Genomic DNA, 111,051 nt, shown 5'->3' with positions numbered 1-111,051 from the left:
TGCTCACGGTGCTGGTCACGCTCGGCCTGGTCGCCGCCGTTCAGGCCGTCCGCAAGACCGTCGACATCGGCAGCACTTTGATCGCCGTCGCGGTCGGACTGTTGATCACCCTGGGGCCGCTGGCGTTGCACGCCAACTAGCCGTTCACTATTAGTCCGTGCGCCCCGCCATCAAGGTCGGCTTGTCGACGGCTTCGGTCTACCCCCTGCGGGCCGAGGCCGCCTTCGAGTACGCGGCCCGACTCGGCTACGACGGTGTCGAGCTGATGGTGTGGGGGGAGTCGGTCAGCCAGGACGTCGGCGCCGTGCAGCGGTTGTCGCGCAAGTACCGGGTGCCGGTGCTGTCGGTGCACGCACCGTGCCTGCTGATCTCGCAGCGGGTCTGGGGCGCCAACCCGATCCACAAGCTGGAACGCAGTGTCCGGGCCGCCGAACGGCTCGAAGCCCAGACCGTCGTGGTGCATCCGCCGTTTCGCTGGCAACGCCGCTACGCCGAGGGATTCAGCGACCAGGTCGCCGACTTGGAGGCCCGCAGCAACGTGGCGGTGGCGGTGGAGAACATGTTCCCGTTCCGCGCCGACCGATTCTTCGGCGCTGATCAGTCGCGAGAGCGGATGCGCCGGCGCGGTGGGGGTCCGGGAGCGGGGATTTCGGCGTTCGCGCCGTCCCACGACCCGCTCGACGGCAACCACACGCACTACACCCTGGACCTGTCGCACACCGCGACCGCCGGCACCGACGCGCTGGACATGGCCCGCCGCATGGGTTCGGGCCTCACCCATCTGCACCTGTGCGACGGCACCGGACTGCCGGCCGACGAGCATCTGGTGCCCGGGCACGGCGACCAGCCCACCGTCGAGGTGTGTCACCTGCTGGCCGCCGGCGACTTCACCGGTCATGTGGTGCTGGAGGTGACCACCTCCCATGCTCGCTCGCCGCACGAGCGCGAGGCACTGTTGATCGAGTCGCTACAGTTCGCCCGCACGCATCTGCTGCGCTGATCGCTGAGACAAGGAGGCCCGCGTGACCTCATCCACGCTGTTCACCGATGCCATGGCCCTGGTGCGCCTCGATGGCCACGACGATGGCTTCCAGGGCTATGACGGTGGCGACGTGGCGGTGTTCGCCGGCGCGCTCAACGAGCACTGGACGATCGGCCCGAAGGTGCACGGCGGCGCGATGCTGGCGTTGTGCGCCAACGCCGCCCGCACCGCCCACGGCGGCGACGTGCAACCGGTCGCGGTGTCCGCCAGCTACCTGTGGGCGCCCGACCCCGGTCCGATGCGGCTGGTGGCCAGGATTCGTAAGCGCGGCCGGCGGGTCAGCCTGGTCGACGTGGAACTCAACCAGGGCGAGCGCACCGCGGTGCGCACCGTGGTCACCCTCGGCGAGCCCGAGCACCAGGCGCCGCCGCTGCTGTCGTTCAACCCGGTGGTGCCGTTGATGACGCCGGAGCCGCCGCCCGGCCTGGAGCCGATCGGTCCGGGCCATCCGATGGAGCACATCGTGCATCTGGCGCACGGCTGCGACATCCGTCCGGCGCTGACCACGCTCGGCCCGCGCTCGGATGGCGGCCCGCCGGTGATCGAGATGTGGGTGCGGCCCAAGGACGCCGCTCCCGACGTGCTGTTCGCGCTGCTGTGCGGCGACGTCTCGGCGCCGGTGACCTACGCGGTCAACCGGATGGGCTGGGCGCCCACCGTGCAGCTCACCGCCTATCTACGGGCCATGCCGGCCGACGGCTGGCTGCGGGTGATCTGCAGCTGCGTGCAGATCGGCCAGGATTGGTTCGACGAAGACCACACCGTGGTCGACTGCGAAGGCCGCATCGTGGTGCAGACCCGCCAGCTGGCCATGGTTCCCGCCCAGTAGCCCGCCGCGGGCGGCTCCGCCGCACTGGCGATCGCTGGTGCGGTGCGGGCGACCCGCCGCGCGCGGCTCCGTCGCGCTGGCGACCGCCCGGGTCTGCCATGCTGTCGCCATGGCGAGAATCGCGATCATCGGCGGCGGCAACATGGGTGAGGCCTTGCTGGCGGGTTTGCTGGCGGCCGGCCGGCCGGTCAAGGACCTCGTCGTCGCCGAACGCTTCGGTGACCGCGCCCGACGGCTCTCCGAGAAGTATTCGGTGCTGGTGACCTCGGTCGCCGACGCGGTTGAGAATGCGTCCATCGTGATCGTCGCTGTGAAACCGCAGGACGTGGAATCCGTCGTCGCCGAGTTCGCCAAGAACCTCACTGCCGCCTCGGAGAACAGTCCCGAGCAGGTGTTGGTGAGCATCGTGGCCGGTGTCACCACCGGGTACGTGGAGTCCAAGCTGCCCGCGGGCACCGCGGTGATCCGGGTGATGCCGAACACCCCGGTCAAGGTCGGCGCCGGCGCCTGCGCGCTGGCCAAGGGCCGGTTCCCCGGTAACGAGCAGGTCGAGCAGGTCGCCGAGCTGTTCGAGTGCGTCGGCACGGTGGTGATCGTCCCGGAAGATCAGATGGACTCCGTCACCGCCGTCTCGGGTTCGGGGCCCGCGTACTTCTTCTTGATGGTGGAGGCATTGGTGGATGCCGGGGTTGCGGCCGGGCTGAGTCGGCAGGGGGCCACCGATCTGGCGGTGCAGACCATGGCCGGGTCGGCGCAGATGCTGCTGGCGGAACGCGGCGAGACGGCGGGGACCGCGAATTCGGTCATCGACACCGCCCCGGCTCAGCTGAGAGCCATGGTGACCTCCCCGGGCGGGACCACCGCGGCCGCGTTGCGGGAACTGGAGGCCGGAGGCCTGCGGACCTCGGTCGATCGGGCGGTCCAAGCGGCAAAAACCCGCTCTGAGCAGCTAAGAATTACATCAGAGTGATTCACTTATTTTTCACATATTGCCTCTCACCCGTCGCAGGAACCCCATTCGTCCCGCTATTCTCCTCTATGTCTGTGCGTGTGGGCGCAGCGGAGGGGAAGCCGCTGGGACTGCACGTGCCTGATTGAAATGGGTAACGATGACGTCTGCGAACGGGCCTTCGGCACGCGACTCCACTGGCGGCAGGGCGGCACGGGATGCCGGCCCAGCCGACACGGGCCGGGCACAATTTCTCACCGTGGCCGAGGTGGCTGCGCTGATGCGGGTCAGCAAGATGACGGTGTACCGCCTGGTGCACAACGGCGAACTGCCCGCGGTGCGGGTGGGACGGTCTTTCCGGGTGCACGCCAAGGCGGTGCACGACCTCTTGGAGACCTCCTTCTTCGACGCGGGCTGACCGCCGGTCGACGCCTAAGCGCCCCCCGGGCGTCGCCGCACGGCGACGCCCGGGGTCGGCTGTGTTCGGGGCCGGGTCAGGTGCCGGTTTTCTGCTCGGCGCCTGCCTACGGGTAAAGTGGCCGGGTCGATCAAGTTCAGCAGCGCCCCTGTGGCGGCGCGGGCGGAAGCAGATAGCGGAGTTCATGGGTTCAGTCATCAAGAAGCGGCGCAAGCGCATGTCGAAGAAGAAGCACCGCAAGCTGCTTCGCCGTACCCGGGTGCAGCGCAGAAAACTCGGTAAGTAACTCCGCCGAGCCCTCGCCCGGGGCACGGGCCGGGACGGTCGATCGCCCCGGTACTGCTTTCGCAGACTGGCCGTTAGGCTGGCGGGGTGGACGAGGCCGGACCCCCGAGCGACAGCACGCGAAGCGACGTCCGGCACTATCCCAAGGTTGTGTTGGTCACCGGCGCATGCCGGTTCCTGGGCGGCTATCTGACCGCCCGGCTGACGCAGAATCCCTTGATCAACCGGGTGATCGCGGTGGACGCGGTGATGCCGAGCAAGGACATGCTGCGGCGGATGGGACGCGCCGAATTCGTTCGCGCCGACATCCGCAATCCCTTTATCGCCAAGGTGATTCGAAATAGCGAGGTCGACACCGTAGTGCACGCCGCCGCGGCGTCGTACGTGCCGCGCTCCGGCGGCGGGGCGGCCCTGAAAGAGCTCAACGTGATGGGCGCCATGCAGTTGTTCGCCGCCTGCCAGAAGGCGCCCTCGGTGCGCCGGGTGGTGCTCAAGTCGACCTCGGAGGTCTACGGGTCCTGCTCACGTGACCCGGTGCTGTTCACCGAGGACAGCACCAGTCACCGGCCGCCCACCCAGGGTTTTCCCCGCGACAGCATCGACATCGAGGGCTACGCCCGCGGGCTGGGCCGGCGCCGGCCCGACATCGCGGTCACCATCCTGCGGATGGCCAACATGATCGGCCCGGCCATGGACACCGCGCTGTCGCGCTACCTCGGCGGCCCACTGGTGCCGATGGTGCTGGGCCGCGACGCCCGCCTGCAGCTGCTGCACGAGCAGGACGCGTTGGGGGCCCTGGAACGGGCCACCATGGCCGGAAAGGCCGGCACCTTCAACGTCGGCGCCGACGGCATCATCATGATGTCGCAGGCGATCCGCCGCTCGGGCCGGATCCCGGTGCCGGTGTTCGGGCTGGGGCTGTGGGCGCTGGACTCGTTACGGCGGGCCAACAACTACACCGAGATCAACCGGGAGCAGCTGAACTATCTCAGCTTTGGCCGGGTGATGGATACGACTAGAATGCGAACCGACCTCGGGTACAGCACCAAATGGACCACCGCCGAGGCATTCGATGACTACGTGCGGGGTCGAGGGCTCAACCCGATCATCGACCCCAAATGGGTACATTCGGCGGAACGGCGCGCGGTGAGCGCGGTGCAACGGCTGGGCGATATCGGTTTCAACAGGGCGCGGGGAGGGTAACGCCATGGTTGGTGATTCCAGGGCTAAAGTCATTCCGCTGCACAAGAACTCGGGGTCCGCGCGTCGACACCCGTCGACGCTGAGCCGCCCCGGCGAACGCGCCTCGGCTGAGCAGATCAGCGCCATCGTCCGCGATATCGACGGGCGCCGCGGCGCCGCGGGGGCGTCCGGTGACCCCGAGGCCACCCCGAACGAGTTCGTCCGGCGGGTGGCCGGCCTCGCCGCATTCCTGCGGCAGCGGATCACCGGTGACTACCAGGTCGATGAGTTCGGGTTCGACCCGCACTTCAACGAAGCCGTCGCCCTGCCGCTGCTGCGGCTCCTCTTCAACGACTGGTTCCGGGTCGAAGTCAGCGGCATCGAGAACCTGCCGGCCGATGGGCCCGCGCTGGTGGTGGCCAACCACGCCGGGGTGCTGCCGATGGACGCGCTGATGCTGTCGGTGGCGGTGCACGACCATCATCCGGGCCGTCGCGACCTGCGGATGCTCGGCGCGGATCTGGTGTTCGACCTGCCGGTGATCGGCCCGGCCGCCCGCAAGGCCGGCCACACCATGGCCTGCACCGCCGACGCCCATCGATTGCTGGCGGCCGGCGAGCTGACGGCGGTGTTCCCGGAGGGCTACAAGGGCCTGGGCAAGCGGTTCAAGGACCGCTACAAGCTGCAGCGGTTCGGCCGCGGCGGTTTCGTGTCCGCCGCGCTGCAGACCCAGGCGCCGATCGTGCCGTGCTCGATCGTCGGTTCCGAGGAGATCTATCCGATGATCGCCGACGTCAAGCTGTTGGCCCGACTGCTGGGCGTGCCGTACTTCCCGATCACCCCGCTGTTCCCGCTGGCCGGGCCGGCGGGCCTGGTGCCGCTGCCGTCGAAGTGGCACATCACCTTCGGGGAACCGATCCAGACCACCGACTACGAGGCCGGTGCCGCCGACGACCCGATGGTCACCTTCGAACTGACCGACCAGGTGCGCGAGACCATTCAGCAGACGCTGTACCGGCTGCTGGCCGGGCGCCGCAACATGTTCTTCGGCTGACGTCCCCGTCGTGAGCGAGCGGGTTTGCCCGCAGCACAGCGCGTGCGCGCGTTCGACTGCGCACGCTGGCCGGAACGGCGACGTCTACTTCTTGCCCAGCGCGCGGTCGCGCATCGCCTCCAGGGCGGCGATCGTCGCCGCCTCGGTGTCGGCGTCCTGATTCACCGACTCGCCGAGCATGGTGACCACGCTGGTCACCACCGGCTTGCCGTCGGCGTCGGTGACCTCGCTGCGCACCTCGCTGACCACCGTGCCGTGCGACTCGATCACCGAGTCGAGGTAGGTGTCGAAGAACAGCTTGTCACCGGCCACGATGGGCCGGTGGAAGGTGAACTTCTGGTCGCGGTGCAGCACCCGGGCGATATTGATCGGGATGTCGAACTTGTCGAAGATCTCCAGCTGCACCTGGCGGCCGGCGACCGCTAGAAACGTCAGCGACGCCACCAGTCCGGGGTGCCCCGCGTCAGTCGCGGCGGCCTCGTCGAAGTGCGCCGGGTGCTCGTCTTTGACCGAACGGGCGAACTCGCGGATCTTCTCCCGGCCGACTTCGAAGTGGTCCGGGAACCGGTAATGGGTACCGATGACCCCCTGCGATTCGGTGTGTACTGCCATGCCCGTTTACCCCTCCGCTCGCCGTGGTGTTCGGCGGCGGAAGCCTATCAGCGAGCAGCTCAAGCGCGCTCGTTCCGGTGCGCCACGGCTGCCGCCAGGGCCCCGCCGACGGCCCCCAACGCCAGCGCCGACGGCACCCCGATCCGCGCCGCCCGGCGTGCGGTGCGGAAGTCGCGGATCTCCCAGTCGCGCTTGCGCGCCATCTCGCGCAACGCGGCATCGGGATTGATCGCCACCGCGGTGCCCACCAGCGACAGCATCGGCACGTCGTTGAAGCTGTCGGAGTAGGCGGTGCAGCGCCGCAGGTTCAACCCCTCCCGGATCGCCAGTGACCGCACCGCGTGTGCCTTGCCCGGACCGTGCAGGATCTCGCCGACCAGCCGGCCGGTGAACACCCCGTCGACCGACTCCGCGACGGTGCCCAGCGCACCGGTCAGCCCGAGCCGGCGGGCGATGGTCTCGGCCAGCTCGTAGGGGGTGGCGGTGACCAGCCAGACCTGCTGGCCGGCATCGAGGTGCATCTGGGCCAGCTCGCGGGTGCCCGGCCAGATCTTGTCGGCGATGATCTCGTCGTAAATCTCCTCGCCCAGCTCCACCAGCTCCGATACCGGCCGCCCCTCGATGAAGGCCAGCGCCTTGCGGCGGCCGGCCGCGACGTCGTCGCTGTTCTCCCGGCCGGTCAGCTGGAACTTGGCCTGGGCGTAGAGAAAGCCCACGACATCGCGGTAGGTGAAGTAGTGGCGGGCGGCCAGCCCACGGCCGAAATGCACCATCGAGGAGCCCTGCACCAGGGTGTTGTCGACGTCGAAGAACGCCGCGGCGGTCAGATCGACCGGCGCCGGGGTGTCGGCGTCGACCACGTCCGCGAGCGCCCGCTCGGCGCTTGCCGCGAAATCCCCGCCGATCACCGGGCCCGGGTCGGCGCCTGCTGCGGAATCCCCGTCGGCCGGGCCCGGTAAAGCCATCACCCGACTCCTTCCGCTGTGCACTGCCGGCCGCTGCTGCGGCCGCCACCAACCCTAACCGGCCTAACTGCCGAATCCCCCCAGGTGATCGCGTAGATCACCTTTGAGGTCGAGCATCGAGTAGTCACGGAAACTGAACCGCCACACGCCGTCCACCCGCTCGAACTCGTCGTGATAGCGGCCCGCTGCGACCACCTGCAGGGCGACGGCATCGGTCTGCTGCAGCACCGTGTAGTAGGACCGGCAGGTCGCGGTCCCGGCCTCCTCGTCGATGTCGAGGATCGGGTTGGTGATGACGTGCTTGGTGCGCGGTGTGCCGTCGGCGTGGATCTTGACCAGCCCGCGCCACAGCCGCAGCATCCCGGCGCTGTCGAGCACGGCATCGGCGTCGGGGCCAACCTTGAGCCGGGCGTGACCGAACAGCGCTGCGGCCGAATCCAAGTCGCCGGCATCCATCGACTCGGCGTAGCGGTACAGCAGGTTGGTGATCGACACCGCACTTCCGCCGGACATATCGAAAACATAGCCATCGTGGGCCAGACTGGGGCGATGACCCGCCCAGAGGTGCAGTTGCTGACCCGCGACGGCTGCGCGATCTGTGTCAAGGTGCACGAGCAGCTGACGCAACTGGCCGCCGAGCTCGGATTCGACCTGCAGACCACCGACGTCGACGCGGCCGCCCGGGCCGGAGACGCCGCGCTGCGGGCCGAATTCGGCGACCGGTTGCCGGTGGTGCTGCTCGACGGGCGCGAACACAGCTACTGGGAGGTCGACGAGGCCCGGTTGCGCGCCGACCTGGCCGGCCGCTGACCCGCCGACTGTGCGGATGGTGGCGCGCCAACGCGCGAATCGGGCACGAAACCGCACACCCGGCGGTGTCCACCAGGCGAACAATCGAACAAATTTGGTGGCCCAGCGCTTTAGCCTCTACCGTGGAGTGAAGTTTGTTCACGGGTGACAGCAAGGAGCGGACCAGGTGATACTGCCGTGAGCGTCCTGCTCTTCGGGGTCTCGCATCGCAGCGCCCCGGTCTCGGTACTCGAGCAGCTCAGCACCGCCGAACCCGATCAGGCCAAGATCGTCGCGCAGGTGCTCGAATCGCCGCTCGTCACCGAGGCGATGATTCTGTCGACCTGCAACCGGGTCGAGGTCTACGCGGTCGTCGATGCGTTCCACGCAGGGCTGTCGGCGGTCGGGCAGGTGCTCTCCGAGCACTCCGGCATGTCGATGACCGACCTGACCAAGTACGCCTACGTGCGCTACAGCGAGGCCGCCGTCGAGCACCTGTTCTCGGTGGCCAGCGGCTTGGACTCGGCGGTCGTCGGCGAGCAGCAGGTACTGGGCCAGGTGCGCCGCGCCTACGCCGCCGCCGAGGCCAACAACACCGTCGGCCGGGTGCTGCACGAACTGGCGCAGCGGGCACTGTCGGTGGGCAAACGGGTGCACTCCGAAACCGGAATCGACGCCGCCGGTGCGTCGGTGGTGTCGGTCGCCCTGGGTATCGCCGCGAAACAGCTGGGCGAGAACGCCTTACAGGGCCGCACCGCGGTGGTGATCGGGGCGGGCTCGATGGGCGCACTGTCCGCGGCCCACCTGGTGCGCGCCGGGGTGGAGCGCATCCATGTCGTCAACCGCTCGCTGTCGCGCGCGCGGCATCTGGCCCGCAAGATCCGCGAGAGCGGCGCCGCGGCCGACGCCGTCGGCCTCGAACGGATGGCCGCAACGCTGACCGACGCCGACGTCGCGGTCTGCTGCACCGGCGCGGTGAGCCCGGTCGTGTCGCTGGCCGACGTGCACCATGCGCTGGCCGGCGGCAACCGCGACGAGGCGACCCAGCCGCTGGTGATCTGCGATCTGGGCATGCCGCGCGACGTCGACGCGACGGTCGCCGGTCTGCCCGGTGTGCAGGTCATCGACATGGACCGGATCCAGCGCGAGCCGTCGGCGCAGGTCGCCACCACCGACACCGACGCCGCGCACGGCATCGTCGCCCGTGAGGTCGCCACCTACCTGGCCGGGCAGCGGATGGCCGAGGTCACCCCGACGGTGACCGCGCTGCGGCAGCGGGCCGCCGACGTGGTCACCGCCGAGTTGCTGCGGCTGGATCACCGGCTGCCGGGCTTGGACACCGCCCAGCGTGAGGAAGTGGCGCGCACCGTGCACCGCGTCGTCGACAAGCTGCTGCACGCCCCCACCGTGCGGGTCAAGCAGCTGGCCAGCTCGCCCGGCGGCGACAGTTACGCCGAGGCGCTGCGCGAGCTGTTCGAGCTCGATCCGACCGCCGTGGACGCCGTGGCGACGGCGGGCGAATTGCCAGTGGTGTCAGACGGAATCGACGTCGGCGCCGAAACCGGGTCGGCCGGGTAGACGTTTTGGGAGAACTCATCCGTATCGGTACCCGGGCCAGCTTGCTGGCCACCACCCAGGCCGGGACCGTTCGTGACGCTCTGGTGGCCGCCGGGCACCCCGCGGAACTGGTCATGATCAGCACCATCGGGGATCGCTCGTCGGGACCGATCGCCGATCTGGGGGTGGGGGTGTTCACCGCCGCCCTGCGTGAGGCCATTCTCGACGGCCGGGTCGACGCCGCGGTGCACTCGCACAAGGACCTGCCCACCGCCGATGACCCGCGGTTTCTGCTGCCCGCGGTTCCGGCACGCGAGGACGCCCGGGACGCGCTGGTGGCGCGCGACGGATTGGTGTTGGGGGAGTTGCCGGCGGGCGCCGTGGTGGGCACTTCGTCGCCGCGACGGGCCGCACAGCTTAGAGCACTGGGTCTCGGTTTGGAAATTCGCCCCCTACGAGGCAACCTAGATACCAGGTTGAACAGGGTAAGCAGCGGAGAACTCGACGCCATCGTGGTAGCCCGGGCGGGTTTGGCCCGTATCGGACGCCTCGATGCGATCACCGAGACGCTGGAACCGGTGCAGATGTTGCCGGCTCCGGCCCAAGGTGCACTCGCAGTGGAGTGCCGCGCCGGCGATACCGCGCTGGCGGCGGTGCTGGCGGAGTTGGATGACACCGACACCCGCCAGGCGGTTACCGCGGAGCGGACCCTGCTCGCCGAACTGGAGGCGGGTTGTTCCGCACCGGTTGGCGCGATCGCCGAGGTGGTCGAGTCGATCGATGAGGACGGCCGGGTCTTCGAAGAGCTGTCGCTGCGCAGTTGCGTGGCGGCGCTGGACGGATCCGACGTGATCCGCGCGTCCGGCATCGGCAGTCCGGACCGAGCCCGGGAATTGGGTGTGTCGGTCGCAGCGGAGCTGTTCGAGCTGGGTGCGCGCGAGCTCATGGCGGACGCGCGGTGAAGACAGCCGCGTTCGGGCTGAAGTGACTGGGAGTAGGGAATGGCTCGCCAAGTGAGCGTGCGAGGGCAGAAGCCCAAGCCGGGCCGCATTGTGTTCGTCGGTTCGGGTCCTGGCGACCCGGGCCTGCTGACGGCGCGGGCGCGGACGGCGCTGACGAACGCTGCGCTGGTGTTCGTCGACCCCGACGTGCCCGAGGCGGTACTGGGGCTGGTCGGCACGGATCTGCCCCCGATGGCCGGGCCGGTGCCGCCGGACCCCAAGGCGGACAAGACCGGCGGGGCCCCGGAAGGCACCGACGGCGCCGACGACACCGGCGCTGCCGACGGGGGCGCCGCGACCGTCCCGGGCGGGCCCGACATCCGTCCCGCGCTGGGCGAACCGGCCGAGGTTGCCAAGATCCTGACCGCCGAGGCGCGCTCCGGCGCCGACGTGGTGCGTCTGGTGGCCGGCGACCCGCTGTCCGTCGACTCCGTCATCACCGAGGTCAACGCGGTGGCCCGCACCACCGTGCAGTTCGAGATCGTGCCGGGACTGCCCGCCACCAGCGCGGTGCCCACCTACGCCGGGCTGCCGCTCGGCTCGTCGCACACCGTCGCCGACGTCCGCGACCCGCAGGTCGACTGGGCGGCCCTGGCTGCGGCCCCGGGCCCGCTGATCCTGCAGGCCACCACCTCGCATCTGCCGGAGGCGGCCCGCACCCTGATCGAATACGGCCTCGCGGACGGCACCCCGTGCGTGGTCACCACCTCGGGCACCACCTGCGCGCAGCGCTCGGTGGAGGCCAGCCTGCAGGGGCTGACCGACCCGGCGGCGCTGGCCAGCATCGACCCGGTCATCCTGCCCAACGGTCAGGAGACCCCGGCCGGTCCGCTGGTGGTGACCATCGGCAAGACGGTGAACAACCGCGCCAAGCTGAACTGGTGGGAGAGCCGCGCGTTGTACGGATGGACGGTGCTGGTGCCGCGCACCAAGGATCAGGCCGGCGAGATGAGCGACAAGCTGGTCGGGCACGGCGCCTCGCCGGTCGAGGTGCCCACCATCGCCGTGGAGCCGCCGCGTAGCCCCGCCCAGATGGAAAGGGCCGTCAAGGGTTTGGTCGACGGCCGCTACCAGTGGGTGGTGTTCACCTCGACCAACGCGGTGCGCGCGGTGTGGGAGAAGTTCGGTGAGTTCGGCCTGGACGCCCGGGCGTTCTCCGGGGTGAAGATCGCCTGTGTCGGCGAAGCGACCGCCGAGCGGGTCCGGGCGTTCGGGATCAGTCCCGAGCTGGTTCCCGCCGGGGAGCAGTCCTCGCTGGGCCTGCTCGACGAATTCCCGCCCTACGACGACGTTTTCGATCCGGTGAACCGGGTGCTGCTGCCGCGCGCCGACATCGCCACCGAGACGTTGGCCGAGGGGCTGCGCGAGCGGGGCTGGGAGATCGAGGACGTCACCGCCTACCGCACGGTGCGGGCCGCACCGCCACCGGCGACCATCCGCGAGATGATCAAGACCGGCGGATTCGACGCGGTGTGCTTCACGTCGAGTTCCACGGTGCGCAACCTGGTCGGCATCGCCGGCAAGCCGCACACCCGGACGATCGTGGCCTGCATCGGCCCCAAGACCGCCGAGACCGCAGCGGAATTCGGGTTGCGGGTCGACGTGCAGCCCGAGACGGCCGCGGTCGGTCCGCTGGTCGACGCGCTGGCCGAACACGCCGCCCGGTTGCGTGCCGAGGGCGCCCTGCCGCCGCCGCGTAAGAAGAGCCGCAGGCGCTAACGGTGACGGCGAGCGCGGCGGCCCGATGACGGCATTTCCTCGCCAACGTCCCCGTCGGCTGCGGTCCACCCCGGCGCTGCGCCGCCTGGTGGCCGAAACCTCTTTGGAGCCGCGGCATCTGGTGCTGCCGATGTTCGTCGCCGACGGCATAACGGACGCTCGCCCCATCCCTTCTATGCCCGGTGTGTTTCAGCACACCCGCGATTCGCTGCGCGCCGCGGCCGCCGACGCGGTGACCGCCGGGGTGGGCGGCCTGATGCTGTTCGGCGTTCCGGTCGAGGCGGACAAGGACAGCACCGGCGCTGCGGGCATCGACCGCGACGGGATCCTCAACATCGCGTTGCGGGAGCTGGCCGCTGATCTCGGGGACGCCACCGTGCTGATGGCCGACACCTGCCTGGACGAGTTCACCGATCACGGCCACTGCGGGGTGCTCGACGACCGCGGCCGGGTCGACAACGACGCGACCGTGGATCGCTACGTGGAGCTGGCGGTGGCACAAGCGGATTCCGGTGCGCACGTGGTGAGTCCCAGCGGGATGATGGACGGCCAGGTCGCCGCCATTCGCGACGGACTCGACGCCGCCGGGCACAGCGATGTGGTGATCCTGGCCTACGCGGCGAAGTTCGCGTCGGCGTTCTACGGCCCGTTCCGCGACGCAGTCGCCTCCGGTCTGCAAGGCGACCGCCGCAGCTACCAGCAGGAGCCGGGCAATGCCCGGGAGGCACTGCGCGAGGTGGCCCTCGACCTCGCCGAGGGCGCCGACATCGTCATGGTCAAACCCGCCATGAGCTATTTGGACGTGATCGCGGCTGCGGCGGATCTGTCGCCGGTCCCGGTCGCCGCCTATCAGGTGTCCGGAGAGTACGCGATGATCGCCGCCGCCGGCGCCAACGGCTGGATCGACGGGCGGGCCGCCGCGCTCGAGTCGTTGATCGGCATCCGGCGCGCCGGCGCCGACATCGTGCTGAGCTACTGGGCGGCCGACGCGGCCGGCTGGCTGGCATGACGGGCCGGGATGCCGGGTCGCAGCCACCGGCGGCGACCCGGCCCGCCCGGCCGGCCGATGTCGACACCGGCTTCTGGCTGTGGCTGGCCGCCCTGCCGTTGATGACGACCGGATACGTGGTGAGCCTGCTGGTTGCCCCGGAACTCGCCGAGCTGCCGGTGACCTACCCGATCATCGGGCTGAGCGCGCTGGTGATGGTCGTGGTGGTGGCGACCTTCCTGGTGCTGATGCGCTCCGGGTACCGGTGGGCCCGCACCGTGTTGACCGGCGGGGCGGTCGCGTCGGTGGCGTACGCGTTGAGCGGGCTGTCACACCCCGATCCGAGGCCGGCGGTCGCGGTGACCGTCGCGGTCACCGGCATCGTCGGATCGGTGCTGATCGCCGCCGGAACCTTCCTGCTGCACCGCTCCGACGCCCAGGAATACCTGACCCGGTAGCAGACTGGGGTGATGGATCCGGTGGAGGCACTGCGCCAGATCGCGTTCTACAAGGACCGGGCCCGCGAGGACCCGCGTCGGGTGATGGCCTACCGCCGCGCCGCCGACGTCATCGAGGCCCTGGGCGACGACGAGCGGCGCCGTCATGGTGTGGCCGAGAGTTGGCAGTCCCTGCCGGGCATCGGACCGAAGACCGCCGCGGTGATTGCGCAGGCCTGGGCGGGTGGGCAGCCCGACACCCTGGTGCGGTTGCGCGACGAGGCGGGGGATCTGGGTGGTGGGGTGTTGCGTGCGGCGTTGCGCGGGGACCTGCATCTGCATTCGGACTGGTCGGACGGCTCAGCGCCGATCGAGGAGATGATGACCACCGCGGTGGCGCTGGGGCATGACTACTGCGCGCTGACCGATCATTCGCCGCGGCTGACCATCGCCAACGGGCTCTCACCGCAGCGGCTACGCCACCAACTCGAGGTGATCGACGGGCTGCGGGAGCGCTTTGCGCCGCTGCGGATCCTGACCGGCATCGAGGTCGACATCCTCGACGACGGCAGCCTGGATCAGGAGCCCGAGTTACTGGAGCGACTCGACATCGTGGTCGCCAGCGTGCACTCCAAGCTGGCGATGGAGCGGGCTGCGATGACGCGGCGGATGGTGCGCGCGGTCTGTAATCCGCGGGTCAACGTGCTGGGGCACTGCACCGGGCGGCTGGTGACCGGTGGGCGCGGCCGACGGCCGGAGTCGCAGTTCGATGCCGAGGCGGTGTTCACCGCCTGCCGCGAGCACAACACCGCAGTGGAGATCAACTGCCGCCCGGAACGACGCGACCCACCAACCCGACTGCTGCATCTCGCGCACGAGTTGGGGTGTCTGTTCAGCATCGACACCGACGCACATGCCCCCGGCCAGCTCGACTTCCTCGGCTTCGGCGCCCAGCGTGCGCTTGACGCCGAGATTGCGATTGAGCGGATCGTCAACAGCTGGCCGGTCGAGGAGTTGCTGGCCTGGGCGGCGTGAGAGTTCTGGTCGCGTACCGGGCGGCTCAGCGCCGCGTTAGGCTGACCCGACATGTCTGAACCCGAGCCGACGGCACCGTCCGCACCGCTGTTCTTCGAATGCGGTGCCAGCTGGTATTGGGTGCTGTTCGGGCCGGTCGCCGGCGGCTTGTTGCTGCTGATCCAGAACTCCGGCGGCGGCGAGTTCCAGCCGCTGATCCCGGCCGTCATGATGGCGCTGGTCTCGGGCATGCTCGCCATTCAGGTGAAGGCGGCGCGGATCCACACCTCGGTCGAACTCACCCGCGACAGCCTGCGGCAGGGCACCGAAATACTGCGGATCGCCGAGATCGTGATGATCTACCCCGAGGCCAAGCGGCCGACCGGCTGGGGCAAGGCCGAACCGGAGAAGTGGCAGGGGGCGCGGGCGCTGGGCGAGTTGAGCGGGGTGCCCCGCCGCCGGACGGGCATCGGCCTGCGGCTGATCGGGCGGCGCACGGTTCAGGCCTGGGCACGGGATCACCGCAGGCTGCGGGCCGCGCTGACCGAGTTGCTCCCCGAGGCGATTCCGGCGCCCGAACTCGTGGAGCGCGACATCGGGCCCGACGTCGACGACGATGCCGAAGAATCCTCATGGTGAGGACTCCGGTCGTCCGGGCGTGCGTCGAGCTCACCCTGGCCGGTGCCGCCGCGGTGGGCTGCGCGGTGAGCTGGTTGCACGTGCGCTACCTGGTCCTGGTCGCGCCGGTGATCGACGGTGAACCGGCCACGACCTCGGTGTCCTACCACCCGCGGCTGTTGCTGTTGGCGCTGGTGTTGGCGACGGCGGCCGGCGTGCTGGCGGTGATCGGTACGGCGCGGCTGCGCCGGGCGCTCCGGCGATCGGGGCCCATATACCCCGCGGGGGTATCATCGGCGGGGTGATCACCACCACCGATCTGGAACTGCGCGGAATGACCTGTGCGTCGTGCGCGGCGCGGGTGGAGCGCGGCCTGAACGCGCTCGACGGGGTGCACGCCACGGTGAACCTGGCGGTTGAGCGCGCCCATGTCGAGCATGCCGACACCGTCTCCGCCGATGACCTGCTGCGGGCCGTGGAATCGGCCGGCTACCAGGCCGCGGTGCTCGGCGCGGCGCACGAGCACCCGGCCGAACACGCTGACGTGCTGGCCGGGCAACTGCGTCCCCGGCTGATCGGTTCGGCGCTGCTGGCCGCCCCCGTGGGGGCGCTGTCGATGGTGCCGGCCTGGCAGTTCAGCGGCTGGGGCTGGGTGGTGTTCGCACTGACGGCCCCGATCGTGGTGTGGGGCGGCTACCCGTTCCACCGTGCCGCGCTGCGCAACGCCGCCCATGGCGCCGCCACCATGGACACCCTGGTGTCGTTGGGCACCGTGGCGGCCTTCTTGTGGTCGGCGGTCGCGGTCATCACCGGGGCCGGCCACCTGTATTTCGAGGTGGCGGCGGTGGTGACCGTCTTCCTGCTGGCCGGCCGCTACGCGGAGTCGCACGCCAAACGTTCGGCGGGCGCGGCCCTGCGTGAACTGCTGGAACTCGGCGCCAAGGACGCCGCGGTGATGCGGCGCAGTCCCGACGCCGGCCTGACGGAGACCCGGGTGCCGATCGCCGAGCTGCGGGTGGGTGACGTCGTCGTGGTCCGGCCGGGCGAGCGCATCGCCACCGACGGCGTCGTCATCGACGGCGCCACCGCGCTGGACACCTCGGCGATGACCGGTGAGTCACTTCCGGTCGACGTCGCCGAGGGCGACCCGGTACTGGGCGGGTCACTCAACACCACCGGGCTGGTGCTGGTGCGCGCCACCAAGGTGGGCGCCGACACCCAGCTGGCCCGGATGGCCAAGCTGGTCACCGACGCCCAGGCCGGCAAGGCGTCGATTCAGCGGCTGGCCGACCGGGTGTCGGCGGTGTTCGTGCCGGTGGTGCTGGTGATCGCCGCGCTCACCCTCGCCGGGTGGCTGGTGGCCGGGCAAGCGAGCGCGGCGGCGTTCACCGCGGCGGTGGCGGTGCTGATCATCGCCTGCCCGTGCGCGCTCGGGCTGGCCACCCCGACCGCCATCCTGGTCGGCACCGGCCGCGGCGCGCAGTTGGGCATCCTGATCAAAAACCCGCAGGTCCTCGAGGCCGTCAAGGACATCGACACCGTGGTATTCGACAAGACCGGAACGGTCACCACCGGTGTGATGACCGTCGGCGGCCTCGCGGTCGACCGCGGCGAGAACCCCGACGTCGTGCTGGCGCGCGCCGCCGCCGTCGAGTCCGGATCCGAGCATCCGATCGCCGCGGCGATCGTGGCCGGGGCCAAAGCGGCCGGGCTGCCGATCGGCCGGGTGAGCGAGTTCGCCAGCCGGCCCGGGCACGGGGTGAGCGGGGTGGTCGACGGGGTGCGCGTCGAGGTCACCCGATCGGCGGCCGCCCACGAGACCGGGACCGCCGTCGAGGTCTGCTGGGACGACCGGACCCGGGGGACCATCACCTTGACCGACACCGTGCGATCGAGCAGCGCCGCGGCGATGGACGAGCTCAAGGCCATGGGCATCACCCCGATGCTGCTCACCGGCGACGGCGCGGCCGTAGCACGCAAGGTCGCCGGTGAGGTGGGGATCGACCCGGCCGATGTCATCGCGAACGTGCTGCCCACCGACAAGGCCGACGCCGTCAAGAAGCTGCAGGCGCAGGGCCGGCGGGTGGCGATGATCGGCGACGGCGTCAACGACTCGGTCGCGCTGGCCACCGCGGATATCGGGATGGCGATGGGCACCGGCACCGACGCCGCCATCGAGGCCGGGGATCTGACCCTGGTCCGCGGTGACCTGGCCACCGTCCCGACCGCGCTGCGGCTCTCGGCGCGCACGCTGCGCATCATCCGCCAGAACCTGGTCTGGGCGTTCGGTTACAACGTCGCCGCGATTCCGCTGGCGGCGGCGGGGTTGCTCAACCCGATGATCGCCGGTGCGGCGATGGCGGCATCGTCGGTGCTGGTGGTGACGAACAGCCTGCGGTTGCGGCGTTTCGCGCGGTAGTCCCGGCCGTCACGAGCCCAGCCAAGCCAACTGGGCCGGCAGTTGCGCCCGCCAGTAGGACACGTCATGCCCGCCCGGTGAGAATCCGCCCGCCGGCGGCGGATTCAGCTGGCCGACGAAGCTCCTGGTCGCGTAGTAGAAGCTGTCCGACGTGCCGCAGTCGACCCGCAGCGGAATGTGGGCCAGCTGCGGCACCAGGCCGAAGGCCGAGTTCGTCCGCCAGTCGTCGACACTGTCGAACGCCCCGGCCGGCGCGCCGAAGTAGGTCATGTAGATGGCCGGGCTGATCGCGCAGATCCCGGCGGTCCGCGCCGGGCCGAGGCGGGTAGCCAGCAGCATCGCGCCGTAGCCGCCCATCGACCAGCCCATGAACCCGACCCGCGAGGTGTCGATGCCCTTGTCGGCCAGCATCGGGATCAGCTCGCCCAACACCATCGCCCCGGGGTCCTCGCCGGAGCCGTGCGGTCGCCAGTAGCTGTTGCCGCCGTCCACGGCCACCACGGCGAACGGCGACCGACCCGATGCGGTCAGCTTCGCCAGCTCTTCCTCGACACCGAGATCCATCACCCAGGCGGCGTCTTCGTCCTTGCAGTGCAGCGCGATCACCGGGCGCAGCGGCGCGGTCTGCCCGGGCGGGCGGGCGATGATCCAGTTGGTCTCCACCCCGCCGCGGGCCGCCGACACGAACGACCCGGATTCGCGGGTGGGGTAGGCGTTCCCGGTGGCCCGCGACGCGGCCGGCGACCGCCCCACACCCACGCCGAACAAGCCCGCTGCCCCCGCGGCACCGACCCCAAGGCGCAACGCAGCCCGGCGGGTCACATCAGCCATGACGGTCATTATTTCCTGGCCCGCGTCGCGGTTGGTCAGGCACGCCGCGCCACCGATCAGGTTGATACGGGTTCGTTAGGAACGTCGGGCGTCGGCGGCTGGCCGAACTGTTGGCGGAACGCCTCGACGGTGTAGCTCACCACGGTCGCCTCGCGCGGCGCGCGGACCGTCGCTGAGCGGGGGATACGGACCATCGGCCCGAGTTGGCCGGCGTAGTTGTCCGGTTTGCCGATCTTGAGCAGGCCGCCGCCGGTCCCGGAGGTCTCCGGGGCGATCTCCACCTCGCCCTCGGTGACGACGTAGATCAGGTCCTCCACGGTGCCCTGTTCCAGCAGCACTGCGCCGGGGCCCAGCCGGACCGGGGCCTGCTGGGCGCGCGCCGGCGTCGCGGTGGGCGACAACTGGATGACGATGTCGGCCAGCGGCACGATCCGGGTGTCGTGGGTGGCCACCACCACCACGCGGTCACCGGCGGCGAGCACCCGCAGCAGTTGCACGACCTCGCCGGCCCGGACGAAGTCCAGTTGCGCGGTGGGTTCGTCGGCCAGGATCAGCGGCGGGTCCAGCGCCAGGGCGCGCGCCACCGCCACGCGCTGCTGCTGACCGCCGCTGAGCTGGCCGGGCCGGTGGTGGGTCCGGTCGGCCAGGCCGACACGGGTGAGCAGGTCGCGGGCGCGTTCGGTGGCCGACCACTGCGTCCACCCCGCCGCCCACATCGGCACCATCACGTTCTCCAGCGCGGTCAGGCTCGGCACCAGGTTGAACGCCTGGAACACGATGCCCACGGTGCGGCGCCGGTAGGAGGTGATCTCCCGGCGGCTCAGCGCGGTGACCTCGGTGGCGCCGAACCGGATCTGTCCGCTGGTCGGGCTGAGGATGCCGCCCAGACACGACAGCAGGGTGGTCTTGCCGCAGCCGCTGGGCCCCAGCACGACCACCAGCGATCCGGCCGGTATCTCCAAGCTCAGGCCGTGGATCGGCCGGATCGGTTCGCCGCTGCCGGTGCCGTATTCGATGACCAGGTCGCTGATCCGCAGGTCTCCCATGGCTCACGGCCCCCCGAACGCCAGCACGGGGTCGACGGCCACCGCGTGCCGCAGGCCGGCCAGGCTGGCCAGCAACCCGATGCCCACCGCGGTCAGCATCAGCAGCGCGAACGACGAGGCGGTCACCGCCACCAGCATCGGGAACAGCGGACCGATCGCCATCGCCAGCGCCCCGCCGAGCACCGCCGCGGCCACCGCGACGGCCACCGCCTGCAGCGCCAGTCCGGCCAGCACCATCGCGGTGGTCACACCCAGCGCCTTGAACACCGCGAAGTCGCGGGTGCGCTCCAGCGCCGACAGATAGATCAGCGAGCCCACGATCAGCGCGGCGACACCCCACAGCAGCACCGACATGTACGACAGCGCCATCTGCGCCCCGGCCAGCGGGCGCACCATGTCATCGACGGCGGCGGCCCGGTCCACCACCCGGTAGCCCTCCGGCACCTTCGCGGGAGTGCCCCGCAGGCCGATCGCCGAGGCCACCGGCTGCCCGGAGTACATCAGCCGCTGTGCGCCCGCCACGGTCAGGAAGGCGTTGGGCTGCCCGGCCAGCGTCGTCGATTTCCCCACCAACCCGACGATCCGCAGCTTGCCCGCACCCAGTTCGATGTCGTCGCCGACGGCGCGTTTCAGCGTGGCGGACATCGCGACCTCGTTGGGCTCGGTCGGTGCGCGTCCCGAGGTGATTGGCGGCATCGCGGCCTTGGGCACGCCGTAGACGTTCACGTTCAGCGGCGCCTCCCCGTCCTGCAGGATGGTGTTGCCGTAGACCACCGGCAGCGCCGCCTCGACACCGGAGATCGCGGCGACATCCCCGGCCTCCTGTTGCGGGAACCGCGACGAGCCCATGAACGGGCCGACCGCGGCCGTCTGGATCAGGTAGCTGTCGATGCCCAGCGAGTCGACGACGTGTTCGGCCTCGACCCGGAAACCATGGGTCAGTCCGGCCAGCACCAGGGTCAGGGCGAACACCATCGCGGTGCCGACGGCGGCGACGATGAATCGGCGCAGCCGCCACTGCAGGTCGCGCAACGCAGTGATCAGCATCCGCACGCGCGCATGTTATCGCAGCGTGCGGCTGTGACCGGCATCGCGGCGAGGTGGCCGCAGCCCTGCCTCCGCATATCCACAATCCCCGGCCCGCCGGGAGCTTTTCGGCTACAAATACACTCACGCCGGTTTACGTCGGTACGTGCCCAGGGAGGGGGTCAGTGATGAATTACGCTGCCCTGCCGCCGGAGGTCAACTCGCTGCGCATCTATACCGGTCCGGGCTCCACACCGATGCGGGCCGCGGCCGCCGCCTGGGGCGCCTTGTCCGCGGAGCTGCACGCGGCGGTCACATCCTATGAGTCGGTGATCGCCGAGCTGACCGGTCAGCTCTGGCGGGGCCCGGCGTCGGTGGCGCTGACGCAGGCCGCGGCGCGGTATGCGAGCTGGATGGCCGCCACCGCCGCGCAGGTCGACCACACCACGGCGCAGGCGAACGCCGCGGCCGCGGCCTATGAAGCGGCGTTCAGTGCGACGGTGCCGCCCACGGTGGTCGCCGCGAACCGGGCGCAGCTGCTGGTGCTGATCGCCAGCAATGTGCTGGGCACCAACACCGCGGCGATCGCCGCCAACGAGGCTGCGTACGGCGAGATGTGGGCGCAGGACGCCGCCGCGATGTACTCCTACGCCGCGGCGTCGGCCGCCGCGACTGGACTGACGCCCTTCCAGCAGCCACCGCAGGTCAGCAATCCGGTTGGGCAGCTCAGTCAGACTGCGGCGACCGGCTCGGCTGAAGCCACCTCGGCGTCGTCGAATGTCCAGTCGCTGCTGGGGGAATTGGCCTCGGGTATCTTCGCCTCGCCGGACAGCTCCATGGTGCAGGCGGGGCTGGCGACCGTGCCCGGGGCGGCCCAGGGCATCGAGGACCTGATCTCGTTCCCGAGTATCACCGACCTCTTCGGGCTGAACGCGGTGTCGGCGGTCGCGCTGGCACTGGCGGCCGGGGCCTGGTCCTCGGCGGACGCCAGCACCCGGGAGATCCTCAACGAGCAGGATCGGCTGGAGCAGGTGGAATACGAGATCCTGCACGCCATCGACCTGTTCTCGCCGTTGACCCCGTCGCGGCCGGGCGGTTTCATCGGGGGTGCCCTGTCGTCGGGGGCGTCGACGGCGTCGGCGATGTCGGCCAGCATGGGAGAGGCGATCTCGGCGGGGAAACTGTCGGTGCCGATCAGCTGGGCCGCCAATGCCCCGGAGATCAAGACACTGTCTTACACGACGCCGCTGGCCGGCCCGGGTGTGGGCGCCGCACCGGCCGGGTCGCTCGCAGGTGCCGGCAGTGCCTTCAGTCAGATGGCGCTCGCGGGCATGGGCGGTAGCGCCCTGGCCGGTTCGGTCAGTCGCGGGCGCGGCGGCGCGGATCCGGCGCCGAAAGTCGAGATGCCGCAGCCCGCGGCCAGTGCCACGCCCGCTGCTTCCGGTGACGCCGAGAGCGGCCCCGGGCCGACGGCGATGGGTATTGCCGCCGAGATCCGCGAGTTCGCCGAGCTACGCGACCGCGGGTTGATCACCAACGACGAGTACAACGAGCAGAAGATGCGGCTGCTGGGCCGCTGACCGGTTCAGCCGCCGGGTCCTTCCCAGGTGTGCGGCAGCATCGGCACCGCCGGGCCCGCGGTACTGTCGGTCAGGGTGGTCAATCCCGTTACCGCAGAACCTGTCTCGTGCTCGAGGGTGCCCGCGAATCCGACCCGGCCCGCGCCGCTGGCCGATTGCGCGGTTCCGGCGGCCGGGTCGAGGTATTCGTACCGGTTGCCCGGATCCGTGAGCGCCTCGCGCTGCCGGCGCCGCCGCGCCTGGCCGGCCGCCGCGGTGCTCGCCGCGGCGGCCGCGGGCGCACCGGACCGTTGCGCCGCCGCGGGTGCGGCGACGCGCATCTTCGTGGCAGCTCCGAGCGACGGTCCGCCGCCGACCAGGTAGGGCAGCGCCGCCGCTTCTGCTCCGGTGACCGGCGGCGGCAGCACCGGGACGCCACCGGCGGACGCGGCCGGCGCCGAGGTGGGTGGGGCCATGGCCGGGGGCGCCGCCGGGGCAGCGGCCGGCGGAACGGCCACACCTGCCGGCGCGGCGGCCGCCGCCGGCAGCGGTGGTGTCGGGGCAGGCGGTGCCGGTTCGGCGGAGACCTGGGCGCCCGGCAATCCAACCAGACCGGCGACCCCGGCGAGGCCGGCCAGCGGTGACGCGGGTGCCACCAGTGCGAGCATGGTCTCGGTCAGCGCCGTCACGGTCGGCGCCATCCCGAGCACGATCTCGCCGGCGTAATGCGGGGCGATCGTCATCAGCACCGGGTCACTGATGAGGCTGGCGAGCGGATTGTTGCCGGCCAGGTCGGACTGAATGGCCTCGTTGATCTCCGCGATCCGGGTCGTCCACCAGCTCTCCTGGTAGATGTTGCCGAAGTCCTGGGTGGGCGCCTGGTCGTTGCGGTGGTGGTGGTCGCGGTGCACCGGGGTATCGGGGTTGAGCACCGCCGGCGCCGTCGCGGCCACCGGGGACGATGCCACCGCCGCGCCGGCCACCGTCTGATACGTCGACATCGTGGTGGCCGCCTGCACCCACATCCGGGTGTAGTCGGCCTCGTTGGCGGCGATCGGGATCGCGTTGACCCCGAAGAAGTTCGTCGCCAACAGCACCGCGTGAATGGTGTGATTGGCGGCCAGTTCGGCCAGCGTGGGCATCGTGGCCAGCGCCGAGGTGTAGGCGGTGGCGGCGGTCTGGTGCCGGGCGGCCAGCGCCATGCTGTCGGCGCTGGCCTGTGTCAGCCACGCCAGATACGGAACATTCGCCGCCACATACGATTCCGCGCTGGGGCCTTGCCAGGACCCGGCTTGCACCGCGGACAGCATCGTGGACAGTTCGTGGGCCACCTCGCGGTATTCGGTGCTCAGCGCAGTCCACATGCCGGCGGCTGCCAGCAGTGGGCCCGCGCCCGGACCGCTGTTCAGCAACGCCGAGTACACCTCCGGTGGCGACGCCATCCAGATCGGCTCCGTCATGCCCGCCTTTCGCCGTGCCGGACGGCAGAATCCTATCCTCAAATCCAGATCGATGGCTGGATTCTTGCTGTGAATGCGGAGCAAGCAGCGGATAATCCCCGTATTTCAAGGGGCGGCATCATCGCCGGTCGGCCGCACCAGGAACCCGCTCATGATCAGGCTGCGGGCCAACTCGACCTGTTGAACCGCGGTCAGCCCCGGTAGCTCGCCCACTCGGAACGGCTCGGTGCGGGCCGACACGAACCGCATCGCGGCTTCATGGTCGGAGCGGGCGCTGACGATCAGCTGGGCGAACTGCAGGCCCACCCCGTCGCCCGACGTGGTCACCCGGGAATACAGCGGTTGCTGCTTGCGCACCAGTGTTTCGGCGTCGATCCCCGCGGTGTCGCTGACCTGACCGACGACCGGGCAGCGGGCGCGCCGCAGCAGGAAATCCTGCATGGCGCCGAGGCCCTCCGCCAGCGCGCCGGGGGTTGCGACGGCGGCGAGCGCGTCCTGGATCAGCGGGCCCAGGCCGGCTTGCACCCGCGGGTCGTCCAGATGCCGGGCGGGCAGCCGGGTGTGCACGACATCGTCGCGCAGGCTCAACAGGTGCAGCGTGTGGGTCAACAGCGTGAGCACCGTCGGCACGTGCAGGCCCACCGTCAGATGCACCGACGGCTCCGAGGTCGTCGCGGCCGAATGCACCAGGCCCCGGGGCAGATACAGGGTGTCACCGGCGGTCAGGTGCAGGCTGGTCGGCTCGGGCAGCCCGGCCGGGTCCACCTCGTGCAGTCGCTGCATCAGCTGCGGCGCTATCGGCTCGTCGCCGTAGAAGTACCAGGTCTTGGCCCCCTGGATCTGCAGCACCAGCACGTCGTGGTGGTCGTAGTGCGGCAGGAATCCGGTTGCGTCCGGCGGCGTGATGTAGGCGTTGACGTGGGTCGGGAAGTTCAGCTCGACCTCGACACCGTGGGTCAGCGCCGACATCGGGCGCAGGTATTTCTCGATGTTGTTGCAGATGATCGTGTAGCCGCTGTCCAGGGCGGCCTGGACCCGGGCCAGGTCCAGGCTGCCGTCGGCGCAGCACTCCGGGACCAGATGATCGGCCCCGCGTACCAGCCGCACCGCGGCCGGTTCGGTGCGCAGCGCCGCCAGCAATTGCCCGACCCAGGACGGCCCGGCCAGCGCCTCGAAGTAGTCGCGGCGGTCCCGGCGGATGTGGTGCGGCGCCGCACCCCACAGTTCGTCGAGGAACGTCGGCACCGGCACCGGCGCGAGCAGCCAGGCGAGTGCGGACGCCAGATCGAGGGAGCCATCACCGTCCGACATCGGCACAAAATACACCCCGGCGGGCAGCTCGGTTGCCATTGGCAGGTGCGGATGCCATTTGCGCGAAGATCCGCACATGCAGTTGTTTCCCAGGTTCAACATCCGTAGTTGTGGAATACACATTCGGCTGGATAAGTTCGGTGGATGTCCGGCCGCCACACTGTGCACCGCAACCATCGCCCCGTCCGTGCCCTGGGCGCGGCAACGTCGGCGGCGACATTCCTCACGCTCGGGCTGGGCCCGGTCACCACCGCGCCGGCACGCGCCGACTTCGATGACCTGTTCTCGTTCGACCAGTTCTTCGGCGACCCCGACGCCGTCGCCGCGGCCGACCCGGGTCCGGCTGGGGCGGACGCACTGGATCTCGGCCAGGTGGGCACCGACCTCTATACCTGGACATCGGTCGTGGAGGTCGTTTTCGCCGGGCTGGTCCAGAACCAGCTTTACGCCACCATCCACGACCTGGGCACCTTGTGGATGATGGGCCCGGGCGCCCTGATCGACCCGATCATCAACCCGCTCTTCGCTTTTGACGGGGCATGCGGACTGATCTGCGACGGCGTCGACGGAACCGTCGACCACCCCGACGGCGGCGACGGCGGCTGGCTGTTCGGCGACGGCGGCAACGGCTACGGCGCGGGCACCGACGAGAACATCGCCGCGGGGGTGACCGGCGGCGACGGCGGCGACGCCAAGATGATCGGCAACGGCGGCTGGGGTGGTGACGGCGGCGCCGGCGGCGACGGTGGCGACGGCGGCATCGGCGGCTGGCTGCTGGGCAACGGCGGCGAAGGCGGCTGGGGCGGTGACGGTTTGGACAGCATCACCGGCACCGCCGGTGACGGTGGTGACGGCGGGCTCGGTGGGGACGCCATCTCGCTGTTCGGCGCGGGTGGTCGTGGCGGGGACGGCGGCGACGGTGGCTGGGGCAACGGCGGCGGTGACGGCGGCAACGGCGGCAACGCCGGGGACGGCGGCAACGGGGTGGCCGGCTTCGGTGGCCCGGGCGGTTCCGGCGGATACGGCGGCAACGGCGGCGCCGGCACCGAGGATCATCCCAGCGGCGGCAACGGCGGGGACGGCGGCGCGGCCGGCAACGCCGGAGACCTGACGTTCATGGGCAACGCCGGGCCGGGCGGGTTCAGCGCCCCGGGTGGTACCGGCGGCGAGGGCCTGGCCGGTTCGCCGGACGGTGACGGCGGCAACGGCGGCCATGGTGGCGACGGGGGCGCCGGCGGCTACGGAGGTGTCCCCAGCCACGGTCGGGCGGCCGGCGCCGGTGGAAACGGCGGTGCGGCCGGCTCATGGTCCGCAACCGCCGGTAACGGCGGCGACGGTGGTGACGGCGCCGTCGGCATGCTCGGCCACCCGTACGCCGGCGAGAGCGGCGCCGGCGGCAAGGGTGGCACCGGTGGGGTCGGCGGTGCCGGTACGGCCGATCATCCCGACGGCGGTACCGGGGGCCTCGGCGGAAACGGCGGTGATGCCGGTAGCGGCGCCGCCGCGACTGCCGGCGGCGCCGGGGGCACCGGCGGTGCCGGTGGCGCGCCGGCTGCCGGCGGATCGGTCGGCCCGGGTGGGGGCGGCGGTGACGGCGGCGACGGCGGTGACGGGGTCGAGGCCGGGGCGGCGGGGGCCGCCGGTGCGGGTGGCGCCGGCAACCCGGACGGAAGCCCGGGGCAGCCGGGCGCACCCGGCACGGAGACGGGGTAGGCGCGCCCGGGGGCTATGTCGTCAGGCGCGATCCAGCAGCAGCGAGTGGGCCACCCCGGCCCGGCCGAGCAACTGGCGCCAGGGCGTCTTGAGCAGCCCGGCCGCTTCGGTGGTCGGCACCACCCGCGGGTTGGTGACCGCAAAGGTCTTGCCGCTCATCTTGGCCAGGCCGCCGTTGGTGGTCCGCAGGTTCTTCACCCAGTCCCGGTCGGTCCCGTACGGCAGCAGCACGGCGACGCCGTCCGCGGTGTGGAACATCGAAACCGGGGTGCGGTAGGTCGTGCCGGAGCGACGGCCGGTGTGTTCGATGATCGACCACATCGGCACCCAGCCGGAGAGCGGGCGCAGCAGCGGATTGGTGACCACCCGGTTGAACCGGGCGCGACGCTCGGAGAACTGCATCCTCAGTCCTGCCTGGTCAGCAGCACCGCCTGTTCAAACGGCAGCCGCGCGAAGACCGCTTGGGCCCGGCCGCGCACGTGCTGCGCCGCCTCGGCTTTGGTGACCACCCGCGGGTCGCTGACCGCGAACGTCTTGCCGTGCCGCCGCATTTTGCCGCCCCCGACGGCGGTGATGTTCTTCAACCAGTCCCGGTCCGGGCCGTAGGTGAGCAGGATTGCCACTCCGTCATCCGTGCTGAATACGCTCAGCGGGGTGCGGTAGGGCTTGCCGGAGCGTCTGCCGACGTGCTCGAGGATTCCGAATGAAGGCGCCCATCCGGCCCACATCCGCTGGATCGGGTTGGTCACATGCCGGTTGAACCGGGCCAGCCGTTGCGGTAGTTGCATGTAGCCATCCAACCCCGAGCCCAGGATCAGCTCAACCCCCGTCAACTACACCCTGTAGTCGGTTGAGCCGCGCGAGCTGGGACACTGGTCGTCGTGGTTAGTGCGGATCATGTCACGGCGGCATCCGCGCGGCTGTTCGAGCAGGCCTGCGCGGTCACCCCGGGCGGGGTGAACTCACCCGTCCGCGCTTTCGCCGCCGTCGGCGGCACCCCGCGGTTCATCGAGCGCGGCGAGGGCTGCTGGCTCACCGACGTCGACGGCAACCGCTACGTCGACCTGGTCTGCTCCTGGGGTCCGATGATCCTCGGCCATGCCCACCCGGCGGTCGTCGACGCGGTCCGCGCGGCCGCCACCGGCGGCCTGTCGTTCGGGGCGCCGACGCGCACCGAGACCGAGTTGGCCGCCGAGATCATCGCCCGGGTGCCCGCGGTGAGCAAGATCCGGCTGGTCAATTCCGGCACCGAGGCCACCATGAGCGCGTTGCGCCTGGCCCGCGGCTTCACCGGCCGGGCCAAGGTGATCAAGTTCTCCGGCTGCTACCACGGCCACGTCGACGCGCTGCTGGCCGACGCCGGCTCCGGGGTGGCCACCCTGGGCCTGCCGTCGTCGCCGGGCGTCACCGGCGCCACCGCGGCGGACACGATCGTGTTGCCCTACAACGACCTCCCGGCGGTCCGGGCAGCCTTCGCCGAGTTCGGCGATCAGCTCGCCGCGGTCATCACCGAGGCCAGCCCCGGCAACATGGGCGTGGTGCCGCCGGCGCCCGGCTTCAACGCCGAACTGCAGGCGATCGCGCGGGAACACGGGGCGTTGTTCATCGTCGACGAGGTGATGACCGGCTTCCGGGTCAGCGCCAGTGGCTGGTGTGGAGAAGGTGGCCTCGATCCGGTGGATGCCGACCTGTTCACCTTCGGCAAGGTGATCAGCGGCGGGCTGCCTGCCGCGGCGTTCGGCGGCCGGGCCGAGGTGATGGACAAGCTGGCGCCGCTGGGGCCGGTCTACCAGGCCGGCACGCTGTCGGGGAACCCGGTGGCCACCGCCGCCGGGCTGGCCACGCTGCGTGCCGCCGACGCCGACGTCTACGCCGCGCTCGACGAGAACGCCGACCGGCTCAGCGCGATGCTGTCGGAAGCGTTGACCGATGCCGGTGTGCCGCATCAGATTCCGCGGGCCGGCAACATGTTCAGCGTGTTCTTCGCCGAGCAGCCGATCACCGACTTCGCCGCGGCCAAGGCCAGCGAGACCTGGCGGTTCCCGCCGTTCTTCCACGCGTTGCTCGATGCAGGCGTCTACCCGCCCTGCAGTGCCTTCGAGGCCTGGTTCGTCTCGGCTGCGCTCACCGATGAGGCGTTCGAGCGGATCGCCGACGCGCTACCCGGGGCGGCGCAAGCCGCCCGCACCGCCACCCCGGAGCCGAATCCCTGATGCAGACCCGCGTACACCTGATCCGCCACGGCGAGGTCCACAATCCCGACCGCATCCTCTACGGCCGTATCCCGGGTTTCCGGCTGTCCGACACCGGCCGGGCCCAGGCCGTCGCCGCCGCCGACATGCTGGCGGATCGCGACATCGTCGCGGTGATCGCCTCGCCGCTGCAGCGCGCCCAGGAGACCGCGGCGCCGATCGCCGCCCGCCACGATCTGCCGGTCGACACCGACGATGACCTGATCGAGTCGACCAACGTCTTCGAGGGCAAGCGGGTCTCACCCGGTGACGGCGCCTGGCGCAACCCGCGGTACTGGTGGCACCTGCGCAACCCGCTCACCCCGACGTGGGGCGAACGGTATGCCGAGATCGCCGCGCGGATGGCCACCGCAGTGGACAAGGCCCGGTCCCGCGCCGCCGGTCACGAGGTGGTGTGCGTCAGCCACCAGCTGCCGGTGTGGACGGTGCGGCAGTACCTGACCGGCAACCGGCTCTGGCACGACCCGCGCCGGCGCCAGTGCGACGTGGGTTCGGTGACCACGCTGATCTATGACGGTGATCGGCTGGTCGACGTCGACTACCGTGTCCCGTCCGGCGGCTGACGATGCGGGCGGTGCTGATCGCCGGGGTGGTGGCGGCCGCCCTGGTCTCGGGCTGCTCGACCGGTGACGACGCGGTGACGCACGGCGGCACCTTCGAGTTCGTCTCGCCCGGCGGCAAGACCGACATCTTCTACGACCCGCCGGAGGACCGTGGTAAGCCCGGCCCGATCTCCGGGCCCGACCTAATGGACCCGTCGCGCACCATCGGCGTCGCCGACTTCGCCGGCAAGGTCGTGGTGCTCAACGTGTGGGGGCAGTGGTGCGGTCCTTGTCGCACCGAGATCTCCCAGCTGCAAAAGGTTTACGACGACACCCGCTCGCAAGGGGTGGCGTTCCTGGGTATCGACGTCCGCGACCTGGAACCGCAGGCGCCCCGGGATTTCATCACCGACCGCAAGGTGACCTATCCGTCGATCTACGACCCGGCGATGCGCACCATGATCGCGTTCGGCGGCCGGTTTCCGTCGTCGGTGATCCCGGCGACCATGGTGCTCGACCGGCAGCACCGGGTGGCGGCGGTGTTCCTGCGTGAGGTGCTCGCCGAGGATCTGCAGCCGGTGATCCGGCGGCTGGTCTCAGAAAGCGTTGAAAGCGTTGAAACCGCCGAGGCGCCGCAGTGAGCAGCCTCACCGCGCTCGCCACCTCCGGTCCGCTGCTGGCGGCCGTCGCGGTGTCGGCGCTGGCCGGGCTGGTGTCGTTCGCCTCGCCGTGCGTGGTGCCGCTGGTGCCGGGCTATCTGTCCTACCTGGCGGCGGTGGTGGGCATCGACGAGCGAGCAGAACAATCCGACGCGGGCACGCTGAAAGCCCCACCGGCGGCGAGGTGGCGCGTCGCGGGGTCGGCGGCGCTGTTCGTCGCCGGGTTCACCGCGGTCTTCCTGCTGGGCTCGATCGCGGTGCTCGGCATGACCACCACGTTGATCAGCAACCAGGTGCTGCTGGAGCGGATCGGCGGTGTGGTGACGATTGCGATGGGACTGGTGTTCGTCGGCTTCGTCCCGGCGCTGCAACGCCAGGTCCGCTTCAACCCGCGGCAGTTGTCGACGGTGCTGGGCGCGCCGCTGCTGGGAGCGGTCTTCGCGCTGGGCTGGACACCGTGTCTGGGGCCGACCCTGACCGGGGTGATCGCGGTCGCCTCGGCCACCGACGGTTCGGGGGTGGCCCGCGGGGTGGTGCTGGTGATCGCCTACTGCCTGGGGTTGGGCATTCCGTTCGTGGCGCTGGCCTTCGGGTCGGCCAGCGCGGTGGCCGGACTGGGCTGGCTGCGCCGGCACACCCGGACCATCCAGATTCTGGGCGGGGTGCTGTTGATCGCGGTCGGGTTGGCGTTGGTCACCGGCGCCTGGGGCCACTTCGTGGCCGCGGTGCGTGACGGGCTGGTCTCCGATGTCAGGCTGCCGATCTGATGGCCACTCCACCCCCACCGGCGGGAACCACCACATCACCCCCGCGAGCAGACACCGAAGCCCCCAAAACGGCTCGGTTCAAGGGGCTTTCGCGTCTGTTCGCGCTGATACGCAACACCTGGCGGGCGCTCACATCGATGGGCACCGCGCTGGTGCTGCTGTTCCTCCTCGCGCTGGCCGCCATCCCCGGGGCGCTGCTGCCGCAACGAAACCTCAACGCCGCCAAGGTCGACGAGTATCTGGCGCTGCACCCGGTGCTGGGGCCGTTGTTGGATCGCCTCCAGGCCTTTGACGTCTTTGCCAGTTTCTGGTTCACCGCCATCTACGTGCTGCTGTGCATCTCGTTGATCGGCTGCCTGACCCCGCGGACCCTTGAGCATCTTCGCAATCTAGGCGCCACCCCGGTCGCCGCGCCGCGCAACCTGGCCCGGCTTCCCAAGCACGCCGCGGCGCAGCTGGCCGGCGATCCCGACGAGCTCGGCGCCGAGCTGGCCGGGCGGTTGCGGGGCTGGCGGCGCACCACCCGGTCGCAAGACGGCACCGTCGAGATCTCCGCGGAGAAGGGCTATCTGCGCGAGTTCGGCAATCTCGCCTTCCATTTCGCGCTGCTGGGTCTGCTGGCCTCGGTCGCGGCCGGCCGGTTGTTCGGCTACGAGGGCAACGTGATGGTCATCGCCGACGGCGGTCCCGGGTTCTGTTCGGCGTCACCCGCGGCGTTCGATTCGTTCCGTGCGGGCACCACCGTCGATGGCACCGGACTGCACCCGATCTGCATCCGGGTCCACGACTTCCAGGCCAACTATCTGGATTCCGGGCTGGCCACCGCCTATATCGCGCACATCGACTACCAGGCCGGCGACGATCTGAGCACCGACCACTGGCGCCCCTACCTGCTGGAGGTCAACCACCCGCTGCGGGTCGGCGGGGTGCGCGCCTACCTGCAGGGCCACGGCTATGCGCCCACTTTCACCGTGACCTTCCCCGACGGGCAGACCCGCACCCAGACGGTGCAGTTCCGCCCCGACAACCCGCTGACCCTGCTGTCGTCCGGCGCCATGCGCTTCGACCCGCCCGCCGGGACCTATCCCGATCCGGGCGAGCGGCGCAAACACCAGATCGGGATCCAGGGGCTGTTCGCGCCGACCGAGGAACTCGACAACAAGCTGCTGTCGTCGGCGTTCCCGGCGCTGCACGATCCCGCGGTGGCCATCGACGTCTACCGCGGTGACACCGGCCTGGACACCGGCCGTCCGCAGGGACTGTTCACGCTGGACTCCCGGCTGATCCACCAGGGCCGGATGACCAAGGTGGCCCGGTCCAACCTGAAGGCCGGTGAAACCATCCGCCTCGACGACGGCACCCTGGTGCGGTTCGACGGCGCGGTGCCGTTCGTCAACATCCAGGTGTCCCATGACCCGGCCGATGTCTGGGTGCTGGTGTTCGCGATGACGATGATGGCCGGCCTGGTGGTCTCACTGGCGGTGCGCCGCCGCCGGATCTGGATCCGGATCGCCCCGGAGCAGACCCCCCCGGGTCACTCATCGCCGCCGCCCGGCGGGCAGGTCGGTACGGTAAACGTCGAGCTGGGCGGGCTGGCACGCACCGACAACTCCGGCTGGGGTGACGAGTTCGAGCGGTTGACCACTCGATTGCTGGCCGGGTTGGACACCGGCAAGGAGGTTTAGATGAATAGCACTCATATCGATGCCGGGCTGGCGCGCTACTCCGACTGGGCGTTCACCTCGGCGCTGATCGTGCTGGTGATCGCGCTGCTGCTGCTGGCCGTCGAACTGGCCTACAGCCGCGCCCGCACCTCCGCCGGGGCCGAGCTGGTGTCGGCCGGCAAGGTCAGCGCCGACAGCGCCACTCCCGGGGTTGTGTTGGCCGCGCCGCGGCGGCCGTTCGACGAGCGGGTGGGCCGGGCCGGGCTGGCCCTGGTCTATCTGGGCATCGTGCTGCTGGCGGCCTGCATCGTGTTCCGCGGTGCCGCCACGCTGCGTCCGCCGTGGGGCAACATGTACGAGTTCATCAACCTGACCTGCTTCGCCGGTCTGCTGGCCGCCGCGGTCGCGTTGCGCCGGCCGCAATATCGCAGCCTGTGGGTGTTCGTGCTGCTGCCGGTGCTGATCCTGCTGACGATCTCCGGGCGCTGGTTGTACGCCACCGCCGCACCGGTGATGCCGGCGCTGCAGTCCTACTGGCTGCCGATCCACGTGTCGGTGGTCAGCATCGGCTCCGGGGTGTTCCTGGTGGCCGGGGTGGCCAGCATGCTGTTTCTGGTGCGATCGTCGCGGCTGAGTGACCCGGACGCGCCCGGTGCGCTGGCCCGGATGGTGCGCCGGCTGCCGGACGCGCAAACCCTGGACCGGATCGCCTACCGGACGACGATCTTCGCCTTCCCGGTCTTCGGTTTCGGCGTGATCTTCGGCGCAATCTGGGCCGAAGGTGCCTGGGGTCGCTACTGGGGCTGGGACCCCAAGGAGACGGTGTCGTTCGTCGCCTGGATCATCTATGCCGCCTACCTGCATGCCAGGTCGACGGCCGGGTGGCGCGATTACAAGGCGGCTTGGATCAACGTCGCCGGCTTCGTGGCGATGATTTTCAACCTGTTCTTCGTCAATCTGGTGACCGTCGGACTGCACTCGTATGCCGGAGTCGGCTAACGCTGCTGACAGAAAGCGTTAGGGCGCCTGCGCTACCCTGCGCTTACTGCCCACCGACGCGACCCAAACTGATGGGGGAGATATCAGTGTCCGACCATGCACCGGGTGACGCCACCCAGGGCCACGAGATGACGGATCATCCGACCACCCAGTTCCGGCCGTATCAGCAGGTCACCGGGGCGGACGAGGCCCCTGGCGGTGATCCGGACACCGGATCGTTGCAGCACCGGGACGCCGGCGCCGATGGGTCCGAGACCCGGTCTTTCGGCGGCTTCCGCACCGAACGCCGGTTCGCCGAGCCGCTTGACCCGTGGCCGGCGCCCACCGAGACCCAGGCCCAGCAACAGTGGAACCCCGGCCCGGCGACCTGGGTGCCGCAGCCGATGGAGAACCCGGCGCCGGTCTACTACGGCGGTCAGGCCGGCGGCCCCGGTGGTCCCGGCGGTGCGGGAAGCGCCCCGTATCGCCCGGCGGAGCCCATCGCGCCGTTCTCGGATCTGTCCACCACCTCACTGTTGCGGCAGGTCAAGCCCCCGCCGACGTCGGGCTGGCGCCGGCTGCTCTATGTGCTGTCCGGACAGTTGATCAATGTCGGGGAGAGCCCGCGGACCGCTCGCTACAACGACCTGGTGGTGCAGGTCAACCGGCCGCTGCAGGGCTGTCACCGGATCGCGGTGCTGTCGCTGAAGGGCGGCGTCGGCAAGACCACGGTCACCGCGACGCTGGGCGCCACCTTCGCCTCCATCCGCGGCGATCGGGTGGTGGCCGTGGACGCCAATCCGGACCGGGGCACGCTGAGCCAGAAGGTGCCGATGGAGACCCCGGCCACCGTGCGCCACCTGCTCCGCGACGCCGACGGCATCCAGCGCTACAGCGACGTCCGCAGCTATACCAACCAGGGGCCCAGCCGGCTGGAGGTGCTGGCCTCGGAGACCGATCCGGCGGTGTCGGAGGCGTTCAGCGCCGAGGACTACGCCCGCACGCTGCAGGTGCTGGAGCGGTTTTACAGCCTGGTCCTCACCGACTGCGGCACCGGCCTGATGCACTCGGCCATGTCGGCGGTGCTGTCCAAGGCCGACACCATGATCGTGGTCAGCTCCGGCTCGGTCGACGGCGCCCGCAGTGCGTCGGCGACGCTGGACTGGCTGGACGCCCACGGTCACGAGGAGCTGGTGCGCAACTCGATCGCGGTCATCAACGCCGTGCGGTCGCGGTCAGGCAAGGTCGACATGCAGAAGGTGGTCGACCACTTCTCCCGGCGGTGCCGCGCGGTGCGGTTGGTGCCGTTCGACCCGCACTTGGAGGAGGGCGCGGAGATCGACATGCTGCGCCTCAAGCGCGAGACGCGCGAAGCCCTGGTCGAGCTGGCCGCCGTGGTCGCCGAGGCGTTCCCGGGCGACGACCGGTTCAACCAGCACTTCGTGTAGCGCGAGCGCTACGGCTGGTTATCGCCCTGGCTGAGTTTCCACAGGAAATCCGGGTCGTCGTCCGGCCCGATGACGCGCGTCTTCGGCCGGGAACGGCTGGCGCGCAGACCGAGGTAGACCAGTGTCCCCAGGGTCAGGATGAGGAGCAGGTAGAGCACTCGTGACACCTCCTGGCGCCGAATATACCGTTAGCGTCTCCGAAGCCTTGCTGACCCGACAGTAGGCTTGGTGACCGTGACAGAGGGTGGGGCCCGGATGGGCCGTGCGGTTATCGATGTGGCGGTGTACACGGCTGCCCGGTTGGCGCTGGTGGTGGCGCTGAGCGCGGTGATCTACGGGCTGGGGCGGGCGGTCGGCGTGAGCGACTTCCCGCCGATCATGGCGATGCTGTTGGCGCTGATCATCGCGTTGCCGTTGGGCATGTGGATCTTCGCCCCGCTGCGCCGGCGCGCCACCGAGAGCATGGCCGCGGCCGGCGAGCGGCGCCGGCGCGACCGTGCGGAACTGCAGGCCCGGCTGCGCGGGGAGTGAGCTTGCCCCCTGACCCAGATGTTGCACTAACCACTTGGTAATGGGTCGCACTTTTGCCTGTTACACGCAGTCAATGGGGTCAATGGGGGACGGACAGCGCCACCGCCTCCACGACCGCCCACACCAGCATCGCCAACCCGGTGTCACGCAGCACCGGGATCAGCGCGACGCCGCCCTGCCCGGACCGCACCGGGGCGATGGCCCGCAGCGCCAGCGGCGCGGCGATCAGGCCCGCCGCACACCACGGCGTGGCCCGCATCAGCGCGAACGTCAGCACGCCGGCCAGCGCCACCAGCAGTTGAAACAGCACCCGGGTGCGGGCATCGCCGAGGCGTACCGCCAGCGTGATCTTGCCGGCGGGCTCGTCGGTGGCGATGTCGCGCAGATTATTGGCCACCAGCACCGCCGACGACAGCGCGCCGACACCCACCGCCAGCACCACCCCGACCCAGTCCACCCGCATGGCCTGGGTGTACTGGGTGCCCAGCACCGCGACCAGGCCGAAGAACACGAACACCGCGATCTCGCCGAACCCGGCATAGCCGTACGGCCGTGCCCCGCCGGTGTAGAGCCACGCCCCGGCGATACAGGCCGCCCCGACGGCCAGCAGCCACGGCGCGCTGACCAGCGCCAGAGCCAGCCCGGCCAGCGCGCCCACCGACAGCGCGGTGATCGCCGCCGCCAGCACCGCGCGCGGCGTGGCCAACCGTGAGCCCACCAGCCGCAGCGGGCCGGTCCGGTCATCGTCGGTGCCGCGCACGCCGTCGGAGTAGTCGTTGGCGAAGTTCACCCCGATGATCAGCGCCACCGCGACCGTCAGCGCCAGCAGCGCCTTCCACCACACCGCGGCGCCCAGCCAGGCCGCCGCGCCGGTTCCGGCGACCACCGGGGCGATCGCATTGGGCAGGGTGCGGGGACGGGCGCCTTCGATCCACTGTGCAAAGCTGGCCCTTTCAGACATGGGCACGATCCTTGCACGCGGGAGGAGCTGACTTGCTGGGCGTGGTCGGCGGTAGTGGGTTCTATTCGTTCTTCGGTGACGACGCACGCCGCGTGCAGTGCGACACGCCTTACGGCAGGCCCAGCGCCGAGATCACAATCGGCACCGTCGGCGGGCATGAGGTCGCGTTCCTGCCGCGGCACGGCGGGCGGCACGAGTATTCGGCGCACACCGTGCCGTATCGCGCCAACATGTGGGCGCTGCGCACGCTGGGGGTGCGACGGATCCTCGCGCCCTGCGCGGTCGGCAGTCTGACCCCGGAGCTGCCCCCTGGATCGGTGGTGGTGCCCGATCAGCTGGTGGACCGCACCCGGGGCCGCGCCGACACCTATTTCGACGACGGCGGCGTGCACGTCGAGTTCGCCGACCCGTACTGCCCGACGCTGCGCTCGGTGGTGACCGGCCTACCCGACGTCGTCGACGGCGCCACCATGGTGGTGATCCAGGGGCCCCGGTTCTCCACCCGCGCCGAGAGTCAGTGGTTCGCCTCGGCGGGATTCCGGCTGATCAACATGACCGGCTACCCCGAGGCCGTGCTGGCTCGGGAGCTGGAGATGTGTTATGCCGCAGTGGCTTTGGTGACCGATCTGGACGCCGGTATCGACGTCGGCAGTGGCGTGAAAGCGGTCGACGTCTTCGCGGAGTTCCAGAAGAACATCGAGCCGTTCAAAAAGCTGGTGCACCAGGGGATCGAACAGGTCGACGAAGAGCGCACCTGCACGCACTGTCTGCCCTACGAGGGCGTTGAATTGCCGTTCGAGCTGCCCTGAACCGACTCGTCGCCGGCCGAATCGTCAGCTCCCCGGTAGATCTTCGGCCCGCCGGCGCGCACCTTTCGCGTGGATCCGGCAGACCGGAAGATCCGCGGGGTGCCGGGCTCCCCGGGTTTGGGGCGGTCATCGGCCGGCAGCGCGAATCGACCCGCCACGATCGTGACCAGCAGCGCACACAGCGCCAGCCCGCACAGCATGACATCGAACGTGCTGGTGATCTGCTGGGCCAGGCCGTTGCCGTACACCGGCTGTGCCAGGGCGTCGGCCCGCTGCGAATCCGGCAGCCGCGGGGCCAGCCCGACGCCGACCACGATGCGCGCGATCGTGAACCCGAACAGCACCGCGGCCACCGACCACAGGGCGGCTGACGGAATCGACCGATTCGCCAGGTTGATCCGCAACCAGATCGCGACCACCGCGGTCACCACGTCGAAGGACGCCATCGCCGCGCTGTCATACGGCGAATACGGCAGATCCAACGCTACCGCGACGACGAGGTCATTGACACGCATCAACGCCGACCCCACACACCAGATGACGATGAGCAGCAACGTATTACGTGTCGCACCCAGCCAGGTTGCCGGCGATGCGTCGCGCACCGCCGCCACCGCGAAGATCGCCGCCGCGGCCACCCACACCAGGTAACCTTCGAAACCCACCCCCGCAGTGGAGGTATTCTGCGCGATGCCGTGAAAGCCGTCAATGACACGGCCCACCGGCAACACCCACACCAGTACACCGGCCAGCAGGGCGGCCCCCCCGAGCAGGACGACGCAGAGTTGTGATGCCTTGTCGCGACGCAGAATCCACCGTGATGCGATGGCCACCGTGATCCAGGCCACCGCACCGTACACCAGGGCGGTCGCGATGATGGCGGCGTGCGGCCTGCCGAAGTCGCTTGCCGAGTGCACATCGGGCACGGCGTAGTGCACCCGCCAGTACAGGTTGTAGAGCACGCTCAAGGCGGCGCCGGCGATCGCGGCGTCGCCCAGCAGGCGGGCGCCGCGCTGCCAGTACCGGACGGGACCGGCCAGCACCGGCTGCCCGGCCAGCACTGCACCCGCGACGCCCAGCCAGGCTCCCGGGCCAACCCCGCCGGGCGGCCGGGAGGTGCCGCCGTACTGGACGGTCTGTACCACATCGGCGACCACCACACCCAACACCAGCAGCAGGTAGGGCGCGCTGAGCAGTCGGCGCAGCCGCCCGGCCAGTGCGGGATCGGCGTGCGCGCCCAGGATTCCCCAGGGGCCGGCATAGGTCGCGGCCACCGACCCCAGCGCGAGCACGGTTACCGCGGCGAGCACGGCCAGCAACCTGGTATCGCTGGCGGGAATCCCGGCCCCGAAGTACAGACTCCACGGCAGCGCCGGCGCAACGCACAACAGCACCGCGGCGGTCACGTCACGGCCGATGTTCCAGCGCCGGGTCGACTCGGCGATCACCAGCTCACCTTAACCGCGCGCCGGCCGCGCACCGCTGATCAGCGGGGATCGAACCGCTTTACTGTCGTCTCGCGCCGCTAAACTGGCTGATTGAAGCCGGCGGCGGAAGGAGGCGCGCAGATGGATGTCGCGCTGGGCGTGTCGGTTACCGGCGCGCTGGCCCGCTTGGCACTGGTGGAATCGGATGCCTACGGCGATGCCGTGCTCGACGAGTCGATGCTCGACCTGACACAGGATCCGGTCGCAACGCTGGCAGATACGGTGACCGGCACGCACCGCATGCTGGCCGACGAAGGTCATCGCCTGGCTGCCACCCGGCTGTGCTGGTCGGATGCGGAGTTGATGGCCCAGCTTCGCCGGGCGCTCGACGAAGCCGGGGTCGAGAACGTCTCCGAGCAACCGCAGGCGCGGTCGGCGGTGGCGTTGGCGCGCAATGTGGCGGGCGAGGACGGCGAAACGACGATGCTGTCGGCGCCCGACGGCGATGCGCCGATGGCCGCACCGGCAGCGACTGCGGGTGCGCCGACGACGGCCGCCCCCGTGGCCGACATCGACTCGGCGGGCGGGGCGGCCACCACGGCGGAACCGGCGATGGCGGGCGCCGAGCCCGAACAACAGCTGGCGTACTCGATGACCGATGACGACTCCGAACTGTTGCCGGTGGAGTACGCCGAGAGCGACCAGGACGACTACGGCGACGATGAGGGCTATGACGACTATGACGACTACGACGACTACGCCGCCGAATACGACGAATCCGGTGGCGGCGACGAGCCGGAGGTGCTGCCGCCCCCGGTCGGCCGGGCGCTGCTGATCGGCAGTTCGGTAGGCGGGATTCTGGTGGCGGGGTGCGCCGCGCTGGCGGTGGCCGTCACCATCGGTATCCGCCCGACCGCCGCGGCCACCCAGGTGGAGCCTCCGGTGCTGACGCAGCCGCTGCAGCCGCAGCCGGTGCCGGGTAACTTCATTCCCGCGCTGCCGGCCCCGAAGCCCCCGCCCATCCCGGCCCCGCGGGCTCCGGCTCCCAATCCTGTTGTTGCTCCCGTGAATCCGGTGCCGCCGGCTGCGGTTATCCCGCCGCCGATCGCGCCCCCGGTGGTGCCCGCGCCGTCAGGTCCCGCGCTGATCCCGTTCCCGATTCCGATTCCGATCATCCCCGGGCCCATTGATGGTGGGCGTGGCGGGCTGGGTGGCTCGGGCCGCGACGGCGGCGGCACCGGCGGGGGAGGCATCGGGTCCGGTGGCGCTAACACCGGCAATGGTGATTCCGGCGGGAGTGCCGGTTCCGGCGGGGATGCGGGTTCCGGGGGCACGGGTTCCAGCGGAGATGGCGGGTCCGGGGAGACCGGTTCCGGTGGCGATACCGGTTCTGGGGGTACCGGTTCCAGCGGAGATGGCGGGTCCGGGAAGACCGGCTCCGGTGGTGACACCGGTTCCGACGGCAGTGATTCCGGTGGCAGTGGTTCCGGCGGAAGTGATTCCGGTGGAGACCAGTCCGGTGGTACCGGCACGGGCGACGACGGTGGCTCCGGCAGCAACCCGGGCGGGTCGGGTAGTGACTCAGGTGGCTCGGGTGACAGCGGAGCCGGTGGACATTCCGGTGGTTCTGGCGACAGCTCTGGCGGGTCGGATGGCAACGGTTCGGGCGGTACCGGATCGGGCGGTACCGGATCGGGTGGTGAATCAAGCGGGCCCGGTACGGGGGGAGCTGGCAGCGATTCCGGCGGCTCCGGCGGGACTGACTCGGGCGGTACCGGTTCCGGTGGTTCCGGGCTTGGTGGTTCCGGGTCCGGTGGTGAAGGCTCGGGCAGTAGTTCGGGTGGCTCCGGCAGTAGTTCGGGTGGTTCCGGCAGTAGTTCGGGTGGTTCCGGCAGTTCGGGCAGTGGCTCGGGGAGCAGTGGCTCCGGCAGCGCCCCGGGCGGTTCGGGTAGTGGTTCCAGTGGTTCGGGCGGTAGCTCCAGTGGCTCCGGTAGTTCCGGCAGCAGCTCCGGTGGTTCCGGCAGCAGCTCTGGTGGTTCCGGCAGCAGCTCTGGTGGTTCGGGGAGCAGCTCTGGTGGTTCGGGGAGCAGCTCTGGTGGTTCGGGAGGCAGTTCCAGCGGCGGGTCCGGTTCCTCGGGGTCGAGTGGTAGTGGCTCCGGGGGCTCCGGCAGCAGCTCCGGTGGCTCGAGCGGCGGCTCGTCCGGTGGCTCGAGCGGCGGCTCCTCCGGTGGTTCGTCCGGCGGTGGCTCGAGCGGCGGCTCGTCCGGTGGTGGATCGGGCGGCGGAAGCGGCGGTGACTGACCTTCCGTAGTCGTAGCTCAACGAGAGTACTGCTGCACCAACGATTTCCGGTCCAGCTTTCCGATCCCGCGTCGGGGCAACGCGGCGACGATGTGCAACTCCCGCGGTGCCGCAGTGGCGTCCAGGGATTGCGCGATATGGGCGCGCAGCGCCGGCAGTGTCGGCGGCTCGGCGCCGGCCACCACCACCGCGGCCACCACCCGCTGGCCCAGCCGATCGTCGGGGATGCCGAACACCGCACAGTCGGCCACGGCGGGGTGGGTCGACAGCACGGCCTCCACCGGGCCGGGCAGTACGGTCAGCCCCCCGGTGCTGATCGCATCGTCGGCGCGCCCGAGCACACTCAGGCACCCCGAAGAATCCAGCACCCCAACGTCATTGGTGTGGAACCAGCCCGGCTCGGCGAACGGGTCCGGGTCGGCGGGATTGCGGTAACCGCGGGCCAGCGTCGGTCCGCCGAGCGCGATCCGCCCGTCGTCGCCGATGCGCACCCGCACCCCGTCCAGCGGCACGCCGTCATAGACACAGCCGCCGGCGGTCTCGCTCATGCCGTAGGTGCGCACCACCTGCACGCCTGCGGCCGCAGCGGCGTCCAGAGTCGGTTGCGGCGCCGGGCCGCCGCCCAGCAGCACCGCGTCGAGTTCGGCCAGCGCGGCCGTCGCGGCGGGAGCCTCCAGCGCCTTGGCGAGTTGGGTGGCCACCAGCGAGGTGTAGCGACGGCCGGACCCGAGTTCGGCGACCGCGGCCGGCAACCGCTCGACATCGAAACCCGTTGCGACGTCGATCTGTACCGGCGTGCTACCGGCCAGCAGGCTGCGCACCACGACCTGGATTCCGGCGATGTGGTGTGGCGGTAACGCCAGCAGCCAGCGGCCCGGGCCGCCCAACCGGTTCTCGGTGGCTGCCGCGCTGGCTCGCAGCGCCGCGCCGGTCAACAGTGCCCCTTTGGGCGCACCGGTGGTCCCCGACGTCGTCACCACCAATGCGACATCGTCGTCGACCGGCTCACCCACCCGCAGGGCGGCCAGGACGGAGGGATCGCCGTCGGCGGCGACCGGCGTCAGCGCGGCGCGGTGCCCGTCCAGAACGTCCTGCAGGGCGGGCAGCAGCATCGACACCGCGCCATCGGAGGGGACGACCAGCGCACGCAGGACGGCTATGGCGTGCCTCCGCCGCTGGGGGCGTCATCGAGCAGCCAGCCCTTGGCGGCCAACCGCTCTCGCACCCGGTCCACGTCCTGTTGGGCGGGCAGTTCGTTGGTGAGCCGGGCGATCATCACCCCGATGTCGATGTGGTCGAACTCGCCGCGGCCGATCAGTTCGCCGGCGACGGTCTTGACCTCGTCGTTGGTCAGCCGCCGTGACAGAAGTGCCAGCAGCGGGATGTAGTCGGTCTGCGGGACCCCGTCGGGATATCCGGCGCGCAGCCAGGCGACGATCGAGGTGAGGAACTTGGTCATACCGCCTCAACCTTCCCGCGTCGCCGCCCGGACATGTCGGCACCGATATTACGGGTGTTCAGCTGGAACGCCGGTGCGCGCACGTCGGCCGCCGCAGCCTCGTCGAGTCGAACCGAACTACTTCGGCTCGGCTCCCAGCAAGTACCAGCCGAAGTGATGTCCCAGGAAGTCGCGGGCGACGAACAGCACCCCGACGACCGCCACGACCAGCACCAACAGGAAAATCGTCCAGCTGACCGCGATCAGCAGCGGGCGCCGGACGCCGACGCCGCCGACACCACCGTTGTTGGCGGCGACATTGATTCGGGTCGCGACCGCGAACAGCGCGGGCAGCGCGGCGCCGACCAGCAGCCCGAAGACCAGGATTTTCAGGGTGGCGGCGTAGTTGAACCACTCGTTCATGAGCGCACGGTTTCGCGCGTGCTGGCCTCGCCAGTCGGAACGATGGTCAGCTGCGGTGCCTCGGGGCCGGTCTCGAACGCCGACCGCAGGGCCTGCTCGACGAGCGGGCCATCCGCCGGGTCCGGTAGCTGGACGGCCGGTATGGGGGCGGCCGGCGCGGACAGGCCGCCGGTCAGGCTGCCCTCCCATTCGGCGTTGACGTTGCGGTGGTCGACGCGTGCCCGGCGCGACCGCAGCCAGATCGCCAGCACCGCGGTGATCAGCAGCGTCACGCCGACGGCGATCCCGAGGTAGCCGCCGATGCCGTGCACGATGCCGTACGCGCCGGCGCCCACACCGCCGGCCATCGGCAGCGTCACCAGCCAGGCCGACACCATCCGCCCGGCGACACTCCAGCGCACCTCGGCGCCCGGTTTACCGACGCCGCTGCCCAGCACCGACCCGGTCGCGACCTGAGTGGTGGACAGCGAGTAACCGAAGTGGCTGGACAGCAAGATGACCGAGGCGGCGGCCGACTCGGCGGCCATGCCTTGCGGCGGCTTGATCTCGACCAGGCCCTTGCCCAGGGTGCGGATGATGCGCCAGCCCCCGGTGTAGGTGCCGGCCGCCATCGCGAGCGCACAGCTGACGATCACCCACAGCGGCGGCAGCGTCGCCGACGTGCTGACCGCGCCGTAGGACATCAGGGCCAGGAAGATCACGCCCATGGTCTTCTGGGCGTCGTTGGTGCCGTGCGCCAACGACACCAACGCGGCCGAGCCGATCTGGCCGCGCTGGAACACCTTCTCGGATTTCGTCTCGTCCACGTTGCGGGTGATGCGGTACACCAGCCAGGTGCCGACGGAGGCGATCAAGGTGGCGATCACGGTGGCCACCACGGCGGGAACCAGCACCTTGGATACCACGCCGCTCCAGATCACCCCGTGCGTGCCGACGGCGGCGATCATCGCGCCCACGATGCCGCCGATCAGGGCATGCGAGGAACTCGACGGGATGCCCAGCAGCCAGGTCAGCAGGTTCCACACGATGCCGCCGACCAGGCCGGCGAAAACGAGTTCCAGGGTCACCAGGTGCGCGTCCACCAGTCCCTTGGCGATGGTCGCCGCGACCGCGGTCGACAGGAAGGCGCCGATCAAGTTCAGGCAGGCCGACATGGTGACGGCGGCCTTGGGCTTGAGCGCACCGCTGGCGATCGACGTCGCCATGGCGTTGCCGGTGTCATGGAACCCGTTGGTGAAGTCGAAGCCGAGCGCCGTGATCACGACGATGATCAGGAGGAACAGATCAAGGCTCACGAGAGAATCACAATGTCAATTCTGACGGCCGCCGGTGTCGATGTCTAACGATCACGCTGGTGAAATGCGGGTGTACTCCGAGACGTTTCGAATTGTTTGCCTGCCGTTAATCTTCGGATCGGGTCCGTTTGTCCTGGCGGGTGTCGCGGCGCAGCGGGTGATTCGCGGGCACCTCCACGAAAATCAGCGTGACGCCGTCGGGGTCGGTGACATGCATCTCATGCAGCCCCCACGGCTCCCGGCGTGCCTCGCGGGCGATCGGCACGCCCCGGCCCTCCAGTTCGGCCTGGGTGGCGGCGACGTCGCGCACCTGCAGCCACAGCGCGCCGGGAAACGACGCCCCCGGACGTTCCGGGCCGCCGTGGCCGGCCAGCTCGATCAGCGACTGTCCGGCGTAGAACACCATCCCGGCGCCGTAATCGCGGGCGATCGCCAGCCCGATCTCGTCGCGGTAGAACCGCAGTGAGCGTTGATAGTCGGTGGGCCGGAGCAACACCCGGCTGGCCAAAATCTCCATCAGTCAGTCCTCTACTGGCTCGATCCGGTTCCGCTTGACGATGGCGGTGGCCCAACCGGCGTTGAGATTGTCCAGGGCGCGAAACGCCAGCGCCAGCCGCGGCGCGATGCGGATCGGGCGATACCTGGCCGCGTCGATCATCCACGCGCCGGCTTCCTCAGCGGTGAGTCCCGGCTTGCCCTGGAACGCCGCGGTGGGCGCGATCATCGGGGTCTTCACCAGCGGGTAGTACAGCGTGGTGGACAGCACGCCGTCGCGGGACCATTCGCTGTCGATGACCCGGCTCACCGCGCTCAGCGCCGACTTGGAGGCGTTGTACACCGCGAACAGTGGCGAGGAGTCGGTGAAGACGCCCCAGGTGGCGACGTTGATGATGTGGCCGTCGCCGCGTACCCGCATCGCCGGGGCGAGCCCGCGGATCAGCCGCAGCGGCGAGTAGTAGTTGAGCTGCATGGTCCGCTCCACGTCGTGCCAGCGGTCCAGGGATTCGGCCAGCGGCCGGCGGATGGAGCGCCCCGCGTTGTTGACCAGGATGTCCACCCCGTCGAACCGCTCGTCGACGTCTTTGACCAGGGCGTCGACGGCGTCCAGATCCGACAGGTCGCAGGCCATGGCGTGGGCCGTTCCACCGGCGTCGGTGATCCGCTTGACCAGCGCGTCCAGGTTCTCCTGGCGCCGAGCCACCGCGATCACGGTGGCGCCCGCTGCCCCGAACTGTTCGGCGCCGGCTTCCCCGATTCCCGACGACGCGCCGGTCACGAGCACCCGTTTGCCGCTCAGGTCGATCGGCTTGGCGCCGGGCCGGTGCATCAGCTGTGCGGCGACCGGGGGACGCATGGTCGCGAGCGTGAGCTGGTCGGTCAGGCGGCGTAACGGGCTTTTGCTCATGGATAGCCACTCTATGCGGGGAACTGTTTGCCCCGAGCCTGTAGTTACCGCGACGCTCACTCGCACTTCTTCACGCCAACTACAGTCTCGCGGGAGCTCAGAAGTAACGCGGGAAGGCGCTCCAGTCCGGGTCGCGCTTCTCCAGGAACGCATCCCGGCCCTCCACGGCCTCGTCGGTCATGTAGGCCAGCCGGGTGGCCTCGCCGGCGAACAGCTGCTGGCCCACCAGGCCGTCGTCGAGCAGGTTGAACGCGAACTTCAGCATGCGCTGCGCCTGAGGCGATTTGCCGTTGATCTCGCGCGCCCACTGCACCCCGGTGGCCTCCAGGTCCGCGTGGTCGACGACCTCGTTGACCGCGCCCATGTGGTGCATCTGCTCGGCGGTGTAGGCCCGGCCCAGAAAGAAGATCTCCCGGGCGAACTTCTGGCCGACCTGGCGGGCCAGATATCCGCTGCCGTAGCCGCCGTCGAAGCTGCCGACGTCGGCGTCGGTCTGCTTGAACTTCGCGTGCTCGCGGCTGGCCAGGGTCAGGTCGCACACCACGTGCAGACTGTGCCCGCCGCCGGCGGCCCAGCCGTTGACCAGGCAGATCACCGGCTTGGGCATGAACCGGATCAGCCGCTGCACCTCCAGGATGTGCAGTCGTCCGGCTCGGGCCACATCGACGGTGTCCGCGGTCTCCCCGGATGCGTACTGGTAGCCGCTGCGGCCGCGGATGCGCTGATCGCCGCCGGAGCAGAACGCCCAGCCGCCGTCTTTGGGTGAGGGGCCGTTGCCGGTCAGCAGCACCACCCCGACATCCGGGGACATCCGGGCGTGATCGAGGACCTGATAGAGCTCGTCGACGGTGTGCGGGCGAAACGCGTTGCGCACCTCGGGGCGGTCGAACGCCACCCGCACCGTGGCGTCGGTGACGTGCCGGTGGTAGGTGATGTCGGTCAGGCCGGCGAAGCCGGGTTCGTACTCCGAGACGGGCCGCCAGATGCTCTCGTCAAAAGGGTTGCTGCTCACGCCTGCGACCGTACCGGGGCGCTCCGGATCAGCCGCTACCCGATGGCGCGGTCGGTTCCCTGCCAGAACTGGGCGCGGACGGCCTTCTTGTCCGGCTTGCCCAACGCGGTCACCGGCAGGGCGTCGACCACGACCACACGTTTGGGCGATTGCACCGAGCCCTTGCGTTCCTTGACCGCGTCCTGGATCTCGGCGGTCATCGCCGCGATCGCGTCGTCGTCGCGGGGCGCCTCGGCGCGCAACACCACCACCGCGGTCACCGCCTCACCCCACTTGTCGTCCGGGGCGCCGATCACACACACCTGCGCCACCGAGGAGTGCTCGGCCACCACGTCTTCGACTTCGCGGGGGAACACGTTGAAGCCGCCGGTGACGATCATGTCCTTGACCCGGTCGACGATGAACCAGAACCCGTCCTCGTCCTCGCGGGCCATGTCGCCGGTGTGCATCCAGCCGTCCCGGAACGTCTCCGCGGTCGCCTCGGGCAGGTTCCAGTACCCGCCGGACAGCAGGGGCCCGCCGACGCAGATCTCGCCGACCTCGCCCTGGGCCACCGGTTGGCCGTCCGCGCCCAGCAGCGCGGTGCGGGCGAACAGTGTCGGGCGTCCGCAGGAGGTGAGCCGCTTCTCGTCGTGGTCGCCCTTGGCCAGGTAGGTGATCACCATCGGCGCTTCGGACTGTCCGTAGTACTGGGCGAAGATCGGCCCGAACCGCTCGATCGCCTCGGCGAGGCGCACCGGGTTGATCGCCGACGCGCCGTAGTACACCGTCTCCAACGACGACAGGTCCCGGGTGCGTGAATCCGGGTGGTCCATCAGCGCGTAGAGCATCGACGGAACCAGCATCGTCGCGGTGATCCGCTGTTCCTCAATGGTTTTCAGGATCTCGGCGGGATCGAACTTCGCTGCAACCACCATCTGGCCGCCCTTGATCAGCGTCGGGGCGAAAAACGCCGCCCCGGCGTGCGACAGCGGGGTGCACATCAGAAACTTCGGATTGGCGGGCCACTCCCATTCGGCGAGCTGAATCTGCGTCATGGTGGTGATCGATTCCACGGTGCCGATCACGCCCTTGGGCTTCCCGGTCGTCCCGCCGGTGTAGGTCAGGCCGCCGATGTGATCCGGGGCCAGATCGGCGGCCACCAGCGGGCGCACCGGGTACTTCGCCGCCTCGGCGGACAGGTCGCTGGCCACGTCGGCCAGTGCGTCGGGGACCGGTCCGATGGTCAGGATCTGGGTCAGCGACTCGACCTTCTCCAGCAGGCCCACCGCGCGTTCGACGAACGCCGGGTTGGGGTCGATGATCAGCGTGGAGATCCCGGCGTCGGCGAGCACGTAGGCGTGGTCGTCCAGCGAACCCAGCGGGTGCAGGGCGGTACGCCGGTAACCCATGGTCTGCCCGGCGCCGATGATCATCAACACCTCGGGGCGGTTCAGCGACAGCAACCCGACCGCAGTGCCGGTTCCGGCGCCCAGCGCCTCGAAGGCCTGGATGTACTGGCTGATCTTGTCGGCCAACTGGCCGCCGGTCAGCGTGGTATCGCCGAGGAACAGCACCGGGGTGTCGCGGTGGCGTTTGAGCGCGCCGGCCAGCAGGTGGCCCATGTGAACGGGGTTGCGCAACGGTTGGTGGTCGTCCATCTGGCCAGACTAGAACGTGTTGCAAATCGTCCGGGCCGCGCCCACCGCAACCGCTGGCGCGCCGATCTCGCCGGGCCTCAACTGCCGGTGCGGGCGCGCGCCGCGGCGAGCAGCTCGTCGACGGCGTCGCGCAGGCACTGTTCGTAAACCTCGGGGTCGGGGAGGGCGGCGCGGTCGGCGGTGAAGCAGAAGGTCACGCGGTTGCCGTAGCTACCGATCCCGTTGTTGAGGCCCATGCCGTCGAGGACCGGGCCGAGGCCGGTGGTGTCGACCATCTGCGCTCCGCAGAAGTACATCGGCGTCAACGGTCCGGGGACGTTGCTCACCAGGGTGTGGGCGGCCACGGCGCGCCCGCGCCGGCTCAGCGCGCGCACCGCCGCCCGCTGCACCGTGCCCATCAGTCCGCCGAGCGCCTCCTCCGACATCTCGATGAGCGTGCGGACGGGGTGGGCGCCGGCTTCCTTGACGTGCGCGGTCGAGGTCACGATGCGCGCCAGCCGCCGCAGCGGGTCGGTCTCGTCGGTGGCCATCGTGATGGGCGCCACCGAGTACTCGTTGCCGCTGGTCCCGGCGGCGTCGCCGTGGGTGCGGGTGTTGGTCGGCCGGATCGAGATCGGCATCATCGCCACCATCGCCTCGTCGGGCAACTCGTCCTTGTCGAGCAGGTAGCGGCGGATGGCTCCGCCGACGACGGCCAGGCCGACGTCGTTGATCTTGGCGTCCGGCAGGGCCGTGCGGATCTCCTTGAGGACGTCGAGCGTGGTGTAGGCGGTGCCGAACACGCGATGGGGTGACACCACCTGGTTGAAGCGGGTCGCCTGCGGCAGCGACGCGGGCGAGGTGAGGTCGGGGTCGCGGTTGTCGGACAGCAGCATCGGCACCTGGCGCGCTACCTTGCCGACCTGCCCCAGCACGCCGAAGGGCCAACTGACGCCGTGCAGCGCGGCCCGGCTCAGCAGTGCGACGTCGGACGGGACGGCGTCGGGTTCCCAGTGGTAGCCCTCGGGTGCCGGCGGCGGTTCCCCGTCGGGCTCGTGGGTGTGCAGCGCGGTGAGTATCTCGGCGCCGGCGACACCATCGATGGCGGCGTGATGCACCCGCAGGAACACCGCGAAGGCGCCCTTGGGCACGTGGCCGACGCCGTCCAGCCCGTCGATCAGGTACAGCTCCCAGGGCGGCCGAGCCAGATCGAGCGGCCGGGCGTGGATACGGGCGATCTGGGTGCACAGCTGCCGCCAGCTTCCGGGCCGGGGCAGCGCGATGTGCCGTACGTGGTACTCGAGGTCGAACGCGCCGTCCCGGATCCACCACGGCCGATCGGCGCCGAACGGCACATGGACGAGCCGCTCCCGGAAGCTCTCGGCGACGTGCAGGTGGGCCTCGACGTAGGCCAGCACCTCTTCGTAGCTGACTGGCCCACGACGCGACCCCTTGCGGGGCCCATTGCGTGTTGAAGGGTCGTAGATGCCGACGATGCCGATGGTGTTGTGGGCGGCCGCACTGTCGAGTGAAACCATCGTCCAATCAGCGCTGGACAGTTGGCGCAACGTCTCTCCTCCGGTTCCTCACGGCCTGTGTCGTAGCCCATCGGCGGCCAGGACCGAGGCGATGTGGTCGTCGTAGTCCGCCCCGCGCCATGCGGTGACGTGACCGCGCGGCCGCCATGCGATCGAGGGCTCGTCCCAGTGCCGCCAGAGTTGGGCAGCACCGCGCGGCGGGGCGATCCGGTCGACCTGGCCGGCCACGATGTGGCGCCGCTGGTGGGGAACGAGGCAGGGCGCCGCAAGCGGGGAGACGACCCGGTGCACCAGCGCTGAGCGATGGTCATGTATCCGGCGGTGCCACCGTCTTTTCGCGGGTGTGACCGGCGCCGCCTCGCGCATCGAGGCGGCCAGGTCGCTCGTCGGCACGACCGCGATCAGGCTGGCCAGCTCGCCCTCGAGCGTCGACAGCAGGCTGCTGACGTAGGCGCCCAGGGACACGCCGAGCACGCCGACCGCGGGTGCCTGTTGGACGTTGCGCAGCCATCCCAGCAGCCGGCGGATGTCCCACACCGCCTGGGTGAGCCCCAGCACGTTGTTCGTGGCGAACACGTTGGAGGCGAACTGCCGTGCGGGGGAGAATCCGTCGGCGCGCAAGCCATGCAGCGGGAGCACCGGGAGCGCAACGTTGATGCCGAGTTGCTGATGCAGCCGGCGCACGCGCAGCATCTTGATGTCGCTCGGTCGTCCCATACTCTGCCCATGAACCGCGATGAGCCAGGGCCGGGGGCCGCCGGGGTGGCGCAGCAGCCGGACCGGTACGCGTTCGTTGGCGCGCAGCGAGCGCCAGCGCCCGGCGCCGGGCTCGCCGGTCTCGGGCCGCCACCCGCTGTCGAACCAGGCGACCTCGATCCCCTGTTGCCGGCCTGGCAGGCGGGCGATCTGCAGGTGGGCGGGCTCGGTGGGGCTGCGGTGCCGGCGTCGCGGATCGTCGAGCCAGCCGGCGTCGCGGTAGTAGCCGGCGGCGGCATCGAGTTCGGCCGAAGCCGTCGCGTAGTGCTCCGGCGAACCGAGCGATGACAGCAGCGGTATCGGGGCGGCGACCAGCGCGTCGAGGGCGGCGGCCACACCGAGGCCGACCGACGGTTCCGCGCCCGTCCGCATGATCTGAGAACCTACCGGTATGCCGCAACCTTCGCTGCAGGATCTGCTGGACCGCGTGCATGTCGTCGCCCTGCCGATGCGGGTGCGGTTTCGCGGCATCACCGTTCGCGAGCTTGCGTTGATCCACGGCCCGGCGGGCTGGGGCGAGTTCGGCGCCTTCCCCGAGTATCAGCCGCCCGAGGCGGCGCACTGGCTGGCCGCTGCCATCGAGGGCGCCTACCAGCCGCCGCCGCCGGCGAGCCGCGACCGCATCCCGATCAACGCCACGGTGCCCGCCGTCGACGCCGAGCGGGTGCCCGAGGTGCTGGCCCGGTTTCCCGGCGCCGACACCGCCAAGGTGAAGGTCGCCGAACCCAGCCAGACCTTGGCCGACGACCTCGCCCGGGTCGAGGCCGTCCGCGCCCTGATTCCGACCGTGCGGGTCGACGCCAACGGCGGCTGGAGCGTCGAGCAGGCCGTGCAGGCGGCGCGCGCACTGACCGCCACCGGCCCGCTGGAATATCTCGAACAACCGTGCGCCACCATCGCCGAACTCGCAGAACTGCGGCGCCGCATCGACATTCCGGTGGCCGCCGATGAGAGCATCCGCAAAGCTGACGACCCGCTGGCCGTCGCGAGAGCCGGCGCCGCCGACATCGCCGTGCTCAAAGTCGCACCGCTGGGCGGCATTTCGGCGCTGCTGCAGATCGCCGGCCAGATCGGTATCCCGGTGGTGATCTCCAGCGCCATCGACTCCGCGGTCGGCATCGCCGCCGGTCTGCACGCCGCGGCGGCACTGCCGGAGCTACCGCACGCCTGCGGGCTCGGCACCGGGTCGCTGTTCGTCGAGGATGTGACCGATCCCGCCCAGCCACCGACCGACGGTTACCTGCCGGTGCAGCCGGTGACCCCGGACCCGGCCCGGCTGCACGCCCTGGCCGCCTCACCGCAGCGGCAGCAGTGGTGGATCGAGCGGATCCGGGCCTGCTACCCGCATTTAGGGTAGGCGCTTACTCTTGGCAGGCCGGCGCCGTCGGGGCACAGTGCGCCAATGGCCGGATTCGGTGTGGGTGTTCAAGATCCCGCCATGGCCGCGCGCCCGGCCGTCGACACCATCACCAGGGTCAACTACCTGAGCGCGGTGGCCGGCCAAGTCGACTCGCTCTGGGTGCCCGACCATCTCAACGCGCTGTTCCCGCGGGCGCTGTGGCAGCCCAAATACGTCGGCCTGACCAAGATCATGCCGTCGGTGGACGCCTACCTGGAGCCGTGGACCATGCTCGGGCACATCGCCGCCCGCAACCGCGTGGCCCGGCTGCGGCTGGGCACCTCGGTGACCGACGCCGGCCGGCGCAATCCGGCAGTCACCGCCCAAGCCGCGGCAACCCTGCACCTGCTCACCCGGGGCCGGGCCATCCTCGGTATCGGCACCGGCGAGCGGGAGGGCAATGAGCCCTACGGGGTGGACTGGTCCAAGCCGGTCGCCCGGTTCGAAGAGGCGATGGCCACCATCAGGGCGTTGTGGGATTCCTATGGGGCACTGGTCAACCGGGATTCCCCCTACTTCCCGTTGCGCAACGCCCTGTTCGACCTGCCGCCCTACCGCGGTAAGTGGCCGCCGATCTGGATTGCCGCGCACGGTCCGCGCATGCTGCGTGCGGTGGGCCGCTACGCCGACGGCTTCTTGCCGGCCTCGCCGCACCAACCCCACGAGTATGCCGAGCGTCTGGACGTCGTTCGTGCCGCGGCCTCCGATGCCGGACGCGATCCGCTCGCCATCGTCCCGGCGCTGTGGATAGGGGTGGTGACCGGTCGCAGCGCAGCCCAGGTGGACGAGGCACTGGAATCGGAGATGGTCAGGGCGTGGGCGCTCAACGCCAACGACGAGTTCTTCGCCCAACACGGCGCGCAGCACCCGTTGGGTGTCGGTTTCGCCGGCGGGCAGGATATTTTGCCGCAGGATTGGGACGAGCAGACCGCACTGTCCCACATCAAGGGCATCTCCCCGGAACTGTTACGAGGCACGGCTCTGGTCGGTACCCCTCGCGAGGTCATCGATCAGGTGGCGCAGTGGCGCGACTGCGGGGTTCGCTACCTGGTGCTGGCGAACTTCAGTGGGCTGCAACGCAGTCTGCGTAACGGATTGGCCGCTACCGTGCCGTTCTACCGGATCGTGCGGGGACTCAAGAAGCTCTGACAGGTCAGACGCTGGGCAGCCGCGCGTCGATCCCGTTCGCGATCGTGACAGCCGTCGGACTGGATCGTGAGCGGGACATCGCACGGGGTGGGCCGGCGGTGATGGTCTGCGAATCGGATGGCCGAATTCGTCACTGCGGTGGGTGCACAGCGGCGGTGACGATCACACTGTTGACGATGATTGCGGTCATCGTGCGGGTCACCGCTTCGCCGGCAGCCGCGGCGCCCCAATTGCCGCGGTCGAGTTCCCTTGCGCGAGCGATAACTGACGGGTTCCACGCCGATCACCGGGTCGAAATCGGGGAGCGCGCCGCTGCCCCAGACCAATGCCGCCAGGGCGGCGACCCTGGGCGTCGGCTCGGTGTAGTCGACGAGGACGTTGCGAACATCCTTGAGGAGCCCGGATCGACGCCCGTTTTGGCCTTCAACCAAGGCTGAAGCATGGCTGCGCCCAACACGGAGAAGATGGTGGTCTCGCCCGCGATCATTCCGGAGTCGGGTTGAAACAGCAGGAGCAGCAGGTCCTCCGCCAGGGTGGGAGTCCCCGGTACTCCCGCCGCAGCGGACGTGTCGGTGGGCATCAGAATTGGCTGGCGCCACCATCGACGTAGACCTCCGAGCCGGTCATGAAGGAGCTGCCGTCGGAGGCGAGGAAGGTGACCGCGCTGCCGATCTCCTCCGGCTGCGCACGGCGCTTCATCGGCACTGTGGAGGTCACCGCCGCCAGTGCGTCGTCGGACCCGGCGAAGAGGTCGGCCAGGCCAGGTGTCTCTGTAAGCCCCGGAGCGACGACGTTGACGCGGATCTTCCGGTCGACGAGTTCCGCGGCCCAACTGCGGGCGAGGGACCGGATTGCGGTCTTGGAAGCGGCGTAGACGCTCGTGCCGGGAGACGCCTTCACGTCACCGGCGGAACCGCACAGGATGACCGATGCGCCTTGGTTGAGCAGCGGAAGGACAGACTGCACCGTGAAGATGATCCCGCCGACGTTGGTGTTGAACGTCTTGGCGTAGTGCTCCCAGGTGATGTCTTCCAGGGCCGCGATCTCGGCGATACCCGCATTGGCGAAGACGATGTCGAGTTTGCGTCCGGTGGCCTCGATGGTGGATGCGACGCGGCCGAGATCAGCAGGCTTGGTCACGTCGGCTGGAATGTAGCTGGCCTGGCCGGTGCCGATGGCGGCGACTGCCTCTTCGAGGGCGTCTTCGCGACGTCCCACCAGGAAGACGTAGGCTCCCTCTTTCGCGAGAGCGCGCGCCCCGGCCAGGCCTATGCCCGACGTTGCTCCCGTGACCAGTGCAGTCCTACCTGCCAAGAACGACATACGAACCTCCAGTCGGTGTTGCGTCCACTAGTGGGCACTCGGATCGGTCAGAATCTCGACTACTGCCGGCCCGGGGTGGTTGAGGGCTTCTGCGATGGCTGAATTCAACTCCGCCGGATCGGTGACCCGTCTGCCGTAGGCGCCGCAGCTCCGCGCGTAAGCGGCGAAGTCGGGGTTGTGCAGCGATGTCTGCCAGACCTCGTATTCGGAGGACTGCTGCTCCTGGCTGATCTTGGCGAGTTCGGCGTTGTTGAGCAGGATATGGGTGATATTCATGCCGTACTTGACCGCGGTGGTGACCTCGGCGAGGTATTGTCCGAACCCCCCGTCGCCGGTGACGGCGACAATCGGCCGGTCGGGGGCGGCGGCCCAGGCGCCCATCGCGGCGGGGTATCCGAAGCCGATTGAGCCCAGATATCCCGACATCAGGACAGCCTGCTCTTTGGTCTCGAAATATCGACCGAACGAGTACGCATGGTTGCCCACGTCAACGGCGAGGACGGCGTTCGCCGGAACAAGGCGGTTGAGCTCTTGAAAGATCGTCGCGGGAGCCACCCCCGCATCGGGGTCCTTCGTGGCTCGACGGGTCTTTTCCGCCCGCCACACCGACCATCGTTGAGCGATTTCTGGACGCTGATCGGCCAGTGCCGGGTGGGGGCGCACTCGCTCCCACAAAGCGGAGGCGGTTACCCCCACGTCGCCGAGCACCGGAACCGTCACGGGGACGAATCGACCAAGGGCCAGCGGGTCGGTATCGACCTGGACGGTTGGCTTGTACGGGGAGATGCCGGTGTGATTGGAGAAGGACGCGCCGAACACCAGCAGCAGATCGGCCTTGTTCATCATCCACGAGGCGACAGGTGTGCCGGAACGGCCCAGCACACCGCAGGCCAAGGGATGTGTGTCGGAGATCTGCCCCTTGGCCTTGAACGTGGTCAACACCGGCGCGTTCAGACGTTCGGCGAGCGCGACAACGGCCACCATGTCGAACTTCGCGCCGGCACCGACGACGATCACCGGTCGGGTCGCGGCTTCAATCGCGTCAAGAGCCTGCACGAGCGGTACCGCGGGGGGCGCCACCCGAAGGTCCGGCATCCGGCCCTGAGGCCCTGAGGACCGAACGTTGGGGGCCTCGATCACCTGCACTTCGTCCGGCACGACCAGGTGGCCGACACCGCGCTGCAGGATCGCGTGTTTGAGCGCCAGCGTCATCAACTCCGCGTGATCGGAGTTGGCCCGCACCATCGTCGAATAGACGGCAACGTCGGCGAAAGCCGCAAGCAGGTCGATGTCTTGAAAGGCGCCCTTGCCGGCCACCGACGAGTCGACGTTTCCGGATAGCGCGAGCACCGGGGCACGGTCGGATTTCGCGTCGTAGAGCCCGGTCAACAGGTTTGTCGAACCCGGGCCGGCGATACCGAAGCATGCCGCGGGCCGGCCGGTGAGTTTCCCATAGGCTGCGGCGGCGAACGCCGCTGCCCCTTCATGTCGGATGCCGAAATACCGGATTTTCCCAGCGGTTTCAGCACGGTGCAATGCCTCGGCAATGCCGAGGTTCGAATGACCGACCATGCCGAAAACCGTGTCCACGCCCCAATTGGCCATCGTCTCGACCAGCACGTCGCTGATCGTCCGATTGCGTGGGCTGGGTTCGGGAATCCCGACGTAGACGCCATCGTCGCGGGCTTCGACCGGATAGGTGGGGACATCGAAATCAGGTCCGCCTGCGGCCTTCCCGGTGAAGGGGTCGAAATCGAAACCGTGCCATGGACAACGGATTTGGTCGTTCTCCACCGTTCCTTGCCCGAGCGGTCCGCCTTGATGCGGGCAGCGGTTGTCGATAGCACCGTACCGGCCGTGCAGCTTGGTCAGGGCGACGGTCTTGCGCCCGGCCGGGCAGGACGTGACTTCGCCCTCGTCAAGCCCGTCGGGATCGGCGACCTTGTGCCAGTGCACGTCCCGTCGCTGGTCATCGGTCTCAGCGGGCGGGTTCTTCTCAACAGTCACAGTGGTTTCACTCCTGCGTAGGGGACCCCGCTGAGGTAGGCGAAGTCGCGGTCGAATGTCACGAGGTCTTCGAGTTGGAAGTCGGCGAGGCGCCGGTGCCCGCAGGCCCGGGCGAGCAGCACCATCAGTTCCACCACCGAACGCAGGTACCGGTTCAATCGTTCGGCGGCACGTTGCACGGGCAGCCGGGCCCGCAGTCGGGGGTCTTGGGTGGCGATGCCGACCGGGCAGGTATTGGTGTGGCAGGCGCGCATCCCGACGCAGCCGATGGCCTGTAGCGCGGCGTTGGAAATCCCGATCGCGTCGGCTCCCAGGCTCAGAGCTTTGACCATGTCCGCCGGGGTACGGATTCCCCCTGTGACAGCGAGGGTGACCAGGCTTGCCTGGGACCGGTCCAGGTGCCGCCGCGCCCTCGCCAACGCCGGGATGGTCGGCACGGAGATATTGTCGCGGAAAATCGTTGGGGCAGCACCGGTCCCGCCGCCACGGCCGTCGAGGATGATGTAGTCGACGCCGATCTCGAGTGCGGCGTCGATATCGCGTTCGATGTGTTGTGCGCTCATCTTGTATCCGATCGGGATACCGCCGGAGGCCTCGCGAACCTGCGTTGCGAAGTCTTTGAACTGGTCCAGCGATGTCCACTCCGGGAACCGTGCCGGAGAGATCGCCGCCGTGCCGGCCGGCAAATTCCGCACCTCGGCGATCTTCCCCACGACCTTCTCCCCGGGAAGGTGGCCGCCGGTGCCGGTCTTTGCGCCTTGCCCGCCCTTGAAGTGGAAGGCCTGCACCTTGCGCAGGTGGTCAAAGCTCCATCCGAAGCGCCCGGAGGCCAATTCGTAGAAGTACCTCGAATTCTGGTGCTGCTCCTCGGGCAGCATGCCTCCCTCGCCCGAGCAGATTCCCGTGCCGGCAAGCTCGGCTCCCGCCGCCAATGCTGTCTTGGCCTCTTCGGACAGGGCACCGAAGCTCATGTCACTGACGAAGATCGGGATGTCGAGAGTCAGTGGCCGCTTGGCGCCCGGGCCGATCACGGTCTCGGTGCTCACCGGCTCGTCGTCAAGCAGTGGCGGTCGTGCGAGTTGCGCGGTGACAAGCTGGATCGAATCCCACGAGGGCAGCTCGTTGCGCGGAACTCCCATCGCTGCCGTCGGCCCGTGGTCGCCGACCCTGCTCAGTCCGTGCGCGGCGAACTCGTGGATCGCGGTGATGAAGGGTTCCTCGGCGGTGTCCGTCGGCTTGATCCAAGTGCCCTGGTAGCCGTCGTCGTCATAGTTCTGCGGATTGGTGTCGGCGAAGGCGGTCACCGTGGACTCGTCGACGTATACCGAATCATCGGATACCCAGGCGGGGAACTTCGTCAGGGCGACCGATGGGTTGACCGGTGAGACGCCGGTGTCAGCCGCGTAGCGCCAGCCGTGAACCGTGCACACCAGATCGTTTCCGTCGATATGCCCATCGGACATGAGGGCCCCGCGATGTGCGCAGCGCCCGTAAAGCGCGGAGACGTCGTTGCCGCGGAGGATCAGGACAAGGTCCACGCCGGACACTTTCGCGGCGAATGGCTCGCCCTCAGCCAGGTCTGAAAGCGATGCCACTCGCAGGCCGGTTGTCGACTCGGGCGTCATGATCGTGGCTGCTCCTAGTAGTTGACTGATCAAAAGTGCGTCTGCTTCAACCCGGCTAAGGATCCTGACGATACGGACCGGTCCGTCTCGCGTCAAGACGGACCGGTCCGTCTTGTTGTATTTGTCGGACCTCATTAGGGTTCTGGCATGCGCGCAAGCCCCCGAGACCCCAGCCGGCGCAACGAACACTCGCGTCTTGCCATCCTCGAGGCGTCGATTTCCCTGATCGGCGAGCTAGGGTACGACAACGTTTCGATCGAGGCGATTGCCAGGCGGGCCGGCGTGGGCAAGCAGACGATCTACCGCTGGTGGCCCTCCAAAGGTGCGGTGGTGCTTGAAGCCGCCACCCAGAGTCTTGATCCCGTAGTCGCGTTTCCAGACACCGGGGACCTGAAGGCTGACCTGCGGGTTCAGCTGACTGGGATCCTGGAGGTCGTCACGACCACGGGTTTCGGAGCGGCATATCGGGGCGTGGTCGCCGCCGGCCAGTCCGACCCTGGCCTGTTGCGTGCCGTCTTCGACCAGATCGTCGAACCCAACGTCACGGCGTTCGGCGCGCGGGCCGCCCTGGCTCAGGAGCGTGGCGAGATACGCGCCGACGCTGACGTGGGAACTCTGCGCGATGTGCTTTACGGGGTCATCGAGTACCGGATGTTTCACGCAATGCCGATCGAACCCAGATACATCGACGCTGTTCTGGAGATTGCGTTCCAAGGAATCAAACCGGGGTGAAGATACACAGTGGTTCACGTACTCTCGCTGCCCTCACGGTTCTCACCTTGGCCATGACGTTGGCGGCCTGCACTTCAGACGCCCCGGCAACAACGCCCTCATCATCCGGCCTGGATCGGTTCTACTCTCAGCAGATCGCCTGGGAGGCCTGCGAGCGTTATGCCAACACCTCGATCGAGAGTGCCGTCTTTGCCCGGACGCCGACTATTGAGTGTGGACGCTTGGAAGTGCCACTCGATTATCGGGATCCGGGCGGCAGCACAGCCCGCCTCGCCGTCGCGCGAGTGCCCGCGCGAGGCCGGCCCGTCGGCTCGCTGGTGATAAACCCCGGCGGACCCGGCGGCTCCGGGTTGTTCGCCACCGCGGCGATGGCGATGTCGCTCCCGGACGCTCGGCTGACCGAAAGTTTTGACCTTGTCGGTTTCGACCCGCGGGGCGTGGGTAGCTCGGACCCTGCCATCGAGTGCTTCACCGATGCCGAGGCAGATCGTGGCGAGTTCCTGTTGAGCACGCAGGGCACCACTGTGCAATGGACAGAACAGGACACGAAAGACATTCTCGATCGGTGCGCCGAGCGCTCGGGTGGCGTCGACGTACTGACCAGTGTCGGCACCCACAATGCGGCGCGTGACATAGACGTACTGCGGGCCGTGCTCGGCGATGAACAGCTCACCTTCCTGGGGCAGAGTTACGGGACGCGACTGGGCGCCGTCTACGCCGAGCAGTTCCCCCAGAACGTGCGCGCGATGCTGCTCGACGGCGCCATCGATCCGAATCAGGGCACCGTCGCGCGCCGGGTCGGTGCGTACGCCGGGTTCCAGCGCTCTTTCGAGCAGATGGCCGCGTTCTGTGCCACGCAGGTCGACTGTCCCCTGGGCGACGACCCGGCCAGGGCTACCGAGGTGTTTCACCAGATCGTGCGCCCGCTCTACGGTAGGACGGTGCCGGCGTTGAACTCCGATCTAGGGTTCGACGAAGCGATCGGCGGGGTGATCTCCGGTCTCTACAGCCAAGCGGCTTGGCCCCGAATCATCACTGGGATAACGCAGTTGCAACAGGGGCGTGGCGACGAACTGCTACAGCTCAACTATGACTTCTCGCTGCGCGACGCCGAGGGGCGTTGGCCCAATTTCGCCGAGGCGCTCTACGCGATCAATTGCATGGATGAAGAACGGCTCAGCGAGAACGAGGGTAATGCGTTGCGTGCCCGCATATTCGACGCTGCACCCTTCATGGACCCCGGAGTCGCTCTTACTGGCGCCCGCGACGGTTGCGAACAGTGGCCGACGCAGCCGACGCTTGGCATCCCGTACGCGGACGACATCGTGGGACTACCGCCCACGCTGGTCGTGTCGATCACCGGTGATCCCACCACACCGCATGCCGGCGGCGTCAAGCTGGCAGCGACGCTCGGCAGTGCCTTGCTTACCGTGGAAGGGGAAGGACACACCATCGTCATGGCCGGAACCAACCAGTGCGTCAACGAGACAGCCGCCGATTACCTGATCGACCTCCAGTTGCCGCCGGCAGGTGCGTCATGCCAGCTGTGACGCCGTGACCTCCACCGCCAGGTGCGGAGCTCACACGCTGGGCAGCCGCGCGTCGATCCCGTTCGCGATCGTGACGCCCTCGTCGCTGACGTAGAGCTTGCACGCCAGCACGTCGATGGCGACGTTGTTGCTCACCCGCAGGGCTCGCTGACATGACCAGCCCGCACTGTCGTCCTGATGCTGGGTCATCCACAGGGTGGAGTCGACGTCGGCGACCGCGTCGAACGTCCACTGGGTGTCCAGGTAGCCGTCCTTGCTGGTCGCGAATGTCTGCTCGCCGCATGGTGTCCAGCGCCGGGCGGTGGCGTCGAAGAAGCTCTGCGCATCGCCCCTGGTGGCGAACACCGTCGCCGCCTGGACCACGAAATGGTCCAGCGAGCTCTCCGACAGGCTCTGGACAACCGTCGCGGTCCAGTCGGCGTCGGCATACACCGATTGCTCCACGGGCATCCACGCGGCCATGCAGGCCTGGTCAGGGAATTGGTGGCCGACGTCGAACATCCGCGACCGGGAGTCTTCGACCCGCATGCCGTGCGAGCCCATGATGTCGCTGACGGTGGTGGCGTCCAGCAGCACCTCCGGCAGCATCGAGGCTGGGACCGGCCGGGGGCCGTCGTGATCGGCCGGTACCGCCTGGCCGCCGGTCACCTGGGTGCAGCCGGCCACCACGGCGCAGGCCAGCGCCAGCACCGATGCCAACCCAGCGGTGTGTTTCGGCATGCCCTTCCCCAGCTGCGCAGTTGCGATCCTGACACCATAAGGCGTCGGCCGGTCGCGTACCTTCACACGCGTGACCAACCTCGCTTACGACGACCGTAATCAGGATGGCGATCCGGTGCTGTTCATCGCCGGGCGTGGCGGCGCGGGACGCGGCTGGCACCTGCACCAGGTCCGCGACTTCCAACTCGCCCGCTACCGGCCGATCACCTTCGACAACCGCGGTATCGGCGCCACCGAGAACGCCTCGGGGTTCACCACCGGGACCATGGTGGCCGATACCGCGCAGCTGATCGAATCGCTCGGCGTCGGCCCGGTGCGGATCGTCGCGGTGTCGATGGGCTCCTTCATCGCCCAGGAATTGATGCTGGCCCGCCCCGAACTGGTGAAATCCGCAGTGCTGATGGCCACCCGGGGCCGCCACGACCGCACCCGGGAGTTCTTCTATCAAGCCGAGGTGAAACTGGCCGAATCCGGGGTTGCACTGCCCGCCGAGTACGAGGCCAAAGTGCGGATGCTGGAAAGCTTTTCGCCGAAGACTCTCGGTGACGACGCCGCGATCAAGGACTGGATCGCGATGTTCACCATGTGGCCGATCAAGAACACCCCGGGCCTGCGCTGCCAGCTGGATGTGGCGCCACTGACCAACCGGCTGCCGGCCTACGCCAACATCACCGCGCCGGTGCTGGTGATCGGGTTCGGCGACGACGTCGTCACCCCGGCTCACCTGAGTCGCGAGGTCGCCGACGCCATCCCGGGCGCCCGCTACCTCGAGATCCCCGACGCCGGGCACCTCGGGTTCATCGAGAGACCCGACGAGGTGAACAAGGCCGCTCTGGAGTTCCTGGCCGAGGTCGACGGCAAGCCGTTCCGCTGGGCGCCGCCGCCCCCGGCACACGACTAACCTCATTGCAATGACCAACCCTTCGACGGCACAGGCCCGCATCGTCGTCGACGAGCTGATCCGCGGCGGCGTCCGCGACGTGGTGCTGTGCCCGGGGTCGCGCAACGCACCGCTGGCGTTTGCGCTGCACGACGCCGACCGGGCCGGCCGGCTGCGGTTGCACGTCCGCATCGATGAGCGCACCGCCGGGTATCTGGCGATCGGGTTGGCGGTGGGCGCGGGCGCACCGGTGTGTGTGGCGATGACCTCGGGCACCGCGGTGGCCAATCTGGGGCCCGCGGTGGTGGAGGCCAACTACGCGCGGGTGCCGCTGATCGTGCTCAGCGCCAACCGGCCCTACGAACTGCTGGGCACCGGCGCCAATCAGACCATGGAGCAGCTCGGTTACTTCGGCACCCAGGTTCGCGCCACGATCAGCCTGGGGCTGGCCGAGGACGCCCCCGAGCGGATGGCCGCCCTCAATGCCACCTGGCGCTCAGCGGTGTGCCGGGTGTTGGCTGCCGCCAATGGATCTCGCACCGCCAACGCCGGGCCGGTGCAGTTCGACATCCCGCTGCGTGAACCGCTGGTGCCCGAGGCTGGTTCAGGCGGGACGGGTCCGTCCGGCCGCCGGGACGGCCGGCCGTGGACCTATACCCCGCCGGTCAGCTTCGACCAGCCGCTGGACATCGACTTGACCCCGGACACCGTGGTGATCGCCGGGCACGGCGCTGGCGCGCACCCGAATCTGGCAGCACTGCCCACCGTCGCCGAACCGACGGCCCCCACACCGCGCAATCCGCTGCACCCGCTGGCGCTGCCGCTGCTACGCCCGCAGCAGGTCATCATGGCCGGCCGGCCCACCCTGCACCGGCCGGTGTCGGCGCTGCTGGCTGATCCCTCGGTGCCGGTGTTCGCGCTGACCACCGGGCCGCGCTGGCCGGACGTGTCGGGAAACTCCCAGGCCACCGGCACCCGGGCCGTCACCACCGGCCAGCCGGATGCGGCCTGGCTGCGCCGCTGCGCGGACCTGAACGCCCAGGCCAACGCCGCGGTCCGCGAGCAGTTGGCCGCCCACCCGCTCACTACCGGCCTGCATGTGGCCGCCGCCGTCGTCGACGCGCTGCGGCCCGGTGACCAGCTGGTGCTGGGCGCCTCCAACCCGGTGCGCGACGCCGCGCTGGTGGGATTCGCCGCCGACGGCGTGCTGGTTCGGTCCAATCGCGGGGTCGCCGGTATCGACGGCACGGTGTCGACCGCGATCGGCGCGGCGCTGGCCTTTGAACGCGGGGCGGATCCCGGCCGCACCGTCGCCCTGATCGGGGATCTGACGTTCGTGCACGACAGTTCCGGGCTGCTGATCGGGCCCACCGAGCCGACGCCGCGGCAGCTGACCATCGTGGTCTCCAACGACAATGGCGGCGGCATCTTCGAGCTGCTGGAACAGGGCGATCCCCGGTTCGCCGACGTGTCGTCGCGGATCTTCGGCACGCCGCACGACGTCGACGTCGGCGCGCTGTGCCGCGCCTATCACGTCGAGTCCCGGCAGATCGAGGTCGACGAGCTGGCCCCCGCGCTGGCCGAACCCGCCGGCGGGCTGCGGGTGCTCGAGGTCAAGGCCGACCGGTCTTCACTGCGGGCGCTGCACGCCGCGATCAAGGCAGCGCTGTGAGATTGCCTCGCCGCGCGTCGTTGAAATCGCTGCTGGGCAGGCTGATTCACGGTGAGGGCACCGTGGCGCGGGATAGCCTGGCCGGACGCCTACTGCGCTGGTCGCGGATGGCTGTGCTGATCATGATGATCCTGGTCGTCCTGCAGTCGGTGCTGTTGGTGGCGGGGGCCTGGCGCAACGACATCGCCATCGAGCGTGACATGGGGGTGGCCGAGGCCGAGGTGCTCAACGCGGGGTTCCGGCGCTCCACCATCGAGTTCGTCACACCGGAACGAATCACCTACCGCCCGGAGCTCGGGGTGCTCTACCCCTCCGAATTGGCGACCGGGATGCGCATTTACGTCGAATACGACAAGAGCGACCCCGACCTGGTGCGGGTGCAGCATCGCACCGCGGTGCTGGCGATCATCCCGGCCGGCTCGATCGTGGTGATCGCCTTGCTGATCGGCGCCGCCGCGCTGGCCGGGCTGGCCGTCGTCGAGCGGCGTCTAGCGCGGTAGCCGGTCCAGCCAGCCGGGCTCGCCGGTGTCGACGACGGTCCTGGTGCTCAGATCGTAAACTGTTGGGGTGCCTGGGCTTTCCGGATTCGCCGCCAGCAGCTGCACCCGGTTGAAGGCGTTCATCGAGGTGGGTTCGACGGCCGGCTGACCCTCGGCGATCCGGTCCACCACGTGGGCGGGCAGGCCGCTGTCCGAAGCGGTGGCCGCGATGTCCTCGAGGTTCGGGGTCGCGCCCGTGCGGTACAGCTCGTTCACGAACCTCTGGTAGGTCGCCGCCGAGGTGGCCGGGTCGGCGGCTGCCATCAGCGCGTTGCCGACCCGCGCGGAGACGTCATTGCCCCGGCGGCCGTCCAGAAACGTCATCCACCGGTAGGTCACCGCGACATCACCGGCGTCCAGGTGCCGGCTCAGGTCGTCACCGGAGGCCGAGACGAACTTCGCGCATTCGGAGCATTGCGGGTCGCAGAACAGTTCCAGCTGCACCGGGGCGTCGGGGGCTCCGGCCAGCACCCCGAAGTGGTCGGCGCTCAGTGCGGTACCGGGCGGGCCGGGTTCGGCACTGGCGACACCGGGGGCGCACCAGCACAGCGCCATCAGCGCGATGGCAACTAGGTACCGCATCCGGCCCCCTTCTGCTCGTGTGTTCGTCGCAGGCGTGCGCCCGTGGACAACCCTATCGGCAGCGGCCGCTGACAGCGGGGCAGCCATGCGGGTGGCTATCCCTGCGCCGCGGCGGCGACCGGCTGCCACTCCTCCCAGGTGGCGAGCCGGCTTTCGTAGTCTGCCTTGACCAGCTGCAGCGGCAGCGCACCGAAGAACACCCGCAGCGGCGGCTTTTCGGCGTCGACCACCTTCAACAGTGCGGCCGCCGACGCCTGTGGGTCGCCCTGGTGCGCCGCTCGTGGCGCGCGCGCCGCGTCGGCCGCTGCGTGCGCCGCGGCGTAGGCCGGCAACGCGTCGGCGCGCCGGGCGGATGCTCCGCTCCAGTCGGTGTCGAAGCCGCCCGGCTCGATCAGGGTTACGTGAATACCGAACGGCGCGACCTCCTGCGCCAGCGCCTGCGACATGCCTTCCAACGCCCACTTGGAGGCGTGGTAGATGCCGAGGTTGGCGAATGCGGTAACCCCGCCGATCGACGACACCTGGACCAGGTGCCCGCTGCGCTGTTCACGCAGGTACGGCAACGCCGCCTGGGTGATCCACAATGCGCCGAAGACGTTCGTCTCGATCTGATCGCGAGCGTCTTGCTCGGACAGTTCTTCGACGAAGCCGAATTGGCCGTAGCCGGCGTTGTTGACCACGATGTCCAGCCGCCCGAAGTGGTCGTGGGCGTGCTTCACCGCTGCGAAACCCGCCTCGCGGTCGGTCACGTCCAAGGCGAGCGGCAAGACCGCGTCGCCGTAGGTGTCGACCAAGTCGGCCAAGGTGGCGGTGTCGCGGGCGGTGGCGGCGACCCGGTCGCCGCGCCGCAACGCGGCGATGGTCCACTCTCTGCCGAACCCGCGTGATGTTCCGGTGATCAGCCACACTTTTGCGCGCATGGCAGTTGGCAACGTTGCCGGCGGTGAGGTATTCCCGGCTGCGGTAGCGTCGTCGCGGTGAGCCGCGCCCACCTCGACAAAGACCCGCACGCCGTGGCATCGATGTTCGACGGTGTCGCGCGCCGCTACGACGTGACCAACACCGTGATGTCGCTGGGCCGCGACCGCTCGTGGCGGCGCGCCACCCGCCAATCACTCGGGCTGCGACCCGGCGAGAAGGTCCTGGACCTGGCCGCCGGCACCGCCGTCTCGACCGTCGAACTGGCCAAGTCCGGCGCGTGGTGTGTGGCCGCGGACTTCTCGGTCGGCATGCTGGCCGCCGGCCACAAGCGCGACGTACCCAAGGTGGCCGGCGATGCCACCAAGCTGCCGTTCGGCGACGGGGTGTTCGACGCGGTGACGATCAGCTTCGGGCTGCGCAACGTCGTCGACCACCTCGCGGGCCTGCGCGAGATGGCCCGGGTGACCAAAGCCGGTGGGCGGCTAGTGGTCTGCGAGTTCTCCACCCCGACCCTGCCGGTGTTCGCCACCGCCTACAAGGAGTACCTGATGCGGGCGCTGCCGGCGGTGGCCCGCGCGGTGTCGTCCAACCCGGAGGCCTACGTCTATCTGGCCGAGTCGATTCGCGCCTGGCCGGATCAGGCGGCGCTGGCCGAGCGGATCGGGCAGGCAGGCTGGTCGGATGTCAGCTGGCGCAACCTCACCGGCGGCATCGTGGCCCTGCACTCGGCCCGCAAGGCGTAGTTTTCTTCGCGCGTTAGACGGCCGCGCTCGGGGGTCAGCCCAGGTGCGCCGAGAGCAGCCAACCCGCAGCCGACTTGCGGCCGTTCGGCTCGTCGCGCAGCGGAACGCCGCCGAAGCCGGGGAAGTCATCGGGGAACACCGCGTGCAACCGGGCCGGTTTGATCTCGTCGATCACCCAGTACTTCGACACGATGTCGCGCAGTTCGTCGTCGGTCACCGCGAACGGCGGGCCCTCCGGGATGGCGGCCTTGTCGAAGACCAGCACGAAGTAGGACGCTCCGGGCGCGGCGGCCCGCACGATGGAGCGCTGGTAGCCGTCGCGTGCCTCCACCGGGATGGAGTGGAACAGCGTGCTGTCGACGATGGTGCCGAACCGGCCGTCATAGCCGCTGAAGTTGCTGATGTCGGCGACCTCGAAGGTGGCGTTGGTCAGGCCGCGCTTGGCGGCCTCGGCGCGGGCCAACTCGATGGCGGTCGGCGACAGGTCCAGGCCCACGGTGGTGTGGCCCCGCTCGGCCATGTGCATGGAGATGGCGGCCTCGCCGCAGCCGACGTCGAGGATGTCGCCGTGGAACCTGCCCTGCTCGATCAGGGCGGCCAACTCCGGCTGGGGCTCACCGATGCTCCACGGTGGTTTGGCGCCCAACCCCATCTGCTCGGACTCGCCGCGGTAGGCGGCGTCGAACTGGAAGTCCAATGGTTCTTCGCTCATCAATCCGGTATATCAACGAAGCTGATATGTGTCAATGGCCCTGACATCTCGGCGGAAGGAAAGTCACCCGAACGGGCGGCGGCGGTCGATCAGGCGAGACAGCCGGCCCCCGCCGCGCCAGGCGCGCGCCACCAGGTCGGCATCGTCGTCGGTCACCAGGTTGGCCATCACCCGCACCGCCACCCGCATCAGCATCGTCGAGCGCATCGCCACCGGACCGGTGGCCGGCAGAAACCGCGGGAACGTCAACAACAGCGCCAGCCGCCGGGCCACCGAGAACCCGCGGGCGTAGCGGGCGGCCAGCAACTCCGGCCAGGCATGGGTCAGGTCCGGGCAGTCGAGCATCTCGGCCGCCAGCTGCCCGGTCTCCATCCCGTAGTCGATGCCCTCGCCGTTGAGCGGGTTGACGCACGCGGCGGCGTCGCCGATCAGCATCCAGTTCGGCCCGGCCACCCCCGAGACCGCGCCGCCCATCGGCAACAGTGCGCTGGCCGGCGCGCGCACCGGGCCCTCGAAGCCCCATTCGTCGCGGCGCAGGTCGGCGTAGTAGGACATCAGCGGCCGCAGCGCGATGTCGGCGGGCCGCTTGACGGTGGCCAGCGCGCCGACGCCGATGTTCACCTCGCCGTTGCCCAGCGGGAAGATCCACCCGTAGCCCGGCAGCACCGCGCCCTCAGGGGAGCGCAGCTCCAGGTGCGAGGTCAGCCACGGCTCCTCGCTGCGCGGCGAGGCCAGATATCCGCGCGCGGCCACCCCGTAGACCGTCTCCTGGTGCCATTGGCGGCCCAGCACCCGGCCCAGGGTGGAGCGGGCGCCGTCGGCGACGATCAGCGCCCGGCAGCGCACCTCGGTGCCGTCGGCCAGCAGCACCGCACGTACCCGCCCCGACGCATCATGGCGGACGTCGACGGCCTTGGCGCCCAACAGCATCCGCGCACCGGATTCCTCGGCCACTTTGCGGATGCGGTCGTCGAGCTCGGTGCGCGGCGCGGCGCTGCCGGTCGAGGGGAACGAGGGCCCGGGCCAGTCCACCTGCACATCGCCGCCGAACCCGGACATCCGCAGCCCGCGGTGCCGGATGTGGCTGTCGAGCCAGTCGCCCAGGCCCAACAGTTCGAGCTGCTCGACGGCCCTCGGGGTCAGGCCGTCGCCGCAGGGTTTGTCGCGGGGGAAGGTGGCCCGATCGACCACCAGCACGTCCCGGCCAGCCCGCGCCGCCCAGGCGGCGGCCGCCGACCCCGCCGGACCCGCCCCGACTATCACCACGTCGGCTACCGTCTCAGCGCTGGAATTCACACTCACAAGTATGTTGGAGCCGTGAGGACACCGGCGAGTGTGGTGGCGGGGCTGGATTTCGGCGGGCTGGGTGACCCGGCGTTCGCGGGCAATGTCCGCGACGGGGTGGCGCGCATCGAAGAGCTGATGGACACCGAGTTGCGCGGCGGCGACGCGCTGATGACCGAGGCCGTCACCCATCTGTTCGACGCCGGCGGCAAGCGCTTCCGGCCGTTGTTCACGGTGTTGTCCGCCCAGCTCGGCCCGGAACCCGACGCCTGGCAGGTAACCGTGGCCGGCGCGGTGATCGAGCTGGTGCACCTGGCCACGCTGTATCACGACGACGTGATGGACGAGGCGCAGATCCGCCGCGGGGCGCCGAGTGCCAACGCGCGCTGGGGCAACAACATCGCGATCCTGGCGGGTGACTACCTGTTCGCGACGGCGTCCCGGCTGGTATCGCGGCTGGGACCCGAGGCGGTGCGGATCATCGCCGAGACCTTCGCTCAACTGGTGACCGGGCAGATGCGCGAGACCCGCGGCTTAGCGCAGGGCGCGGCGGATGGCGCAGCCGCGATCGAGCACTACCTCAAGGTGGTCTACGAGAAGACGGCCTGCCTGATCTCGGCGTCCGGCCGGTTCGGCGCGACGTTCTCCGGCGCCGACGACGCCCAGATCGAGCGGCTGGCCCGCCTCGGTGGCATCGTCGGCACCGCGTTCCAGATCTCCGACGACATCATCGACATCGACTCCGACCCCGACGAGTCCGGCAAGCTGCCCGGCACCGACCTGCGCGAGGGCGTGCACACGCTGCCGGTGCTCTACGCGCTGGCCGAGACCGGCCCGGACGCCGAGCGGCTGCGGGTCTTGCTGGCCGAGCCGGTCACCGACGACGCGGTGCTGGCCGAGGCGCTGGGGCTGCTGCGGGCGTCGGCGGGCATGACCAGGGCGAAGCAGACGGTGGCCGATTACGCCGCGCGGGCCCGCGCGGAGCTGGATTCGCTGCCCGATTGCGTCGGCCGTGCGGCGCTGGCCGGCCTGGTCGACTACACCGTGAACCGGCACGGCTGATCGCAATGACGGAACCCGCGCAGTGCCCGCGGCGTTTAATGGGCAAGACCGCGGTTCTCCGAGGAGGAAGTCGATGACCTGGCACCCGCATCACAACACAGCGAAGACGTTCTTCCTGCTGCTCGTCATGTCGGGGCTGATCGTCTTGGTGGGCCGGGCATTCGGGCCGCAGATGATGTGGCTGGCGGTGTTGTTCGCCGTGGGCATGAACGTCTACACCTACTTCAACAGTGACAAGCTGGCGCTGCGGGCGATGCGGGCCCAGCCGGTCACCGAGGTGCAGGCACCGGACATGTACCGGATCGTGCGCGAGCTGGCGACCACCGCGCACCAGCCGATGCCGCGGCTCTACGTCAGCGACACCAACGCCCCCAACGCGTTCGCCACCGGACGCAACCCCCGGCACGCCGCGGTGTGCTGCACCAGCGGAATCCTGCGGCTGCTCAATGAGCGCGAGCTGCGTGCGGTGCTCGGCCACGAACTGTCGCACGTCTACAACCGCGACATCCTGATCTCGTGTGTGGCCGGCGCGCTGGCCTCGGTGGTCACCGGGCTGGCCAACATGGCGATGTTCATGGGCAACCGCCGCGACGGTAACCCGCTGGCGATGCTGCTGGTCGCGTTGGTGGGACCGATCGCGGCGTCGATCGTGCGGATGGCGGTGTCGCGGTCGCGGGAGTACCAGGCCGACCAGTCCGGTGCCGAGCTCACCGGTGACCCGCTGGCGCTGGCGTCGGCGCTGCGCAAGATCTCCGACGGGGTGCAAGCCGCACCGCTGCCGCCCGAACCGCAGCTGGCCAGCCAGTCGCATCTGATGATCGCCAACCCGTTCCGGGTCGGGGAGAAGGTCGGCCAGCTGTTCTCCACCCACCCGCCGATGGCCGACCGGATCCGCCGGCTCGAGGAGATGGCCCGGGGGTAGGGCGCTTCCGAGCTCAGCTCAGTCCTGGTTCGCCGGTGTGTTCGCGTCCTCGCTGGTGTCTGCCGCGGTGTCACCGGGGGTGTAGATGGTGCCGCCGGTGGCCTGATGCTGTCGCCGCCAGTCTTCGAGAGCCTGCTCGGCCGCGTGATCGAGGTAGGTGGTCGAGACGTCGAGGGTGACGTGGGTGCCGGCTGGGATCGCCGCCAGCACGCCCGTCAGCCGGGGCAGCGCCAGGAAGGTGCACGCGCCCGAGACACTCACCAGCCATTCGTCGCCGATGTGCTCGGCGACGATCTTGACCCGGATCACCCGCCAGCCGGTCAACACCATGGCCAGGGCCAGCCCGATCAGCACACCGTGCAGCAGGTTGAGGAACACCACGCCCAGCAGCGTTACCAGGTAGACCGCGAGATCCCGGCTGCGCCACGCGGCTTCGATGTGGACCGTCTTGATCAGCTGAAACCCGACGGTGATCAGCAGGCCGGCCAGCGCGGCACTCGGGATCTGTTGGACCAGCGCGGCGAACGGCAGCGCGAACAGCAGGATCCACACGCCGTGCAGGAACGCCGAGGCCCGGGACTTCGCGCCGGAATTGACGTTGGTGGCGCTGCGCACGATCACCCCGGTGATCGGCAGGCCGCCCAGCATCCCGGAGGTGACGTTGGCGGCGCCCTGACCGATCAGTTCGCGGTTGAAGTCGGTGCGCGCCCCGGTGTGCATCCGGTCCACCGACACCGCCGAGAGCAGACTCTCCACGCTGGCGATCAACGCCACGATGACCACGCCGACGAAGGCGGCAGTCCAGTTGCCGTGCGGCAGCGCGGGCAGTTGCACGGCGTCCAGCAGTGACCCGTCCAGCCTGATGCGGCGCACGTCGAGGGAGAAGACCAGGGTCAGCACCGTCGCCCCGACGATCGCGACCAGCGGCCCGGGAACCCGGCCCAGCGCGCCGGGCACCGATCGCCAGGCGAGCATGGTGATGATGACCAGGATGCCCAGGATCGGCTCGGTGCCCTGGGCCTCGATCAGCCCGTCGGGCAGGCCGGACAGGTTCTCCCACGCCGAACTCGCCGACTGACCGCCCAGCAGCACGTGAAGTTGTTGCAGGGTGATCGTGATGCCGATGCCGGCCAGCATGGCGTGCACTACGACCGGCGAGATCGCCAGCGCGGCCCGCGCCACCCGGCTCAGTCCCAGCAGGATCTGCAGCACGCCCGCGCCGACGGTGATCGCGCAGGTCACCTTCCAGCCGAAGCGGCTCACCAGATCGGCGACGACCACGGTCAGCCCGGCCGCCGGCCCGCTCACCTGCAGTGGCGACCCGCCCAGTGCGCCGACGACGATCCCGCCGACGATGGCGGCGATCAACCCGGCGAGCACCGGGGCGTCGGAGGCGATGGCGATGCCCAGCGACAGCGGCAGCGCGACCAGGAACACCACCAGGGATGCCGGCAGGTCATAACGCAGGATCGTGCGTGATCGGCTTGGACGTCGGTCGACGTCGGTGCCGGCTTTACGCGCGGTCAGCATCGTGGTTGGTTCCCCTGCCCTCGTCGGTGTTTCTGAGCTGCAGGAAAACTATTGATGTCATATTTCCGAATCAGGAATTAGACATGTCGGGCAAGTAAACATCGGTTACACAGTCGGCGTGAATCACACAGGGATCCCACAGTCAGAACCCGGTTCCCTCCACCTCGTGCCCGGGTGTTTCGGCGATCAGCCCGCGGTAGGCCTGCTCGACGGTCGAGCCGTGGTTGATTACGCCGTCGACTTCGCGCGCGATGGGCATGTTCAGCCCGTACTGCGAGGCGAACTCCATGATCACGCTGGCCGCGCGCACCCCCTCGGCGACCTGGTTCATCGACGCGATGATCTCGTCGATCGGTTTGCCCGCGCCCAGTTGTTCGCCGACGAAGCGGTTGCGGCTGCGCTGGCTGGTGCAGGTGACGATCAGATCGCCCATGCCGGCCAGACCGGAGAACGTGTCGCGGGCGCCGCCCATCGCCTCGCCCAGCTTGGACATCTCCCGCACCGAACGTGACATCACCATGGCGCGGGTGTTCTCGCCGATCCCCAGCGAGTAGCCCATCCCGACCGCGATCGCGTAGACGTTCTTGAGCGCTCCGGCCATCTCGACGCCGGTCACGTCGTCGGTGGTGTAGACGCGGAACCGTTTGGTGCTGAACAGCATCGCCAGTTCAGCGGCCAGGTGCGGGTCGGGCATGGCCAGCACCGCCGCGGCGGCATAACCCTCGGCGACCTCGCGGGCGATGTTCGGGCCGGCCAGGATCCCGGCGGGATGGCCGGGCAGCACCTCGTCGACGATCTGCGACATCCGCATGTTGGTGCCCTGCTCGAGGCCCTTGACCAGTGACACCACCGGCACCCACGGCCGCAGCTCGCTGGCGAGCTCGGTGAGCACGTCCCGGAAGCCGTGCGAGGGCACGGCCATCACGACCACGTCGGCGCTGTGGGCGGCCTCGGCGAAATCGGTGGTGGCGCGCAGGGTCTCGCTGAGCACCACCTCGTTGCCCAGGTAGCGGCTGTTGCGCCGGTTGTCGTTGATGTCGTCGGCGGTCGAATCGGAACGCACCCACTGCAGTGTCGGTGCGCGCCGCGAGCAGATGGACGCCACGGTCGTGCCGAACGATCCGCCGCCGAGCACGACGACCTTGGGTGTGCGGGTAGCAGCTGCCATGCGGCGAAGTTACCCCGGCTCACCCCGCTAGCGGTTCGCTTTCGCCGGCCCGCCCGAACACCATCGACTCGTCGATCCGGTCGAAGCGGTGGTCCACGGCGTCGACGAAGTAGTTCTGCCGGACGTTCCACGGCCGCTTGGTGCCGGACTTCGGCAGCGCGTGCAGGGAGCGCAGCACGTAGCCGGCCTGAATGTCCCAGGCGGGCTTCTCGGTGAGCGGCTCATCGCCCAGGTGCGGGTAGGCGTGGGTGTAGCCGCGGGAGTTCATGTGGTCGATCAGCTTGGCGGTGGACCGGGCGGTCATGTCGGCGCGCAGCGTCCAGGAGGCGTTGGTGTAGCCCACGCACCAGAACAGGTTCGGCACGCCGTCGAGCATGTGCGCCTTGTAGACGAACCGGTCGGCTGGCTTGATCTCGGTGCCGTCCAAGCTGATCCGGACCCCGCCCAGCGCCTGCAGCTGCAGGCCGGTGGCGGTGACGATGACGTCGGCGTCGAGGTGCTGCTGGGACTGCAGTGCGATACCGGACGCGTCGAAGTGATCGATCCGGTCGGTGACCATCTCCACCCGTCCGGCGCTGATCTCGCCGTAGAGGTCGGCGTCCAGGATCAGGCAGAGCCGCTGGTCCCACGGTTGGTACGGCGGCTTGAAGTGGACGTCGACCGGGTAGCCGGGCGGCAGGTTCTGGACGGCTTGGCGGCGCAGCATCCGTTTCAGGATCGGCGGCGTCTTGCGGGCCAGGAACCAGACCCAGCCCTCGAACAGTGCCATGGTCAGCCGGATGATCGGGTGGGCCACCTTACGGGGCAACAGCTTTGCGACCACGTCGACGAACTTGCTGTACTTGGATGCGGAGATCAGATATGTCGGCGTGCGCTGCAGCAGGGTGACTTTGGCGGCCCGCTGGGTCAGCGCCGGCACCAGTGACATGGCGGTCGCGCCGCTGCCGATGACCACCACCTTCTTGCCGGTGTAGTCCAGGTCCTCGGGCCAGTGTTGCGGGTGGACCACCGTGCCGGTGAAGGTCTCGATGCCCGGGAAGTCCGGCGTGTAGCCCTCGTCGTAGTTGTAGTAGCCGGAGCCGAAGAACACGAACCGGCTGCGGTAGGTCTTGGATGTCCCAGTGCTGCCGTCCTCCGCCGTCACCGTCCAGGTGTCGGTCGAGGAATCCCAGTTCGCGGCGGTCACGTGGCTGTTGAACCGGATGTGGGAGTCGATTCCGTGCTTGCGCGCGGCGTCGGTCAGGTATTCGCGGATCTCGTCGCCCTCGGCCACCCGTTCCCGGCCGGTCCACGGCTCGTAGGGCAGGCACAGCGTGAAGATGCTGCTGTCCGAGCGCACCCCGGGATAGCGGAACAGGTCCCAGGTGCCGCCGATGCGTTCGCGGCGCTCCAGGATGACGTAGCTGGTGTCCGGATTCCGCTCGGCGATGCGGTAGGCCGCGCCAATACCGGAGATCCCGGCACCGATGATGACGACGTCGACGGCATCCTGTGTGTCCACGATCACCAGCCTAGGCACTCGGCGGGCCGGTGGGCAGAGCCTTTCTACCTATAGTTGACAAACTGCAGTGCGATGTCCAAATCCGCGCCCTTGAGCAGCGAAATGACGGCCTGCAGGTCGTCGCGCTTCTTCGACGACACCCGGATTTCGTCGCCCTGGGTCTGGGTCTTGACGCCCTTGGGGCCCTCGTCGCGCACCAGCTTGTTGATCTTCTTGGCCTGCTCGGCGTTGATGCCCTGCTTGAGGCCCCCGCTGACCTTGTAGGTCTTGCCCGAGGGCTGCGGGTCGCCGGCATCGAACGCCTTCATCGAGATGTCCCGCCGGATCAGCTTCTCCTTGAACACGTCGACAGCGGCCTTGACCCGCTCCTCGGTGGAGCTGACCAACTCGATGGTCTCCTCGCCCTTCCACGCGATGGTGGTGTCGGTACCGCGGAAGTCGAACCGGGTGGCCAGCTCCTTGGCGGCCTGGTTCAACGCGTTGTCGACCTCCTGCCGGTCGACCTTGCTGACGATGTCGAACGATGAGTCCGCCACGAACCTGTTCCTCTCTTTGGTGCTGTGCTGCTCTTTGGTGCTGTGCTGCCCGTTTGTGTCCCGGGTCCATCCTCGTTGTAGTCTGCTAGGCGCGATACGGCAGGTTGTCCGAGCGGCCAATGGAAGCGGACTGTAAATCCGTCGGCGTAAGCCTACGCAGGTTCGAATCCTGCACCTGCCACCCAGGTCAGGCCCCCTCTTTTCGAGGGGGCCTGATTGGTTCGGGCAGGTGCGCGGCCGGTTGGCCCGAATCCGGCCAGTTCGCTCAGCGATGGACTCAGGCGATCTCGTGGAACATCGCGTTCTGCAGCCGGCGCAACGTGTCGGGGTGGTCAGGCCGCTGGACTCGGCCCGGATCGGCGGCTTCGCCCCGCACCGAATGAGATGGCCAATTCACCTGAGCGGCTGGGCATCACAGCGGTGCTCAAGAACACAGACCTCAACCGGACGCGCATTCGAACGCTGCTGCCGGGGATTCGCAGGCGCCTGGCCCCCTACAGATCCCCGGAGAAGTCCGCGCTGAACCAGCGGTCGGGCCGGATGGTGTACAGCACGCTGGAAGCGCTGTCCATGCTCGCGGCGAACGCCCGCCCGGCTTCCTCGCCGAGGTAGCGGATCGCGATGGTTTCCCGTGGCTCCAGCGGCGCCGGCGTGGTGGCGTCGATGACGGTGCCTTCGACGACGACGTACTGGTAAGGCAGCTCTTCGCGCTGCACCACCAGCGTCACCGCGCCGGCCTGGTCGATCAGCCGTACTTTGCGGGTACCGGTGCCGGTGTCGAGCACGATGTTGCCGCCGGGGGAGTAGTCGTACCAGATCGGGACGCTGGCCGGGGGCCGGCCGTCGGTGGCGGCGACGGACAGCACCGCGATGTGCTTGTCGGCGAGGAATTGCTGACGTTCGGTTTCGGTGAAGGGTCTGGGCATACCGGCTCGAACGACCACAAGCGCCGGGCTATTCCGGCGGCGGCCGGATCACCAGTCGCCGGGCAGCGGTTCGGTCCGCGCCCACGGGGTGCACCCGTAGCTGACGAACATGCCGTCCTCGGCGCGCGGATCGATCTCGACCTCGGGCGTGCCCAGCGTGATCAGCCGGGATCCTCTATCGACGACGCGGCCATACCGGTCGACGACGGTGAAGGTGCACGACCCGTTCGGGCCGACCCCGGCGCCGTAGGTGCCGTAGGGCATGTAGTCGGGGATGGTGTAAGCGCCGGGAGGGAACACCGGCCCGGTGCTGTCGGGGGATCCGGCGATCCGGGCTGCTGCGGCCACGCAGTCGGCGCGCGGGTAACGCGCCAGGCAGTCGGTCCAGCCGAGTTGCCCGACGATCGCCGTATCGACCCGGGTACCGCCGGTAGCGGCCTGCCCGGAGTCGCGCACTGGGGCCGCGCGCGTCACGGTCGGGGCCGGGACGTGTCGGTGTCGGTGTCGATGCCGGTGTCGTGGTGGCCGGTGGCTGGAGGGCTTGCGGGGGAGGCGGCGCCGTCACCGTCGTCGTCGACGTGGTGGTCGTGGGCGGGGCCGGGGCAGCGGCCGGCGCCGGCGGTTGCGGGTGCGAGGTGTTGCCGAGCAGGTACAGCCCCAGCAACGCCGCGGCCGAAAACCCCCACCCCTTGGAAACCCGGCGTCGGGGCGTCGGTAGTGAGAACGGCAGCGACACGGGCGCGGTGGTCTGCAGCGCGGCGGCGAACTCGGCGCAGCTGGCGTACCGCTCGGCGGGATTCTCGGCCAGCGCCCGGGCCAGCGCCGCGTCGAGGCGGGCCGGGTCGGGGTGCACCGGCGGCTTACCGGTCAGCAGGTGATAGGCGGTGGCGGCCAGCGCGTACTGGTCGGCGCGGTGATCGATCGCCTCACCGCGCAGCTGTTCGGGCGCGGCGTAGCGCAGCGTGCCGACCGCCATGTTGGTCGCGGTCAGGCCGCTGACCTCGTCGACGCGCAGCCCGATCCCGAAGTCCGCCAGGATGATCCGGTCGCTCGACTCGCCCGGCTTGGTCAGCAGGATGTTCGCCGGTTTGACGTCGCGGTGCAGCAGACCCCGTTGATGGGCGTAATCGAGGGCCTGCGCGACGGCCGCGATGATCTCGACCACCTGCTTGCGCGGCAGCCCACCCGGGTGATGCTGCAGCAGCGCGTCGGCGTCGGATCCGTCGACGTAGTCCATCGCGATCCACAGCTGGCCGTCGTATTCGCCGCGGTCGTGCACGCCGACGATGTGCGGATGCCACAGTGATGCCGCCAGGTCGGCTTCCCGGTTGAACCGCTCCCGGAAGTTCGGGTCGGCCGAGACCTGGCCGGGCAGCACCTTCAGCGCGTCGCGGCGCGGCAGCCGCGGGTGGTCGGCCAGGTAGACCTCACCCATGCCGCCCGAGCCGAGCTGCCGCACGATGCGGTAGCCGGCGAACGTCGAGCCTGCGGTGAGCACAGCGTGAACGTATCGTCGGGCACCGACACCGAGCGTCGCGCTGATCCGAGCCACCAAAAATAAAGGAGAATTAGGGTCTAAAGTCTACTAGCGGATCCACCGGTGGTAAGGCTAACCTTCGTCGCATGACTCTCCCGATGCCCGACCGTAAAACCGCTGACCTGCCCGGCCACTGGCTCTTCGCCCGGCTCGGCAAACGGGTGCTGCGGCCCGGCGGCCTCGGATTGACCCACCGGATGCTGACCGACGCGAATCTGTCCGGGGCCGACGTCGTCGAACTCGCTCCCGGCATGGGCCGCACCGCGCGGGACATCCTGGAGCACTCCCCGGGCACCTACACCGGTGTCGAGGCCGACGACCACGCCGCCGGTGTGGTCCGCACGGTGGTGGGCGACAAGGGCCGGGTCGTGACCGGCCAAGCCTCCGAGACCGGGCTGGACGCCGGCAGCGCCGACGTGGTGATCGGCGAGGCGATGCTGACCATGCAGACCAACAGCCACAAGGCCGAGATCATGCGCGAGGCGTTCCGGGTGCTGCGGCCCGGCGGCCGCTACGCGATCCACGAGATGATGCTGCAGCCCGCCGACGTGCCCGAGGCCGTCAAGGAAGAGGTCCGCACCGCGCTGGCCCGCTCCATCAAGGTCAACGCCCGCCCGCTGACCGCCGCCGAATGGTCCGAGCTGCTCACCGAGGCCGGCTTCGAGGTGGAGAAGATCTCCTACGCGCCGATGGCGCTGCTGGAGCCGCACCGGCTGATCGCCGACGAGGGCCTGTTCGGGGCGCTGCGGTTCGTGTTCAACGTGCTGCGCGACTCCGACGCGCGGGCCCGGGTGCTCAACATGCGCGCGACGTTCCGCCGCCACCGCAACAACATGGCCGCCATCGAGGTCATCGCCGCCAAACCGGCCGCGTAACGCACTTGCCATGATGGACGGGTGACTACCCGCGACCGCGACGAGTCGGGCCGGCCCCGCAACGCCCGCCCGCGAGACCGGCTGGGACGGCCGCTGCCGCGCGGCAGCACGGGCGGTGTCGAGGGTGTGCCCGACGATCTCGACCTGCCGCCGGCGCAGACCCTGGCCTACGCGCAGCTGTTGCTCGATGACGGGCTGGCGTTCAACGCCCACGAGGTGCTCGAAGCCGCCTGGAAACACCGGCCCGACGCCGAACGCGATCTGTGGCAGGGCTTGGCGCAGCTGGCGGTCGGTGTCACCCATGTACAACGCGGCAATGTCATCGGCGCGGTGAGCCTGCTGCGGCGCGGCGCCGACCGGCTGGCGACCGTGCCCGCACCGGCGCCGTACGGGATCGACCTCGCCGGGCTGCGCAGCTTCGCCGCCGGGCTCGCCGACGACCTGGCGGCCGGCGTCGAGATCGCCCCGCAGCGGTTGTCTCCCCGGTTGGTCGCGTGAGAGGCCCGACCGGTTGGACGCTGGCCGACGGCCGCGACCTGTTGTTCTTCACGCTGCCGGGCCACACCCCGGCTCCGGTGCCCGACCGCCGGCCGCTGCCGCCGCGCGACCCCGAGCCCACGCAACTGCGGTTCGACCGCACCACCGGCCAGTGGGTGATCATCGCCGCGCAGCGCCAGGACCGCACCTATCACCCGCCTGCCGAGGCGTGCCCGCTGTGCCCGGGACCGAACGGGCTGACCAGCGAGGTACCCGCGGCCGACTACGACGTGGTGGTCTTCGAGAACCGGTTCCCCAGCCTGGCCGGGGCCGGGGCGGTGGTTGCCACACCGCCCGAGGGCGCCGGATTCGTTGCCGCACCGGGTGTCGGGCGCTGCGAGGTGATCTGTTTCTCGGCCGATCACACCGGCTCGTTCGGCGACCTGCCCGCGGCGCACGCCTTGCTGGTGGTGCAGGCCTGGCGGCACCGCACCGCCGACCTGCTGAACCGGCCCGGTGTCGAGCAGGTGTTCTGCTTCGAGAACCGCGGCGAGGAGATCGGCGTGACGCTAGGTCACCCGCACGGCCAGATCTACGGCTACCCGTATCTGACCCCGCGCACCGCCGCGATGCTGGCCCAGGCCCGTGAGCATCGAATCACCCACGGCGGCAATCTGTTCGCCGATCTGCTGGCCGCCGAGCTGGCCGACGGTGCCCGCATCGTGGCGCGCAGCGAGCACTTCACCGCATTCGTGCCGTTCGCGGCCCGCTGGCCGGTGGAGGTGCACCTGTACCCGAATCGGTGCGTGCACAACCTGACCGAGCTGACCGAGGCCGAGCTGGACGACTTCGCGGTGATCTACCGGGATCTGTTGGGCCGCTTCGACCGGATCTACGACGCCCCGCTGCCGTATATGGCCGCGCTGCACCAGTACCGCCCCGAGGGTGCGCAGGTCGACGGCTACTTCCATGTCGAGCTGATGTCGATCCGGCGCAGCGCCACCAAGCTGAAGTATCTGGCGGCATCCGAATCGGCGATGGACGCCTTCATCGCCGACGTCACCCCGGAAGCCGTCGCCGCCAGGCTGCGTGCGCTGTGATCAGCTACTCCGCGCCGGGCCGGGTCAACCTGATCGGTGAACACACCGACTACAACGGCGGTTTCGCGCTGCCGATCGCGTTGCCGCAGCGCACCAGCGTCACGTTCACCCCGTCGGAGGTCGACACGCTCACCGTGCTGTCGGATCGCGCCGACGCCTCGGTGCGCATCCCGCTGGACACCGTCCCCGGCGGGGTCACCGGCTGGGCCGCCTATGTCGCCGGGGTGATCTGGGCGCTGCGTGAGCGCGGGGTCGCGGTGCCCGGCGGCACCATGACGATCAGCAGCGACGTGCCGATCGGTTCGGGCCTGTCGTCGTCGGCGGCGCTGGAGTGCGCGGTGCTCGGCGCGCTGACCACCGCGGCCGGGGTGCGCCTCGACCGGATCGAACAGGCCCGTATCGGCCAGCGCGCCGAGAACGACTACGTCGGCGCGCCAACGGGATTGCTCGACCAGCTGTCGTCATTGTTCGGGGAGGTCTCGACCGCGGTGCTCATCGACTTCCGTGACCTCGCGGTGCATCCGGTGCCCTTCGACCCGGACGCCTCCGGAGTGACGCTGCTGCTGTTCGACTCCGGTCAGCGCCACGGCCACGTCGGCGGCGAGTACGCCGCCCGCCGGGCGTCCTGCGAGCGGGCCGCCGCGGCGCTGGGGGTGGCATCGCTGCGCGATGTGCAGCACCGGGGTGTGTCGGTGCTCGACGGCGTCATCGACCCGGTCGATGCGCGCCGGGCCCGCCATGTGCTGACCGAGAACGAGCGGGTGCTGGATTTTGTTGCGGCCTGCGCGGAGTTGGACTTCGCCGCGGCCGGGAGGTTGTTGACCGCATCGCACGACTCGATGCGCGACGACTTCGAGATCACCACCGGCCGCCTCGACGTGATCGCCGATGCCGCGTTGGCCGCCGGAGCCCTGGGCGCCCGGATGACCGGCGGTGGGTTCGGTGGCTGCGTGATCGCGCTGGTGCCGGCCGAACTCACGCTGAAGGTCGGCGAGGCGGTGCGGTCCGCGGTGCTGGCCGCCGGCTACGTCGAGCCGGAACTCAGCCGGGTCTATGCCGCTGCCGGGGCCGGGTAACGGAGAAGGTGTATTTTTAGTGTATGGCACGCACCAACATCGAGATCGATGACGAGCTCACCGCTGAGGTGATGCGGCGGTTCGGCGTGACCACCAAGAAAGCGGCTGTTGACCTGGCGTTACGCCGTCTCGTCGGCGCGCCGTTGACCCGTGAGTTTCTGCTGGGCCTCGAGGGCATCGGGTGGGCGGGTGACCTCGATGAGTTGCGCAGCGAACAACCCGGCGAACTCGGATGATTCTGGTCGACACCTCGGTATGGATCGAATACTTCCGGGCAACCGGGTCGGCGGCAGCACTGGAAGTGCGGCGGCTGCTCTCCGACGAACCAGATCAAGTAGTGACCTGCGAGCCGATCGCGACGGAGATCTTGGCCGGAGCAAGCAACGAGCAGACCTACCGAAAGCTTGAGCGGCTGGTCAACGGGTTGTCATCGCTGCAGGTCGAGACGGCAACCGACTTTCGTTCGGCCGCTGACATCTACCGTGCTGCCAGAAGCACCGGGCAGACGATTCGCAGCATCAACGACTGCCTTATCGCCGCGGTCGCGCTGCGTCATCACGCCCGGGTTGCGCACCGTGACACCGACTTCGAGGTCATCGAGGGGATAACCGGCCTGATGACCACATCGCTGCGCTGACCGGGATCAGATCGGGTAGTCGGGCAGGTCGAAGTCGTCGCGCACGCTGCCGGCGAACAGCCTCGTCAGCAAGCGCAGGTTCATCGCCCGGATCGCCAGGTTGCGGAACCACAGCCCGAAGCGTGTCCGGGTGGCGAAGAACCCCAGGAACTGTTGCGCGCCGGACTGTTTCGCGTCGATGAACGGCCGCAGTCGCTTCTGGTAGGCGGTGAAGGCGCGCCGGTGGTCGCCGCCGGCCCGGTGCAGCTCACCGGCCAGCACATAGGCCTCGGTGATGGCCAGGCCGGTGCCCTCGCCGCCGAGCAGCGAGATGCAGCCGGCGGCGTCACCGGCCAACAACACCCGGCCCCGCGACCAGTCCGGCATCCGGACCTGGCTGACCACGTCGAAATACAACTCGTCGACATCGTCTACGGCGGCCAGCAGCTGCGGGCACTCCCAGCCGGCATCGGCGAACTGTTGACGCAGCACCGATTTCGGATCCGGGGCCAGGTCCGGCGACGGGTCCCGGAACACGAACAGCACCAGGGTCTGATCGTCGCGCAGCGCGACCCGAGACACCTGTCGGCCCGGCACCGCGTAGCTCACGTACGCCAGTTCGTCACGGGGCCGATAGCCCTCGACGATGGCGGCGGCCACCTTGCAGCCCAGGTAGTGCTCGAAGTCGCCGTTCGGGCCGAAGACCAGTCGGCGCACATTGGAGTGCAGCCCGTCGGCGCCGATCAGCAGGTCGAACTCGCGCGGGTCGGCGTGGGTGAACGACACCCGGACGCCGTCGTCGTATTCGGCTACGGCGGTGATGCTTTCGCCGTAGATCATCTCCACGTCCTCGGCGAGGGCACCGTGAATGGTGTCGGCCAGATCGCCGCGCGGCAGGCTGGTGAAGTCTTCGCCGATCAGATGGCGAAACACGCTGGCGTCCAACGCCGCCACGGTGCGGCCGTCGGCGGCGACGGACCGCACGGACTCGATCTGATAGCCCTTGTCGAGGAGTTGCTCCTCGATGCCCATGCGTTGTGCGACGGTGTAGCCGACACCCCAGAAGTCGATCATGTAGCCGCCGGAACGAAACGCCGGCGCCTGCTCGATCACGGTCGGGGTGTGCCCGGTGCGGTGCAGCCAGTACGCGAGCGCCGTTCCGGCGACTCCGGCACCACTGATCGCGATCCGCATCGGCTCAGATCATCTCGTTGGCTGTCAGCCATCGCATCACCGGCCAGCCGACGAACACCGGCAGCCAGCAGGTCAGCACCCGGTAGAGCAGCACCGACGGCACCGCCAGGGCGGCGGGCACCCCGAACGCGGCCAGCCCGCCGATCAGGGCTGCTTCGACCGCACCCACCCCGCCGGGTGTCGGGGCGGCCGAGGCCAGGGTGCCGCCGACCATCGTCACCACCGTGACGGTGACGAACGAGGTGTTGCCGCCGAACGCCTCCACGCTGGCCCACAAGGCCAGTGCCGCCCCCAGAGTGGTGCCGGCGGCGCCCAGCACGATCAACGCCAGCCGCTTGGGTTCGCGGGCCAGGTCCAGCAGATCGCCGGTGACCTCGGTGAGGCGTGGGCGCAGCGCCGTGGTCAACCACCGGCGCAGGTTGGGCACCAGTAGGAAGGTGCCGGCCAGCCCCAGGGCCACGCCGGCGATCAGATACAGCATGGTGGCGCTGGGCACGAAGTGCGACAGGTCGGCGCGGGCGCCCGCGGCGGTGGTGAAGACGACCAGCAGGATCACGTGCACGATCACCTGCACCGACTGCTGCAACGCGACCGCGGCGGTGGCACGCAGCGTGCTCAGCCCGCCCTTGACCAGAAATCGGGTGCTCAACGCCAGCCCGCCTACCCCGGCCGGGGTGGTGGTCGCGGCAAACGTGTTGGCCACCTGCATGATCGCCAGGTTGCGGAACCGGACCGAGCCGTTGGTGCAGGCCCACAGCGCACCCGCCGCACCGACATAGGTCAGCGAGGACACGATGAGCCCGACGAGTGCCCACGACCAGTTCGCGTTCCGCAGTTGGGAGAAGAACGTCGGGACCTGGCTGATGAACGGATAGGCGACGTAGACCAGCCCGACCAGCAGTACCAGCTGGATCAGCTGGCTGCGGGTCAGGCGGGTGATGGTCTTGGTCTGGATCTCCTGAGTGTTGGTCTGGTGCTTGACCTCTTCGCGGGCGGCGGCCATCACCGCACCGGCGTCGGGCACCGCCTTGCGGAGCCGAGCCGGGACCGCCGATTTGGTGAGGCGGCGTGAGGCGGCCAGCACCGCGGTGCGGCCGAAGTGCTCGATCGCGGCGGCCACAGCTTTGTCCGCGTCGTACAGCGACGACGTCGTCACCAGCAACTGGGCGATATCGGATTGCAGCTGGGCGTCGGTGGCGCCGTATTCGGCGTTGCCGAAGCCGCCGAACAGCACGGTGCCGTGCTCGACCGTCATCTCCTTGCTGCGCAGGTCGCCGTGGGAGATCTGTTGGTCGTGCAGCCGCCGCAACGACTCCCAGGCTTTGCCCACCGGGGTTTGAGTGGTGCAATCGGCCAGCGGGGTGCCGCGCGGCAGGGTGTGCGCATACAGCGTCCAGCCCCGGTCGAGGGAGGCCAGCGCGACGATGTCGGCGTTGGCGACCCCGGTCTCGCCGACGGCGATCGCCATCAGTGCACGATGCTCGACGGCGCGATGCAGTGAGGCGTGCAGTGGTGCGGTCTCGGTGGTGCGCAGCCGGAACTTGCGCCACAGTTGGCGCACCGCGCCGCCGCTGCGTTGGTTGGGGCCGTACAACTCGATGAGCACCGGGTGCTTGCCGACGGTGGACAGCACCAGCGGGCCGCGGCCGGCCGGGCGGACGACCGTCAGTTCGGTGACGGTGCAGCCGCGCCGGGCCAGGCTTCGCACGGCGCCGTCCAGCGGGACCTCGAGTGCGGGCGTGCCGACGATCAGGATCACCAGTGCCCCGACGAACCAGCCGACGGCCAGACCGAGCAGTGAGCGGGCCGGCACGATGGCGCTGACCACCAGGTGGATCGGCACGAACGCCAGCAGCAGCGCCCACCACCAGCGCCGCCAGCGCGCCGGCAGCCACGGGCCGGAGACGGTGAGCATCGCCGCGAGCATGGCGATCCACCGCGGGTCGTCGAGGAACTGGGCCAGCGTGGTGGCCAGCCGCTCGGACAGGTCGAAGTGCCAGCTCGGTGCGGCCAGCCCGGTGCTGCGAATGGACAGCGACGCCACCGCGAGCAGCCCGGAGATCGCGTAGGCCGCCAGCAGTTTCCATCGCCGCGAGACGACCAGGCCGATCAGGATGGCGAACGGCAACACCACGATGGCGATGCCGTAGGCCAGGTAGACCTGGTTGGCGTGGGTGGGGGAGAGCACTCCGATGATCTGAGACACCGAGCGCTCCAGCGTCACCCATTCGTAGCGGGTGACCAGGGAGCTGGTGATGACTGTCGCGAGGAACAACGTCGCCAGCACCAGACGCACAATGTCGTTGGTGCGTCGCGTCAGCGGCTGCAGCAGGTTGCCGGTGACGGCGACGTCGCGCCCATCAACTCGCATGATCACTTTCGGTCCGTCTGGTACCGCAGACTGCGGCTCGCCACAACTTAACCGGTGAGCTGGGGTGGAAGGCCAATTTATCTTCTGCGTTGCCGCGTCGTTATCCGGGCTGAGTCCCGTGTGTCACACCCGTCACCGCTTCGGAGTAGTGGCGGCCGTTGCTGTTGTGGCGCCGAGGTGGCGAGCGCCGCGGCCGGTGCCATCGACCCGAGCGGCGCGCCGGGTCACAGCGGGTAGCTGACCCCGGTCATCTTCTCCGACTCCTCCCACAACCGCCGCCACAGCTGCCGATCCTGCGACAGCTTGGTCGACGGGCACGGGCCGACCGGGCCGCGCGCCTGGCTCAGCTTGGTCGGCCCCCAGTAGGTGTCCGGGTCGGCGTCGGGGGCGGTGGCAGCGAACACGATCGACTCGGCGGCCCGCTCGGGCGCCTGGCCGATGACCGCCATGCCGTACTTGGAGACCAGTCCCGGCAGTGTCTTGTCGTTGTCGAACAACTCGGTGGCCGACACCCCGGGGTGCACCGCGTAGGAGCGCAGCGGCGAGCCGGCGGCGCGCAGCCGGCGCTGCAGCTCCCGGGCGAACATCAGGTTGGCCAGCTTGGACTGCGCATAGGCCAGGTTGCGCTGGTAGAACCGGTTTTCGTAGTTGAGATCGTCGATCCAGAACTTCGGGGTCTGCTTGTGGGCGATGCTCGACACCGTCACCACCCGGTCGCCGATGCGGTCGAGCAGCAGGCCGGTCAGCGCGAAGTGGCCGAGGTGATTGACGCCGAACTGCATCTCGAACCCGTCGACGGTCCGTTTCCTCGGGATGTTCATCACCCCGGCGTTGTTGACCAGCACGTCGAAGCCGCCCTGCTGCGCGGCGAAGTCGCGCACCGAGGCCTGACTGCCCAGATCCAGCGCCGCCACCGTCACGTCGCCCTCGATGCCGTCGGCGATCTGCTGGGCCTTGGCGGTGTTGCGGCAGGCCATCACCACGGTGGCGCCGTGGGCGGCCAGGGTGCGGGTGACGACCTCACCCAAGCCGCCATTGGCGCCGGTCACGACGAACGTGCGGCCGCGTTGATCCGGGGTGTCAGCGAGTGTGAAAGCCATGGCCGTCACGGTACGCGCGACGGTCAGGTGCTGCCTTCGGTGGTCAGCACCGCACCCCGGTGGGTGATCACCTGGGTCTGCCCGGCGGCCGCCCCGACGCCGGCGACCTCCAGGTACCCGCACCGCAGCATCACCCGGATGCCGCCGGGCAGCCCGGGGATCGCACAGTGCAGCGCGGCGCCGGGCGCTTCGTGCAGCACCGCGACCGGGGGATAGCGCAGCGTCCGCCGCAGGTCGTGGTCGCTGTAGCCGTCCAGCAGTCCCGCGGTGCGGATGGTGCCGTCGATCGCCCACTCCAGGTTGGCGTCGAGGGTGCGGATGCGTTCGGCGGTCAGCGGCGACGGTGGCGGGGCGAGCAGGGCGAGCAGCGCCGCTGAACCGCCGGCATCCTCGGCCGCATCACGCGCCGTCCAGCCGCGGGCGTCGCGCAGGCAGCGCAGCGCACCGCGTTCCAGCAGTGCGGCAACGACTTCGGTCGGTGCGCCGTGCCGGGCGGCCTGGTGCAGCGGGGTGAGCCAGTCCGCGGCGCCGGGCCGCCACTGGTTGACGCTGAGCGCGCGGGTGGCGTCCAGCAGATCGACGAGCGCCGGCCAGTCACCGGCTTGGGCCGCATCGGCCAGTCGGTGCCCGACGGTGATGGCTTCCTCCGGAAGCAGCGAGGGTTCCAACACGCCGGGCCAATCTAAAGGTGGTTCGTCCATGGCTCGAAGTTAGCGAGGGGGTCCGACAATAACTGTCGGTCGTTCGGCCGGGGAGGGTTGTCGGTGCCCGCCGATAACCTGACGTCAGCTGTTCTGGACGAAAGGGGGCGCGGTTATGGGCCTTACTGCTGCACAACGGGATCGGGCGTGCGGGGCGCTGCTGGCCACCGCCGCGGGCGACGCCCTGGGCGCCGGGTATGAGTTCGACGGCCCCCGCGGGCCGAGCGAGCCGGTCGACATGATCGGCGGTGGAATCGGGCCGTTTGCGCCCGGCGAGTGGACCGACGACACCTCGATGGCCATCGCCATCGCCGAGGTGGCCGCCACCGGCGCCGATCTGCGCTCCGATGCCGCACTGGACGCCGTCGTCGCCCGCTGGCTGCAGTGGTCGCACGGTGCCAAGGACGTCGGTGTGCAGACCCGCTCGGTGCTCTCGGCGGCAGCCCGGCGCGGAATCAGCGCGCAGACCGCGCGGCAGGAGTCCCGGGAACTGCACGAACGCACCGGTCGCAGCGCCGGCAACGGATCGCTGATGCGGACCGTGCCGGTGGCGCTGGCCTATCTTGACGACGAAGCCGGGCTGGTCGCGGCCGCCCGCTCCGTCAGCGAGCTCACCCACTACGACCCGGACGCCGGGGATGCCTGCGTGCTGTGGTGCGCCACGATCCGCCATGCGGTGCTGACGGGGGAACTCGACGCGCGCGTCGGGATGCAACACCTCGATCCGGCGCGCCGCCAGGTCTGGGCGCAGCGTCTCGACGAGGCGGAAACCGTCCAGCCCAGCGCGTTTTCGCGCAACAACGGCTGGGTGGTCGCCGCGCTGCAGGGCGCCTGGTCGGCCATCGCAGGCACCGCGGTTCCCGACGATGACCCGGCTGCCGAGGTGTTCCGCGCCGATCACCTGCGACTGTCGTTGGAGGCCGCGGTGCGCGGCGGTGGTGACACCGACACGGTCGCCGCGATCGCCGGCGGGGTGCTGGGCGCGCTGCACGGCGCCTCGGCGGTGCCGTCACACTGGCGGCTGCAGCTCAGCGGCTGGCCCGGGCTGCGGGCACGCGATCTGATCCAGCTGGTCGACAGGATCATCGCCCAGGGCGCTCCCGACGAATTCGATTATGGCTACGGCGGCTACCCCGAGGCCGGCCAGATCGTGGCACATCCGCGCGCCGAGAAGGGATGGATCGGGGAGGCGCAACGCCCGCGCGAGTATTACCCGGGCGAAGGGCGCAAGCATTACGGAATGTCCGGACGCCCGCTGCCGCCATCCCGTCGTGCGGTCGAAGAACGCCGCCCAGAGCCGACTCCCGAATTCCCCGAGGAGCATTCATGACTTGGGATGCGTCCCCACAACGGGGCATTCACCCCCACCTCGTACGATTCCTTCCCATGTACGCGCTGTTGTCGGCCGGCGGTCTCCCGCTCATGCCGTAGCCCCCGCCCCGCGGACCGACCGTGGGCTCGGCGGGGGCTGCCCCGCCCGAGGAGACCGTCGTGTCCCGTACCGATGCCCACAGCCCCTACCGGGTCCGCGTAGCCCGCCGTGAAGTCCGCGTTTGCGCAGTACATACCTGCGGCGGTCGCGACTGCGATCTGCCCGCGATCGACCCCGGCTGGTCGATCGGCCGTGTCGGCCGCTGCTACTGGGAGTTCGCCTACACCGGAACGAACGTGTGCAGCTGCTGGATGTGCCATTGGCATCACCGCCCGGAACGCCGCCGCGCCGCGGTGCGCACCGAGTTGCGTGCCGCTGCCCGCGAGTGGAACGCCGGGGAGCGGGAGGAGTGAGGGGCTAGGCGAGTCGGATCAGCTTCCTACAGATCTGTCGCACACCGGATAGCCGGCCGCCAGAACTTGTCGGTGGTCGCCGATAGATTCGGTCTACCAGCACTTCCCCACGGGGACTTGAGCTATCGGGAGGTCAGCAATGCCGCAGTCGGCAGTCACCCGCATCATCCTGCTCGGGGACAACGACACCGTTGCGCACCGGGCCGAGCTGGCGAGGGATGCAGCCAGACAGCACTGCTTCATCTTCGATGCGTTCGGGTTCGATGAGGGGGCGGCCTGCGGTACCGACGACCTGACCGAGGTCAACGTGGTGGTCGCCGCGCTGGGCCGCGCGATCGTCGGGCGGATGGACGTCTGGGTGCCGTTCCCGGGCCCGGACTTCATTCGGGAACAGCACCTGCGGCGGCTGAGCCTGGTGTTGCAGCGTCACGGCCTGAACCTGCGGTTGACCAGGGGGCTGCATCCTGCGCCGACCGACGGCGGCATGAACGAGATCGACTTCGCGCTGCGGCGCGAGGTTCAGGCCGTCGACAGCCTGGATCAGGCGGCGCTGGCCGTCGAGGGCGCCAAGAGCCTCGGGCAGGAGATCGAGATGGCGCTGGTCAAGGCTGGCGGCCGGCAGTCGGTGCGGCGCACGACCGACGGGGGCCGGGCGAACATGCATCCGGTGCCGCCGATGCTGCCGTCGCCCGCGGTGCCGTGGCCGGAGCGCAAGCGGCAGGTCAAGCGGTATGCGGGCTGGCTGGTGCAAGGCTGCGGGGTCACCCAGGCGGCCACCGCGCGGGTACTCAACTCCGCGGGACAGCGCACCCCGACCGGCCGGGAGTGGAAGTCGGGAACGGTGTCGAAGCTGCTCGCCGGCAAGTACGACGACGCGAGGCGGCCCGGGGACTTCAGACCAGATGCAGTAGCTGGGTGATTACCCGGGATACACGATCGGCAGGAAGATCAGGGCGTAGACCAATCCACTGATCAAGACGACCAGGCCGCACCCGCCGACCGCCAAGCCCATACCGCGCCGACGAGGCGAGTCGGTGCCCAGCAATGCCGCGCCGATCAGCAACGAGGCCACGGCCGTCAGTACGGCCGCGACCGCCACCAGGATGGGAACCCCGGTGTGGTCGACGACCGGAGTTTGTCCCAGCAGCCAACCGATACCGAACCAGACCGCCAAGACCGGCTGTACGACGACCGGTGATGATCGGGTGGCGATCCGCCAAACATCGCTGTCCTGCAACCGGATTCGATTGAACACCGTTTTGAGCATGCCTGAGCGCCTCTCAGTCCAGTAGCAGGTAGATCAAGCCGGCCGGAATGAGCGCGATCGCGATCGTCAACGGTGTCGCGAGGTAGCCCGCAAGGATTCCCCGGCCGGCTTGGCCGATCTCATCGGGCATCTGGCTCATGAACAGCCCCATCGGCACCACAACGGCCGAGGCGATTGCGAAGAAGAACAGGTTGGCGATCCACAACGGCAGCCACACCCAGGTGGCGGTCTCGACGATCAGGATGGTCGCCAGCGCGGCGGCCAAGCTGCGCGGGCCGTAGCGATCTGTCGGGGTCGGAGAGGTCATGGGTGGTTCTCCATTCGGTCGTCCCACAAGCTCACCGGCCTGCGGTTTCTTCGTGGCGTCATGCCCGGTGCAGTATCTGCGTGGCGATCAAGGTCGGAATGCCGATCAGCGCGATGGTCAACAGTGTCGCCAAGTAGCCGATGAGGATGCCGCGCCCGGCTTGCGCAATGCTGCCTCCCATCTGGGACATGAAAAGCCCCGCCGGCACCGCGAACGCCGATGCGATTCCGAAAAACAGCAGCTCAAACCAGAAGTAGGGAAACCACGCCCAGGTGATGGCCTCGAAGACCGCGACGGTGATCACGGCGGCGACCAAACTCGATGGTCCGTAGCGTGCCTCGTGTCGGGAGTCGTGCTGTGCCGTCATCACGCCGCTGCATCCGACGGCAGCATCAAGAACAGCGCGTAGGTGGTGGCACCGATCATCGCGGCCGACCCGGATCCGATGATGCTGAGGCCGAACGCACGACGACGCGCCGATCCGGAGACGGCCACCAACGCCCCGAACGCCATCGACAAGGCAGTCGCAATGGCCGCTGCGAGCAAGACAATCGGCCGAAAACCGAGGTGCGGACCCAGCAGCCGATCCGTCAGCAATGACGTGATGCCCACGAACAGCGCCAGTACCGGTTGGATGGCGACCGGCAGGAGCCAAGTGGCTCTGCGCCACACGTCCGTGTCGATATCACGGACGTGGGCCATTCGTGCGCTGGGCATTCACCAGCTCCTTTCGGTGATCAGGGCAGCGCTCCGCCGTTGATCGTTGATACCGACGGCGGCGCGTACACCGGCCCGAAATCGGTGGCTGCGTCGCCGAATGGGGCGAACGCGGAGCTGCCGACACCGATCTCGTGATGGGCCGGCAGATTCAATGCCGGGCCGAGGCTACGTCCCGACCGCGCCGGATCGATCAACACGGTGTGGGTGACGCCATCGGGCATATCCTGATAGATCTCCAGTGACGGATAGTTCGTCCGTGTCCCGTCGACATAGACACCGCCGTGCCCGGGGGTGAACACCAGATCCCCGTTGACGCTGGGGCGGTTATCGCGTAGCGGACCATGGGCGTCGGTGGCGAACGCGGGCACCAACGGGTTGCCGGCGTCGTACTTGATGCGTACCGAGCCGTCCGGCGCCTGCGAAATACTTCCCTGCGGGACACCGACTTTCACCCTCCCGGGACCACCGCTGTCGTTGAGCTCGACGGACGGATTCTGACGCATCACCACGATGCCGTTGTCGTAGTCGATGTAGGTGGTGACTTTGGTGTCCTCGGGATCGAAGTTCGGATTGGGGCCACGTTCATTGCCGAAGTCACGCTTCCACGGCGGAAGACTGGTGACATCGCGTTGCGGAATCCACTGCGATGCCCGCACCACACCCTGCCCGGGCACTGGATCGATCCTGGCCACGCGGATCTCGGAGTCCACCCCCTGGAACTTGGGGTCGTAGGTGTGGGCGTCCAATGCGGCCGCGGTCGTCCAGTCGGAGGCCGAGACCGGGTCGCGTCCGAAGACCTCCCGGAACGCATCGATCTGGTTGAGGCGACGTTCGTCGGCGTCGCCCGGAGCCTTCTTGACGGTGTGGTCGACGGCCTGCACACCCGGCCCACGCCGGCGACCCTCGGTGCGGTAGCTGCCGCCCAGTGACCGCACCGCTGCCGCGCGGGCGCGGCTGTCTGTCACGGTGTCGTCGATCACCCGATGGATGTCGCGGGTCTTGACGGACAAGAACTGTTGGAACTGGCGGGCGCCGGCGGGGGTATCCAGCGCCAGCGCTTGCTCATTGGCCAGCGCCTCGCGGATCTCTGCCTCGATGGCGTCAAGTCGTCGGCGGCCGCGCAGCGCCTCCTGTGCCGCACCGCGCAGCGTCGTGACGAACGCCCGGTCCAACTGCGTCGTCGTGCGCAGCCGACTGGCCAGCGCGGCCTCGCGATCACGCGCGGCATCGGCATGGGCACCGAGTTCCTCGGGCATAGCTAGCGACGCTAGTTCAACTGAGCCGATCGCGGTATTCACCCCGCGGCGCTCAGTCCTTGAAATACACCAGCTGATGGCTGCTGGTCAGCAGCACACCGTCGCGTGACCACAGGTGCGCGCTCTGGTCGAAGTAGCCGCGGGAGAAGCCGTTGGCGCGGGCGCTGCCCAGCACGAAATCGCCGCCGACGGCCTCGACCTGCGCTTGGTCGGCGTGGAAGTAGGTGGTCAGCGAGATGGTGCCGGCCGGGATAAAGCCGCCGCGACGCAGGAACACCCGCGGATAGAAGATGTCGGACACTGCGGCCAGCGCGGCGAAATCCAGCGGACGCTGCTCGGCGTCACGCACCCACAGCGTGGTGGTCGACGAGTCGCTGTGCACCCCCTCCTGGGGAACAGGACCTTCGGTGAAGCGCATGTCGTAGCGCTTGGCCCAGACGATGAACTCGATGAAGTCACTGCGCGGAAGATCTTCGGGCGCAGCGGTTTTCGGTGGTTGGGCTTCGAGATCCGCCCAGGTGTCGCGGTGGCGGCCGAACACCGCGGTGGCGGTGGTCTTGACCTCGTCGCCCTGACGCAGTTCCAGGATCCAGTGCTGGTTGCTGCGGTTGGTGCGCGCGGCCCGCAGCGCGATGTCGAAGGAGCCGTCGGCAATCGGTGCGGCGTAGTTGACCGTCAACGCCAGCGGGTCACCGATGCGGTCCGGATGGGATTCGACAGCCCGCAGCAGCACCGCCGCGGTGATCCCGCCGAACGGGCCGACCATATTGGCCCACTGCGGTTCGGTGGCGCCGCGGTACGTCGCGGCGTCGACGGCTTCCAGGTGTACGGCGCGGTCGAAGGGGTGCGGGTTCACGGGGGTCCTTCGGGGGTGGGCGGAGCGATATCGGCCACGCTATCCCGAGCCTGCGGGGCCGCTCATCGCCCACGGCCGGGAACGCCTAACATGTGCATGCTAATGTATGTGTATGTCTCCCTTGGAGCATCGACTGCAGATCCTGCTCGACGACGAACGTCATCGCCGGCTGACCGCGGCGGCACGGGAACGTGGCGTCTCGGTGGCCAGCGTGGTGCGCGACGCCATCGATCGCGGCCTCGCAGGGCCCGTCGACCGCCGCAAATCCGCCGGTCAGCGGCTCCTCGACGCTCCTGACATGCCCGTTCCCGACCCCGCCGAACTCAAGCAGGAATTGGACGAACTGCGCGGACGCCGCGGATGATCGTGCTGGACACCACGGTGCTCGTCTATGCCAAGGGCGCCGACCACCGGTTCCGGGAGCCGTGCCGTGACTTGATCACGGCGGTTGCCGCCGACCGCATCGAAGCGACCACTACCCCCGAAGTGATCCAGGAGTTCGTCCATATTCGGGCCCGCCGACGGGGTCGCAACGATGCCGCAACGCTGGGGCGCAGCTACGCCGAGCTGCTCACACCGCTGCTGACGATCACTGCCGGCGACCTCGAGCGAGGCCTGACGATGTTCGAGACAACCCCGACCGTCGGTGCCTTCGATGCGGTGCTGGCTGCGGTCGCCAAATCTGCCGGGGCGGTCCTGGTCTCGGCGGACGCTGCGTTCAGCGACCTCCCCGACATCACCCACGTCGTGCCCGACACCGCGGGTGTCGCCGGCCTACTCGGCGACAAGTGATCTCGCTGCGCTGAGGCGCGCTGCTCAGCCCGGATTGGTCGCGGTGACCACCCAGGTGTGCCCGGGAAACTTCACCACCCCGTCGACGCGGTGTCGGCGTAGCTCGTCGCGCAGCTCGTCGACGAGTGCGGCCCAGCCGTCCTCGCCGAGTCGGTCCGCCAGTTCGGCGCGGGCCTGCTGCCCGGAGCGGTTGGACAGAATCATCGTCAGGCGTTCTTCGACGCCGTCGCTGCCGTCGATGCTGAAGTTGCACAGCCCGTCGAATGCCTGCACGCTGACGTCGCTCCAGCCGGCGTCGGCCAGAATGGCCCGGATCCGTTCGGCGTTGCCGAAGGCCAGCGGCCCCGGTTCGGTGGGATCGGCCGGTGCAGGCGGTGTTTCCAGCCGGGCGGCCAGTAGGTCGACTCCCAGCGAGAACATCGGATTGTCGCCTTCGCGCCAGCACACGAACGCCAGCCCGGCGCCCGGCGCCGCCGCGCGGCGGATGTTGGTGAATGCGGCCGTCGGGTCGTCGAAGAACATCACCCCGAACCGGGAGATGACCTGGTCGAACAATGCGCCGTCCGCCCGCAGATCCAGCGTCTGGGCGTCCCCGAGCACCACGGAGGCCGCCGGGACGCGCCGCCGCGCCGCGGCCACCATCGGCTCAGAAATGTCGACACCGACCGCCGTCGCCCCCAGTGCCGCCGCCCGTTGCAGCAACGTGCCTGAGCCGCAACCGATATCGAGCACCCGAGCGCCGGAGCGGAGGTCGGCGGCCTGTATGACCGCGTCGGCGAACGGCGCCAGCACCGCCTCGAAGATCGCCGCGTGATCGACCCAGTCCACACCTTGGGCCGCCCAGGACTGCTGCTGTTCCTCGTTCGCCATGATCCTCAGCGTAGGGTGCGGTGCGGTTCAGTCTGGCGGCGCAGATCGCAGGAGCGCCGTGTCAGTCCTGCTTCGGCCCCACCCAGACCTGCTGGGCGTTGACGAACTCGTGGATGCCGTGCCGGCCCAATTCGCGGCCATACCCGGAGCGTTTCACTCCACCGCTGGGCAGCCGGGGGTCGGTTTTGACGATGCCGTTGACGGAGACCTGGCCGGCCTCCAGCTCGCGGGCCATCGCCTCGCCGCGCTCCGTGGCGGTCCACACGCTGGCGGCCAGCCCGTAGCGGGTGTCGTTGGCGATCGCCAACGCCTCGGCAGCATCAGCGGCGGAGAGCACCGTGGCGACCGGACCGAACGTCTCCTCGGTGCACGCCGTCATCCCCGGTTGCACCCCGGTCAGCAGCGTCACCGGGTAGAAGAATCCCGGCCCGGCGGGCAGTTCCCCGCCCAGCACACACGTCGCCCCGGCCGCGACGGTCTCGGTGACCTGCCGGTGCAGGTTGTCCCGCAGGTCGGCCCGCGCGATCGGCCCCACCTGGACGGTCTCATCGCGCGGGTCGCCCATCTTGAGGGCGGCCAGCCGCGCCCGCAGCAGTCCGACGAACTCGTCGTGCACCGATGCCTCGACGATGATGCGTTTGGCGGCGATACAGGACTGGCCGGCGTTGATGATCCGAGACAATGCGATCACCTCGGCGGCGGCCGCCAGATCCGCGTCGGCCAGCACCAGGCACGGGTCCGAGCCGCCCAGCTCCAGCACCGCCGGTTTGATCTCGCTGGCGGCGACCGCGGCCACCGCCGCGCCCGCGCGATCCGAGCCGGTGAACGACACCGCCGTGATCCGCGGATCCCGGATCACCGACTCGACGTCGGCGGTGGCCGCCTCCAGCGTCTGGAACACCCCGTCGGGTGCGCCGGCGGCGGCAAACGCGGACGCGATCGCCGCCCCGCACCCGGGAACGTGCGGGTCGGGTTTCATGATCGCGGTGTTACCGGCCATGATCGCCGGCGCACAGAACCGAAACGCCAACCAGAACGGCGCATTCCACGGCAGCACACCCAGCACCGGCCCCAGCGGCAGGTACTGCACATAGCTGCGGGTGGCATCGGAGTCCACCGGTTCGGTGGCCAGATATTCGGCACCGAATTGTGCGTAGTGATCGGCGGCCCAGGCGGCCTTGTCCACCTCGCCGCGGGCCTCACCGATCGGCTTGCCCATCTCCTCGGTCATCAACAGGGCGAAATCCTCGCGGCGCCTTCGCAGTTCGGCGGCCACCGCGCCCAGCAGCTCGGCCCGCTCGTCGAACGAGGTGCGCCGCCAGGTGCCGAACGCCGACGCGGCCCTGGCCAGGGTCTCCTCGATCTGTGCGGGGGTCGCCGCGGGTACCTCGCGGATCACCGTGCCGGTGGTCGGGTCGGTGGCAATCAGGCTGGTGGTCAGGCTGACCGGGGTGCTCACGTGGCCTCCTTCGCGTTGTCCGTGGAGCTGGCATGGTCGGCGCCGTCGGCGCCCGGTGTCGCGCTGAGTACCGACAGCCGTGGGGAACTCGCCCCGCGGTCGTCGTGCACGGTGAAGTCCTCGTCGAGATCGAAGAACGATTCGCAGCCGTTCTCGGTGATGCGCAGCGTGTCGGAGATGCCGACGGTCTTGTCGCCGTCGACCCCCCACATCCACGGAATGATGTGGAACGTCATACCCGGTTCCAGGGCGGTGAAGTCCCCGGGGTTCAGGCTCAAGATGTAGCCCTCGTCCCACGACGGCGGGAATGCGATGCCGATCGAGTAGCCCGACCGGGTGATCAGCCGGGCGCCGATGCTGTTGTCGGAGATGACGCGCCGCACCAGGGAGTCGGCGTCGGAGACCGTCAGTCCCGGGCCCATCAGCGAACGCAGTTCGGCCAGCGCCAGTTTCATCCGCTCCTGCGCCTCGAACATCGACGGGCTCAGCTCCCCGTTGACCGCGGTGCGCATCAGTGCGGTGTGGTAGCGCCGGTAGCAGCCGCCGACCTCCAGGAACACGTGCTCGCCGGGCTCGATGGTGCGGCCCTCCCAGGTGGCGTGCCCGATCATCGACCGTGGCCCGGAGGCGACGTAGGGCATCACCGCGGGAAACTCCCCGCCGGCACGGAACATCGCGGCGCTGATCTCGGCGGCCACGTCGTTTTCGGTGTTGCCGGCCACCGCCGCGGCCAGCCCGGCGGAGATGCCGGCCTGCGCGGCGCGTGCGGCGCGGGTCATCACCTCGATCTCGGCGTCGGATTTGCGGGCCCGGCCGGCTTCCACGATGCCGAAGCAGTCCATCAGCGTGCCCTGCTGAAACGAGGTGTGGATCCGGTCCTGCTGGTAGGCGGGGAAGAAGTAGCTGTTGCGCTCATAGCCCACCCGCTTGTCGCCCAGCCCGCTCTGCTTGAGGCTGAGCACCAACTCCTGGATGGCGTCGCCGGTGTCCGGGTAGGGCCGGGTTTGTTCCACCCAGGTCCGGGCGATCACGTTGGACTCTTCCATCTCCCGGGTGATCATCACCGGCTCGTCGTCGAGCGGTACCACCAGCGCCTGGAAAAAGGAGTAGCCGGTGGTCTGGTAGTCGGTGAGGTACATCAGGTTTTCCGGGTCGGTGATGACCACGGCGTCGAGCTGGCGGCGGGCCATCCGCTCCCGCAACTCGAAGAGCCGCCGACGGTATTCGGCGGGCTCGAACGTCATGTCGTCGCGTTCCCTCATGATGCGGCCACCTTCACCGCACGGGCCAGCACGTCGAGGCCCTGCGCCAGGTCGTCGTCGGGGATGGTCAGTGGCGGAATTAGTTTCAGCACCCGGCCCCCGCTGCCGCACGGGCCGATCAACAGTCCGTTCTCGAAGCAGGCGGCCTGCACGTTCTTGGCCAGTTCGCCGTCGCCGATGTCCAAGCCCTGCAGCATGCCGCGGCCGCGCACTTCCCAGTTGCGGTCGGGGTGCTCGGCGGCGATGCCGGCCAGCGCGGCGCGCATCTGTTCACCCTTGTCGGCCACCGCACCCATCAGGGTGTCGTCGGTGAAGTAGTCCAAAGCGACGGTGCCGGCCACCATCGACAGGCCCTGCCCCCGGAAGGTGCCGGTATGGGCGCCGGGCCCCCAGTGCGCGTCGTGCTCGGGTTTGTTGAGGCAGACCGCGATCGGGATGCCGTAGCCGCCGAGGCCCTTGGCCAGACAGATCACGTCGGGGTCCACCCCCATGCCGTCGAAGCTGAAGTAGCTGCCGGTGCGTCCGACCCCGGCTTGGATGTCGTCGACGATGAACAGCGCGCCCACGGCGTGGGCGAGATCCTGCAGCTGACGCAACCAGTCAGCGCTGGCTACGTTGACGCCGCCTTCGGCCTGCACCACCTCGACCAGGAACGCCGCCGGCGGCGTCAGCCCACTGGAGCCATCGGCCAGCGCGGCCGCGTAGTCGGCCAGCGCGGTCTTGCCGCCGGGAGCGGTCTCATAGGGCAGCCGCACCACGTCGCGCAGCGGCACCCCCGCCCAGCGCCGGAAGGCGTCGTTGGCGGTGGCGGCCAGGGAGCCCAGCGTCATGCCGTGGAAGCCGTGGCTGAACGCCACCACCTCGCGCCGGCCGGTCGCCAGCCGCGCCAGCTTGAGTGCCGCCTCCACCGCGTTGGTGCCGGTGGGTCCGGTGAACTGCACACGGTGGTCCATGCCACGCGGAGCCAGGACGACGTCGTGGAAGCGGGTCAGAAACTCGCGCTTGGTGGTGGTGTACATGTCCAGGCTGTGGGCGATGCCGTCGGCCTGCAGGAACTCGATCAGGGCCTGCTTCATCCGCGGGTTGTTGTGCCCGAAGTTCAGCACGCCTGCGCCGGCGAAGAAGTCGAGGTAGTCCCGGCCGGTCTCGTCGGTGATCCGGGCATTGGACGCCGAAGCGAACACGGCGGGAAAAGCCCGGCTATACGACCGGACCTCCGACTCGTAGTTCTCGAATGCCGTGGTGTCCATGCGTCTCCTCCTTGCGGTGGTGTTCCTTACCCGAATCCTGATCCGGCCGGCACTTTCGCACCGGCGAGCTCGATCAACAGCCGACCGACCGGGTCGATCAGCGCGTCGTCGAAGTCGTAGCGGGGGTTGTGCAGCGGCGCGGCGTCGTCGCGTCCGCCGCCGATCAGCGCGAAGGCGCCCGGCACGCGCTGCAGGTAGTAGCTGAAATCCTCCGACGCCAGCACCGGCGCCGGCTGCTGGTGTTGCGCCCAGCCGGTGCCGAACACCGTGGCCAGTGCGGCGCGCAGTTCGCCGGCCGGCCCGGGGTGGTTCACGGTGGCGTCGTAGCGCGGGTAGGTGTGCACTTTCGCACTCACCTGATGGGCGGTGGCGGTGGCGGTGGCGATCTGCTCGATCGCGGCGAACACCGCATCGCGGGTAGCCAGGTCCGGCACCCGGATGCTGCCGCCCAGCGCGGCCACTTCCGGGGTGACGGTGGCCGCGGCGGCCGCCTCCAGGGAGGTCACCGCCAGCACGGCGGCCTGCTGCGGGGCCAGCCGGCGCGCCACCACCTGCTGCAGGGCCAGGGTGACCGCCGCTGCGGCCAGCACCGGGTCGCGGGTGGTTTCGGGCTGCGAGGCGTGCCCGCCGTGCCCGTGCAGCTCCACCCGGAAGGTGCCGTTGGCGGCCATCACCGCACCGTCGGGGCACAGCGCCGTGCCGGCCGGCAGTGTCGGCCAGTTGTGCCAGCCGAAGATCACCTCCACCGGGCGCGGCGCGCTCAGGCAGCCGTCGTCGATCATTCGGGCCGCCCCGTGCCCGCCTTCTTCGGCAGGCTGGAACAGCAGGGTGACCGGTCCGGGCAGGGTGTCCTCGTGGGTTTTGAGCCAGTGCGCGACGGCGATCAGGGTGGCGGTGTGCCCGTCGTGGCCGCAGGCGTGCATGACGCCGTCATACTGCGAGGCGTGCTCCAGGCCGGTCTCCTCGGTGATCGGCAGGGCGTCTAAGTCGGCGCGCAACGCCACATGCCGGCCCGGCGCGTTCGGTGCCAGCGTTGCCACGGTGCCGGTGTCCGCGCAAACCCGGTGCGCGATGCCTGCGTCGTCGAGGAGTTGGCGCACGGCGGCGGCGGTGGCGTGCTCCGCCCAGGCGGTCTCGGGGCGCCGGTGCAGGTCGCGGCGGAGCCGCTGGGCCTGCTCGACGGTCTCGGGCCACGACGTGCTCATCGACCTCCCTGGATTGCAGCGCCGCTCGGTCTGCCGACCAACCTACCGAAGGGCGGGCCGGGGCCGGGGCGGTTCAGCAGGGGTTCAGGTGTCTGAGGGGCGCCGGTTGTGACACCGCGGTTGTCACATCCGGCGCCACGGCATCGTCTAGGAAGGTGAGGGGGCCGATGAAGTGCTTGGAACGGGGTGAGTGAGATGACTGATGATCTGCCCTACATCGACGAACACACGGTGGACGTGGCTGCGCCACGACAGCTGGTGTGGTCTGGATTGCGGCGGTATGTGGAGTCGCTGCTGGACGGCGCGGAGCGCAATCCGCTTGTCGCACTGCTGGGCCCGCAACCGCGTGCCGGCTTCGCCGTGGCGGAAAGTGTAGAGCAGCAGCGGCTCAGCCTTACCGGGCGGCATCGCTTCTCGCGCTATCGGCTGGTCTTCGCGCTCAGCGATGCACCCGATGGCGGCACGCGCGTGCACGCCCTTTCCTATGCGGCGTTCCCGGGACTGCGCGGGCGGGTGTATCGCGGGCTGGTGATCGGGACACGACTGCATGTCGTCGCCACGAATTACATGCTGCACGGGATTCGCGCGGCGGCGCGGACGGTGCCCGGGGAGTCGCGTTGACCTGCGCAGAAGCCCGCATCGGTGATCTGCCCGTAGGCTTGACCAGTGGCATCCCCGCTGTTGACCGCCGACTTCGCCAGCGAATTCCCCGAGCTGGCGGTGCGCTTCCAGGCCGAGCCGCCGCCGCAGCCCCGGCTGTTGGTGCTCAACGAGGCGCTCGCCGACGGGCTGGGCCTGGACCCGGACTGGCTGCGCAGTCCCGACGGCATCGGCCTGCTGACCGGCACCACGGTTCCCGACGGCGCCACCCCGGTGGCGCAGGCCTATGCCGGACACCAGTTCGGCAACTACGTTCCGCTGCTCGGCGACGGCCGGGCACTGCTGCTCGGCGAACTCACCGACGCGCACGGCCATCCCCGGGATCTGGCGCTCAAAGGCTCCGGGCGCACCTCGTTCGCCCGCGGCGGTGACGGCCTGGCCGTGGTCGGCCCGATGCTGCGCGAGTACGTCATCAGCGAGGCCATGCACGCCCTGGGCATCCCCACCACCCGCTCGCTGTCGGTGGTGGCCACCGGCGCCGACGTGCAGCGCGAGGGGATGCTGCCCGGGGCGGTGCTTGCCAGGGTGGCGTCCAGTCACCTGCGGGTGGGCAGTTTTCAGCTGGTCGCCCAGCACGCCCGCGCCACCGAGGATCTGGGGTTGCTGCGCCGGCTGGCCGAGCACGCCATCACAAGGCATCACCCGCAGGCCGCCCAAGCCGAAAACCCTTACCTGGCACTGTTTGAGGCGGTGGTCGAGGCGCAGGCATCGCTGGTGGCGCAGTGGATGCTGGTCGGGTTCATCCACGGGGTGATGAACACCGACAACATGACTATCTCCGGGGAGACCATCGACTACGGGCCGTGCGCGTTCATGGACGCCTACGACCCGGCAACGGTGTTCAGCTCCATCGACTACGCCGGGCGCTACGCCTACGGCAATCAGCCGCTGGTGGCGCAGTGGAACCTGGCCCGATTCGCCGAAACGCTGCTGCCGCTGCTGGCCGCCACCGAGGAGCTGGCGGTGGCCACCGCGGTGGAGACCCTGGAAGGGTTCATGCCGCGCTATCACGGGCACTGGTCGGCGGGGATGCTGGCCAAATTCGGGCTGACCGGCAGCGTGGAGGCCGCCGCGCTGATCGATCAGGCACTGGCGCTGCTCAAAGACAACGGTATCGACTACACGTCATTCTTCAGGGCGTTGAGTGCCGTGGGCCGCGGTGACGCGCAAGGGGTGTTGGCCGACAGCATCTTTGGTGACTGGCTGGCGCGCTGGCGGTCGATGGGCCCCGACGTCGCCGCGATGGATCGGGTCAACCCGGTCTACATCCCGCGCAATCACCTGGTGGAGCAGGCGTTGACCGCGGCGATGCGCGGCGATCTCGCGCCGGTGCAGAAACTGCTCGAGGTGCTCGCTGAGCCGTACCGGGAGCGCGAGGGTTTGGACGAGTATGCGGCGCCGGCGCCGCCGGAGTTCGGGGAGTACCGGACGTTCTGCGGGACGTGAGCACTACGGTTCTCCGGTCACCAGGCTCAGCTCCCACGCCGTCAACCACGGCTTGATCAACTGCGCCACCGAATAGGCGTGGTCCCCGTCGCAGGTCGGCTCGGAGTAGTCGCCGTTGGACACCGCGGTGAAGATCCCGACCGCTTCGATCGCGCCGTCGGCCCGGATCTTGTACACCGGCCCGCCGGAGTCGCCGCAGCGGGCCGTGGCGGTGAACCGGACCTTGTTCTCCTCGCTGGCGGCCACCGGACCGCACACCGCACCGCCGCTGCGGATCCCGAAATGGCAGAGGGTGTCGCCGATTTCGACCCGCTCGGCCAGGCCCGCCACCGGCTGCCCGTCGACCTCGGAGGTCAGCGGGATCTTGCCGGGCTCCACTGCGATCAGCCCGATGTCGAAGTCGTTCCAGTCGTTGCCGTCGTAGATGGTCTCGCTGAACGTGCCGATGACCGGGTATTTGAAGAGCCCGCCGTGGCGGATGGCCACCGCCCCGGACCCGCCGGCCTTGTTGCAGTGCCCGGCCGACAGCAGCGCGGGCCGATCGTCCTTGGTGCGCACCAGAAATCCCGCCGTGCAGATGATGTTCTCGGAGCCATCGCCTGTAGTGACGTCGATACCGATCCCCGGGCCGATCGCCTTGGCCGCCGGGATCGGGCTCGGGTTGCGAATCGGATGGGCGCGGCTGGCCCAGATGGTGCCCACCGAGATCGCGGCGACGACGACCGCGATGATCAGCCGGGTGATCAGGGCGCTGAGGGGAAGTTTCCGGGAGGCAGCCATGTCAGGTGTGCTCCCGGGATGGTTGTGGCGGGGGAATGAGTCGACTGTACCGAGGGCTTGGCGGATCGCGGCGCGACCGCTCTTTCGGGAGGACAATGGCGGCCAAGGGGGACGCTCGGGAAGGACGAAACGATGAGCACCTCGATTCACACCCAGCACACCACCCGGATGTTCGCCCGGGTGATCGGCCCGTTTCTAGCCGTGCTCTGCCTGACCGCCGCGGTGCAAGGCCCGCAGCTGTGGACCCGCGTCTCCGAAGCCGCCGGCGATCCACTCTGGGCATGGGTTGCCGGGGCGTTCACCCTGCTCGCCGGTCTGGTGGTGATCGCGTTGCACCCGTACTGGCGTGGGGTGGCGGCGTTCAGCGTGTCCGCGCTGGGCTGGCTGACCGCGGTCAAAGGTGTGCTGCTGGTGGCGTTTCCGGTGACCGTCCTGTCGCTGCCGGCGGACTGGATGAGTGCGGTGAGCGTGTGGCGGGTCGTCTATGTCGCGTTCGCCGCGCTCGGGGTGTATCTGGCCTATGTCGGATGGGCACCGTCGGTACGGGGGTCGGAGCCTCGGGAACGCAGCGCGGAGCGGGATCTGCCGCGGGCGGCGTGAGGATCCCTACCAATTGCTCGGCGCGTAATCCTTGAGGAAGCACCCGAACAGATCCTCGCCGGCCTCCCCGCGCACGATCGGGTCATACACCCGGGCGGCGCCGTCGACCAGATCCAGCGGCGCGTGAAAACCCTCCTCGGCCAACCGCAGCTTGGTGGGGTGCGGGCGCTCGTCGGTGATCCAGCCGGTGTCCACCGCGGTCATCAGGATCCCGTCGGTCTCGAGCATCTCCGCGGCGCTGGTGCGGGTGAGCATGTTCAGCGCGGCCTTGGCCATGTTGGTGTGCGGATGCCCGGCGCCCTTGTAGCGGCGGCTGAATTGGCCCTCCATCGCCGACACGTTCACCACGTATTTACGGCGGGCTCTCGATGCCGCCATTGCCGGGCGCAGCCGGCTGACCAGGATGAACGGTGCGGTCTGGTTGCACAGTTGCACCTCGAGCAGCTCCAGGGCGTCGACCTCGTGCACGCGTTGGGTCCAGCTGTTGATCGCGGCGGTGTCGGGTAGCAGCCCGCCGGCGTCGATCGCGACACCGGCGGCGATGCGGGCCGGGGAGGCACTGCGGGCGGTCAGGGCCAGTTCGGTCAGCGCGTGCGGTGCCTGGTGTGCGACGAGGCTGCCGGCCAGCGCCGCCGGGTGCGCGTCGCTGACATGATCGAAGGTGATCACGTCGACCAGCTCGGCTGCCGGGGTGCGTTCGGCCTCGACCAGCGCGGCGTACGAGCCGGGAGCGCGGCGCACCGTCTGCGCGGCGTTATTGATCAGGATGTCCAGCGGGCCTTGGCCGGCCACCGTGTCGGCCAGTGCGACGACCTGGGCGGGGTCGCGCAGGTCGATGCCCACCACCTGTAGCCGGTGTAGCCAGTCGGCATGATCGGGCATCGCGGCGAAGCGGCGCACCGCGTCGTTGGGGAAGCGGGTGGTGATGGTGGTGTGCGCGCCGTCGCGCAACAGCCGCAGCGCGATGTACATGCCGATCTTGGCGCGCCCGCCGGTGAGCAGCGCGCGACGGCCGGTCAGGTCGGTGCGGGCCTCGCGTTTGGCCCGACTCATGGTGGCGCAGTCCGGGCAGAGCTGGTGATAGAAGGCATCCACCTGCGCGTAGTGGGTTTTGCAGATGTAGCAGGCCCGCGAGCGGATCAAGGTGCCCGCCGATGCGCCCTTCGTGGCCGATACCAGCGGGATGCCTTGGGTCTCGTCGTCGATGCGGCCCGGGGCGCCGGTGGCGGTGGCGGCAATGACGGCGTTGTCGGCGGCGGCCACCGCGTCCCGTTTGGCGGCCCGGCGCTGCTTCTTCAGTGCCTTGAACATGCGCCCGGTGGCGCGGCGAACCGCGATCGCATCGGGGTGCTCGGGCGGCAGCGCATCGACCTCGGCGAGCACCTGCAGGCAGGTGGCGAGTTTCTGCGGGTCAATGCCGGTCACGCCTGGTAAGGGTACGGGGCGTGATCGGCGATGCCGATCAGGTCCGCTGCGGCTCGGTTCGAGAGCGTTACCGGGTCGGTCTCGATCAGGTCCGTTGCGGCCCGGTTCGAGAGCGTTACCGGGTCGGTCGGGTGTCGGACGTGGGTGCGCCGGGATCGAGCTTGTCGGCGCGTTCGAATTCGGAGTCCAATTCGCTGCGTGCGGTAGCCGCATCACTGCGGTGTTGGTGCGCCTGGTGTTCCAGGCTCGCCGCTTGCGCTGCCAGCGCTTCGGATTCGGCTCGCATGGCGCGGCCCTTGGCCGCGATCTCCTCGGCGTGGGCTTCGCGCTGTCCCACCTCGTGAGCCTGCTCGGCAGCTTTGTCCCGGATCTCCCCGGCCTGGCTGCGACGCCGCTCGGTGCGCTTGTTGCGCCCGATGAAGGCCACAGCGATCAGGGCCAGGACGGCCAGGATCGCGACGACAACGATGAGAATGATGGTGCTGGTACTCATTGCGGTTTCCTTCGCGTTGCTGGTCTGCGGTCAGTAGTAATGACGTCGACCACCCACCGGGCTGCCCATCCGTCCGGCCAGCATCAGCACGAGGCCGACGACGAGAAGAATCGCCCCGATCACCACCATGAGGTGGGCGGAGGCGAAGGTCGGGACGAGAGCTGGCAAAACAAGACCGAGAATGATGAGGAGCACTCCGAGCGCAATCATGGCGGTCACCCGATTTCTGTGAAAGAGGGGCTAATTAAGTGTTGTTTCGCAGCATTCCCGGTTTCCGCTGCGCATAAACGCAGGTGACGAGCGGTCCGGGCTGGTGAAACACTTCGGCGGCTTGGCCAGCATTGTTGGTGTTCGCCGCGACACAGCGGTGTTCAACTCCGCACCGGTTGAGGAGTTGCTGCCCGCTGGAATTCTCGACACCGAATGGATTCCGGTGCTGGGTGATCGCGGTTGGGCGGTGATCACCAGCGACCGGCGGTTGCGAACCCGCCCTGCGGAGGCAGGGCTCGCAGTCACACACAAGCTCAAGGCGGTACACCTGCACGGACTGGGGGAGCACGCCGCCTGGGAGCAGCTGGTGCGGCTGGTGTCACGGTGGGACGCCATTGAGAGACAAGTCGAACGCCACCCTGATGGACCCTGGTGGCTGTCGTTGCGTGCCAATGGAGCTCGGGCGATGCGGTTCGAGCCGGGGGCAGTTGAACGAGTGTAGGTCGGGGCGCTGAACGAGTGCAGCGTCGGCCCCGTCGGCTACCCTGCCGGCCATGGACCCCGGAGTCTACGAATCCTTGCTCACCGAGCAGCTGCACGCCCAACTCGCTCACCGTGCCGACCTGCACCCCGACTTCGCCACCGTCGATGACGCCGAGCAGGCGCTGACCATCACCCGTCACCTGGCGCCGCTGATCGAGAGGTCGCTGCGTTCGGCGCGGACGGTCGAGGATCGTGCTGCCCTGACGCAGCGCATCCTCGAGGTGCTGCCGGAGGCCTTCAGCGACGGTGCCGCGCTACACCGTATTGACCCCGGCAAGATCACCCAGCTCGACGAGGTCCGCAAAGCCGCATCGGGCAGCCAACGCTTGACTCGCCCGGCCACCCCGTTCTCCGACGCCGCGTTGATGACTAACGGCCGGGGTGAGCCGACCTTGGCTGCCGAGCTGCGCGCTGAGCTGTCCAGTGCTGACCAGGTGGATCTTCTGTGCGCGTTCGTCAAATGGCAGGGCCTGCGGCTACTGGAGAAGGAGCTCACCGAGCTACGAGAGCGCAACATTCCGCTGCGCGTCATCACCACTACCTATCTCGGTGCTACCGACGCTCGCGCCCTGGACGCCCTGGTGAGCGAATTCGGCGCCGAGGTGCGGGTCAACTACGACACAACTATCACCCGTTTGCATGCCAAAGCGTGGCTGCTGCGGCGCAACACCGGCTTCCACACCGCCTACGTCGGCTCCAGCAACCTGTCGCACGCCGCGCTTGTCGATGGGCTCGAATGGAACGTGCGCCTCTCGGCGGTCGCCACCCCGCACCTGCTGGAGAAGTTCCGTGCCACCTTCGACTCGTACTGGGAGAACCGCGATTTCGAGCCCTATCGGCCCGACCAAGACGGCGAACGGCTCCGGCAGGCTCTCCAAACCGCGTCCGGGGAGCGCAAGCGTGATCCGCTGGCGGTCACCCTGTCCGGTCTGGAAGTGCGGCCCAAACCCTTTCAGGCTGAGATGCTCGAGCAACTCGACGCCGAACGGACGCTGCACGATCGGCACCGCAACCTGATCGTCGCTGCCACCGGCACCGGCAAGACCGTCATGGCCGCCCTGGACTACCGCCGGCTGGCCCGCGACATCCATGGCCGCGATCTCACCCTGCTGTTCGTCGCGCACCGCAAAGAGATCCTTGGTCAAGCGCAACGCATGTACCGCGAGGCCCTCACCGACGCCACCTTCGGTGAACTCCTCGTCGACGGCCAGCAGCCGACCAAGTGGCGGCACGTGTTCGCCAGTATCCAATCGCTGTCGGCGAATCGGCTGGCCGACATCGCACCCGAGCACTTCGACGTCGTCGTGGTCGACGAATTCCACCACGCCGAAGCCGCGTCGTATCGCCGACTGCTGAGCCATGTGCGGCCGATGGAGCTGCTCGGGCTCACCGCCACCCCGGAACGCGCCGACGGCGCTGACGTGCGCTCCTTCTTTGATGGCCGGATCGCTGCCGAGCTGCGGCTGTGGGAGGCCCTGGAGCAGAACTTGCTCTGCCCGTTTCATTACTTCGGCATTCACGACGGCACCGACCTGGAAGCCATCCAGTGGCGCCGCGGCGGCTACGAGCTGTCCGCGCTGAGCAGCGTCTATACCGGAAACGATGCCCGCACCCGCATCGTGCTGAAACAACTGCGCGACAAGGTCGGCGATGTCGCGGCCATGCGTGCGTTGGGATTCTGCGTCAGCGTCGACCATGCCCGCTACATGGCGCAGTGCTTTAACGACGCCGGTATCCCCGCTCGGGCGGTCTCGGCTGAGACGTCCGCCGATGAGCGCCGCGCCGCCCTGGCCGCGCTGCGCAACCGCGAGATCAACATCATCTTCGCCGTCGACCTGTTCAATGAGGGCCTGGACATCCCCGAGGTCGACACCATTTTGTTCTTACGTCCCACCGAAAGCGCCACCGTCTTCCTGCAGCAGCTGGGTCGCGGGTTGCGGTTGACCCACGGCAAAACCGTGCTGACTGCACTGGATTTCGTCGGGCACCAGCGGCGCGAGTTCCGCTTCGATCAGCGTTTTCGGGCGCTGACCGGTGCCGGCGGAAAGGCGCTGCAGCACCAGGTGGAGCAGGGCTTTCCGTTTTTGCCGTCGGGTAGCCAGATCGTGCTCGACCGCGTTGCCCAGAAACTGGTGCTGGACAACATCAAAGCGCAAGTGGCGCCCCGCTGGGCGGCGCTGATCTCCGAAGTTCGGGCCCACCCCGATCACCAGCTGGCCGGCTACCTCGACGCCTGCGGACGCGACCTTCCCGACATTGTGAAAAACAACCGGTCCTGGACGACGTTGTGTCGGGCAGCCGGCAAGATGGCCGGCGATCCCGGTCCTCGCGAAACCGATCTGGTTAAGCGCGTCCGCACCCTGGCACACGCCGATGACCGCCTGCGCTGGCGGGCCTATCGGGCCATCCTCGATGGCGCCGTCGACCTGAGTAGCCCCGCCGAGCGGCGGTTGGCCGCGATGCTGTTCTACTCACTATTCCCCAACGGCGGCGGATTTGCTGACATCGCAACCGGACTCGACGCGCTGGCCGGAGAAGCCGTCATCGACGAGATGCGCCAGGTCATTGATATCGCTTTTGATGCCGCGCGGCGTACTACCTATGACCTTGGTAGCTTGGTTCCGACGCTGGCTGAGGTTCCGCTGGAGGTGCACGCCACCTACTCGCGCGAGGAGATCCTCGCCGCACTGGACTACGCGGCCCAGGACCGTACGCCGAGCACCATGCGCGAAGGTGTCGTGTGGCGCCCGGAACTCAACACCGACGCGTTCCTGATCACCCTGAAGAAATCCGAGACCGACTACTCGCCGACCACCATGTACCGCGACTTCGCGCTCAGTGACCGGCTGTTTCACTGGGAGTCGCAATCCACCACCTCGGCAGCATCTCCAACCGGGCAGCGCTACATCCACCACCGCGAAAATGGCTCGCACATCTTGCTGTTCGTGCGCGCCGCCAAGACTAATACGCTGGGTGCGGCGCCCTATGTGTTCCTGGGGCCGGCGGACTACGCCTCGCACGAGGGGGAGAAGCCGATGGCGATCACCTGGCGTCTACACCGGCCAATGCCGGCGGAGGTGTTCCAGGCGTCGAGCGTTGCGGTGGCGTAGGTTGCTACCTGCCACCTAATTTTCGTATTACATTAACGGGTATGGCTGAGGATGCGATCAACGGCGTGCCCGTCACCGACGAAGCGATTCAAAGTTGCGCAGATGAGGCCGAGGTCGGCTACGACGTAGAGAAGCAGCGTAAACGGGGACGGCCAACCCTGGGAAACGGACCCGCTGTGGTGGTGCCGGTGCGAATGGACGCGGCGTTACTGGAGGCATTGACTGCTCGCGCTGAGCAAGAGAGCGTATCGCGCTCCGAGGCGATCCGGGCAGCGGTGCGCGCCTGGATTGAAGTTGCGTAAAGGCGCACAAATCGGCGCTCGCGCGCAGTATTTCGACCCCTTGTCCTGTGGGTGAACCACTTCGTGGCTGGCTGCATCGGCCGATGGTGGCGGTGGCCTTTCAAACGTCAAGGCGGCAGTTGTGCTGGACAGCCACCGGTCAGGCCGGGCTCGCCCCGCCTTGCACATCGATCACCTGCTGGATCAGCTCGGCGATGTGTTGCTGACCGGCGGCAGCCAGGTCGAATTTGGCCCGTATCTCGGCGAAGCCGGTGGTCACTTCGCTGAAGCCGCCGGTCATCTCCCGGCGCATATCGACCACGTCTTCGCGCAATGCGCTGAAGCTGGCATTCGTGGCCCGGCGGAAGTCCCGAAGCTCGTCGCCAAGCTCCCCGACGTCGCGATCAGTCCCACCGGCGAGCACCCGGGCCGCTCTCGCATCTTTGCTCGCTGGCCCGGACCCGGTCACGCAGCTCGCCCACCTGCGCTTCCAGTGCGGCGACTCGTGGCTCCAAACCCTCGTCTTGCATGCACGTAGCGTACGCCGGTGTTCCGGGCCGGCAAGTCACCCATCGGGACGTCGTTGCACTACCGTCGTCGGCGTGGCCAGCGACAATGCGGAGATTCGACGCATCGCCAGCGAGATGCTCGAGGGATTGTCCCTCGACGAGATCCGGACGCTTACCCAGCACCTGCTGACGACCAGCCCACGGACGGTCGAGGACCTGCGTGCCGCAGCCAAGCCGCCGTCGCGCCGCCGGCCGCGCCGCAAGCAACCGGTGACGCTGCGGGTCCGGGCCGACTTGGCCGAGACCAAGCCCCCGGTCTGGCGGCGGCTGGAACTGGCGTCGGATCTGATGCTCGACGACGTCCACCTGATCATCCAGACAGCGTTCGGCTGGACCGACTCGCATCTGCACCAGTTCGGCAGCGGACCGTCGTACCGCAGTCCCGGCACCGAGTATTATCTGTGCCCGTTCATGGTCGAGGACGGCGACGACGGGGTGTCGGAAGAGCAGGTGCGCCTCGATGAGCTACTGGTCGACGTCGGCGACAAACTGTTCTACGCCTACGATTTCGGCGACAACTGGCGCCACGTGATCCGGCTGGAAGCTGTCCTGGCCTATGATGCCTCCGCACCTCGGGCCGTCTGCACCGGCGGTCGCAGACCTGCGCCGGCGGAGGACTGCGGCGGTATCGGAGGTTACGAGCTGCTGGTGGCGGCTACCGATCCGAGCCACCCCGATCATGTCGCCGCCCGCGCCGAGTACGCCGAGGTCTTCGACGCCGACGTCGAC

Annotated in this window: 115 protein-coding genes, 1 tRNA gene and 1 pseudogene (2 of these 117 running past the window's edge); 60 read left to right on the top strand and 57 right to left on the bottom strand. The window is 69.3% G+C overall.

Annotated elements, in window-relative coordinates; translation table 11 throughout:
- The 8 genes from AWC24_RS11320 to AWC24_RS11285 all read left to right on the top strand — a co-directional run.
- Positions 1–140: the 3' portion of an Rv0497 family membrane protein gene (locus AWC24_RS11320; protein WP_085084916.1), read on the top strand. It extends 949 nt beyond the left edge of the window; only the last 140 of its 1,089 coding nucleotides appear in the window; the start codon falls outside the window, past its left edge; the stop codon is at positions 138–140.
- Positions 141–157: 17 nt separating this feature from the next.
- Positions 158–1,000, top strand: coding sequence for a sugar phosphate isomerase/epimerase family protein (locus AWC24_RS11315; RefSeq protein WP_085084914.1), 843 nt, complete (start codon positions 158–160; stop codon positions 998–1,000).
- 22 nt (positions 1,001–1,022) lie between these two features.
- On the top strand, positions 1,023–1,871 hold the full coding sequence (locus AWC24_RS11310) for a thioesterase family protein (RefSeq protein ID WP_085084912.1): 849 nt from the start codon (positions 1,023–1,025) through the stop codon (positions 1,869–1,871).
- A gap of 109 nt (positions 1,872–1,980) precedes the next feature.
- Positions 1,981–2,841, top strand: a complete 861-nt coding sequence (gene proC, locus AWC24_RS11305; protein WP_085084910.1) for a pyrroline-5-carboxylate reductase — start codon at positions 1,981–1,983, stop codon at positions 2,839–2,841.
- A 139-nt stretch (positions 2,842–2,980) separates the two neighbouring features.
- Complete coding sequence (locus AWC24_RS11300; RefSeq protein WP_085084908.1) at positions 2,981–3,238, top strand: helix-turn-helix domain-containing protein; 258 nt, start codon at positions 2,981–2,983, stop codon at positions 3,236–3,238.
- A gap of 184 nt (positions 3,239–3,422) precedes the next feature.
- A complete protein-coding gene (locus tag AWC24_RS11295; RefSeq protein WP_003402602.1) occupies positions 3,423–3,524 on the top strand; it encodes a 30S ribosomal protein bS22 in 102 nt (33 codons plus the stop codon).
- A gap of 86 nt (positions 3,525–3,610) precedes the next feature.
- Complete coding sequence (locus tag AWC24_RS11290; protein WP_085084906.1) at positions 3,611–4,726, top strand: SDR family oxidoreductase; 1,116 nt, start codon at positions 3,611–3,613, stop codon at positions 4,724–4,726.
- 4 nt (positions 4,727–4,730) lie between these two features.
- Positions 4,731–5,759, top strand: a complete 1,029-nt coding sequence (locus AWC24_RS11285) for a lysophospholipid acyltransferase family protein (protein WP_085084904.1) — start codon at positions 4,731–4,733, stop codon at positions 5,757–5,759.
- Between the two features lie 84 nt (positions 5,760–5,843).
- Here AWC24_RS11285 and AWC24_RS11280 read toward each other — a convergent pair whose 3' ends face one another.
- From AWC24_RS11280 to AWC24_RS11270, 3 genes are all read right to left on the bottom strand, one after another.
- Positions 5,844–6,371, bottom strand: coding sequence for an FAS1-like dehydratase domain-containing protein (locus AWC24_RS11280; RefSeq protein WP_085084902.1), 528 nt, complete (start codon positions 6,369–6,371; stop codon positions 5,844–5,846).
- A 59-nt stretch (positions 6,372–6,430) separates the two neighbouring features.
- Complete coding sequence (locus tag AWC24_RS11275) at positions 6,431–7,336, bottom strand: HAD family hydrolase (RefSeq protein ID WP_109560411.1); 906 nt, start codon at positions 7,334–7,336, stop codon at positions 6,431–6,433.
- 63 nt (positions 7,337–7,399) lie between these two features.
- The gene (locus tag AWC24_RS11270) at positions 7,400–7,849 is read right to left on the bottom strand and encodes a nuclear transport factor 2 family protein (protein WP_085084898.1); all 450 of its coding nucleotides are present in this window, start codon (positions 7,847–7,849) and stop codon (positions 7,400–7,402) included.
- A 36-nt stretch (positions 7,850–7,885) separates the two neighbouring features.
- Between AWC24_RS11270 and AWC24_RS11265 the strand changes: the two genes are divergently transcribed.
- The 10 genes from AWC24_RS11265 to AWC24_RS11220 all read left to right on the top strand — a co-directional run bounded on the left by AWC24_RS11265 (position 7,886) and on the right by AWC24_RS11220 (position 17,878).
- A complete protein-coding gene (locus AWC24_RS11265) occupies positions 7,886–8,146 on the top strand; it encodes a glutaredoxin family protein (protein WP_085084896.1) in 261 nt (86 codons plus the stop codon).
- A gap of 177 nt (positions 8,147–8,323) precedes the next feature.
- Entirely contained in the window at positions 8,324–9,703 is a 1,380-nt protein-coding gene (locus tag AWC24_RS11260) for a glutamyl-tRNA reductase (RefSeq protein WP_085084895.1), read from the top strand.
- A 5-nt stretch (positions 9,704–9,708) separates the two neighbouring features.
- Entirely contained in the window at positions 9,709–10,644 is a 936-nt protein-coding gene (gene hemC / locus AWC24_RS11255) for a hydroxymethylbilane synthase (protein ID WP_085084893.1), read from the top strand.
- A gap of 39 nt (positions 10,645–10,683) precedes the next feature.
- Positions 10,684–12,402 carry a bifunctional uroporphyrinogen-III C-methyltransferase/uroporphyrinogen-III synthase gene (locus tag AWC24_RS11250; RefSeq protein WP_085084891.1) on the top strand — a complete coding sequence of 573 codons (1,719 nt, stop codon included), beginning with the start codon at positions 10,684–10,686 and terminating at the stop codon, positions 12,400–12,402.
- A 25-nt stretch (positions 12,403–12,427) separates the two neighbouring features.
- Positions 12,428–13,411 (top strand): porphobilinogen synthase, encoded by a 984-nt coding sequence (gene hemB, locus AWC24_RS11245; RefSeq protein ID WP_085084889.1) that lies wholly within the window; start codon positions 12,428–12,430, stop codon positions 13,409–13,411.
- Complete coding sequence (locus tag AWC24_RS11240; protein WP_085084887.1) at positions 13,408–13,848, top strand: hypothetical protein; 441 nt, start codon at positions 13,408–13,410, stop codon at positions 13,846–13,848. Before hemB ends, AWC24_RS11240 begins: the two co-directional genes overlap by 4 nt.
- Positions 13,849–13,860: 12 nt before the next feature.
- Entirely contained in the window at positions 13,861–14,862 is a 1,002-nt protein-coding gene (locus AWC24_RS11235; RefSeq protein WP_085084966.1) for a PHP domain-containing protein, read from the top strand.
- A 51-nt stretch (positions 14,863–14,913) separates the two neighbouring features.
- Positions 14,914–15,480: a transport-regulating membrane protein Mce1N gene (gene mce1N / locus AWC24_RS11230; protein WP_085084885.1), complete on the top strand. Its 567-nt coding sequence runs from the start codon at positions 14,914–14,916 to the stop codon at positions 15,478–15,480.
- Positions 15,474–15,764 (top strand): hypothetical protein, encoded by a 291-nt coding sequence (locus AWC24_RS11225; protein WP_085084883.1) that lies wholly within the window; start codon positions 15,474–15,476, stop codon positions 15,762–15,764. Before mce1N ends, AWC24_RS11225 begins: the two co-directional genes overlap by 7 nt.
- Positions 15,765–15,793: 29 nt before the next feature.
- Entirely contained in the window at positions 15,794–17,878 is a 2,085-nt protein-coding gene (locus AWC24_RS11220; protein ID WP_085084964.1) for a heavy metal translocating P-type ATPase, read from the top strand.
- A 9-nt stretch (positions 17,879–17,887) separates the two neighbouring features.
- Here the strand turns inward: AWC24_RS11220 and AWC24_RS11215 are convergent, their stop codons facing one another.
- From AWC24_RS11215 to AWC24_RS11205, 3 genes are read right to left on the bottom strand one after another with little or no spacing between them, the layout of a single operon-like run.
- The gene (locus AWC24_RS11215) at positions 17,888–18,718 is read right to left on the bottom strand and encodes an alpha/beta hydrolase (protein WP_085084881.1); all 831 of its coding nucleotides are present in this window, start codon (positions 18,716–18,718) and stop codon (positions 17,888–17,890) included.
- Positions 18,719–18,765: 47 nt separating this feature from the next.
- Positions 18,766–19,755: an ABC transporter ATP-binding protein gene (locus AWC24_RS11210; protein ID WP_085084879.1), complete on the bottom strand. Its 990-nt coding sequence runs from the start codon at positions 19,753–19,755 to the stop codon at positions 18,766–18,768.
- Positions 19,756–19,758: 3 nt separating this feature from the next.
- Positions 19,759–20,802: an ABC transporter permease gene (locus AWC24_RS11205; RefSeq protein WP_085084962.1), complete on the bottom strand. Its 1,044-nt coding sequence runs from the start codon at positions 20,800–20,802 to the stop codon at positions 19,759–19,761.
- A gap of 167 nt (positions 20,803–20,969) precedes the next feature.
- Between AWC24_RS11205 and AWC24_RS11200 the strand changes: the two genes are divergently transcribed.
- The gene (locus AWC24_RS11200) at positions 20,970–22,361 is read left to right on the top strand and encodes a PPE family protein, SVP subgroup (RefSeq protein ID WP_085084877.1); all 1,392 of its coding nucleotides are present in this window, start codon (positions 20,970–20,972) and stop codon (positions 22,359–22,361) included.
- Between the two features lie 5 nt (positions 22,362–22,366).
- Here the strand turns inward: AWC24_RS11200 and AWC24_RS11195 are convergent, their stop codons facing one another.
- Positions 22,367–23,800, bottom strand: a complete 1,434-nt coding sequence (locus AWC24_RS11195) for a PPE family protein (protein ID WP_085084875.1) — start codon at positions 23,798–23,800, stop codon at positions 22,367–22,369.
- 105 nt (positions 23,801–23,905) lie between these two features.
- Positions 23,906–25,111, bottom strand: coding sequence for a JmjC domain-containing protein (locus AWC24_RS11190; protein WP_085084960.1), 1,206 nt, complete (start codon positions 25,109–25,111; stop codon positions 23,906–23,908).
- 144 nt (positions 25,112–25,255) lie between these two features.
- On the opposite strand from AWC24_RS11190, the gene AWC24_RS22470 reads away from it, so the two are divergent.
- Positions 25,256–26,824 (top strand): PGRS repeat-containing protein, encoded by a 1,569-nt coding sequence (locus AWC24_RS22470; RefSeq protein ID WP_163705433.1) that lies wholly within the window; start codon positions 25,256–25,258, stop codon positions 26,822–26,824.
- A gap of 21 nt (positions 26,825–26,845) precedes the next feature.
- On the opposite strand, the gene AWC24_RS11180 is transcribed toward AWC24_RS22470, so the two are convergent.
- Positions 26,846–27,226, bottom strand: coding sequence for a nitroreductase family deazaflavin-dependent oxidoreductase (locus AWC24_RS11180; protein WP_085084873.1), 381 nt, complete (start codon positions 27,224–27,226; stop codon positions 26,846–26,848).
- Between the two features lie 2 nt (positions 27,227–27,228).
- Positions 27,229–27,612 (bottom strand): nitroreductase family deazaflavin-dependent oxidoreductase, encoded by a 384-nt coding sequence (locus AWC24_RS11175; protein ID WP_085084958.1) that lies wholly within the window; start codon positions 27,610–27,612, stop codon positions 27,229–27,231.
- 84 nt (positions 27,613–27,696) lie between these two features.
- Here AWC24_RS11175 and hemL point away from each other — a divergent pair, with 84 nt between their 5' ends.
- The 7 genes from hemL to AWC24_RS11140 all read left to right on the top strand — a co-directional run bounded on the left by hemL (position 27,697) and on the right by AWC24_RS11140 (position 35,134).
- Complete coding sequence (gene hemL, locus AWC24_RS11170; RefSeq protein WP_085084871.1) at positions 27,697–29,037, top strand: glutamate-1-semialdehyde 2,1-aminomutase; 1,341 nt, start codon at positions 27,697–27,699, stop codon at positions 29,035–29,037.
- The gene (locus tag AWC24_RS11165) at positions 29,037–29,639 is read left to right on the top strand and encodes a histidine phosphatase family protein (protein WP_085084869.1); all 603 of its coding nucleotides are present in this window, start codon (positions 29,037–29,039) and stop codon (positions 29,637–29,639) included. Before hemL ends, AWC24_RS11165 begins: the two co-directional genes overlap by 1 nt.
- A gap of 2 nt (positions 29,640–29,641) precedes the next feature.
- Positions 29,642–30,259, top strand: a complete 618-nt coding sequence (locus AWC24_RS11160) for a TlpA disulfide reductase family protein (RefSeq protein WP_085084867.1) — start codon at positions 29,642–29,644, stop codon at positions 30,257–30,259.
- Positions 30,256–31,044 (top strand): cytochrome c biogenesis CcdA family protein, encoded by a 789-nt coding sequence (locus AWC24_RS11155; RefSeq protein ID WP_085084866.1) that lies wholly within the window; start codon positions 30,256–30,258, stop codon positions 31,042–31,044. The genes AWC24_RS11160 and AWC24_RS11155 overlap by 4 nt, the downstream gene beginning before the upstream one ends.
- Positions 31,044–32,729: a cytochrome c biogenesis protein ResB gene (gene resB, locus AWC24_RS11150; protein WP_085084864.1), complete on the top strand. Its 1,686-nt coding sequence runs from the start codon at positions 31,044–31,046 to the stop codon at positions 32,727–32,729. Before AWC24_RS11155 ends, resB begins: the two co-directional genes overlap by 1 nt.
- Positions 32,730–33,707: a c-type cytochrome biogenesis protein CcsB gene (gene ccsB / locus AWC24_RS11145; protein WP_085084862.1), complete on the top strand. Its 978-nt coding sequence runs from the start codon at positions 32,730–32,732 to the stop codon at positions 33,705–33,707.
- 80 nt (positions 33,708–33,787) lie between these two features.
- Positions 33,788–35,134, top strand: coding sequence for a nucleotide-binding protein (locus AWC24_RS11140; RefSeq protein ID WP_407663476.1), 1,347 nt, complete (start codon positions 33,788–33,790; stop codon positions 35,132–35,134).
- Positions 35,135–35,142: 8 nt separating this feature from the next.
- Here AWC24_RS11140 and AWC24_RS22465 read toward each other — a convergent pair whose 3' ends face one another.
- On the bottom strand, positions 35,143–35,292 hold the full coding sequence (locus AWC24_RS22465; protein ID WP_165757732.1) for a hypothetical protein: 150 nt from the start codon (positions 35,290–35,292) through the stop codon (positions 35,143–35,145).
- 97 nt (positions 35,293–35,389) lie between these two features.
- On the opposite strand from AWC24_RS22465, the gene AWC24_RS11135 reads away from it, so the two are divergent.
- Positions 35,390–35,665, top strand: coding sequence for a DUF4229 domain-containing protein (locus tag AWC24_RS11135; RefSeq protein ID WP_085084858.1), 276 nt, complete (start codon positions 35,390–35,392; stop codon positions 35,663–35,665).
- A 79-nt stretch (positions 35,666–35,744) separates the two neighbouring features.
- Here the strand turns inward: AWC24_RS11135 and AWC24_RS11130 are convergent, their stop codons facing one another.
- Positions 35,745–36,626 carry a 1,4-dihydroxy-2-naphthoate polyprenyltransferase gene (locus AWC24_RS11130; RefSeq protein ID WP_085084856.1) on the bottom strand — a complete coding sequence of 294 codons (882 nt, stop codon included), beginning with the start codon at positions 36,624–36,626 and terminating at the stop codon, positions 35,745–35,747.
- Positions 36,627–36,658: 32 nt separating this feature from the next.
- On the opposite strand from AWC24_RS11130, the gene AWC24_RS11125 reads away from it, so the two are divergent.
- The gene (locus AWC24_RS11125; protein ID WP_085084854.1) at positions 36,659–37,435 is read left to right on the top strand and encodes an S-methyl-5'-thioadenosine phosphorylase; all 777 of its coding nucleotides are present in this window, start codon (positions 36,659–36,661) and stop codon (positions 37,433–37,435) included.
- Here AWC24_RS11125 and AWC24_RS11120 read toward each other — a convergent pair.
- Positions 37,399–38,880: a DUF7937 domain-containing protein gene (locus AWC24_RS11120; protein WP_085084852.1), complete on the bottom strand. Its 1,482-nt coding sequence runs from the start codon at positions 38,878–38,880 to the stop codon at positions 37,399–37,401. The genes AWC24_RS11125 and AWC24_RS11120 overlap by 37 nt on opposite strands.
- A 120-nt stretch (positions 38,881–39,000) precedes the next feature.
- Between AWC24_RS11120 and AWC24_RS23015 the strand changes: the two genes are divergently transcribed.
- The gene (locus tag AWC24_RS23015) at positions 39,001–41,160 is read left to right on the top strand and encodes a DUF7159 family protein (protein ID WP_085084850.1); all 2,160 of its coding nucleotides are present in this window, start codon (positions 39,001–39,003) and stop codon (positions 41,158–41,160) included.
- A gap of 17 nt (positions 41,161–41,177) precedes the next feature.
- Here the strand turns inward: AWC24_RS23015 and menE are convergent, their stop codons facing one another.
- The 10 genes from menE to AWC24_RS11065 form a co-directional block, all read right to left on the bottom strand.
- Positions 41,178–42,272 carry an o-succinylbenzoate--CoA ligase gene (gene menE / locus AWC24_RS11110; protein WP_207568316.1) on the bottom strand — a complete coding sequence of 365 codons (1,095 nt, stop codon included), beginning with the start codon at positions 42,270–42,272 and terminating at the stop codon, positions 41,178–41,180.
- Positions 42,273–42,316: 44 nt separating this feature from the next.
- Positions 42,317–42,619, bottom strand: coding sequence for a DUF3349 domain-containing protein (locus AWC24_RS11105; protein ID WP_085084846.1), 303 nt, complete (start codon positions 42,617–42,619; stop codon positions 42,317–42,319).
- A 117-nt stretch (positions 42,620–42,736) separates the two neighbouring features.
- Positions 42,737–43,021 carry a hypothetical protein gene (locus AWC24_RS11100; RefSeq protein ID WP_085084844.1) on the bottom strand — a complete coding sequence of 95 codons (285 nt, stop codon included), beginning with the start codon at positions 43,019–43,021 and terminating at the stop codon, positions 42,737–42,739.
- A complete protein-coding gene (locus tag AWC24_RS11095; RefSeq protein ID WP_085084842.1) occupies positions 43,018–44,316 on the bottom strand; it encodes an inorganic phosphate transporter in 1,299 nt (432 codons plus the stop codon). Before AWC24_RS11095 ends, AWC24_RS11100 begins: the two co-directional genes overlap by 4 nt.
- Positions 44,317–44,422: 106 nt before the next feature.
- Positions 44,423–44,833, bottom strand: coding sequence for a VOC family protein (locus tag AWC24_RS11090; RefSeq protein WP_085084840.1), 411 nt, complete (start codon positions 44,831–44,833; stop codon positions 44,423–44,425).
- Positions 44,834–44,836: 3 nt separating this feature from the next.
- On the bottom strand, positions 44,837–45,721 hold the full coding sequence (locus AWC24_RS11085) for an SDR family oxidoreductase (protein WP_085084838.1): 885 nt from the start codon (positions 45,719–45,721) through the stop codon (positions 44,837–44,839).
- Positions 45,722–45,818: 97 nt separating this feature from the next.
- The gene (locus AWC24_RS11080; RefSeq protein WP_085084836.1) at positions 45,819–46,733 is read right to left on the bottom strand and encodes a 1,4-dihydroxy-2-naphthoyl-CoA synthase; all 915 of its coding nucleotides are present in this window, start codon (positions 46,731–46,733) and stop codon (positions 45,819–45,821) included.
- Between the two features lie 35 nt (positions 46,734–46,768).
- Complete coding sequence (gene fadD8 / locus AWC24_RS11075) at positions 46,769–48,373, bottom strand: fatty-acid--CoA ligase FadD8 (RefSeq protein ID WP_085084834.1); 1,605 nt, start codon at positions 48,371–48,373, stop codon at positions 46,769–46,771.
- Between the two features lie 77 nt (positions 48,374–48,450).
- Positions 48,451–49,920: a wax ester/triacylglycerol synthase family O-acyltransferase gene (locus AWC24_RS11070; protein WP_133055718.1), complete on the bottom strand. Its 1,470-nt coding sequence runs from the start codon at positions 49,918–49,920 to the stop codon at positions 48,451–48,453.
- An 18-nt stretch (positions 49,921–49,938) separates the two neighbouring features.
- A complete protein-coding gene (locus tag AWC24_RS11065; protein ID WP_085084830.1) occupies positions 49,939–51,018 on the bottom strand; it encodes an alpha/beta fold hydrolase in 1,080 nt (359 codons plus the stop codon).
- 19 nt (positions 51,019–51,037) lie between these two features.
- On the opposite strand from AWC24_RS11065, the gene AWC24_RS11060 reads away from it, so the two are divergent.
- The 3 genes from AWC24_RS11060 to AWC24_RS22455 all read left to right on the top strand — a co-directional run bounded on the left by AWC24_RS11060 (position 51,038) and on the right by AWC24_RS22455 (position 53,631).
- Complete coding sequence (locus AWC24_RS11060) at positions 51,038–52,003, top strand: o-succinylbenzoate synthase (RefSeq protein WP_085084828.1); 966 nt, start codon at positions 51,038–51,040, stop codon at positions 52,001–52,003.
- A gap of 45 nt (positions 52,004–52,048) precedes the next feature.
- Entirely contained in the window at positions 52,049–53,194 is a 1,146-nt protein-coding gene (locus tag AWC24_RS11055; RefSeq protein ID WP_085084826.1) for an LLM class flavin-dependent oxidoreductase, read from the top strand.
- 155 nt (positions 53,195–53,349) lie between these two features.
- Complete coding sequence (locus AWC24_RS22455; protein ID WP_163705536.1) at positions 53,350–53,631, top strand: hypothetical protein; 282 nt, start codon at positions 53,350–53,352, stop codon at positions 53,629–53,631.
- A 142-nt stretch (positions 53,632–53,773) separates the two neighbouring features.
- On the opposite strand, the gene AWC24_RS11045 is transcribed toward AWC24_RS22455, so the two are convergent.
- The 3 genes from AWC24_RS11045 to AWC24_RS11035 are packed head-to-tail and all read right to left on the bottom strand — an operon-like array spanning position 53,774 to position 58,149.
- Positions 53,774–54,517, bottom strand: a complete 744-nt coding sequence (locus AWC24_RS11045) for an SDR family NAD(P)-dependent oxidoreductase (protein WP_085084824.1) — start codon at positions 54,515–54,517, stop codon at positions 53,774–53,776.
- Positions 54,518–54,544: 27 nt separating this feature from the next.
- Positions 54,545–56,524, bottom strand: coding sequence for a thiamine pyrophosphate-dependent enzyme (locus AWC24_RS11040; protein ID WP_085084822.1), 1,980 nt, complete (start codon positions 56,522–56,524; stop codon positions 54,545–54,547).
- Positions 56,521–58,149 (bottom strand): glutamate synthase-related protein, encoded by a 1,629-nt coding sequence (locus tag AWC24_RS11035; protein WP_085084820.1) that lies wholly within the window; start codon positions 58,147–58,149, stop codon positions 56,521–56,523. Before AWC24_RS11035 ends, AWC24_RS11040 begins: the two co-directional genes overlap by 4 nt.
- Positions 58,150–58,296: 147 nt before the next feature.
- On the opposite strand from AWC24_RS11035, the gene AWC24_RS11030 reads away from it, so the two are divergent.
- Positions 58,297–58,881: a TetR/AcrR family transcriptional regulator gene (locus AWC24_RS11030; RefSeq protein WP_085084818.1), complete on the top strand. Its 585-nt coding sequence runs from the start codon at positions 58,297–58,299 to the stop codon at positions 58,879–58,881.
- 53 nt (positions 58,882–58,934) lie between these two features.
- Positions 58,935–60,431: an alpha/beta hydrolase gene (locus tag AWC24_RS11025; protein ID WP_085084816.1), complete on the top strand. Its 1,497-nt coding sequence runs from the start codon at positions 58,935–58,937 to the stop codon at positions 60,429–60,431.
- A 30-nt stretch (positions 60,432–60,461) separates the two neighbouring features.
- On the opposite strand, the gene AWC24_RS11020 is transcribed toward AWC24_RS11025, so the two are convergent.
- Complete coding sequence (locus AWC24_RS11020) at positions 60,462–61,151, bottom strand: sensor domain-containing protein (RefSeq protein ID WP_085084814.1); 690 nt, start codon at positions 61,149–61,151, stop codon at positions 60,462–60,464.
- A 70-nt stretch (positions 61,152–61,221) separates the two neighbouring features.
- On the opposite strand from AWC24_RS11020, the gene AWC24_RS11015 reads away from it, so the two are divergent.
- From AWC24_RS11015 to AWC24_RS11005, 3 genes are read left to right on the top strand one after another with little or no spacing between them, the layout of a single operon-like run.
- Positions 61,222–62,052: an alpha/beta fold hydrolase gene (locus AWC24_RS11015; RefSeq protein ID WP_085084812.1), complete on the top strand. Its 831-nt coding sequence runs from the start codon at positions 61,222–61,224 to the stop codon at positions 62,050–62,052.
- A 10-nt stretch (positions 62,053–62,062) separates the two neighbouring features.
- Positions 62,063–63,703, top strand: coding sequence for a 2-succinyl-5-enolpyruvyl-6-hydroxy-3-cyclohexene-1-carboxylic-acid synthase (menD, locus tag AWC24_RS11010; protein WP_085084810.1), 1,641 nt, complete (start codon positions 62,063–62,065; stop codon positions 63,701–63,703).
- Positions 63,700–64,203: a DUF3592 domain-containing protein gene (locus AWC24_RS11005; RefSeq protein ID WP_165757731.1), complete on the top strand. Its 504-nt coding sequence runs from the start codon at positions 63,700–63,702 to the stop codon at positions 64,201–64,203. Before menD ends, AWC24_RS11005 begins: the two co-directional genes overlap by 4 nt.
- On the opposite strand, the gene AWC24_RS11000 is transcribed toward AWC24_RS11005, so the two are convergent.
- Positions 64,192–64,824, bottom strand: a complete 633-nt coding sequence (locus AWC24_RS11000) for a thioredoxin domain-containing protein (RefSeq protein ID WP_085084808.1) — start codon at positions 64,822–64,824, stop codon at positions 64,192–64,194. The two genes, AWC24_RS11005 and AWC24_RS11000, sit on opposite strands and share 12 nt — an antisense overlap.
- Before the next feature lie 95 nt (positions 64,825–64,919).
- Entirely contained in the window at positions 64,920–65,744 is an 825-nt protein-coding gene (locus AWC24_RS10995; protein WP_085084806.1) for an SDR family oxidoreductase, read from the bottom strand.
- Between the two features lie 57 nt (positions 65,745–65,801).
- On the opposite strand from AWC24_RS10995, the gene AWC24_RS10990 reads away from it, so the two are divergent.
- Complete coding sequence (locus AWC24_RS10990; protein ID WP_085084805.1) at positions 65,802–66,488, top strand: demethylmenaquinone methyltransferase; 687 nt, start codon at positions 65,802–65,804, stop codon at positions 66,486–66,488.
- Between the two features lie 34 nt (positions 66,489–66,522).
- On the opposite strand, the gene AWC24_RS10985 is transcribed toward AWC24_RS10990, so the two are convergent.
- Both AWC24_RS10985 and menJ read right to left on the bottom strand, forming a co-directional pair.
- Positions 66,523–67,200, bottom strand: a complete 678-nt coding sequence (locus AWC24_RS10985; RefSeq protein ID WP_085084803.1) for a class I SAM-dependent methyltransferase — start codon at positions 67,198–67,200, stop codon at positions 66,523–66,525.
- 63 nt (positions 67,201–67,263) lie between these two features.
- Positions 67,264–68,496 (bottom strand): menaquinone reductase MenJ, encoded by a 1,233-nt coding sequence (gene menJ / locus AWC24_RS10980; RefSeq protein ID WP_109560414.1) that lies wholly within the window; start codon positions 68,494–68,496, stop codon positions 67,264–67,266.
- A 21-nt stretch (positions 68,497–68,517) separates the two neighbouring features.
- Here menJ and grcC1 point away from each other — a divergent pair, with 21 nt between their 5' ends.
- The gene (grcC1, locus tag AWC24_RS10975) at positions 68,518–69,546 is read left to right on the top strand and encodes a nonaprenyl/(2E,6E)-farnesyl/geranylgeranyl diphosphat synthase (protein ID WP_165757730.1); all 1,029 of its coding nucleotides are present in this window, start codon (positions 68,518–68,520) and stop codon (positions 69,544–69,546) included.
- 73 nt (positions 69,547–69,619) lie between these two features.
- Positions 69,620–70,468 (top strand): zinc metalloprotease HtpX, encoded by an 849-nt coding sequence (htpX, locus tag AWC24_RS10970; RefSeq protein WP_085084799.1) that lies wholly within the window; start codon positions 69,620–69,622, stop codon positions 70,466–70,468.
- Positions 70,469–70,486: 18 nt separating this feature from the next.
- Here the strand turns inward: htpX and AWC24_RS10965 are convergent, their stop codons facing one another.
- The 4 genes from AWC24_RS10965 to AWC24_RS10950 form a co-directional block, all read right to left on the bottom strand.
- Positions 70,487–71,998 (bottom strand): SulP family inorganic anion transporter, encoded by a 1,512-nt coding sequence (locus AWC24_RS10965; protein ID WP_085084797.1) that lies wholly within the window; start codon positions 71,996–71,998, stop codon positions 70,487–70,489.
- A 142-nt stretch (positions 71,999–72,140) separates the two neighbouring features.
- Complete coding sequence (locus AWC24_RS10960; RefSeq protein ID WP_085084795.1) at positions 72,141–73,166, bottom strand: NAD(P)H-dependent glycerol-3-phosphate dehydrogenase; 1,026 nt, start codon at positions 73,164–73,166, stop codon at positions 72,141–72,143.
- 19 nt (positions 73,167–73,185) lie between these two features.
- A complete protein-coding gene (locus AWC24_RS10955; RefSeq protein WP_407663477.1) occupies positions 73,186–74,676 on the bottom strand; it encodes a flavin-containing monooxygenase in 1,491 nt (496 codons plus the stop codon).
- 35 nt (positions 74,677–74,711) lie between these two features.
- Entirely contained in the window at positions 74,712–75,203 is a 492-nt protein-coding gene (locus AWC24_RS10950) for a YajQ family cyclic di-GMP-binding protein (RefSeq protein ID WP_085084793.1), read from the bottom strand.
- Between the two features lie 98 nt (positions 75,204–75,301).
- On the opposite strand from AWC24_RS10950, the gene AWC24_RS10945 reads away from it, so the two are divergent.
- A tRNA-Tyr gene (locus tag AWC24_RS10945) sits at positions 75,302–75,384 on the top strand.
- Positions 75,385–75,697: 313 nt separating this feature from the next.
- Here AWC24_RS10945 and AWC24_RS10940 read toward each other — a convergent pair.
- Both AWC24_RS10940 and AWC24_RS23330 read right to left on the bottom strand, forming a co-directional pair.
- A complete protein-coding gene (locus tag AWC24_RS10940) occupies positions 75,698–76,129 on the bottom strand; it encodes a pyridoxamine 5'-phosphate oxidase family protein (protein ID WP_085084791.1) in 432 nt (143 codons plus the stop codon).
- 175 nt (positions 76,130–76,304) lie between these two features.
- Entirely contained in the window at positions 76,305–77,627 is a 1,323-nt protein-coding gene (locus AWC24_RS23330; protein ID WP_272937712.1) for a serine/threonine-protein kinase, read from the bottom strand.
- Between the two features lie 125 nt (positions 77,628–77,752).
- Between AWC24_RS23330 and AWC24_RS10925 the strand changes: the two genes are divergently transcribed.
- The 6 genes from AWC24_RS10925 to vapC are packed head-to-tail and all read left to right on the top strand — an operon-like array spanning position 77,753 to position 81,831.
- Positions 77,753–78,541, top strand: a complete 789-nt coding sequence (locus tag AWC24_RS10925; protein WP_085084787.1) for a class I SAM-dependent methyltransferase — start codon at positions 77,753–77,755, stop codon at positions 78,539–78,541.
- 21 nt (positions 78,542–78,562) lie between these two features.
- Complete coding sequence (locus tag AWC24_RS10920) at positions 78,563–79,039, top strand: DUF309 domain-containing protein (protein WP_085084785.1); 477 nt, start codon at positions 78,563–78,565, stop codon at positions 79,037–79,039.
- Positions 79,036–80,118, top strand: a complete 1,083-nt coding sequence (gene galT / locus AWC24_RS10915) for a galactose-1-phosphate uridylyltransferase (protein WP_085084783.1) — start codon at positions 79,036–79,038, stop codon at positions 80,116–80,118. Before AWC24_RS10920 ends, galT begins: the two co-directional genes overlap by 4 nt.
- Positions 80,115–81,194 carry a galactokinase gene (locus tag AWC24_RS10910; protein WP_085084781.1) on the top strand — a complete coding sequence of 360 codons (1,080 nt, stop codon included), beginning with the start codon at positions 80,115–80,117 and terminating at the stop codon, positions 81,192–81,194. The genes galT and AWC24_RS10910 overlap by 4 nt, the downstream gene beginning before the upstream one ends.
- A 23-nt stretch (positions 81,195–81,217) precedes the next feature.
- A complete protein-coding gene (locus AWC24_RS10905) occupies positions 81,218–81,430 on the top strand; it encodes a type II toxin-antitoxin system VapB family antitoxin (protein WP_013827510.1) in 213 nt (70 codons plus the stop codon).
- Positions 81,427–81,831, top strand: coding sequence for a type II toxin-antitoxin system VapC family toxin (vapC, locus tag AWC24_RS10900; protein WP_085084779.1), 405 nt, complete (start codon positions 81,427–81,429; stop codon positions 81,829–81,831). The genes AWC24_RS10905 and vapC overlap by 4 nt, the downstream gene beginning before the upstream one ends.
- 6 nt (positions 81,832–81,837) lie before the next feature.
- Here vapC and AWC24_RS10895 read toward each other — a convergent pair whose 3' ends face one another.
- From AWC24_RS10895 to AWC24_RS10880, 4 genes are all read right to left on the bottom strand, one after another.
- Complete coding sequence (locus AWC24_RS10895) at positions 81,838–83,004, bottom strand: FAD-binding domain (protein WP_085084777.1); 1,167 nt, start codon at positions 83,002–83,004, stop codon at positions 81,838–81,840.
- 4 nt (positions 83,005–83,008) lie between these two features.
- Positions 83,009–85,375, bottom strand: a complete 2,367-nt coding sequence (locus AWC24_RS10890) for a lysylphosphatidylglycerol synthase transmembrane domain-containing protein (protein WP_085084948.1) — start codon at positions 85,373–85,375, stop codon at positions 83,009–83,011.
- 224 nt (positions 85,376–85,599) lie between these two features.
- Positions 85,600–86,475 (bottom strand): oxidoreductase, encoded by an 876-nt coding sequence (locus AWC24_RS10885; RefSeq protein ID WP_085084775.1) that lies wholly within the window; start codon positions 86,473–86,475, stop codon positions 85,600–85,602.
- A 23-nt stretch (positions 86,476–86,498) separates the two neighbouring features.
- Positions 86,499–87,146, bottom strand: a complete 648-nt coding sequence (locus tag AWC24_RS10880) for an ankyrin repeat domain-containing protein (protein WP_109560408.1) — start codon at positions 87,144–87,146, stop codon at positions 86,499–86,501.
- Positions 87,147–87,291: 145 nt separating this feature from the next.
- Here AWC24_RS10880 and AWC24_RS10875 point away from each other — a divergent pair, with 145 nt between their 5' ends.
- From AWC24_RS10875 to AWC24_RS10865, 3 genes are all read left to right on the top strand, one after another.
- The gene (locus AWC24_RS10875; RefSeq protein ID WP_085084771.1) at positions 87,292–88,506 is read left to right on the top strand and encodes an ADP-ribosylglycohydrolase family protein; all 1,215 of its coding nucleotides are present in this window, start codon (positions 87,292–87,294) and stop codon (positions 88,504–88,506) included.
- Positions 88,507–88,667: 161 nt separating this feature from the next.
- Positions 88,668–88,961: a hypothetical protein gene (locus tag AWC24_RS10870; protein WP_133055717.1), complete on the top strand. Its 294-nt coding sequence runs from the start codon at positions 88,668–88,670 to the stop codon at positions 88,959–88,961.
- 139 nt (positions 88,962–89,100) lie between these two features.
- Positions 89,101–89,880: a hypothetical protein gene (locus tag AWC24_RS10865; protein ID WP_085084767.1), complete on the top strand. Its 780-nt coding sequence runs from the start codon at positions 89,101–89,103 to the stop codon at positions 89,878–89,880.
- Here AWC24_RS10865 and AWC24_RS10860 read toward each other — a convergent pair whose 3' ends face one another.
- From AWC24_RS10860 to AWC24_RS10835, 6 genes are all read right to left on the bottom strand, one after another.
- Entirely contained in the window at positions 89,881–90,216 is a 336-nt protein-coding gene (locus tag AWC24_RS10860; protein ID WP_234807332.1) for a hypothetical protein, read from the bottom strand.
- A gap of 25 nt (positions 90,217–90,241) precedes the next feature.
- Positions 90,242–90,535, bottom strand: a complete 294-nt coding sequence (locus AWC24_RS10855; protein ID WP_085084765.1) for a hypothetical protein — start codon at positions 90,533–90,535, stop codon at positions 90,242–90,244.
- 58 nt (positions 90,536–90,593) lie between these two features.
- Positions 90,594–90,839 carry a hypothetical protein gene (locus AWC24_RS10850; protein WP_234807331.1) on the bottom strand — a complete coding sequence of 82 codons (246 nt, stop codon included), beginning with the start codon at positions 90,837–90,839 and terminating at the stop codon, positions 90,594–90,596.
- A gap of 62 nt (positions 90,840–90,901) precedes the next feature.
- Positions 90,902–91,252: a hypothetical protein gene (locus AWC24_RS10845; protein ID WP_133055716.1), complete on the bottom strand. Its 351-nt coding sequence runs from the start codon at positions 91,250–91,252 to the stop codon at positions 90,902–90,904.
- Between the two features lie 20 nt (positions 91,253–91,272).
- On the bottom strand, positions 91,273–92,511 hold the full coding sequence (locus AWC24_RS10840; protein ID WP_085084761.1) for a DUF4226 domain-containing protein: 1,239 nt from the start codon (positions 92,509–92,511) through the stop codon (positions 91,273–91,275).
- A gap of 52 nt (positions 92,512–92,563) precedes the next feature.
- On the bottom strand, positions 92,564–93,367 hold the full coding sequence (locus AWC24_RS10835; protein WP_085084760.1) for an acyl-CoA thioesterase: 804 nt from the start codon (positions 93,365–93,367) through the stop codon (positions 92,564–92,566).
- 112 nt (positions 93,368–93,479) lie between these two features.
- Between AWC24_RS10835 and AWC24_RS10830 the strand changes: the two genes are divergently transcribed.
- Both AWC24_RS10830 and AWC24_RS10825 read left to right on the top strand, forming a co-directional pair.
- The gene (locus AWC24_RS10830) at positions 93,480–93,731 is read left to right on the top strand and encodes an antitoxin (protein ID WP_109560407.1); all 252 of its coding nucleotides are present in this window, start codon (positions 93,480–93,482) and stop codon (positions 93,729–93,731) included.
- Complete coding sequence (locus AWC24_RS10825; protein ID WP_085084758.1) at positions 93,728–94,159, top strand: type II toxin-antitoxin system VapC family toxin; 432 nt, start codon at positions 93,728–93,730, stop codon at positions 94,157–94,159. Before AWC24_RS10830 ends, AWC24_RS10825 begins: the two co-directional genes overlap by 4 nt.
- Positions 94,160–94,183: 24 nt before the next feature.
- Here the strand turns inward: AWC24_RS10825 and AWC24_RS10820 are convergent, their stop codons facing one another.
- The 5 genes from AWC24_RS10820 to doeB2 form a co-directional block, all read right to left on the bottom strand.
- Positions 94,184–95,029: a class I SAM-dependent methyltransferase gene (locus tag AWC24_RS10820; RefSeq protein WP_085084757.1), complete on the bottom strand. Its 846-nt coding sequence runs from the start codon at positions 95,027–95,029 to the stop codon at positions 94,184–94,186.
- Positions 95,030–95,090: 61 nt separating this feature from the next.
- Complete coding sequence (locus tag AWC24_RS10815; RefSeq protein WP_234807330.1) at positions 95,091–96,488, bottom strand: aldehyde dehydrogenase family protein; 1,398 nt, start codon at positions 96,486–96,488, stop codon at positions 95,091–95,093.
- The gene (gene doeA, locus AWC24_RS10810) at positions 96,485–97,750 is read right to left on the bottom strand and encodes an ectoine hydrolase (RefSeq protein WP_085084756.1); all 1,266 of its coding nucleotides are present in this window, start codon (positions 97,748–97,750) and stop codon (positions 96,485–96,487) included. The genes AWC24_RS10815 and doeA overlap by 4 nt, the downstream gene beginning before the upstream one ends.
- Positions 97,747–99,000, bottom strand: a complete 1,254-nt coding sequence (locus tag AWC24_RS10805; protein WP_085084754.1) for an aspartate aminotransferase family protein — start codon at positions 98,998–99,000, stop codon at positions 97,747–97,749. The genes doeA and AWC24_RS10805 overlap by 4 nt, the downstream gene beginning before the upstream one ends.
- 26 nt (positions 99,001–99,026) lie before the next feature.
- Positions 99,027–100,205, bottom strand: coding sequence for a N(2)-acetyl-L-2,4-diaminobutanoate deacetylase DoeB2 (gene doeB2, locus AWC24_RS10800; protein WP_085084752.1), 1,179 nt, complete (start codon positions 100,203–100,205; stop codon positions 99,027–99,029).
- A gap of 195 nt (positions 100,206–100,400) precedes the next feature.
- Between doeB2 and AWC24_RS10795 the strand changes: the two genes are divergently transcribed.
- On the top strand, positions 100,401–100,826 hold the full coding sequence (locus AWC24_RS10795; RefSeq protein ID WP_085084750.1) for an SRPBCC family protein: 426 nt from the start codon (positions 100,401–100,403) through the stop codon (positions 100,824–100,826).
- Positions 100,827–100,871: 45 nt separating this feature from the next.
- The gene (locus AWC24_RS10790) at positions 100,872–102,311 is read left to right on the top strand and encodes a protein adenylyltransferase SelO (protein WP_085084748.1); all 1,440 of its coding nucleotides are present in this window, start codon (positions 100,872–100,874) and stop codon (positions 102,309–102,311) included.
- Between the two features lie 3 nt (positions 102,312–102,314).
- On the opposite strand, the gene AWC24_RS10785 is transcribed toward AWC24_RS10790, so the two are convergent.
- On the bottom strand, positions 102,315–103,091 hold the full coding sequence (locus AWC24_RS10785; RefSeq protein ID WP_085084746.1) for a chymotrypsin family serine protease: 777 nt from the start codon (positions 103,089–103,091) through the stop codon (positions 102,315–102,317).
- Between the two features lie 132 nt (positions 103,092–103,223).
- On the opposite strand from AWC24_RS10785, the gene AWC24_RS10780 reads away from it, so the two are divergent.
- Positions 103,224–103,691 carry a hypothetical protein gene (locus AWC24_RS10780; protein ID WP_085084744.1) on the top strand — a complete coding sequence of 156 codons (468 nt, stop codon included), beginning with the start codon at positions 103,224–103,226 and terminating at the stop codon, positions 103,689–103,691.
- Between the two features lie 6 nt (positions 103,692–103,697).
- On the opposite strand, the gene AWC24_RS10775 is transcribed toward AWC24_RS10780, so the two are convergent.
- The 3 genes from AWC24_RS10775 to AWC24_RS10765 all read right to left on the bottom strand — a co-directional run bounded on the left by AWC24_RS10775 (position 103,698) and on the right by AWC24_RS10765 (position 105,819).
- Positions 103,698–105,116: an SDR family oxidoreductase gene (locus AWC24_RS10775; protein ID WP_085084742.1), complete on the bottom strand. Its 1,419-nt coding sequence runs from the start codon at positions 105,114–105,116 to the stop codon at positions 103,698–103,700.
- A 115-nt stretch (positions 105,117–105,231) separates the two neighbouring features.
- Positions 105,232–105,609, bottom strand: coding sequence for a type II secretion system protein (locus AWC24_RS10770; RefSeq protein ID WP_085084740.1), 378 nt, complete (start codon positions 105,607–105,609; stop codon positions 105,232–105,234).
- Positions 105,610–105,639: 30 nt separating this feature from the next.
- The gene (locus AWC24_RS10765; protein WP_085084738.1) at positions 105,640–105,819 is read right to left on the bottom strand and encodes a DUF6131 family protein; all 180 of its coding nucleotides are present in this window, start codon (positions 105,817–105,819) and stop codon (positions 105,640–105,642) included.
- 121 nt (positions 105,820–105,940) lie between these two features.
- Here AWC24_RS10765 and AWC24_RS22450 point away from each other — a divergent pair, with 121 nt between their 5' ends.
- Genes AWC24_RS22450 through AWC24_RS10750 form a run of 3 tightly spaced genes read left to right on the top strand, consistent with a single transcriptional unit; the run spans position 105,941 to position 109,774 of the window.
- On the top strand, positions 105,941–106,321 hold the full coding sequence (locus tag AWC24_RS22450; RefSeq protein WP_234807329.1) for a PIN-like domain-containing protein: 381 nt from the start codon (positions 105,941–105,943) through the stop codon (positions 106,319–106,321).
- A gap of 52 nt (positions 106,322–106,373) precedes the next feature.
- Positions 106,374–109,472: a DEAD/DEAH box helicase gene (locus AWC24_RS10755; protein ID WP_085084736.1), complete on the top strand. Its 3,099-nt coding sequence runs from the start codon at positions 106,374–106,376 to the stop codon at positions 109,470–109,472.
- 41 nt (positions 109,473–109,513) lie between these two features.
- The gene (locus AWC24_RS10750; protein ID WP_085084734.1) at positions 109,514–109,774 is read left to right on the top strand and encodes a ribbon-helix-helix domain-containing protein; all 261 of its coding nucleotides are present in this window, start codon (positions 109,514–109,516) and stop codon (positions 109,772–109,774) included.
- Between the two features lie 139 nt (positions 109,775–109,913).
- Here AWC24_RS10750 and AWC24_RS10745 read toward each other — a convergent pair.
- Positions 109,914–110,283: pseudogene (locus tag AWC24_RS10745) on the bottom strand (hypothetical protein).
- Between the two features lie 72 nt (positions 110,284–110,355).
- Between AWC24_RS10745 and AWC24_RS10740 the strand changes: the two are divergent.
- On the top strand, positions 110,356–111,051 hold the 5' portion of the coding sequence (locus AWC24_RS10740; protein ID WP_207568314.1) for a plasmid pRiA4b ORF-3 family protein. It continues 75 nt past the right edge of the window; the window shows 696 of its 771 coding nt (coding positions 1–696); the start codon lies at positions 110,356–110,358; its stop codon lies beyond the right edge, outside the window.

The sequence above is a fragment of the Mycolicibacter senuensis genome (assembly GCF_002101885.1).
Classification (GTDB): Bacteria; Actinomycetota; Actinomycetes; order Mycobacteriales; family Mycobacteriaceae; genus Mycobacterium; species Mycobacterium senuense.
This window is presented reverse-complemented; position numbering and strand designations above follow the sequence as displayed.

Excerpts from the sequence above, each read along its gene's own strand:
- AWC24_RS10785 (WP_085084746.1), bottom strand. The coding sequence starts at position 103,091 with ATGGCTGCCTCCCGGAAACTTCCCCTCAGCGCCCTGATCACCCGGCTG.
- AWC24_RS10750 (WP_085084734.1), top strand. The coding sequence starts at position 109,514 with ATGGCTGAGGATGCGATCAACGGCGTGCCCGTCACCGACGAAGCGATT.
- AWC24_RS11060 (WP_085084828.1), top strand. The coding sequence starts at position 51,038 with ATGCCGCAACCTTCGCTGCAGGATCTGCTGGACCGCGTGCATGTCGTC.
- AWC24_RS11295 (WP_003402602.1), top strand. The coding sequence starts at position 3,423 with ATGGGTTCAGTCATCAAGAAGCGGCGCAAGCGCATGTCGAAGAAGAAG.
- AWC24_RS11100 (WP_085084844.1), bottom strand. The coding sequence starts at position 43,021 with ATGAACGAGTGGTTCAACTACGCCGCCACCCTGAAAATCCTGGTCTTC.
- AWC24_RS11165 (WP_085084869.1), top strand. The coding sequence starts at position 29,037 with ATGCAGACCCGCGTACACCTGATCCGCCACGGCGAGGTCCACAATCCC.
- menD (WP_085084810.1), top strand. The coding sequence starts at position 62,063 with ATGACCAACCCTTCGACGGCACAGGCCCGCATCGTCGTCGACGAGCTG.
- AWC24_RS11160 (WP_085084867.1), top strand. The coding sequence starts at position 29,642 with ATGCGGGCGGTGCTGATCGCCGGGGTGGTGGCGGCCGCCCTGGTCTCG.
- AWC24_RS10780 (WP_085084744.1), top strand. The coding sequence starts at position 103,224 with ATGAGCACCTCGATTCACACCCAGCACACCACCCGGATGTTCGCCCGG.
- AWC24_RS10820 (WP_085084757.1), bottom strand. The coding sequence starts at position 95,029 with ATGGCGAACGAGGAACAGCAGCAGTCCTGGGCGGCCCAAGGTGTGGAC.
- AWC24_RS11130 (WP_085084856.1), bottom strand. The coding sequence starts at position 36,626 with ATGTCTGAAAGGGCCAGCTTTGCACAGTGGATCGAAGGCGCCCGTCCC.
- AWC24_RS10805 (WP_085084754.1), bottom strand. The coding sequence starts at position 99,000 with ATGGACACCACGGCATTCGAGAACTACGAGTCGGAGGTCCGGTCGTAT.
- AWC24_RS10895 (WP_085084777.1), bottom strand. The coding sequence starts at position 83,004 with ATGCGGATCGCGATCAGTGGTGCCGGAGTCGCCGGAACGGCGCTCGCG.
- AWC24_RS10890 (WP_085084948.1), bottom strand. The coding sequence starts at position 85,375 with ATGCGAGTTGATGGGCGCGACGTCGCCGTCACCGGCAACCTGCTGCAG.
- AWC24_RS11045 (WP_085084824.1), bottom strand. The coding sequence starts at position 54,517 with ATGTCGTTCTTGGCAGGTAGGACTGCACTGGTCACGGGAGCAACGTCG.
- AWC24_RS10940 (WP_085084791.1), bottom strand. The coding sequence starts at position 76,129 with ATGCCCAGACCCTTCACCGAAACCGAACGTCAGCAATTCCTCGCCGAC.
- proC (WP_085084910.1), top strand. The coding sequence starts at position 1,981 with ATGGCGAGAATCGCGATCATCGGCGGCGGCAACATGGGTGAGGCCTTG.
- AWC24_RS11180 (WP_085084873.1), bottom strand. The coding sequence starts at position 27,226 with ATGCAGTTCTCCGAGCGTCGCGCCCGGTTCAACCGGGTGGTCACCAAT.
- AWC24_RS11055 (WP_085084826.1), top strand. The coding sequence starts at position 52,049 with ATGGCCGGATTCGGTGTGGGTGTTCAAGATCCCGCCATGGCCGCGCGC.
- AWC24_RS11025 (WP_085084816.1), top strand. The coding sequence starts at position 58,935 with ATGACGTTGGCGGCCTGCACTTCAGACGCCCCGGCAACAACGCCCTCA.
- AWC24_RS10770 (WP_085084740.1), bottom strand. The coding sequence starts at position 105,609 with ATGAGTACCAGCACCATCATTCTCATCGTTGTCGTCGCGATCCTGGCC.
- AWC24_RS11205 (WP_085084962.1), bottom strand. The coding sequence starts at position 20,802 with ATGCTGATCACTGCGTTGCGCGACCTGCAGTGGCGGCTGCGCCGATTC.
- AWC24_RS11020 (WP_085084814.1), bottom strand. The coding sequence starts at position 61,151 with ATGCCGAAACACACCGCTGGGTTGGCATCGGTGCTGGCGCTGGCCTGC.
- AWC24_RS11065 (WP_085084830.1), bottom strand. The coding sequence starts at position 51,018 with ATGCGGACGGGCGCGGAACCGTCGGTCGGCCTCGGTGTGGCCGCCGCC.
- AWC24_RS10765 (WP_085084738.1), bottom strand. The coding sequence starts at position 105,819 with ATGATTGCGCTCGGAGTGCTCCTCATCATTCTCGGTCTTGTTTTGCCA.
- AWC24_RS22470 (WP_163705433.1), top strand. The coding sequence starts at position 25,256 with ATGTCCGGCCGCCACACTGTGCACCGCAACCATCGCCCCGTCCGTGCC.
- AWC24_RS11210 (WP_085084879.1), bottom strand. The coding sequence starts at position 19,755 with ATGGGAGACCTGCGGATCAGCGACCTGGTCATCGAATACGGCACCGGC.
- AWC24_RS11105 (WP_085084846.1), bottom strand. The coding sequence starts at position 42,619 with ATGACCAAGTTCCTCACCTCGATCGTCGCCTGGCTGCGCGCCGGATAT.
- AWC24_RS10795 (WP_085084750.1), top strand. The coding sequence starts at position 100,401 with ATGACTGATGATCTGCCCTACATCGACGAACACACGGTGGACGTGGCT.
- AWC24_RS11000 (WP_085084808.1), bottom strand. The coding sequence starts at position 64,824 with ATGCGGTACCTAGTTGCCATCGCGCTGATGGCGCTGTGCTGGTGCGCC.
- AWC24_RS10965 (WP_085084797.1), bottom strand. The coding sequence starts at position 71,998 with ATGCTGACCGCGCGTAAAGCCGGCACCGACGTCGACCGACGTCCAAGC.
- AWC24_RS10885 (WP_085084775.1), bottom strand. The coding sequence starts at position 86,475 with ATGGCTTTCACACTCGCTGACACCCCGGATCAACGCGGCCGCACGTTC.
- menE (WP_207568316.1), bottom strand. The coding sequence starts at position 42,272 with ATGCTGCTGCCCGCCCTGCAGGACGTTCTGGACGGGCACCGCGCCGCG.
- AWC24_RS10855 (WP_085084765.1), bottom strand. The coding sequence starts at position 90,535 with ATGACCTCTCCGACCCCGACAGATCGCTACGGCCCGCGCAGCTTGGCC.
- vapC (WP_085084779.1), top strand. The coding sequence starts at position 81,427 with ATGATTCTGGTCGACACCTCGGTATGGATCGAATACTTCCGGGCAACC.
- AWC24_RS10995 (WP_085084806.1), bottom strand. The coding sequence starts at position 65,744 with ATGCGCGCAAAAGTGTGGCTGATCACCGGAACATCACGCGGGTTCGGC.
- AWC24_RS11085 (WP_085084838.1), bottom strand. The coding sequence starts at position 45,721 with ATGAGCAAAAGCCCGTTACGCCGCCTGACCGACCAGCTCACGCTCGCG.
- doeA (WP_085084756.1), bottom strand. The coding sequence starts at position 97,750 with ATGAGGGAACGCGACGACATGACGTTCGAGCCCGCCGAATACCGTCGG.
- AWC24_RS11275 (WP_109560411.1), bottom strand. The coding sequence starts at position 7,336 with ATGGCTTTACCGGGCCCGGCCGACGGGGATTCCGCAGCAGGCGCCGAC.
- resB (WP_085084864.1), top strand. The coding sequence starts at position 31,044 with ATGGCCACTCCACCCCCACCGGCGGGAACCACCACATCACCCCCGCGA.
- AWC24_RS10875 (WP_085084771.1), top strand. The coding sequence starts at position 87,292 with ATGGGCCTTACTGCTGCACAACGGGATCGGGCGTGCGGGGCGCTGCTG.
- AWC24_RS10840 (WP_085084761.1), bottom strand. The coding sequence starts at position 92,511 with ATGCCCGAGGAACTCGGTGCCCATGCCGATGCCGCGCGTGATCGCGAG.
- AWC24_RS11280 (WP_085084902.1), bottom strand. The coding sequence starts at position 6,371 with ATGGCAGTACACACCGAATCGCAGGGGGTCATCGGTACCCATTACCGG.
- AWC24_RS10845 (WP_133055716.1), bottom strand. The coding sequence starts at position 91,252 with ATGCCCAGCGCACGAATGGCCCACGTCCGTGATATCGACACGGACGTG.
- AWC24_RS11190 (WP_085084960.1), bottom strand. The coding sequence starts at position 25,111 with ATGTCGGACGGTGATGGCTCCCTCGATCTGGCGTCCGCACTCGCCTGG.
- AWC24_RS11215 (WP_085084881.1), bottom strand. The coding sequence starts at position 18,718 with ATGACCGTCATGGCTGATGTGACCCGCCGGGCTGCGTTGCGCCTTGGG.
- AWC24_RS11175 (WP_085084958.1), bottom strand. The coding sequence starts at position 27,612 with ATGCAACTACCGCAACGGCTGGCCCGGTTCAACCGGCATGTGACCAAC.
- doeB2 (WP_085084752.1), bottom strand. The coding sequence starts at position 100,205 with ATGAGCACGTCGTGGCCCGAGACCGTCGAGCAGGCCCAGCGGCTCCGC.
- AWC24_RS11235 (WP_085084966.1), top strand. The coding sequence starts at position 13,861 with ATGGATCCGGTGGAGGCACTGCGCCAGATCGCGTTCTACAAGGACCGG.
- AWC24_RS11035 (WP_085084820.1), bottom strand. The coding sequence starts at position 58,149 with ATGACGCCCGAGTCGACAACCGGCCTGCGAGTGGCATCGCTTTCAGAC.
- htpX (WP_085084799.1), top strand. The coding sequence starts at position 69,620 with ATGACCTGGCACCCGCATCACAACACAGCGAAGACGTTCTTCCTGCTG.
- AWC24_RS11200 (WP_085084877.1), top strand. The coding sequence starts at position 20,970 with ATGAATTACGCTGCCCTGCCGCCGGAGGTCAACTCGCTGCGCATCTAT.
- AWC24_RS11090 (WP_085084840.1), bottom strand. The coding sequence starts at position 44,833 with ATGGAGATTTTGGCCAGCCGGGTGTTGCTCCGGCCCACCGACTATCAA.
- AWC24_RS10755 (WP_085084736.1), top strand. The coding sequence starts at position 106,374 with ATGGACCCCGGAGTCTACGAATCCTTGCTCACCGAGCAGCTGCACGCC.
- AWC24_RS11135 (WP_085084858.1), top strand. The coding sequence starts at position 35,390 with ATGGGCCGTGCGGTTATCGATGTGGCGGTGTACACGGCTGCCCGGTTG.
- ccsB (WP_085084862.1), top strand. The coding sequence starts at position 32,730 with ATGAATAGCACTCATATCGATGCCGGGCTGGCGCGCTACTCCGACTGG.
- AWC24_RS10925 (WP_085084787.1), top strand. The coding sequence starts at position 77,753 with ATGACTCTCCCGATGCCCGACCGTAAAACCGCTGACCTGCCCGGCCAC.
- AWC24_RS11250 (WP_085084891.1), top strand. The coding sequence starts at position 10,684 with ATGGCTCGCCAAGTGAGCGTGCGAGGGCAGAAGCCCAAGCCGGGCCGC.
- AWC24_RS11030 (WP_085084818.1), top strand. The coding sequence starts at position 58,297 with ATGCGCGCAAGCCCCCGAGACCCCAGCCGGCGCAACGAACACTCGCGT.
- AWC24_RS10830 (WP_109560407.1), top strand. The coding sequence starts at position 93,480 with ATGTCTCCCTTGGAGCATCGACTGCAGATCCTGCTCGACGACGAACGT.
- AWC24_RS11225 (WP_085084883.1), top strand. The coding sequence starts at position 15,474 with ATGGTGAGGACTCCGGTCGTCCGGGCGTGCGTCGAGCTCACCCTGGCC.
- hemB (WP_085084889.1), top strand. The coding sequence starts at position 12,428 with ATGACGGCATTTCCTCGCCAACGTCCCCGTCGGCTGCGGTCCACCCCG.
- AWC24_RS11240 (WP_085084887.1), top strand. The coding sequence starts at position 13,408 with ATGACGGGCCGGGATGCCGGGTCGCAGCCACCGGCGGCGACCCGGCCC.
- AWC24_RS11300 (WP_085084908.1), top strand. The coding sequence starts at position 2,981 with ATGACGTCTGCGAACGGGCCTTCGGCACGCGACTCCACTGGCGGCAGG.
- AWC24_RS11285 (WP_085084904.1), top strand. The coding sequence starts at position 4,731 with ATGGTTGGTGATTCCAGGGCTAAAGTCATTCCGCTGCACAAGAACTCG.
- AWC24_RS10985 (WP_085084803.1), bottom strand. The coding sequence starts at position 67,200 with ATGAGCGAAGAACCATTGGACTTCCAGTTCGACGCCGCCTACCGCGGC.
- AWC24_RS10865 (WP_085084767.1), top strand. The coding sequence starts at position 89,101 with ATGCCGCAGTCGGCAGTCACCCGCATCATCCTGCTCGGGGACAACGAC.
- AWC24_RS10905 (WP_013827510.1), top strand. The coding sequence starts at position 81,218 with ATGGCACGCACCAACATCGAGATCGATGACGAGCTCACCGCTGAGGTG.
- fadD8 (WP_085084834.1), bottom strand. The coding sequence starts at position 48,373 with ATGGACGACCACCAACCGTTGCGCAACCCCGTTCACATGGGCCACCTG.
- AWC24_RS23015 (WP_085084850.1), top strand. The coding sequence starts at position 39,001 with ATGGATGTCGCGCTGGGCGTGTCGGTTACCGGCGCGCTGGCCCGCTTG.
- AWC24_RS10825 (WP_085084758.1), top strand. The coding sequence starts at position 93,728 with ATGATCGTGCTGGACACCACGGTGCTCGTCTATGCCAAGGGCGCCGAC.
- AWC24_RS10960 (WP_085084795.1), bottom strand. The coding sequence starts at position 73,166 with ATGGCAGCTGCTACCCGCACACCCAAGGTCGTCGTGCTCGGCGGCGGA.
- AWC24_RS11265 (WP_085084896.1), top strand. The coding sequence starts at position 7,886 with ATGACCCGCCCAGAGGTGCAGTTGCTGACCCGCGACGGCTGCGCGATC.
- AWC24_RS11195 (WP_085084875.1), bottom strand. The coding sequence starts at position 23,800 with ATGACGGAGCCGATCTGGATGGCGTCGCCACCGGAGGTGTACTCGGCG.
- AWC24_RS11220 (WP_085084964.1), top strand. The coding sequence starts at position 15,794 with ATGACCTGTGCGTCGTGCGCGGCGCGGGTGGAGCGCGGCCTGAACGCG.
- AWC24_RS11270 (WP_085084898.1), bottom strand. The coding sequence starts at position 7,849 with ATGTCCGGCGGAAGTGCGGTGTCGATCACCAACCTGCTGTACCGCTAC.
- mce1N (WP_085084885.1), top strand. The coding sequence starts at position 14,914 with ATGTCTGAACCCGAGCCGACGGCACCGTCCGCACCGCTGTTCTTCGAA.